93 protein-coding genes, 1 tRNA gene, 1 other RNA gene and 1 pseudogene (1 of these 96 running past the window's edge) are annotated in these 115,343 nt (G+C 55.5%); 55 read left to right on the forward strand and 41 right to left on the reverse strand.

Translation table 11 applies throughout. From position 1 onward, the window contains the following. Positions 1 to 700, forward strand: a 700-nt coding sequence (locus ACW14G_RS04555) for a glycosyltransferase family 52 (RefSeq protein WP_455648493.1), incomplete at its 5' end; no start/stop codon positions are given. Between the two features lie 25 nt (positions 701 to 725). Here the strand turns inward: ACW14G_RS04555 and rfaC are convergent. Genes rfaC through rfaD form a run of 3 tightly spaced genes read right to left on the reverse strand, consistent with a single transcriptional unit; the run spans position 726 to position 3,680 of the window. Further along, the gene (rfaC, locus tag ACW14G_RS04560; protein ID WP_249022598.1) at positions 726 to 1,688 is read right to left on the reverse strand and encodes a lipopolysaccharide heptosyltransferase RfaC; all 963 of its coding nucleotides are present in this window, start codon (positions 1,686 to 1,688) and stop codon (positions 726 to 728) included. Positions 1,689 to 1,691: 3 nt separating this feature from the next. Continuing rightward, positions 1,692 to 2,738 carry an ADP-heptose--LPS heptosyltransferase RfaF gene (rfaF, locus tag ACW14G_RS04565; protein WP_249022599.1) on the reverse strand — a complete coding sequence of 349 codons (1,047 nt, stop codon included), beginning with the start codon at positions 2,736 to 2,738 and terminating at the stop codon, positions 1,692 to 1,694. A 9-nt stretch (positions 2,739 to 2,747) separates the two neighbouring features. Then, positions 2,748 to 3,680, reverse strand: coding sequence for an ADP-glyceromanno-heptose 6-epimerase (gene rfaD / locus ACW14G_RS04570; protein ID WP_064541014.1), 933 nt, complete (start codon positions 3,678 to 3,680; stop codon positions 2,748 to 2,750). A gap of 217 nt (positions 3,681 to 3,897) precedes the next feature. On the opposite strand from rfaD, the gene kbl reads away from it, so the two are divergent. The 3 genes from kbl to ACW14G_RS04585 all read left to right on the forward strand — a co-directional run bounded on the left by kbl (position 3,898) and on the right by ACW14G_RS04585 (position 7,173). Further along, positions 3,898 to 5,094, forward strand: a complete 1,197-nt coding sequence (gene kbl, locus ACW14G_RS04575) for a glycine C-acetyltransferase (RefSeq protein WP_163448428.1) — start codon at positions 3,898 to 3,900, stop codon at positions 5,092 to 5,094. Between the two features lie 9 nt (positions 5,095 to 5,103). Continuing rightward, positions 5,104 to 6,129, forward strand: coding sequence for an L-threonine 3-dehydrogenase (gene tdh / locus ACW14G_RS04580; RefSeq protein WP_163448426.1), 1,026 nt, complete (start codon positions 5,104 to 5,106; stop codon positions 6,127 to 6,129). 93 nt (positions 6,130 to 6,222) lie between these two features. Continuing rightward, positions 6,223 to 7,173, forward strand: coding sequence for a glycosyltransferase (locus tag ACW14G_RS04585; RefSeq protein WP_167574816.1), 951 nt, complete (start codon positions 6,223 to 6,225; stop codon positions 7,171 to 7,173). Here the strand turns inward: ACW14G_RS04585 and ACW14G_RS04590 are convergent, their stop codons facing one another. The 3 genes from ACW14G_RS04590 to gpmM are packed head-to-tail and all read right to left on the reverse strand — an operon-like array spanning position 7,174 to position 10,944. Beyond that, on the reverse strand, positions 7,174 to 8,112 hold the full coding sequence (locus tag ACW14G_RS04590) for a divergent polysaccharide deacetylase family protein (protein ID WP_249022600.1): 939 nt from the start codon (positions 8,110 to 8,112) through the stop codon (positions 7,174 to 7,176). It abuts the gene before it with no gap. A 3-nt stretch (positions 8,113 to 8,115) separates the two neighbouring features. After that, positions 8,116 to 9,387, reverse strand: a complete 1,272-nt coding sequence (envC, locus tag ACW14G_RS04595) for a murein hydrolase activator EnvC (protein WP_163448422.1) — start codon at positions 9,385 to 9,387, stop codon at positions 8,116 to 8,118. Positions 9,388 to 9,396: 9 nt separating this feature from the next. Further along, on the reverse strand, positions 9,397 to 10,944 hold the full coding sequence (gene gpmM / locus ACW14G_RS04600; protein ID WP_167574817.1) for a 2,3-bisphosphoglycerate-independent phosphoglycerate mutase: 1,548 nt from the start codon (positions 10,942 to 10,944) through the stop codon (positions 9,397 to 9,399). A 248-nt stretch (positions 10,945 to 11,192) separates the two neighbouring features. Between gpmM and ACW14G_RS04605 the strand changes: the two genes are divergently transcribed. From ACW14G_RS04605 to cysE, 5 genes are all read left to right on the forward strand, one after another. After that, positions 11,193 to 11,624: a rhodanese-like domain-containing protein gene (locus tag ACW14G_RS04605; protein ID WP_163448418.1), complete on the forward strand. Its 432-nt coding sequence runs from the start codon at positions 11,193 to 11,195 to the stop codon at positions 11,622 to 11,624. A 39-nt stretch (positions 11,625 to 11,663) separates the two neighbouring features. Further along, positions 11,664 to 11,915 (forward strand): glutaredoxin 3, encoded by a 252-nt coding sequence (grxC, locus tag ACW14G_RS04610; protein WP_163448417.1) that lies wholly within the window; start codon positions 11,664 to 11,666, stop codon positions 11,913 to 11,915. Between the two features lie 79 nt (positions 11,916 to 11,994). After that, a complete protein-coding gene (gene secB, locus ACW14G_RS04615) occupies positions 11,995 to 12,462 on the forward strand; it encodes a protein-export chaperone SecB (protein WP_064541041.1) in 468 nt (155 codons plus the stop codon). Beyond that, positions 12,462 to 13,481 carry an NAD(P)H-dependent glycerol-3-phosphate dehydrogenase gene (gene gpsA / locus ACW14G_RS04620; protein ID WP_455648494.1) on the forward strand — a complete coding sequence of 340 codons (1,020 nt, stop codon included), beginning with the start codon at positions 12,462 to 12,464 and terminating at the stop codon, positions 13,479 to 13,481. The genes secB and gpsA overlap by 1 nt, the downstream gene beginning before the upstream one ends. 79 nt (positions 13,482 to 13,560) lie before the next feature. Beyond that, positions 13,561 to 14,382, forward strand: coding sequence for a serine O-acetyltransferase (gene cysE / locus ACW14G_RS04625; protein WP_035894708.1), 822 nt, complete (start codon positions 13,561 to 13,563; stop codon positions 14,380 to 14,382). A 63-nt stretch (positions 14,383 to 14,445) separates the two neighbouring features. Here cysE and trmL read toward each other — a convergent pair whose 3' ends face one another. The 5 genes from trmL to ACW14G_RS04650 form a co-directional block, all read right to left on the reverse strand. Next, entirely contained in the window at positions 14,446 to 14,919 is a 474-nt protein-coding gene (gene trmL / locus ACW14G_RS04630; RefSeq protein ID WP_064541047.1) for a tRNA (uridine(34)/cytosine(34)/5-carboxymethylaminomethyluridine(34)-2'-O)-methyltransferase TrmL, read from the reverse strand. A 174-nt stretch (positions 14,920 to 15,093) separates the two neighbouring features. Further along, entirely contained in the window at positions 15,094 to 16,278 is a 1,185-nt protein-coding gene (lldD, locus tag ACW14G_RS04635; RefSeq protein ID WP_167574819.1) for an FMN-dependent L-lactate dehydrogenase LldD, read from the reverse strand. Further along, entirely contained in the window at positions 16,275 to 17,051 is a 777-nt protein-coding gene (lldR, locus tag ACW14G_RS04640; protein ID WP_064541052.1) for a transcriptional regulator LldR, read from the reverse strand. The genes lldD and lldR overlap by 4 nt, the downstream gene beginning before the upstream one ends. Next, positions 17,048 to 18,703: an L-lactate permease gene (gene lldP, locus ACW14G_RS04645; protein WP_163448408.1), complete on the reverse strand. Its 1,656-nt coding sequence runs from the start codon at positions 18,701 to 18,703 to the stop codon at positions 17,048 to 17,050. The genes lldR and lldP overlap by 4 nt, the downstream gene beginning before the upstream one ends. Positions 18,704 to 18,975: 272 nt before the next feature. After that, positions 18,976 to 19,338: a YibL family ribosome-associated protein gene (locus tag ACW14G_RS04650; protein ID WP_064541058.1), complete on the reverse strand. Its 363-nt coding sequence runs from the start codon at positions 19,336 to 19,338 to the stop codon at positions 18,976 to 18,978. 273 nt (positions 19,339 to 19,611) lie between these two features. Here ACW14G_RS04650 and ACW14G_RS04655 point away from each other — a divergent pair, with 273 nt between their 5' ends. The 7 genes from ACW14G_RS04655 (at position 19,612) to yiaY (ending at position 26,902) form a co-directional block, all read left to right on the forward strand. After that, positions 19,612 to 19,821 (forward strand): hypothetical protein, encoded by a 210-nt coding sequence (locus ACW14G_RS04655; RefSeq protein ID WP_065357211.1) that lies wholly within the window; start codon positions 19,612 to 19,614, stop codon positions 19,819 to 19,821. Between the two features lie 217 nt (positions 19,822 to 20,038). Further along, positions 20,039 to 20,407, forward strand: coding sequence for a DUF3302 domain-containing protein (locus tag ACW14G_RS04660; protein ID WP_167574821.1), 369 nt, complete (start codon positions 20,039 to 20,041; stop codon positions 20,405 to 20,407). A 2-nt stretch (positions 20,408 to 20,409) separates the two neighbouring features. Then, the gene (locus ACW14G_RS04665) at positions 20,410 to 21,546 is read left to right on the forward strand and encodes an HlyD family secretion protein (protein WP_163448402.1); all 1,137 of its coding nucleotides are present in this window, start codon (positions 20,410 to 20,412) and stop codon (positions 21,544 to 21,546) included. A gap of 74 nt (positions 21,547 to 21,620) precedes the next feature. Further along, entirely contained in the window at positions 21,621 to 22,229 is a 609-nt protein-coding gene (locus ACW14G_RS04670) for a glutathione S-transferase (protein ID WP_249022601.1), read from the forward strand. 98 nt (positions 22,230 to 22,327) lie between these two features. Next, positions 22,328 to 23,719: an L-seryl-tRNA(Sec) selenium transferase gene (selA, locus tag ACW14G_RS04675; RefSeq protein WP_249022602.1), complete on the forward strand. Its 1,392-nt coding sequence runs from the start codon at positions 22,328 to 22,330 to the stop codon at positions 23,717 to 23,719. Continuing rightward, positions 23,716 to 25,566 (forward strand): selenocysteine-specific translation elongation factor, encoded by a 1,851-nt coding sequence (gene selB, locus ACW14G_RS04680; protein WP_249022603.1) that lies wholly within the window; start codon positions 23,716 to 23,718, stop codon positions 25,564 to 25,566. Before selA ends, selB begins: the two co-directional genes overlap by 4 nt. A 184-nt stretch (positions 25,567 to 25,750) precedes the next feature. Next, the gene (gene yiaY / locus ACW14G_RS04685; protein ID WP_163448396.1) at positions 25,751 to 26,902 is read left to right on the forward strand and encodes an L-threonine dehydrogenase; all 1,152 of its coding nucleotides are present in this window, start codon (positions 25,751 to 25,753) and stop codon (positions 26,900 to 26,902) included. A gap of 131 nt (positions 26,903 to 27,033) precedes the next feature. Here the strand turns inward: yiaY and ACW14G_RS04690 are convergent, their stop codons facing one another. After that, the gene (locus tag ACW14G_RS04690; RefSeq protein WP_249022604.1) at positions 27,034 to 28,992 is read right to left on the reverse strand and encodes a glycoside hydrolase family 127 protein; all 1,959 of its coding nucleotides are present in this window, start codon (positions 28,990 to 28,992) and stop codon (positions 27,034 to 27,036) included. Positions 28,993 to 29,002: 10 nt separating this feature from the next. Next, a complete protein-coding gene (locus ACW14G_RS04695; RefSeq protein ID WP_167574830.1) occupies positions 29,003 to 30,403 on the reverse strand; it encodes an MFS transporter in 1,401 nt (466 codons plus the stop codon). Between the two features lie 238 nt (positions 30,404 to 30,641). Here ACW14G_RS04695 and ACW14G_RS04700 point away from each other — a divergent pair, with 238 nt between their 5' ends. Continuing rightward, complete coding sequence (locus ACW14G_RS04700; RefSeq protein ID WP_163448389.1) at positions 30,642 to 31,460, forward strand: AraC family transcriptional regulator; 819 nt, start codon at positions 30,642 to 30,644, stop codon at positions 31,458 to 31,460. A 121-nt stretch (positions 31,461 to 31,581) separates the two neighbouring features. Continuing rightward, entirely contained in the window at positions 31,582 to 32,043 is a 462-nt protein-coding gene (locus ACW14G_RS04705) for a 4Fe-4S binding protein (RefSeq protein WP_163448387.1), read from the forward strand. Here the strand turns inward: ACW14G_RS04705 and ACW14G_RS04710 are convergent. From ACW14G_RS04710 to ACW14G_RS04725, 4 genes are all read right to left on the reverse strand, one after another. Beyond that, positions 32,035 to 33,750, reverse strand: a complete 1,716-nt coding sequence (locus ACW14G_RS04710; protein WP_249022605.1) for a ShlB/FhaC/HecB family hemolysin secretion/activation protein — start codon at positions 33,748 to 33,750, stop codon at positions 32,035 to 32,037. The genes ACW14G_RS04705 and ACW14G_RS04710 overlap by 9 nt on opposite strands. A 104-nt stretch (positions 33,751 to 33,854) precedes the next feature. Further along, positions 33,855 to 35,018, reverse strand: a complete 1,164-nt coding sequence (locus ACW14G_RS04715; protein WP_223882137.1) for a collagen-like triple helix repeat-containing protein — start codon at positions 35,016 to 35,018, stop codon at positions 33,855 to 33,857. A 361-nt stretch (positions 35,019 to 35,379) separates the two neighbouring features. Next, positions 35,380 to 36,633, reverse strand: coding sequence for a valine--pyruvate transaminase (gene avtA, locus ACW14G_RS04720; protein WP_249022607.1), 1,254 nt, complete (start codon positions 36,631 to 36,633; stop codon positions 35,380 to 35,382). 173 nt (positions 36,634 to 36,806) lie between these two features. Next, positions 36,807 to 38,843 carry an alpha-amylase gene (locus ACW14G_RS04725; protein WP_249022608.1) on the reverse strand — a complete coding sequence of 679 codons (2,037 nt, stop codon included), beginning with the start codon at positions 38,841 to 38,843 and terminating at the stop codon, positions 36,807 to 36,809. A gap of 308 nt (positions 38,844 to 39,151) precedes the next feature. On the opposite strand from ACW14G_RS04725, the gene ACW14G_RS04730 reads away from it, so the two are divergent. Beyond that, positions 39,152 to 39,973, forward strand: coding sequence for a protein bax (locus ACW14G_RS04730; RefSeq protein WP_064541098.1), 822 nt, complete (start codon positions 39,152 to 39,154; stop codon positions 39,971 to 39,973). A 58-nt stretch (positions 39,974 to 40,031) separates the two neighbouring features. Here ACW14G_RS04730 and ACW14G_RS04735 read toward each other — a convergent pair. The 5 genes and pseudogenes from ACW14G_RS04735 to xylF form a co-directional block, all read right to left on the reverse strand. Then, positions 40,032 to 40,810, reverse strand: a pseudogene (locus ACW14G_RS04735) (DNA/RNA non-specific endonuclease). A gap of 227 nt (positions 40,811 to 41,037) precedes the next feature. Then, positions 41,038 to 42,222 (reverse strand): D-xylose utilization transcriptional activator XylR, encoded by a 1,185-nt coding sequence (xylR, locus tag ACW14G_RS04740; protein ID WP_064541101.1) that lies wholly within the window; start codon positions 42,220 to 42,222, stop codon positions 41,038 to 41,040. A gap of 70 nt (positions 42,223 to 42,292) precedes the next feature. Then, positions 42,293 to 43,474 (reverse strand): xylose ABC transporter permease XylH, encoded by a 1,182-nt coding sequence (gene xylH / locus ACW14G_RS04745; RefSeq protein WP_163446900.1) that lies wholly within the window; start codon positions 43,472 to 43,474, stop codon positions 42,293 to 42,295. Next, the gene (locus ACW14G_RS04750) at positions 43,452 to 44,993 is read right to left on the reverse strand and encodes a xylose ABC transporter ATP-binding protein (protein WP_167574836.1); all 1,542 of its coding nucleotides are present in this window, start codon (positions 44,991 to 44,993) and stop codon (positions 43,452 to 43,454) included. The genes xylH and ACW14G_RS04750 overlap by 23 nt, the downstream gene beginning before the upstream one ends. A gap of 83 nt (positions 44,994 to 45,076) precedes the next feature. Next, complete coding sequence (gene xylF, locus ACW14G_RS04755) at positions 45,077 to 46,069, reverse strand: D-xylose ABC transporter substrate-binding protein (protein ID WP_065357200.1); 993 nt, start codon at positions 46,067 to 46,069, stop codon at positions 45,077 to 45,079. A gap of 359 nt (positions 46,070 to 46,428) precedes the next feature. Between xylF and xylA the strand changes: the two genes are divergently transcribed. From xylA to ACW14G_RS04770, 3 genes are all read left to right on the forward strand, one after another. Further along, complete coding sequence (gene xylA, locus ACW14G_RS04760) at positions 46,429 to 47,751, forward strand: xylose isomerase (RefSeq protein WP_163446896.1); 1,323 nt, start codon at positions 46,429 to 46,431, stop codon at positions 47,749 to 47,751. Between the two features lie 73 nt (positions 47,752 to 47,824). Next, positions 47,825 to 49,279, forward strand: coding sequence for a xylulokinase (gene xylB, locus ACW14G_RS04765; RefSeq protein ID WP_249022610.1), 1,455 nt, complete (start codon positions 47,825 to 47,827; stop codon positions 49,277 to 49,279). 163 nt (positions 49,280 to 49,442) lie between these two features. Then, a complete protein-coding gene (locus tag ACW14G_RS04770; protein WP_249022611.1) occupies positions 49,443 to 49,778 on the forward strand; it encodes a hypothetical protein in 336 nt (111 codons plus the stop codon). Here the strand turns inward: ACW14G_RS04770 and ACW14G_RS04775 are convergent. Then, entirely contained in the window at positions 49,771 to 50,766 is a 996-nt protein-coding gene (locus ACW14G_RS04775; RefSeq protein WP_249022612.1) for an acyltransferase, read from the reverse strand. The two genes, ACW14G_RS04770 and ACW14G_RS04775, sit on opposite strands and share 8 nt — an antisense overlap. A gap of 170 nt (positions 50,767 to 50,936) precedes the next feature. Between ACW14G_RS04775 and ACW14G_RS04780 the strand changes: the two genes are divergently transcribed. From ACW14G_RS04780 to ACW14G_RS04800, 5 genes are all read left to right on the forward strand, one after another. After that, positions 50,937 to 51,242 (forward strand): YsaB family lipoprotein, encoded by a 306-nt coding sequence (locus ACW14G_RS04780; protein ID WP_223803713.1) that lies wholly within the window; start codon positions 50,937 to 50,939, stop codon positions 51,240 to 51,242. Between the two features lie 138 nt (positions 51,243 to 51,380). Then, positions 51,381 to 52,292 (forward strand): glycine--tRNA ligase subunit alpha, encoded by a 912-nt coding sequence (gene glyQ, locus ACW14G_RS04785; RefSeq protein ID WP_004106786.1) that lies wholly within the window; start codon positions 51,381 to 51,383, stop codon positions 52,290 to 52,292. 9 nt (positions 52,293 to 52,301) lie between these two features. Beyond that, complete coding sequence (gene glyS, locus ACW14G_RS04790; protein ID WP_249022613.1) at positions 52,302 to 54,371, forward strand: glycine--tRNA ligase subunit beta; 2,070 nt, start codon at positions 52,302 to 52,304, stop codon at positions 54,369 to 54,371. 327 nt (positions 54,372 to 54,698) lie between these two features. Then, positions 54,699 to 54,851, forward strand: coding sequence for a type I toxin-antitoxin system toxin HokA (gene hokA, locus ACW14G_RS04795; RefSeq protein ID WP_122983161.1), 153 nt, complete (start codon positions 54,699 to 54,701; stop codon positions 54,849 to 54,851). A gap of 301 nt (positions 54,852 to 55,152) precedes the next feature. Continuing rightward, entirely contained in the window at positions 55,153 to 56,772 is a 1,620-nt protein-coding gene (locus tag ACW14G_RS04800; RefSeq protein ID WP_249022614.1) for an ABC-F family ATP-binding cassette domain-containing protein, read from the forward strand. A gap of 53 nt (positions 56,773 to 56,825) precedes the next feature. On the opposite strand, the gene cspE is transcribed toward ACW14G_RS04800, so the two are convergent. Then, positions 56,826 to 57,038 (reverse strand): transcription antiterminator/RNA stability regulator CspE, encoded by a 213-nt coding sequence (gene cspE, locus ACW14G_RS04805; RefSeq protein WP_035893107.1) that lies wholly within the window; start codon positions 57,036 to 57,038, stop codon positions 56,826 to 56,828. A 341-nt stretch (positions 57,039 to 57,379) separates the two neighbouring features. Further along, positions 57,380 to 58,753, reverse strand: a complete 1,374-nt coding sequence (locus ACW14G_RS04810; RefSeq protein WP_249022615.1) for an MFS transporter — start codon at positions 58,751 to 58,753, stop codon at positions 57,380 to 57,382. Between the two features lie 417 nt (positions 58,754 to 59,170). Between ACW14G_RS04810 and ACW14G_RS04815 the strand changes: the two genes are divergently transcribed. From ACW14G_RS04815 to ACW14G_RS04830, 4 genes are all read left to right on the forward strand, one after another. Next, positions 59,171 to 59,881, forward strand: a complete 711-nt coding sequence (locus ACW14G_RS04815; RefSeq protein ID WP_455648495.1) for a DUF3053 domain-containing protein — start codon at positions 59,171 to 59,173, stop codon at positions 59,879 to 59,881. 284 nt (positions 59,882 to 60,165) lie between these two features. Continuing rightward, on the forward strand, positions 60,166 to 61,545 hold the full coding sequence (locus ACW14G_RS04820; protein ID WP_249022616.1) for a family 4 glycosyl hydrolase: 1,380 nt from the start codon (positions 60,166 to 60,168) through the stop codon (positions 61,543 to 61,545). Positions 61,546 to 61,627: 82 nt separating this feature from the next. Continuing rightward, the gene (locus tag ACW14G_RS04825; RefSeq protein WP_249022617.1) at positions 61,628 to 63,277 is read left to right on the forward strand and encodes a PTS transporter subunit EIIC; all 1,650 of its coding nucleotides are present in this window, start codon (positions 61,628 to 61,630) and stop codon (positions 63,275 to 63,277) included. 2 nt (positions 63,278 to 63,279) lie between these two features. Then, complete coding sequence (locus ACW14G_RS04830; RefSeq protein WP_419057377.1) at positions 63,280 to 64,656, forward strand: CehA/McbA family metallohydrolase; 1,377 nt, start codon at positions 63,280 to 63,282, stop codon at positions 64,654 to 64,656. On the opposite strand, the gene ACW14G_RS04835 is transcribed toward ACW14G_RS04830, so the two are convergent. The 7 genes from ACW14G_RS04835 to ACW14G_RS04865 all read right to left on the reverse strand — a co-directional run bounded on the left by ACW14G_RS04835 (position 64,632) and on the right by ACW14G_RS04865 (position 71,381). After that, the gene (locus tag ACW14G_RS04835; RefSeq protein WP_419057376.1) at positions 64,632 to 65,366 is read right to left on the reverse strand and encodes a MurR/RpiR family transcriptional regulator; all 735 of its coding nucleotides are present in this window, start codon (positions 65,364 to 65,366) and stop codon (positions 64,632 to 64,634) included. The two genes, ACW14G_RS04830 and ACW14G_RS04835, sit on opposite strands and share 25 nt — an antisense overlap. A gap of 105 nt (positions 65,367 to 65,471) precedes the next feature. Further along, positions 65,472 to 66,443: a glyoxylate/hydroxypyruvate reductase GhrB gene (gene ghrB / locus ACW14G_RS04840; protein WP_249022620.1), complete on the reverse strand. Its 972-nt coding sequence runs from the start codon at positions 66,441 to 66,443 to the stop codon at positions 65,472 to 65,474. A 21-nt stretch (positions 66,444 to 66,464) separates the two neighbouring features. Then, the gene (locus tag ACW14G_RS04845; RefSeq protein ID WP_163446880.1) at positions 66,465 to 67,745 is read right to left on the reverse strand and encodes an MFS transporter; all 1,281 of its coding nucleotides are present in this window, start codon (positions 67,743 to 67,745) and stop codon (positions 66,465 to 66,467) included. A 70-nt stretch (positions 67,746 to 67,815) separates the two neighbouring features. Then, complete coding sequence (locus ACW14G_RS04850) at positions 67,816 to 68,754, reverse strand: sugar kinase (protein WP_249022621.1); 939 nt, start codon at positions 68,752 to 68,754, stop codon at positions 67,816 to 67,818. 3 nt (positions 68,755 to 68,757) lie between these two features. Continuing rightward, positions 68,758 to 69,507: a sugar phosphate isomerase/epimerase family protein gene (locus ACW14G_RS04855; protein ID WP_249022622.1), complete on the reverse strand. Its 750-nt coding sequence runs from the start codon at positions 69,505 to 69,507 to the stop codon at positions 68,758 to 68,760. 100 nt (positions 69,508 to 69,607) lie between these two features. Next, positions 69,608 to 70,624 carry a LacI family DNA-binding transcriptional regulator gene (locus ACW14G_RS04860; protein ID WP_223803718.1) on the reverse strand — a complete coding sequence of 339 codons (1,017 nt, stop codon included), beginning with the start codon at positions 70,622 to 70,624 and terminating at the stop codon, positions 69,608 to 69,610. Between the two features lie 94 nt (positions 70,625 to 70,718). Next, positions 70,719 to 71,381, reverse strand: coding sequence for an OmpA family lipoprotein (locus ACW14G_RS04865; RefSeq protein ID WP_064541153.1), 663 nt, complete (start codon positions 71,379 to 71,381; stop codon positions 70,719 to 70,721). A gap of 157 nt (positions 71,382 to 71,538) precedes the next feature. Here ACW14G_RS04865 and ACW14G_RS04870 point away from each other — a divergent pair, with 157 nt between their 5' ends. Further along, positions 71,539 to 73,872 (forward strand): molybdopterin guanine dinucleotide-containing S/N-oxide reductase, encoded by a 2,334-nt coding sequence (locus tag ACW14G_RS04870; RefSeq protein WP_249022623.1) that lies wholly within the window; start codon positions 71,539 to 71,541, stop codon positions 73,870 to 73,872. Here the strand turns inward: ACW14G_RS04870 and ACW14G_RS04875 are convergent. Continuing rightward, the gene (locus ACW14G_RS04875; protein WP_249022624.1) at positions 73,835 to 74,284 is read right to left on the reverse strand and encodes an N-acetyltransferase; all 450 of its coding nucleotides are present in this window, start codon (positions 74,282 to 74,284) and stop codon (positions 73,835 to 73,837) included. The genes ACW14G_RS04870 and ACW14G_RS04875 overlap by 38 nt on opposite strands. Continuing rightward, entirely contained in the window at positions 74,262 to 74,843 is a 582-nt protein-coding gene (gene tag, locus ACW14G_RS04880; protein WP_163446875.1) for a DNA-3-methyladenine glycosylase I, read from the reverse strand. The genes ACW14G_RS04875 and tag overlap by 23 nt, the downstream gene beginning before the upstream one ends. 145 nt (positions 74,844 to 74,988) lie before the next feature. On the opposite strand from tag, the gene ACW14G_RS04885 reads away from it, so the two are divergent. The 5 genes from ACW14G_RS04885 to ACW14G_RS04905 all read left to right on the forward strand — a co-directional run bounded on the left by ACW14G_RS04885 (position 74,989) and on the right by ACW14G_RS04905 (position 79,291). Beyond that, complete coding sequence (locus ACW14G_RS04885; protein WP_455648496.1) at positions 74,989 to 75,696, forward strand: autotransporter outer membrane beta-barrel domain-containing protein; 708 nt, start codon at positions 74,989 to 74,991, stop codon at positions 75,694 to 75,696. A gap of 162 nt (positions 75,697 to 75,858) precedes the next feature. Further along, positions 75,859 to 77,061 carry an L-lactate MFS transporter gene (locus ACW14G_RS04890; RefSeq protein WP_167574853.1) on the forward strand — a complete coding sequence of 401 codons (1,203 nt, stop codon included), beginning with the start codon at positions 75,859 to 75,861 and terminating at the stop codon, positions 77,059 to 77,061. Between the two features lie 214 nt (positions 77,062 to 77,275). Continuing rightward, complete coding sequence (gene eptB, locus ACW14G_RS04895; protein ID WP_249022626.1) at positions 77,276 to 78,967, forward strand: kdo(2)-lipid A phosphoethanolamine 7''-transferase; 1,692 nt, start codon at positions 77,276 to 77,278, stop codon at positions 78,965 to 78,967. Positions 78,968 to 79,047: 80 nt separating this feature from the next. Next, positions 79,048 to 79,124, forward strand: a tRNA-Pro gene (locus ACW14G_RS04900). 34 nt (positions 79,125 to 79,158) lie between these two features. Next, a non-coding RNA gene (locus ACW14G_RS04905) (RtT sRNA) lies at positions 79,159 to 79,291 on the forward strand. Positions 79,292 to 79,345: 54 nt separating this feature from the next. Here the strand turns inward: ACW14G_RS04905 and ACW14G_RS04910 are convergent. Then, positions 79,346 to 80,353 (reverse strand): LacI family DNA-binding transcriptional regulator, encoded by a 1,008-nt coding sequence (locus ACW14G_RS04910; protein WP_163446867.1) that lies wholly within the window; start codon positions 80,351 to 80,353, stop codon positions 79,346 to 79,348. Between the two features lie 162 nt (positions 80,354 to 80,515). Between ACW14G_RS04910 and ACW14G_RS04915 the strand changes: the two genes are divergently transcribed. The 7 genes from ACW14G_RS04915 (at position 80,516) to dppF (ending at position 89,295) form a co-directional block, all read left to right on the forward strand. Continuing rightward, the gene (locus tag ACW14G_RS04915) at positions 80,516 to 81,640 is read left to right on the forward strand and encodes an aryl-sulfate sulfotransferase (RefSeq protein ID WP_249022627.1); all 1,125 of its coding nucleotides are present in this window, start codon (positions 80,516 to 80,518) and stop codon (positions 81,638 to 81,640) included. Positions 81,641 to 81,696: 56 nt separating this feature from the next. Next, positions 81,697 to 83,022, forward strand: a complete 1,326-nt coding sequence (locus tag ACW14G_RS04920; protein ID WP_163446863.1) for a uracil-xanthine permease family protein — start codon at positions 81,697 to 81,699, stop codon at positions 83,020 to 83,022. 582 nt (positions 83,023 to 83,604) lie between these two features. Beyond that, on the forward strand, positions 83,605 to 85,212 hold the full coding sequence (gene dppA / locus ACW14G_RS04925) for a dipeptide ABC transporter periplasmic-binding protein DppA (protein WP_163446861.1): 1,608 nt from the start codon (positions 83,605 to 83,607) through the stop codon (positions 85,210 to 85,212). Between the two features lie 159 nt (positions 85,213 to 85,371). Beyond that, entirely contained in the window at positions 85,372 to 86,391 is a 1,020-nt protein-coding gene (gene dppB, locus ACW14G_RS04930; RefSeq protein WP_064541180.1) for a dipeptide ABC transporter permease DppB, read from the forward strand. A gap of 9 nt (positions 86,392 to 86,400) precedes the next feature. Then, positions 86,401 to 87,294, forward strand: a complete 894-nt coding sequence (dppC, locus tag ACW14G_RS04935; protein WP_064541183.1) for a dipeptide ABC transporter permease DppC — start codon at positions 86,401 to 86,403, stop codon at positions 87,292 to 87,294. Between the two features lie 10 nt (positions 87,295 to 87,304). Further along, positions 87,305 to 88,288, forward strand: coding sequence for a dipeptide ABC transporter ATP-binding protein (dppD, locus tag ACW14G_RS04940; RefSeq protein WP_167574856.1), 984 nt, complete (start codon positions 87,305 to 87,307; stop codon positions 88,286 to 88,288). Then, the gene (gene dppF, locus ACW14G_RS04945) at positions 88,285 to 89,295 is read left to right on the forward strand and encodes a dipeptide ABC transporter ATP-binding subunit DppF (RefSeq protein WP_455648497.1); all 1,011 of its coding nucleotides are present in this window, start codon (positions 88,285 to 88,287) and stop codon (positions 89,293 to 89,295) included. The genes dppD and dppF overlap by 4 nt, the downstream gene beginning before the upstream one ends. A gap of 491 nt (positions 89,296 to 89,786) precedes the next feature. On the opposite strand, the gene bcsG is transcribed toward dppF, so the two are convergent. The 3 genes from bcsG to bcsE are packed head-to-tail and all read right to left on the reverse strand — an operon-like array spanning position 89,787 to position 93,209. Further along, positions 89,787 to 91,463: a cellulose biosynthesis protein BcsG gene (bcsG, locus tag ACW14G_RS04950; protein ID WP_249022628.1), complete on the reverse strand. Its 1,677-nt coding sequence runs from the start codon at positions 91,461 to 91,463 to the stop codon at positions 89,787 to 89,789. Next, positions 91,456 to 91,653: a cellulose biosynthesis protein BcsF gene (gene bcsF / locus ACW14G_RS04955; RefSeq protein ID WP_163446853.1), complete on the reverse strand. Its 198-nt coding sequence runs from the start codon at positions 91,651 to 91,653 to the stop codon at positions 91,456 to 91,458. The genes bcsG and bcsF overlap by 8 nt, the downstream gene beginning before the upstream one ends. Further along, positions 91,650 to 93,209 (reverse strand): cellulose biosynthesis protein BcsE, encoded by a 1,560-nt coding sequence (bcsE, locus tag ACW14G_RS04960; RefSeq protein ID WP_167574857.1) that lies wholly within the window; start codon positions 93,207 to 93,209, stop codon positions 91,650 to 91,652. The genes bcsF and bcsE overlap by 4 nt, the downstream gene beginning before the upstream one ends. A 300-nt stretch (positions 93,210 to 93,509) precedes the next feature. On the opposite strand from bcsE, the gene bcsR reads away from it, so the two are divergent. The 9 genes from bcsR to ACW14G_RS05005 all read left to right on the forward strand — a co-directional run bounded on the left by bcsR (position 93,510) and on the right by ACW14G_RS05005 (position 109,101). Continuing rightward, a complete protein-coding gene (gene bcsR, locus ACW14G_RS04965; protein ID WP_064541198.1) occupies positions 93,510 to 93,710 on the forward strand; it encodes a cellulose biosynthesis protein BcsR in 201 nt (66 codons plus the stop codon). A gap of 9 nt (positions 93,711 to 93,719) precedes the next feature. After that, positions 93,720 to 94,472, forward strand: coding sequence for a cellulose biosynthesis protein BcsQ (gene bcsQ / locus ACW14G_RS04970; protein ID WP_167574858.1), 753 nt, complete (start codon positions 93,720 to 93,722; stop codon positions 94,470 to 94,472). After that, on the forward strand, positions 94,469 to 97,087 hold the full coding sequence (gene bcsA, locus ACW14G_RS04975) for a UDP-forming cellulose synthase catalytic subunit (protein WP_163446849.1): 2,619 nt from the start codon (positions 94,469 to 94,471) through the stop codon (positions 97,085 to 97,087). Before bcsQ ends, bcsA begins: the two co-directional genes overlap by 4 nt. A gap of 13 nt (positions 97,088 to 97,100) precedes the next feature. Continuing rightward, positions 97,101 to 99,404: a cellulose biosynthesis cyclic di-GMP-binding regulatory protein BcsB gene (gene bcsB / locus ACW14G_RS04980; protein WP_249022629.1), complete on the forward strand. Its 2,304-nt coding sequence runs from the start codon at positions 97,101 to 97,103 to the stop codon at positions 99,402 to 99,404. Between the two features lie 6 nt (positions 99,405 to 99,410). Beyond that, complete coding sequence (gene bcsZ / locus ACW14G_RS04985; protein WP_163446845.1) at positions 99,411 to 100,508, forward strand: cellulose synthase complex periplasmic endoglucanase BcsZ; 1,098 nt, start codon at positions 99,411 to 99,413, stop codon at positions 100,506 to 100,508. Continuing rightward, complete coding sequence (gene bcsC / locus ACW14G_RS04990) at positions 100,490 to 103,786, forward strand: cellulose synthase complex outer membrane protein BcsC (RefSeq protein ID WP_249022630.1); 3,297 nt, start codon at positions 100,490 to 100,492, stop codon at positions 103,784 to 103,786. The genes bcsZ and bcsC overlap by 19 nt, the downstream gene beginning before the upstream one ends. A gap of 148 nt (positions 103,787 to 103,934) precedes the next feature. Then, positions 103,935 to 105,944 (forward strand): biofilm formation regulator HmsP, encoded by a 2,010-nt coding sequence (gene hmsP / locus ACW14G_RS04995; RefSeq protein ID WP_163446841.1) that lies wholly within the window; start codon positions 103,935 to 103,937, stop codon positions 105,942 to 105,944. Positions 105,945 to 106,095: 151 nt separating this feature from the next. Beyond that, entirely contained in the window at positions 106,096 to 107,382 is a 1,287-nt protein-coding gene (locus ACW14G_RS05000; RefSeq protein WP_163446840.1) for a dicarboxylate/amino acid:cation symporter, read from the forward strand. 228 nt (positions 107,383 to 107,610) lie between these two features. Next, complete coding sequence (locus tag ACW14G_RS05005; RefSeq protein WP_163446838.1) at positions 107,611 to 109,101, forward strand: M16 family metallopeptidase; 1,491 nt, start codon at positions 107,611 to 107,613, stop codon at positions 109,099 to 109,101. A 217-nt stretch (positions 109,102 to 109,318) separates the two neighbouring features. Here ACW14G_RS05005 and kdgK read toward each other — a convergent pair whose 3' ends face one another. Further along, positions 109,319 to 110,248: a 2-dehydro-3-deoxygluconokinase gene (kdgK, locus tag ACW14G_RS05010; protein ID WP_223803727.1), complete on the reverse strand. Its 930-nt coding sequence runs from the start codon at positions 110,246 to 110,248 to the stop codon at positions 109,319 to 109,321. Positions 110,249 to 110,475: 227 nt separating this feature from the next. Between kdgK and pdeH the strand changes: the two genes are divergently transcribed. Together pdeH and ACW14G_RS05020 are read left to right on the forward strand one after the other, a co-directional pair. Continuing rightward, a complete protein-coding gene (pdeH, locus tag ACW14G_RS05015; protein WP_163446834.1) occupies positions 110,476 to 111,246 on the forward strand; it encodes a cyclic-guanylate-specific phosphodiesterase in 771 nt (256 codons plus the stop codon). A 76-nt stretch (positions 111,247 to 111,322) separates the two neighbouring features. Further along, entirely contained in the window at positions 111,323 to 113,383 is a 2,061-nt protein-coding gene (locus ACW14G_RS05020; RefSeq protein ID WP_163446832.1) for an AsmA family protein, read from the forward strand. A gap of 50 nt (positions 113,384 to 113,433) precedes the next feature. On the opposite strand, the gene ACW14G_RS05025 is transcribed toward ACW14G_RS05020, so the two are convergent. Both ACW14G_RS05025 and yhjD read right to left on the reverse strand, forming a co-directional pair. After that, positions 113,434 to 114,750 carry an MFS transporter gene (locus tag ACW14G_RS05025; RefSeq protein WP_163446830.1) on the reverse strand — a complete coding sequence of 439 codons (1,317 nt, stop codon included), beginning with the start codon at positions 114,748 to 114,750 and terminating at the stop codon, positions 113,434 to 113,436. 263 nt (positions 114,751 to 115,013) lie between these two features. Further along, on the reverse strand, positions 115,014 to 115,343 hold the 3' end of the coding sequence (gene yhjD / locus ACW14G_RS05030) for an inner membrane protein YhjD (protein WP_223803729.1). The gene runs 633 nt beyond the window's last position; only the last 330 of its 963 coding nucleotides appear in the window; the start codon falls outside the window, past its right edge; its stop codon occupies positions 115,014 to 115,016.

Below are 115,343 nucleotides of genomic sequence, written 5' to 3' on the forward strand. Positions count from 1 at the left end.
ATATATCCTGTCGCAGATTCCATCAACGATGAAGTTGAGAACATTTGATGATGGTATCTTAAACATTAATACTATTTCTGATATTAATCATAAAATAAAGGAAAAGAAAAAGTTAAGATATCTTCTTACTCGTCTTTGTTATAAAAACACAATGAGTATTAGAAAGATTATTGAGAACAGCTCATTGCACTTTACTATTCTTGATAAAAATAGGACGCTTAATGTTAAGACGGATATCGTTAAGCTTAATATATTAGAATGCAATGAAATTATAATAGATAACGACAAATCCGCTGATGTTGAAATAGTCAATGTCTTTGTCGGTTCGAAATTTAAAGATATACTGGCTAATAAGGGGGAGCAACAATTAGATGCTCTTATCCATAAAATTCGCCAACTCCATCAGAGTTTTGATAACATTTTATATTTACGGCACCCACGAGAGATGTCGAGTGAAGTGTTCTCAATGAATGAAGTTAATGTGGAGTCAATTTCTGAAGATTATATCTATGATCTTGTAAGAAAAGGGGTTGTTGTAAATGTGATTGGTTTCGCGAGTACGTGCCAGTTAAATACAATGAATCTACCAAATGTTAGAATTATCTTACTAAAAACTAATCTTATCAGAAATGATATTCTTGATTCTTTCTCACTGTTTAACAAGAAAGAAGTCGTGTCAATTTACGATCTTGATGCGTAATAAAATGCCCTAAAAGGGCATTTTATTATTTTAATGAGTTAATTAGCTCTAAAACTTTATCCGCCTGTAAGTTATTCAGGCTTGCCAAATCAGCGTTGCACGCGACCTGATTCTTCCCATATCCCCCAATCAATCCAGGGTCGGTCGGGCCATACAGCGTGATATTGGGGCGATCCAGAGCCGCGGTTAAGTGGCTCAATCCGGTATCCACTGAAACGACAAATTCCGCACCTGCCAGCACGTGCGCCACCTTCCCGAGGCTCAGACGCGGCAGAACTTCCACGTAATCAAACCCTTCAGCCAGGCGCTTCGCGCGGGCTTCTTCATGCGGCGCACCCCATGGTAATTTGATGCGTAGACCGCGCTCGCCCAGCAGGCGAATCAGCTCACGCCAGTTTTCTTCCGGCCAATGCTTATCATCGCGCGTCGTGGCATGCAGGAAGACGCAGTAGGGGGCTTCTGCAGGCGTAAGCGACCCCAGAAAATGTTGCGCTATGGCGTAGTCGCCCTGCGTTTCAGGTTTGGTGTAGCCGAGGCTCTTCGCAAACAGCTCGCGGGTGCGCTCTACGGCATGCTGCTGTTTGGCAATATGATGGCGGCGGTTATAGAACAGGCTGGCCAGCGGCTCGCGGGCGCTACTCCAGTCCATGCCATGCTTGATGCCGTGTGCCAGTCGGGTGACCAGCGCGGCGCTTTTTACCAGCCCCTGAGCATCGATGATCGCATCATATTTTACCGCCTGAATGGCATCGCGAAAGGCTTTGCGTTCGGCTTTGATGGGGGCGGAGAACCACGCTTTACGCCAGCGGCGGATGGCCACCGGAATCACGCGGTCTACCGCTACATGCCATGAAGGAATTTGCGCGAAACCCTCTTCCACGACCCAGTCAAAGCGAATATCGGGGATGGCACGCATCGCGTCGGTTAATGCCGGCAGCGTGTGCAGGACGTCGCCCATTGAAGAGGTTTTGACGATCAACACTCGCATGCGTCAGGCTTCCTCGCTCGACAGTAGCGCGTTGAGCTCTTCCTGGACGCGCGCTGGGGTGATATCGATCAGGCTCTGATGATAGCCCTGCGCAGAGTCGCCTTTGCGGACCTTGTGGTAACCGGTAATTAGCCTAATCACGCGCGCTTTGTTTGACAGCGGCGGCGTGAAGTCCGGGCTGCTTGGCCCGTAGAGTGCAACCAGCGGGCGGTTTAGCGCGGCAGCCACGTGCATCAGGCCGGAATCGTTGGTGACGATCGCCTTACAAGCGGCAATCAGCACCACTGCCTGCTCCAGCTTGGTCTCGCCAGCCAGGTTACGGCACCAGCCTTTTTGCTCGTCGCTGAGTGCGGCGATAATTTCATTACCTGCCTCGTTGTCCTTTGCGGAACCGAAAAGAACAATTTGGTTACCCTGGTCGATCAGCTGCTTCGCGAGTGCGGCGTAGTGGTAGTGTGGCCAACGTTTTGCCGGACCAAACTCCGCACCGGGGCAAAAGCCGATCATTGGGCGGTCGCTGGAGAGCGAAAACGCGTTACAGGCCAGCGATTTCTCGCCTTCGTTCACCTGCAACTGCGGCCACAGCAGCGGCTGCGGCAGATCTTTCGCGCAGCGCATCACGCCTTTGTCGTAGGCCAGCGCCACGTAGCGCTCGACCATAAGCGGCCAGGCCTCTTTATCCAGCACTCGCGCATCGTTCAGCAGGCCGTAGCGCATCTCGCCGCGCCAGCCGGTGCGCAGTGGGATACCGGCAAAGAAGGGCACCAACGCAGATTTAAAGGAATTAGGCAGGACATAAGCGCGATCATAGCGCCGCTCGCGCAGGCTATGGCCGAGCTTGCGCCGTTCGCCAATTTCCAGCGCGCCATGCCCTAAAGGCATGGCGATCGCTTCATTAACTTCCGGCATCCGCGATAACAGCGGACGGCACCACGCGGGTGCCATCACGTCGATTATCGCCTGGGGATAGCGCGCCTTGAGCGTGCGATAGAGACTTTGCGACATCATCATGTCGCCCACCCATGACGGGCCGATCACCAGTATTTTCATGCTGACTTCTTACGCGTCGCGGTTCAACCAGGCCATGTATTCCGTTACGCCTTCGGCGACGGTCTTGAACGGCTTATCGTAGCCAGCAGCGCGCAGGTTGGTCAGATCGGCCTGCGTGAACGCCTGGTAGCGGCCTTTCAGTTTGTCCGGGAACGGAATGTATTCAATGCTGCCTTTTTTGTGGAACGCCAGGGTGGCGTCAGCCACGGCCTGGAAGGATTCCGCGCGGCCGGTACCGAGGTTGAAGATGCCGGATTTACCGTTTTCCCAGAACCACAGGTTTACCGCCGCCACGTCGCCGACGTAAACGAAGTCACGTTTGAAGCCATCGCTGCCTTCGAACAGTTTCGGGCTTTCACCGTTGTTCAACTGGGTGTTCAGGTGGAACGCGACGCTCGCCATGCTGCCTTTGTGGCCTTCACGCGGCCCGTAGACGTTAAAGTAGCGGAAGCCCACGATCGGTGAATTCGCTTCCGGCATGATGCGGCGTACGTACTCGTCGAACAGGAATTTAGAGTAACCGTACACGTTCAGCGGTTTTTCAAATTCGCGGGACTCGATAAAGTCGCTGGTGCGGCCGCCGTAGGTGGCTGCGGAAGAGGCGTACAGGAACGGAATTTCACGCTCGAGGCAGTAGTGCAGCAGCTCTTTGGAGTACTGATAGTTGTTATCCATCACGTACTTACCGTCCCACTCGGTGGTGGAAGAGCAAGCGCCTTCGTGGAATACGGCTTCGATGTCGCCGAATTCTTCACCGGCCATAATCTGGATCAGAAAATCTTCTTTATCCATGTAGTCGGTGATATCCAGGTCCACCAGGTTTACGAACTTGGTGCCGTCTTTCAGGTTGTCCACTACCAGGATGTCGGTAATGCCTTTGTCATTCAGCGCTTTCACGATGTTGCTGCCAATGAAGCCAGCGCCGCCGGTAACGATAATCATAACTGTAACCTTTGATATTGGTGGGCCAGGGCGTATCCCGGGCACGAATGCTTCTAATCATACCATCACATTAGCCCGCCTTCAGCCTTTCACCGTTCGGCTGGATGTGGGACGCGTGATTTATGCTGCAAATAATTCATTCAGACATGCATCATCTCGTATCAGCGTATAGCTTTGGGTAATATGTGCCAAATTTTACCGAATCTGGAGAGTTGCAATGCGTGGTGATTTTTACAAACAGTTAACTCAGGACCTCGATACCGCCCGTGCGGAAGGGTTGTTTAAAGAAGAACGTATTATCACCTCCGCTCAGCAAGCGGATATCACCGTGGGCGACGGCAGCCACGTCATTAACTTCTGCGCCAACAACTACCTTGGCCTGGCCAACCACCCTGAGCTGATCAATGCCGCCAAAGCCGGTATGGACAGCCATGGTTTCGGTATGGCCTCGGTACGTTTCATTTGCGGCACCCAGGACAGCCACAAAGCGCTGGAGCAGAAGCTGGCAAGCTTCCTCGGTATGGAAGACGCCATTCTGTATTCCTCCTGCTTTGATGCCAACGGCGGCCTGTTTGAAACGCTGCTGGGCGCAGAAGACGCCATTATCTCCGACGCCCTGAACCACGCCTCGATCATCGACGGCGTGCGCCTGTGTAAAGCGAAGCGTTTCCGCTATGCCAACAACGATATGGTTGAGCTGGAAGAGCGCCTGAAGGAAGCGCGTGCAGCCGGTGCACGCCACGTGCTGATTGCCACCGACGGCGTGTTCTCGATGGACGGTGTGATTGCCAACCTGAAAGGCGTCTGCGACCTGGCGGACAAATACGATGCGCTGGTGATGGTCGATGATTCCCACGCGGTTGGCTTCGTCGGTGAAAATGGCCGTGGTTCGCATGAATACTGTGATGTGATGGGCCGTGTCGACATCATCACCGGCACGCTGGGCAAAGCGCTTGGCGGCGCGTCCGGCGGCTATACCGCAGCGCGTAAGGAAGTGGTGGAGTGGCTGCGCCAGCGTTCGCGTCCGTATCTGTTCTCCAACTCGCTGGCGCCGGCTATCGTTGCCGCATCGATTAAAGTGCTGGAGATGGTGGAGAATGGCGCTGAGCTGCGCGACCAGCTGTGGGCCAATGCCCGTCTGTTCCGCGAAAAAATGACCGCCGCTGGCTTTACGCTTGCGGGCGCGGACCACGCGATTATCCCGGTAATGCTGGGCGATGCGGTGGTGGCGCAGAATTTCGCGCGTGAGCTGCAAAAAGAAGGAATTTACGTCACCGGATTCTTCTTCCCGGTGGTACCAAAAGGCCAGGCGCGTATCCGCACCCAGATGTCAGCGGCGCATACGACGGCACAAATTGAACGTGCGGTGGAAGCCTTTACCCGCATCGGTAAACAACTGGGCGTGATTGCCTGAGGGTGTCAGATGAAAGCGTTATCTAAACTGAAAGCGGAAGAAGGGATCTGGATGACCGACGTTCCGGAACCGGAACTCGGCCACAATGACCTGCTGATTAAAATTCGCAAAACCGCGATTTGTGGCACCGACGTGCATATCTACAACTGGGATGAATGGTCGCAGAAGACGATCCCGGTACCGATGGTTGTGGGTCATGAATACGTGGGCGAAGTGGTCGGTATCGGCCAGGAAGTGCGCGGCTTTAAAATCGGCGACCGCGTCTCCGGTGAAGGCCATATCACCTGTGGTCACTGCCGTAACTGCCGCGCCGGACGTACGCACCTGTGCCGCAACACCATTGGCGTTGGCGTTAACCGTCCGGGCTGTTTTGCGGAATATCTGGTGATCCCGGCGTTTAACGCGTTCAAAATTCCGGACAATATCTCCGACGACCTGGCCTCAATTTTTGACCCGTTCGGCAACGCGGTGCACACCGCGCTCTCTTTCGACCTGGTGGGTGAAGATGTGCTGGTCTCCGGCGCGGGCCCGATTGGCGTGATGGCGGCCGCGGTTGCCAAACACGTTGGTGCGCGTAACGTGGTGATTACTGACGTGAACGAATACCGCCTGGAGCTGGCGCGCAAAATGGGCGTGACCCGCGCGGTCAACGTCGCCAAAGAGAATCTCAACGACGTGATGGCAGAGCTGGGCATGACTGAAGGGTTTGATGTCGGTCTGGAAATGTCCGGCGCGCCGCCAGCGTTCCGCTCCATGCTGGACACCATGAACCACGGCGGACGCATTGCGATGCTGGGTATTCCACCGTCCGATATGTCCATCGACTGGACCAAAGTTATCTTTAAGGGGCTGTTTATTAAAGGTATCTATGGCCGTGAAATGTTCGAAACCTGGTACAAGATGGCGGCGCTTATCCAGTCTGGCCTCGACCTGTCGCCGATCATCACCCACCGCTTCGGCATTGATGACTTCCAGAAAGGCTTTGACGCGATGCGTTCCGGTCAGTCCGGTAAAGTTGTGCTGAGCTGGGATTAATCATAAAAGGCCAGGATCGCTCTCCTGGCCTTTTATTTTCGGCTTCATCTCTAGTACGCTAGCGCCAGTTTCACTTCATAGTAAAGAGCGAGTATGACCAGCCAGACAATCGATGTTAGCGTTATTATTCCGGTATATAACGGTGAAAAGAGTATCCAGCAGATCGTTGAAGACGTTCTGGCTGAACAAAGGGTATCGCTGGAGCTTATCGTTATTGACGATGGTTCAACGGATAATACGCTGAATATTCTTTCGTCGATTTCTGACAGCCGGCTGAAAATCATTTCTCAACCTAACAGCGGCGTCTACGTTGCGCGAAACGCAGGACTGGCAGCCCACCAGGGCAAATGGCTGATTTTACTTGATGCCGATGATGATATTCATCCGGATATGATTTATTCACGGCTGCAACTGGCCGAGAAAAATAATTGCGATGTGCTAATTTCCAACGGTATGTTCACTTCGGCACGTGGCCATCAGCATGGGCATGCTGTTCACTCCCGACAGATTTATAACCAAACGCAGAGTGGTTTTGCATGGATTAACCATGCGGTGAAAGTGCGGGAATGGCCGCATTATATCTGGCTGCAAATTATCCGTTCAGAGTACATCAAAAAAAATAATATCGATTTTCATATTGGCAGCAGCCATAAAGATATTCTGTGGACGACGGAACTGGCGCTGGCCAATGGTGTGTTTTATCTCTCAGAGACGCCGGATTACTACTACGTCAAGAATACTGAGTCGATCACTAATCACACTCGCTACTACGATCCACGAGCCTATAGCTACATTGATATTATCAGCAAACTGATCGCCTACGCGAAACGTCCGGAATATGCAGCCGTTCGCCGTTCGCTGCTGATTCACGCGTTAAAAGAAAGCGGGCATTTTCTGGGGCTCTATCGCCGTAAGATAAAAGACAAAACGGCCGTACGACAAAAATTCAACGAGCAGATCGCACTCTCCGACCTGGCGAAAGGGCTTACCGACATACACAGCGTATGGTTCCTCATTCGCCTGTGGTCAAAGATGCGCGGTTAATTAAGCCCCACTGCTGCTCCACCCCTGCCATTGCAGCTGCATATACTGCACCAGCGTGCTGTGGGTGATGCTTTCGCTCAATACGTTGAAGAAGCGGCTGGCGTAGACCGGCTCCAGTGGTTTCTTCGGCTTGCAAAGCTTCACGCCATGGAACGGGTTGCGTGGCTGTGACGGTTGAACGGACGGCGGCAAACCGCGATTCGGCGTCGAGGTGTCAACCTGCGGTTCGTTGAGCAGGCTGCTCGGGCGCACCAGGGTGATATCTGACGGCAGGTTATAGACCATTTGCTGCAATACGCGCACGGTCGTTGGATGCGGGTGACCAATAGCGATCGCCGAACCGTTGCGGCGCGCGAGGTCGACTGCCCGGTTAAACTGGCGACGAATATCCGCTTCGTTCTGGGTGTCGTCGAGGAACACTCTGCGCTTAATCACCTTCACCCCGGTACCGTTAGCAGCGCGCATGGCCTGGCTATTGCCGATGGTCATGCTGTCGAGGAAGTAAAGATTGTAGCGGCTGAGCGCCTGCATCACTTTTTGCATGCCAAACAGGCTGGAGGTCATCGCGCTGCCCATATGGTTGTTCAGGCCTACGGCATACGGCACTTTATCGACCGCTTCGCGAATAATCCGTTCGATCTCATCGCTGCTCATGTCCGGGCGCAGGGTGTCTTTTTCCAGCGGCTGCTTGCTGAGCGGCGCCATCGGCAGGTGAATCAACACTTCATGCCCGGCGTTATGGGCCTTAGTGGCCATTTCACGCGCATGAGGGGCGTTAGGGAGTACCGCAACGGAAATGGTGGACGGCATCGCCAGCACCTGATTTTCCTGCTGCGGACGATAACCAAAGTCATCGATAACGATAGAGAGCTTACCGGCATAGCTCGGCGCGGCGAATGCCAGCGCACCAAGAAGTACGACTCGACGAAATTGAAGCAAAACTTATCTTCCCAACCACGGCAGTGGATTGACCGCCTGACCCTGGCGGCGAATTTCGAAATAGAGCGACGGTCGACCCTGTCCGCCGCTGTTGCCCACCAGGGCGATCGGCTGCCCGGCGCGGACCTGTGTGCCAACGCTGACCAGCGCGCTCTGGTTATACCCGTAGAGGCTCATATCGCCTTTACCGTGCTCGACCACCACAACAAGGCCATAGCCCTGTAGCCAGTCGGCAAGGATGACGCGCCCATCGGCAATGGCTTTGACTTCGGTGCCTTCCGATGCGCTGATGACCATCCCCTTCCAACGTAGCTCACCTTGTAGCTGTTCGCCATAGCGATGCAGCGTCGTGCCGCGAACCGGCCAGTAAGCCTGACCGCGAGGGGCGCCCAGACCGCCGGTTCGTGCCATGAGTGAGCGTTCACTTTCGGAAGGTTTGTAGGTGGTGCCTTTGCGGGTGGCCTCTTGCTGACGGTTACGCACCGCCTCGGCCTCTTTGGCTTCGCGCTCGGCGCGAGCTTTTGCTGCCGCTTCGGCACGCGCAATGCTATTGCGCAGGCGGGATTCGTTCGCCCGTAGCTCGCCAAGCTGTTGCTGGCCCTGCTGAATGGAGGATTCCAGCCCGGAAATCGTTTTCTGGCGCTCGTTACGCGCCGCTTCCAGTTTGGCCTGCTGGGCCTTCTGCTCGTACAACAGCGTTTGCTGTTCGCTCTGTTTCTCTTCCAGCTCGGTTTTTTGCGCCGCCACGTCTTCGCGGGTTTGCTTGAGCTCGGCGATGGTTTCCTGCCGCGCCTGGTTCAGGTAGCCGAAATAGGCCTGTAGACGCTGCCCACGCTGGCTCTCTTCACCGCTGAGAATCAGCTGAATACCGGTATGTTCGCCCTGACGGAACGCGGCATCAAGCTGTGCGGCGAGGTTGCGCTCCTGCATCGCGCGCTGTTTTTCCAGCTTAGCAATGTTGGCGTTCATCTCGGCGATTTGCGCATTGAGCTGTGCCAGCGAGTTTTGCGTTTCACGTAGCTGACGCGCGGCGGCGGCGATGGCCTGTTCCTGCGCTTTAAGCTGGGCGAGAAGGGTGGCGCGTTGTTGCTGTTGTTGGCGTACCGCGCGCTCTTTGGCGGCGATATCGGCCTGAATAGACTGGAGCTGTGAGCGGTCGTCCGCGTGGGCGGGCGTGGCGCACAGCAATACGCCAGCGCTGAGCACGCTGGCGTAAAACGTAGACCGAAGCGTCGCTTCGGCCCATTTAATGGAATAGATCGCCTTTCCCCTCATGGGGAAGGATTATTCCACGATGAACAGCGGCTTACCAGTCATCTGTTGCGGGATTTCCATCCCCATCAGCGCCAGCATGGTCGGCGCGATGTCGGAGAGCTTGCCGCCTTCCACCGCTTTGACGGTTTTGTCACCAACATAAATCAGCGGAACCGGCAGGCTGGTGTGGGCAGTGTGCGCCTGGCCGGTAGCCGGATCACGCATCTGCTCGGCGTTGCCGTGGTCAGCGGTAACCAGCAGTTGGCCGCCCACTTTCTCGACCGCATGAGTGACTTCATCCAGGCAGTGATCCAGCGCTTCAACGGCCTTCACTGCGGCTTCCATGACGCCGGTATGGCCAACCATATCGCCGTTCGGGTAGTTACAGATGATGGTGTCGTACTTGCCGCTTTCGATGGCCGCAACCAGCTTCTCGGTCAGCTCGGCAGAGCTCATTTCCGGCTGCAGGTCGTAGGTGGCCACTTTCGGGGAGTTGATCAGGATGCGATCTTCGCCTTTGAACGGCTCTTCAACGCCGCCGTTGAAGAAGAAAGTCACGTGCGCGTATTTCTCGGTTTCGGAGATGCGCAGCTGGGTTTTGTCATGCTTCGCCATCCACTCGCCAAAGGTATTTTCCAGAGACGCTGGTGGGTAGGCGCACGGTGCTTTGATGTCTGCCGCATATTCAGTCAGCATGATGAAATCGCCCAGCTTCACTTCTTTGTGGCGCTTGAAGCCGTCGAAGTCAGCGTTAACGAAAGCGCGGGTGATTTCACGCGCTCGGTCAGCACGGAAGTTCATGAAGACCAGCGCATCGCCATCTTCCATTGCGGCATCGGCCTGGCCGGCTGCACGGATGACGGTTGCTTTCACGAATTCGTCGTTTTCGTCGCGAGCGTAAGCGGCTTCCAGCGCGGCAACCGCGGTGTCAGCCTGGAATTCGCCCTTGGCTTCAACCAGCAGGTTGTAAGCTTGTTCAACGCGATCCCAACGGTTGTCACGGTCCATCGCGTAGTAACGACCGATGATGGAGGCGACGCGGCCTTTGCCCAGTGCGGCAAATTTCTCTTCAAACTTCTGCAGGGAGCCGTTAGCGCTGCGTGGCGGGGTATCACGACCGTCGAGGAAGGCGTGCAGATAGATTTTTTCTGCGCCACGTTCAGCGGCCAGCTCTACCATCGCCATAATGTGGTCTTCATGGCTGTGTACGCCACCGGCGGACAGCAGGCCCATGATGTGTACCGCTTTACCGGCGGCAACCGCTTTGTCTACCGCGCCGCACAGCACCGGGTTAGCGAAGAACTGGCGATCTTTGATTTCAACGTCAAGACGGGTCAGATCCTGATACACGATACGGCCTGCGCCCAGGTTCACGTGACCGACTTCAGAGTTACCCATCTGACCGTCTGGCAGACCCACTTCCAGGCCGGAAGCGTGGATCAGGGTATGCGGACGTTTGGCCCACAGCGCGTCCATTACTGGCGTTTTTGCGCTGTAAATAGCGTTATCCTGATGCTCTTCGCGGTAGCCGTAGCCATCCAGAATCACCAGTACCATAGGTTTTTTAGAAACCGACATTGCGACAACCTCATGCTCTAAAGACAGAAAATTTGCGTAATTTTACTACAGCTGAATCGATAAAATAACAATGAGAGATCAAAGAAAGCGGGGAGATGCACGAGGAAAAACGCACATTTTCCCCCTTTTTTCCGTAGCACTCCGCAGAAAACGCATTACATCGCGCGCGCTGGCTGTATTTGCGCCACGCCGCAGGTATACTCCTTCCCTGGTTTTTAAACATTACACGTCGGGAGCTGTTACCCCCCATGCAAGAAATTATGCAATTTGTAGGTCGTCACCCTGTCCTGAGCATCGCGTGGATCGCGCTGCTGGCGGCCGTGCTGTTCACCACTTTTAAAGGGCTGATGTCTAAAGTTAAGGTCATCAACCGCGGCGAAGCGACGCGCCTGATCAACAAAGAAGACGCGATTGTCGTTGACCTGCGCCAGCGTGATGATTTCCGTAAAGGCCACATTGCCGGTTCCCTGAACCTGCTGCCGAACGAAATCAAAGCCAACAACGTCGGCGAGCTGGAAAAACACAAAGACAAACCGGTGATCGTGACCGACGGCACGGGTATGCAGGCAACCGAGTCCGCTACCGCACTGCTGAAAGCCGGTTTTGAAAAAGTATTCGTACTGAAAGAAGGTATTGCTGGCTGGAGCGGTGAAAACCTGCCTCTGGTTCGCGGCAAATAATTCCCTGCTCGTTCATCGGGTGAAGTCAGGAGAGCTGTCATGGCGAAGATTGAAATCTATACCAAAGCAACATGCCCTTATTGCCACCGTGCAAAAGCGCTGCTGTCTGAAAAAGGCGTCACCTTTGAGGAACTGCCTATCGACGGTAACGCTGAAAAGCGCGAAGAGATGATTCAGCGCAGCGGCCGCACGACGGTTCCGCAGATTTTTATTGATGCACAGCACATTGGCGGCTGCGACGACTTGTATGCGCTTGATGCGCGTGGTGGACTTGATCCCCTGCTGCGCTAATGCTTCGCGTTCGCGCCTGCAGAAGCAGGCGTGAGGCGTACCGCTTTTTTTAAGGACAACACGAAAGGGTTTTTTACACATGTCAGAACAAAACAACGCAGAAATGGCTTTCCAGATTCAGCGCATCTACACCAAAGACGTTTCCTTTGAAGCGCCGAATGCACCGCATGTTTTCCAGAAAGATTGGCAACCAGAGGTTAAACTTGATCTGGATACCGCTTCCAACCAGCTGGCTGAAGGCGTGTATGAAGTGGTGCTGCGTGTCACCGTAACGGCGACTCTGGGCGAAGAAACCGCATTCCTGTGTGAAACTCAGCAGGCGGGTATCTTCTCCATCGAAGGTATCGAAGGGACTCAAATGGCTCATTGCCTGGGTGCATACTGCCCGAACATCCTGTTCCCGTATGCGCGTGAATGCATCACCAGCCTGGTTTCCCGTGGGACTTTCCCACAGCTGAACCTTGCGCCGGTTAACTTTGATGCGCTGTTCATGAACTATCTGCAGCAGCAGGCTGGCGAAGGTGCAGAACAACATCAGGATGCCTGATGAACGCACTTAATGCTTCAATGACTGTGATCGGTGCCGGCTCTTACGGCACCGCTCTTGCCATCACCGTGGCAAGAAACGGCCACCAGGTCGTACTCTGGGGCCACGATCCCAAACATGTCGCGACGCTACAGCACGATCGCTGCAACGCGGCATTTCTTCCCGACGTTCCGTTTCCCGAGACGCTCCACCTGGAAAGCGACTTAGCGACCGCTCTGGCCGCCAGCCGCGATATTCTGGTGGTGGTGCCAAGCCACGTATTCGGCGACGTACTGCGTCAGATGAAACCGCTGCTGCGTCCTGATGCGCGCCTTTTATGGGCGACGAAAGGCCTGGAAGCGGAAACCGGTCGTCTGTTGCAGGATGTGGCGCGTGAAGCGCTGGGTGACGAGATCCCGCTGGCGGTGATTTCTGGCCCAACCTTTGCCAAAGAGCTGGCGGCGGGTTTGCCGACGGCGATTTCGCTGGCGGCGACGGACCCGGTCTTTGCCGACGATTTGCAGCAGTTGTTGCACTGCGGCAAAAGCTTCCGCGTCTACAGCAACCCGGACTTCATCGGCGTCCAGCTGGGCGGAGCGGTGAAAAACGTGATTGCGATTGGCGCGGGCATCTCCGACGGCATTGGCTTTGGCGCCAACGCGCGTACGGCGCTGATCACTCGTGGCCTGACCGAAATGTCGCGCCTGGGCGTGGCGCTGGGCGCAGACCCGGTGACCTTTATGGGCATGGCGGGGCTCGGCGATTTAGTGCTGACCTGTACCGACAACCAGTCGCGAAACCGTCGTTTCGGCATGGCGCTGGGCAAAGGGGCGCAGGTTCAGGAAGCGCAGGACAGTATTGGCCAGGTGGTCGAAGGTTACCGTAATACCAAAGAAGTCCGCGAGTTGGCGCACCGTGTAGGTGTCGAAATGCCAATAACCGAGGAAATTTATCAGGTATTATATTGCGGAAAAAACGCGCGCGAGGCAGCATTGACGTTATTAGGTCGTGCACGCAAGGACGAGCGCAGCAGCCACTAACCCCAGGGAACCTTTGTTACCGCTATGACCCGGCCCGCGCAGAACGGGCCGGTCATTATCTCATCGTGTGGAGTAAGCAATGTCGTGTGAAGAACTGGAAATTGTCTGGAACAATATTAAAGCGGAAGCCAGGGCTCTGGCGGACTGTGAGCCTATGCTCGCCAGTTTTTATCATGCGACCTTACTCAAACACGAAAACCTCGGCAGTGCCTTAAGCTACATGCTTGCCAACAAGCTGGCTTCTCCGATTATGCCTGCTATCGCGATTCGCGAAGTGGTGGAAGAGGCCTACGCCGCCGACCCGGAGATGATCGCCTCCGCCGCCTGCGATATTCAGGCCGTGCGCACGCGTGACCCGGCGGTCGACAAATATTCTACCCCGCTGCTGTATCTGAAGGGTTTCCACGCTCTGCAGGCTTATCGCATTGGTCACTGGCTGTGGGGCCAGGGGCGTCGCGCATTGGCGATTTTCCTGCAAAATCAGGTCTCCGTATCTTTCCAGGTGGATATTCACCCGGCGGCCAAAATTGGCCGCGGCATCATGCTCGACCACGCGACCGGCATAGTGGTCGGGGAAACGGCGGTGATTGAAAACGACGTCTCGATCCTCCAGTCCGTCACCCTTGGCGGTACCGGGAAAACCAGCGGCGACCGTCACCCGAAAATCCGCGAAGGCGTCATGATTGGGGCCGGGGCGAAGATCCTCGGCAATATTGAAGTGGGTCGCGGCGCGAAAATCGGCGCGGGCTCAGTGGTCTTGCAGCCGGTTCCACCACACACCACCGCCGCAGGCGTACCGGCGCGTATCGTCGGCAAACCGGAGTCGGATAAACCGGCGATGGATATGGACCAGCACTTCAACGGCATTAATCACGGGTTTGAGTACGGCGACGGGATTTAAGGCCTTGCCCGGTGGCGCAGCGCTTACCGGGCCTACCAAACCGTAGCCGTCATCCGGCCAATATCAGCTACGCAATACGGCGCCCGGATACCCCAGCTGGCGCCATGCCTCATACACCACCACCGACACCGCGTTCGACAGGTTCATGCTGCGGCTGTCCGGCATCATCGGAATCCGAATTTTTTGCTCAGGCGGCAGCGCGTCCAGAATGGTCGCGGGCAGCCCACGGGTTTCCGGGCCAAACATCAGATAGTCGCCGTCCTGATAGCTCACCGCGCTGTGGGCGGGCGTACCTTTGGTGGTCAGGGCAAACAGGCGCTGCGGGTTTTCGCTCTCAACAAAGGCGGCATAATTGGCATGGCGCGTGACGGCGGTGAACTCGTGGTAGTCCAGCCCGGCGCGGCGCAGGCGTTTATCATCCCAGGCAAAGCCCATCGGTTCGATGATATGCAGACGGAAGCCGGTGTTGGCGCACAGACGGATGATGTTCCCGGTATTGGGCGGGATTTCAGGTTCGAATAAAACGATGTTAAGCATACTGCCCCCTTGGATTGCGGGGCAGGATAGCAGAATTTGCGGAAACCCTCACCCCGGCCCTCTCCCTGAATGGGAGAGGGAGCAGAGCAGATCTGCGGGTGAGCAAACGAAACTGAGCAGTCCCCTCGCCCCTCTGGGGAGAGGGCCAGGGTGAGGGGAACAAACGGCACAAAACTACGCCGCATTCCCCTGCTTAATGGCATTAAACACCTGCGCCACTTCCGCACTCTGCACCAGCGAATCGCGGCTAATCTCTTTAATCGATTTCGCCCCGGTCAGCGTCATCGCCACCTTCATCTCTTTCTCAACCAGATTCAGCAAGTTAGCTACCCCCGCCTGCCCGTGTGTTGCCAGCGCGTAGAGGTACGCGCGGCCCAACAGCACGCTGTCCGCGCCCAGTGCAATCATGCGCACCACGTCGAGACCGTTACGGATGCCGCTATCAGCCAGAATCGTGATATCCCCTTTTACCGCATCGGCAATCGCCGGCAGCGCGCGGGCGGAGGAGAGCACACCGTCGAGTTGGCGGCCGCCGTGGTTAGAAACCACGATACCATCCGCGCCGAAGCGCACCGCGTCGCGGGCATCTTCCGGGTCGAGGATCCCTTTGATCACCATCGGGCCGTCCCAGAATTCGCGGATCCACTCGAGGTCTTTCCACGAGATAGACGGATCGAAGTTATTCGCCAGCCAGCCGATGTAATCTTCCAGCCCGGTGGGTTTGCCGAGATAGGTCGAGATATTGCCCAGGTCGTGCGGACGCCCGTTGAGGCCAACGTCCCAGGACCATTGCGGATGAGTCACCGCCTGCCAGTAGCGGCGCAGGGCGGCGTTGGGGCCGCTCATGCCGGAGTGGGCATCGCGGTAGCGCGCCCCGGGGGTTGGCATATCGACGGTAAAGACCAGCGTTGAACAGCCTGCCGCTTTGGCGCGTTCCAGTGCGTTGCGCATAAAGCCGCGATCGCGCAGTACGTACAGCTGGAACCACATCGGGCGCTTGATGGTCGGGGCCACCTCTTCAATCGGGCAGACCGACACGGTGGAGAGGGTAAACGGGATGCCTTTGGCATCCGCTGCGGCGGCGGCCTGCACTTCGCCGCGACGGGCGTACATGCCGCACAGACCAACCGGCGCCAGCGCGACCGGCATAGAAAGCTGCTCTTTAAACAGCGTGGTTTCCAGGCTCAGGTCGGACATATTTTTCAGCACACGCTGGCGCAGCGCGACGTCGGAGAGATCTTCCACATTGCGGCGCAGGGTGTGTTCCGCATACGCGCCACCGTCAATATAGTGGAACAGGAACGGCGGCAGAATGCGCTGGGCGGCAGCGCGATAGTCACTCGCAGCGGAAATAATCATGCTTTTTTCTCCCTGGAAATATCAGTGTGGTCGTCGGGCAGGCGGGTGATCCGCGCCTGACGAGCCAGGTCTTCATCAAAACGTTTAATGGTGGTGTGGACGAAACCGAGGTGCGCCATCATCGCCTGACGCGCGCCTTCGGCATCACCTGCGGTAATGGCATTGAGAATGGCCAGATGCTGCTCGGTCAGCTTCGCAAACACCGGCGGCACCAGATACATACGTTCGCGGCTTTGGATCACCGACGATTGCAACAGGTCAAAAAAACCGCGCATGGTTTGTAGCAGCACCACGTTGTGGGATGCCTCGGCAATGGCGAGATGGAAGCGAACGTCGGCCTGAGAGGCGAGGTCCGGGTCGTCGCTTTGGGTGGCTTCAAAGCAAAGGCGGATTTTTTCTTTATCGGCATCGGTCGCGCGCATCGCGGCATACCAGGCGGTGCTGGCTTCAATGGCGTGGCGCGCTTCGAGGATATCAAAGCTGTAGTCCGGATCGTCGGCCAGCAGCGTTTTCAGCGGCTGCACAATATTTTGCTCAGACCAGCCTTCATGCTGCCAGCGCACGAAGGTGCCGCCGCCGCGACGGCTGAGCAGCAATCCTTCGCTCACCAGCTTCGCCAGCGCTTCGCGCAGCGAGTTGCGCGAGACGCCAAGCTGGGCTGCCAGCTTTCTTTCGGCGGGCAAACGCATGCCCGCCTCCAGCTGTTGTTCTTCAATCAGTGCCCGCACGCGGCAGGCGACATCGTCTGACAGACGTTTGGGCAGTGTTATCACGGAATCATCCAGGTTAAGACGTAAGCCTGCAGCGTGGTGATTACGCCCACCATGCAGGTGAAAATCAGGCTGTGTTTCACGGTAAAGCGGAACAGGTCGGACTCTTTACCTACCAGGCCAACCGCCGCGCAGGCAATGGCGATGGACTGCGGCGAAATCATCTTGCCGGTGACGCCGCCGGTGGTGTTAGCCGCAACCAGCAGCACGTCCGACACGCCAATTTGTTGCGCGGCGGTAGCCTGAAGCGCGGCGAACAGCGCGTTGGAAGAGGTGTCAGAACCGGTCAGGAACACGCCGAGCCAACCGAGGAACGGTGAGAAGAAGGTGAACGCGTGGCCGGTATGCGCCAGCGCCAGTGCCAGTGTTGATGACAGACCTGAATAGTTCGAGATAAAGGCGAACGCCAGCACCATGCCGATAGAGTAAATCGGTAACGCCAGTTCTTTCAGCGTGGAGCCGAAGGTATTGATGGCATCTTTCGGTTTCATGCGCAGCCAGACGATAGAGAGCAGGGCGGCAAACAGAATCGCGGTGCCGGTTGCCGACAACCAGTCGAACTTATAGACCGCCGCGTAGGCCGTGGCCTGACTCACTACCGGTGGCATACGGGCAACCAGCTTGTCGAGATACGGAACCGAAACGTTAATCACCAGATCGTACAGCGCGCCGCCTGGAGCGAACAGCGCTTTAAACGGCGGGATGCTCCACAGCGTCACAGTGGCGGTCAGGAACAGGAACGGCGACCAGGCGCGAACGATCTGCCCGGCGGTGTAGCCGGTGCGCGCCAGGTTCATATCGACCTGGGAGGCGCCCATATCGGCAAAGCGGAAAATACGTACCGGCTGCCAGCGCTTGAGGAACAGCGTCAGACACACCAGAGAAACCAGCGAAGAGATGATGTCCGGCAGTTCCGGCCCCAGGAAGTTAGAGCTGAGGTACTGGGCGATAGCAAACGAACCACCTGCTACCATCACCGCGGGCCAGGTCTCCTTGATACCGCGCCAGCCGTCCATAATCGCCATGATCCAGAACAGCACGATGATGGTCAGGAAGGGCAGCTGACGGCCTACCATCTGGCCGATTTCAAAGCTGTCCAGCCCGGTCACCTGCCCGGCGACCAGAATCGGGATTCCCATCGCGCCAAACGCCACCGGTGCGGTATTGACGATCAGACACAGACCCGCTGCATACAGAGGGTTAAAGCCCAGACCAACCAGCAGCGCGGCGGTAATCGCCACCGGCGCGCCGAAACCCGCCGCCCCTTCGAGGAAGGCGCCGAAGGAGAAGCCGACGATCAGCATCTGCAAACGTTGGTCCGGCGTAATGGAAAGAATCGACGAACGAATAATGTCGAATTGCCCGGTCTTCACCGAAATTTTGTAGACAAAAACGGCGGCGATAATAATCCAGGCGATGGGCCACAGACCGTAGAAGAAGCCGTACACCACCGACGCCAGCGCGCGGTCGACCGGCATTTTGTAGAACAGCAACGCGACGGCAAGGGCGATGAATACCGTCCAACTGGCTGCGACGTAGCCCTTCAACTTGAGCTTAATCAGCGCGAAGAAGAAGAACAGGATAGGGAGTGAGGCAATCAGGCTTGAAAGCCAGATATTCCCGGCCGGATCGTAGTTTTGTTGCCAGAGGCTCATGCAGGTCTCCAGGGGGCCACACGTACCGGTCGGCGGTGAGTCTGTGCTCATCTCTGCGTCACAGTTTGTGTAAAATTGGCCCTGCCAATAGGGTAGTGTAGGGATAATGACAATGAATGGTTAATCAAATGTTGCTATGTGGCAATGTGTTTGTGACGCCAAATAGTGGAATTGTGAATTACCAGAGATTTGGTTGTGAAATTGGTTGGGCCAATTTGGGAGGGAGAGAATAAAAAAACCTTCCCCCGGGCGGGAGAAGGTTCAAGGAGGAATCAGAACTCGCTCTTCGCGAACCCGGTCATCACCTGCAGGCCCATTTCACGGCCAAGCGCTGTCATCGGGTGAACCACCACCAGGCCACGGACGCTTTTCTTCAGCTTGCCCATGTCGGCCTGTTCTTTTTTGGTGATTGGACGACTGAAGCCCATTTTGGCCAGTTTCTGGGCCTCTTTGCTCAGCTTCTGCGTATGCACTTCACGCAGGCGAGCGATTTCGGTTTCGAGCTTGGTTTTTTCTTCTTCCAGCTCGGCATATTTTTCTGCGCTCTCAACCAGAGACAGGCCTGCCTGCTGGTGGCGGATGGCGTCGAGCAGATCGCTCAGACGTTTGATTTCATTTTTCTCGATTTCTTTCATCTTGCTGATATCTGATAACAAAATAGACGTAATAGCGCTTAGTATGCGCGTTGCCGCTCATTTCTGGTAGTTAATTATACAAAATAAGGTAGTTTCTTCGGGCGATTATAAGCAGATAATTAATGTAACTTTATGAATAGTATTGTTATTTCATAAAATAGTTAAGTTGATCGCTTTTTTGGAAATGAGTGGTGAAGAACCGCACATTTTCCTCAACCCTTCGCGCCAGGATTATCCATGCTTAGGGAAAGGTCTTAAAGAGGGAGTGCGACGATGAGCAAAATGGGAGAGAACGTACCGCAAATCATTGATAAGGCGGTAGACTTTATGGCCTCCAGCCAGGCGTTTATGGAGTATCTGCAAAAACGACCCTATTCAGACCGGGTTCCCGCCGATATTCCCGAGGACAAAGCCGAGATGTTCCTGGTGCGATTAGCCCATTATCGTAACCTTTATCGCCCTGTGGAAACGCCGAAAAAGTAGCATAAAAATCGGCGTACTGACGCCGATTTAACGACTTCTCCTGCTGGTGACACATTGTGTACAACCAGCGTTTTTTGCTGTCCGTCTCTTCTGGTAAAAATTCCCCGCCGCGGAATGGCGAAAACGGTCATTGCGCATTATTTTCATATTATCAGCCATCAGCATCTCGGCTGCCTGCAATTTAAAAAAACCAAATAAGCGTGAATCTGGGGCAGATATGTTTCTAAACTATTTTGCGTTGGGTGTGCTGATCTTCGTTTTCCTGGTCCTGTTTTACGGGATCATCATGATTCATGATATTCCCTATACCATTGCGAAAAAGCGTAATCATCCCCACGCCGATGCTATTCATACCGCCGGCTGGGTCAGTCTGTTTACGCTGCATGTTATCTGGCCGTTTTTATGGATCTGGGCCACCCTCTACCAGCCTGAACGCGGCTGGGGCATGCAGTCACATATAAAACCTTCAGAATCCGCACCAGCAGCGGATGACGCGCTTGCGCAGCTTTCCCGCCGCGTGGCTGAGCTGGAGCAAAAGTTGGCGGAAATATCCCCCTCAACCGACGCGACAACGCCGGAGCAATAATTATGGATCTGCTGATCGTATTAACTTATGTGGCGCTTGCGTGGGCGGTATTTAAAATATTCCGTATTCCTGTTAACCAATGGACGTTAGCCACCGCCGCGTTGGGCGGTATATTTTTGGTTAGCGGGCTTATTTTATTAATGAACTATAACCACCCGTATACCTATACCGCGCAAAAAGCGGTGATCTCTATTCCGATTACGCCACAGGTCACCGGCGTAGTCAGCGAGGTGACGGATAAAAATAACCAGCTGATTAAAAAAGGTGAGGTGCTGTTTAAGATTGACCCGACGCGTTATCAGGCGCGAGTCGACCGATTACAGGCCGACCTGGTGACTGCCACACATAGCGTCCAGACGCTGAAAGCTCAGCTGTCCGAAGCGCAGGCGAACACCACCCGCGTTTCCGCCGAGCGCGATCGCTTGTACAAAGATTATCAGCGCTATCTGAAAGGCAGCCAGGCGCGGGTAAACCCATTCTCAGAGAGCGATATCGATAACGCCAGACAGAACTACCTCGCGCAGGACGCGATGGTCAAAGGGTCGATTGCCGAACAGTCGCAGATTCAAAGTCAGTTAGACAGCATGGTTAACGGCGAACAGTCGCAGATTGTCAGCCTGCGCGCACAGCTGTCGGAAGCCAAATATAACCTCGATCAGACCATCATCCGCGCGCCAAGCGACGGCTACGCCACACAGGTACTCATTCGTCCAGGTACCTACGCTGCCGCGCTGCCGCTGCGTCCGGTCATGGTGTTTATCCCGGAACAGAAACGGCAGATTGTTGCTCAATTCCGCCAGAACTCGCTGCTGCGCCTGGAAGCGGGCGATGATGCAGAAGTGGTGTTTAACGCGCTGCCGGGGCAGGTGTTCCACGGCAAGCTGGCGAGCATTTTACCCGTAGTGCCCGGCGGCTCATATCAGGCGCAGGGTGCGCTACAGTCGCTGAGTGTGGTACCGGGAACCGACGGCGTCATGGCGCTGATTGACCTGGACCCGAACGCTGATGTGGATTCCCTGCCCGACGGTATTTATGCCCAGGTGGCGGTCTATTCCGACCATTTCGCTCACGTGTCGGTGATGCGTAAAGTGCTGCTGCGGATGACCAGCTGGATGCATTATCTCTATCTGGATCACTAGGATGACAAAATCCAGAAGGCGAATGCCGCTGCCTGAGCCATACTGATAGTTTTGTTGGCGTAAAGGAGATGAGAATGAAACTGGTCGGCAGCTACACAAGCCCGTTTGTACGCAAAATATCGATCCTCTTACTGGAAAAGGGGATCGCCTTCGACTTTGTCAACGAGCAGCCTTACAACGCGGAGAACGGCGTCGCGCAGTATAACCCGTTGGGGAAAGTACCGGCGCTGGTCACCGATGACGGCGAATGCTGGTACGACTCGCCGATTATCGCGCAGTACATTGAACTGCTGGGCGTTGCGCCGCAGATGGTGCCGTCCGACCCGCAGCAGGCGTTGAGAATCCGTCAGCTGGAAGCGCTGGCCGACGGCATTATGGACGCCGGGCTGGCTTCGGTGCGTGAACAGGCGCGTCCGGCGGCCCAGCAGTCGGAAGAGGAAGTGCTGCGTCAGCGTGAAAAAATCAGCCGCAGCCTCGACGCGCTGGAAGGCTACCTCAACGACGGTACGCTGAAGACGGATGAACTCAACCTGGCGACTATCGCCATCGCCTGCGCTATCGGCTACCTGAACTTCCGCCGTATTGCGCCGGGCTGGTGCGTTGATCGTCCGCAGCTGGTGAAACTGGCCGAAACGTTGTTCCTGCGCGAAAGTTTTGCCCGTACCGAACCGCCAAAGGCTTGATTGAACGCTATAACGCTGGGGCGCAGTCCATTGTACAATCCCTCCTTATGACTCCCTCTCCCGTCGGGAGGGGTAACATTTAACCGTCAGGCCTATTCATGACTACCGATACCCGTTCGCTCTACAGCCAGCTACCCGCAACCGACCGCCTGCTTCGCGATCCTGCTTTTGCCCGTTTACTTGATGCCCATGGCCACTCGCAGGTGGTGGAACAGCTCCGCCAAATGCAGGATGAGGCGCGGCTGAATATTCGTGATCGGCAGGCGCTACCTGCCTGGAGTGAAGACTGGGCACAGGAGACGGCGCGACGCCTGAGTCATGATGCGCAGAGCGCGCTGCGCCCGGTGATTAACCTGACGGGTACCGTGCTGCATACCAACCTCGGACGCGCGCAGCAGGCGCAGTCGGCGATTGACGCAGTGAGCCAGGCGATGCGCGACCCGGTGACGCTGGAATACGATCTGGATGGTGCCGGGCGAGGTCATCGTGACCGGGCGCTGGCCGACCTGCTGTGTCGCTTAACCGGCGCGGAAGACGCCTGTATCGTGAATAACAATGCTGCGGCGGTGCTGCTGATGCTGGCGGCGACGGCGGCGGGCAAAGAAGTGGTGGTATCGCGGGGCGAGCTGGTGGAGATTGGCGGCGCCTTCCGCATTCCCGACGTGATGCGACAGGCGGGCTGCGTGCTGCATGAAGTCGGCACCACCAACCGCACGCATGCCAAAGACTATCGTCAGGCAGTGAACGATAACACCGCGCTGCTGATGAAGGTGCACACCAGTAACTACAGTATTGAAGGCTTTACGAAGTCGGTGGAGGAGGCTGAGCTGGCGGAAATTGGCCGCGAGCTGGGTGTACCGGTGGTGGCTGATCTCGGCAGCGGTTCGTTGGTGGATCTCAGCCGCTACGGCCTGCCGAAAGAGCCGATGCCGCAGGAGATGATCGCCGCGGGCGTGAGCCTGGTGAGCTTCTCCGGCGATAAGCTGCTGGGCGGCCCGCAGGCCGGGATCATTGTCGGTACGAAAGCGCTAATCGCCCAGCTGCAGCAGCATCCACTGAAGCGCGCGCTGCGCGCCGATAAAATGACGCTGGCGGCGTTGGAAGCAACGCTGCGGCTGTATCTGCACCCGGAAAAACTGGCGGCAGAGCTGCCCACACTGCGCCTGCTGATCCGCAGCGCGCAAGACATTAACCAGCAGGCGCTGCGTCTGCGCGAACCGCTGGCCGCGCGCTATGGCGACGAGTTTGCTGTTCAGGTCATGCCATGCGCATCGCAAATCGGCAGCGGATCGCTGCCTTCGGAAAGCCTGCCCAGTGCGGCCATTGCGCTCACGCCGCTCGATGGTCGCGGCAGCCGACTTGATGCGCTGGCTAACCGCTGGCGCAGCCTGCCCGTTCCGGTCATTGGCCGAATTTATGATGGACGTTTGTGGCTCGATCTGCGCTGCCTTGAAGATGAATCCCGTTTCCTGGAGATGTTGCTGAAATGATTATTGCCACCGCCGGTCACGTTGACCACGGCAAAACCACGCTGCTACAGGCGATTACCGGCATCAATGCCGACCGCTTGCCGGAAGAGAAATCCCGCGGTATGACTATCGATCTTGGCTACGCCTACTGGCCGCAGCCGGATGGTCGCGTACTGGGCTTTATCGATGTGCCGGGGCATGAAAAATTCCTCTCCAATATGCTGGCGGGCGTCGGTGGCATCGACCATGCGCTGTTGGTGGTGGCGTGCGATGATGGCGTGATGGCGCAGACCCGCGAGCATCTGGCGATTCTTCAGTTAACGGGTAACCCAACGCTGACGGTGGCATTAACCAAAACCGATCGCGTCGATGGGGCGCGAATCGACGACGTTCGCCGCGAAATCACGCAGGTTCTGCGTGAGTACGGTTTTGAACAGGCCACATTATTCGAAACGGCGGCGACGGCGAATATCGGCATTGAAGCGCTGCGCGACCATTTACGTCAGCTTGCCGCTCGCGAGCATCCGGAGCATCAGCGCTTTCGTCTGGCTATTGACCGCGCCTTTACCGTCAAGGGCGCGGGCCTGGTGGTGACCGGAACGGCGCTGTCGGGTGACGTGCGGGTGGGCGATACCCTGTGGTTGACGGGGATGGGCACACCCATGCGCGTGCGTGGGTTGCATGCGCAGAATCAGCCGGTTGAGCATGCGCACGGCGGGCAGCGTATTGCGTTAAATATCGTTGGCGCAGCGGAAAAGGGCGATATCAGCCGCGGCGACTGGCTGCTGACGGAAGCGCCGCCGGAGGCCGTTGAACGAGTTATTGTTGAGCTGCATAGCCATATTCCGCTCACCCAGTGGCAGCCGTTGCATATACACCATGCAGCAAGCCATATCACTGGCCGCGTATCGTTGCTGGAAAATAATCTTGCGGAACTGGTGCTCGACACGCCGCTATGGTTGGCGGATAACGATCGGCTGGTGCTGCGCGATATCTCGGCGAAAATCACTCTGGCCGGCGCGCGCGTGGTGACGCTGAACTCGCCGCGTCGCGGTAAACGTAAGCCGGAATATCTGGCGTGGATTGCCGCGCTGGCGCTGGCGAAAACGGATGCTCAGGCGCTGGCGGTACACCTCTCCCGCGATGCGGTGAAGCTACGAGACTTTGCTTGGGCGCGTCAACTGAGCACACAGGGGCTGGAGCAGCTGATTGCCCAACCGGGCTTTATCCTCGCTGGCGACTGCCTGCTGGATGCGCCGCTGGCGGCCCGTTGGCAGCGTAAGCTGCTCGAAGCGCTGGCGCTTTATCACGAGCAACATAAAGATGAGCCTGGGCCGGGGCGTGAACGCCTGCGTCGTATTGCGCTGCCAATGGAAGATGAAGCGCTGGTGCTCACCTTAATTGAGCAAATGCGTGAAAGCGGCGTTATCGCCAGCCATCACGGCTGGCTGCATCTGCCAGAGCACAAAGCCGGGTTCACCGACGAACAGCAGGCCATTTGGCAGAAGGTCGCGCCGTTGTTTGGCGATGAACCGTGGTGGGTGCGCGATCTGGCGACGCAAACCGGGACGGATGAGAACATGATGCGCGGCGTTTTACGACTGGCGGCGCAGCAGGGGATGATCACCGCGATTGTGAAGGACCGCTATTATCGCAATGACCGCATCGTGGCGTTTGCCAGCATGATCCGCGAACTCGATCTGGAAAAAGGTTCCACCTGTGCGGCCGATTTCCGCGATAAATTGAACGTTGGCCGCAAGCTGGCGATTCAAATTCTGGAGTATTTCAATCGCATAGGCTTCACGCGTCGTCGCGGCAATGACCACTTATTGCGCGATGCGTTGCTGTTTCCTGACAACAAAAATTAACAAATGATTGAGAAAACTTATTAAATTCAACATTTGAATATATTTATCACTATAAATCGCGACATTGACAACAAAATGACGCGATTTTTATTTTTCACGCAGAGAAAAGTGCTAGCCAGATCGTGTTTTAAGGGTGGCTAATGCTATAGCCTCGGGAGCCTGCTTATTAAATAAAGGAACTATCATGACTGCATCAACTTTCTTCATCCCTTCAGTGAACGTCATCGGTAACGGCGCCTTAAAAGACGCGATGAATACCATGAAAGACTACGGCTATCGCCGTGCTCTGATTGTCACTGATGCAGTTCTGAACAAGCTGGGCGTGGCGGCGGATATCCAGAAACGCCTGCAGGAATATGACATTCTGAGCGTGGTATTCGACGGTACGCATCCGAACCCGACGACCGTTAACGTGGAAGAAGGCCTGGAAATGCTGCGCGCCAATGATTGCGACTGCGTTATTTCTCTGGGCGGCGGCTCCCCGCATGACTGCGCGAAAGGGATCGCGCTGGTCGCTTCTAACGGCGGCGATATTCGTGATTATGAAGGCGTTGACCGCTCTGCTAAGCCGCAGCTGCCGATGATCGCGATCAACACCACTGCGGGCACGGCGTCTGAAATGACCCGTTTCTGCATCATCACTGACGTTACGCGTCATATTAAAATGGCGATCGTCGACAAACACGTGACGCCGGTTCTCTCCGTCAACGACTCTTCCCTGATGGAAGGCATGCCGAAAGGGCTGACCGCCGCCACCGGTATGGATGCACTGACCCACGCGATCGAAGCCTATGTGTCTATTGCGGCCACACCGATTACCGACGCTTGTGCGCTAAAAGCGATCACTATGATTATCGACAACCTGCCGACGGCGGTTGAAAACGGCAGCAACAGCGAAGCGCGTGAAGCAATGGCCTACGCTCAGTTCCTGGCGGGTATGGCGTTCAACAACGCTTCACTGGGATATGTCCATGCGATGGCGCACCAGCTGGGCGGTTTCTACGATCTGCCGCACGGCGTGTGTAACGCGGTGCTGCTGCCGCACGTGCAGGAGTTTAACAGCAAGGTTGCCGCGGCGCGTCTGCGCGACTGTGCACAGGCTATGCATATTGACGTCAGCGCGATGAGCGATGAGCAGGGCGCGAAGGCGTGTATCGACGCGATTCGTAAACTGGCGCGTCAGGTCAATATTCCGGCGGGTCTGCGCGACCTGAATGTGAAAGAAGAGGATATCCCGGTTCTGGCGACCAATGCGCTGAAAGACGCGTGCGGTTTCACCAACCCTATCCAGGCAACGCACGAAGAGATTATGGCGATCTTCCGCGCAGCCATGTAATTGCGCTTTGGCGGTGAAAAAAAGCAGAACGCTTGCGTTCTGCTTTTTTTGCGTCTGATGTCATGGTCGCCCGGCCAGGTGCAGCGCCCCGGAGTCGGCGCGTTCACGCCTCGTCCGGGCTACCTCTCCGCTTACTTTTCTTCATTAATCCAGATACGCATTTCCCCTTCGCCACGGTTGGCCCAGCTAAACCACGGAATAAAGGTCAGCGTCTGCGCCTGGCGTTCGGCGGGGGCCGTGTCGTAATGCCACAGCGACTGTTTTTCTGGATGGCGCGTGGTGTATTTCATCCCTTGGGCCTGTAGCAATACTTTGTGGGCGAAAATACCTTTGCCCTCCAGTTCGGTAAACGGCGCATTATCCGGTAACCACAGATTATGCAGCTCTTCACCGTTGTCGGCCTGCTCAAGGCAGTAGACCAGCGGACCGCGCTGCACGGCGACTTTACCAGCGACGTGGCGGACCAGCGGATTTCCGTAGATTCGACGCACCGGCATTGGTAACGTCAGCGTTAAGGTATCGCCTTCCACCCAGGTGCGGGAGATATGCAGATAGCCTTTCTTCAGCGTTCCCGCCACATCGTGACCGTTTAGCGTCACCTGAGGATCGCGGCACCAGTCCGGCAAGCGTAGCGCCAGTGTGTGGTTAACCGGATCCGGAGAATCAACGGCGATCTTGACCTGATCCTGCCATGGATAGTTACCGCTGATGCGCAAGCGCAGCGTTTGCTCGCCCACCGGCACCTCCACGCTGTTGCCGATATACAGGTTCACATACAGCGCATCTTCTCTCGGCGTGTAGATATAGTGGCCGATTGAAGTGAGTACGCGGGCGATATTCGGCGGGCAGCAGGCGCAGCCGAACCAGCGCTGGCGAACGGGCTTCACGTGGTCGTAGATGTGGTTGAACTGCAGCGTTTTCGGGTGCACTTCCAGCGGGTTAACGTAGAAGAAGTGTTTGCCATCAAGCGCCATGCCACCCAGCACCGTGTTGTACAGCGCGCGCTCCATGACATCGGCGTACTGGCTGTCTGCCTCCATCTCCAGCATGCGGCGGGCAAACATCATCAGGCCAATAGAGGCGCAGCTTTCGGCGTAGACGGTGTCGTTCGGCAGATCGTAGTCGCTGCTGAAGGCTTCGCCGCTGCTTTGCGAACCAATGCCGCCAGTGATGTACAGCTGGCGCTGCGCCATGTTGTTCCACAAGCGCAGGCAGTCCTGGCGCTTGCTTTCGTCCTGGCTCAGACGAGCGAGATGCGCCACGCCGGTCATCAGGTAGACAAAACGCACCGCGTGGCCGATAGCCGTAGGCTGCTCGGCAATAGGCTGATGCGCCTGGCTGTAAGGCTTGTCTTTCACCATCCACGCCGGGCCATACGCGTGCCAGTAGGAGGTTTTGCCGCGTTTTTCGTATTCGTCGTCGTAGAAGTGCGGTTGTTTGCCGCGTTCTTCGACGAAGTAATTCACCAGCGCCATATAGCGCGGTTCTCCTGTGACCTCATACAGGCGCATCAGCGCCAGCTCGATTTCCGGGTGGCCGGGGTAGCCATGAATCTGGTCTTTTCCGGTACCGAAAACCCGATCGATATGGTCGGCGAGGCGGCACACTACCTCCAGCAAGCGCCGTTTGCCGGTGGCCTGGAAGAAGGCGACGCCCGCTTCAATCATATGCCCTGCGCAGTACAACTCGTGGCACTCGGCGAGATTGGTCCAGCGCTCTTCCGGGGCTTTAACGGTGAAATAGGTGTTCAGATAACCGTCGTCGCACTGGGCGGCGGCGACCAGTTCAATCACCGCATCGGCGGTTTTTTCCAGCTCGGCATCCGGCTTCTGGCACAGCGACCAGGCGACAGCCTCCAGCCATTTTGCGACGTCGCTGTCCTGAAAGACCATGCCGTAAAACTCCCCTTCCTGCTGACCGGCGGCAATGCGGAAGTTTTCTATCGCGTGGCTGGGTTCGGCATCGTCAATGCGATCGTTTAATGCATCCCATTGATAAGGGATTACCACATCGCGAACCAGCTGCTGGTATTGGGCGAAAAACGGGTCATTAACTTTCAAGGTATGCAGATTGACTTCCATAACAGACATGGCGAACTCCTCAGGACTGAATGTGACGGGCGCGAAGATCGGTGGCGATGCGTGACATCATTGGATTATTGAGCTTGCAGGCGCGGATAGAGAACGCCAGCAGCAGGTGGAACAGGGCGGGCAGCAGGGTTTCCATCGATGTGATGCCCGCCAGCGATGATGCCGTTTGGTTTCCGGCCCCTGGCTGATAAGCCACATAGATAAAGACAAGGCTAATAATGCCCGCACTGGAGGCCCAGGCCAGCTTGATGAAAAACAGGTTAAAGGCGAAATTCATACCGGAAGAACGTACGCCAGTTTTCCATTCACCGTAGTCGTCGGAGAACGCCATCAGCGAAAAGTGCAGCGGCAACGTGAAGCCGAGAATGATGCCGTTGCCGAGAATAACGACCAGCCATAGGGTCTGGTGGGCCGGGCCGGTGGGTAAGAACCACATTCCCAGTGCGATCGCCGCCAGCACCAGGTTGGTGTAATAGTAGAGCTTGACGGTATCGAAACGGCGCGACAGCAGGTTAATTATCACGGAACCGAAAATAGAGGCGAAAGTCACCATGGTGAAGAACAGCGAGGTGTAGCCAGTGGAGCCGCCCAGTACGTAGGTGATGAAATACATATAGCCGCCGCCGCGTATATTAAAGACGTTGATCAGCAGGAACGACATCACCAGCATCAACAGCAACTGATCGTTTTTACGCAGCCCCGCAATGTGTTCTCGCAGGGTGAATTTGCCCATCATGTCCAACGACACGCGCTCGCGTACCCAGAAGAAGCAGCACAGGAACATCACGGCAGCGAGTGCACACAGGGCGCCGACGCCGTATTGATATCCCTGCGCCGTATTGCCCTGCCCAAGCACTTTCACCAGCCATGGCAGGCCTACGGAGACCAGAAAACCCGCCACGCCGCACAGTACGAAACGCCAGGCCTGACAGGATATGACCTCGCTGTGGCGCGTGGTCATCGTGTTGATCAGCGCACAGTAAGGCACGTTGATCGCGGTGTAGCTGATGGACAGCAGCAGATAGGTGCCAAAGGCCCACGCGATCTTCACGCCCATGCTGGCATCGGGGACGGTAAAGGTGAGTACGCCGATAATGGCGATGGGGAGCGCAATCCACATTTGCCACGGACGGAAACGCCCCCAGCGGCTCTGCGTGCGGTCGGCCAGCACGCCCATAATGGGATCGGAAATTGCGTCAAAAACGCGGAGCGCCAGGAATAGGGTACCGACCAGCGCGGGCGTCAGGCCAAAGACATCGGTATAAAAGAAGGTCAGGAAATTCATGATCAGGCAGGTAATGACGGTGCCGCCTGCATCGCCGAGACCGTAGCCGATTTTCTCGCGGACAGATAATTTATCGTCCTGTGAACCGGGCACAACCTCACTGGTAGAAATAGGTGTAGCGGTCATGGATGCTCCTCGCAATGTGGAGAGGTCTTTTTCAGTAGGGGGATTGTTGTAATGTCATGACCCGTTTAATTTTGCCTGGAAAGCGAGGACCAACAAGCTCACAAAGAAGTATAAAAAGTGAGTAATTCCGACCTGGTGAGAAAAGTGTGAAGGCGATCGGGCATTAATCCATTTAGTTGTTAATAATCAGAGTGAAAGACTATCTTCCTGCGGTTAAAAAGCGGAATTTTTAATATTTATGCTCAATCTATCCATAGCGCTTCCGATTAAAGTCCAGAATGGCGGGTTATTTATCTCACGTGGCGTGGGACGCCATCCGGCGCGCAGACTGCGCTCATGGGAAGTGATCTTCGTGGAGAAAGGGACATTAACGATTCAGGAAGAGGAGCATATTTTCCACGTCCCGGCGGGGGATAGCCTTTTATTATGGCCAGGCCGCCGCCATGTCGGTGTTGAGGATTTTCCTGCCGATCTGAAATTTTACTGGCTGCATTTTGAGGTGAATATGCCCGTGCAGCCGCATCCGCTATTAACCCAGTTGGCCATTCCGCAGCAGACAACTTCGCACGACCCGCAATACCTGATTTCGCTGTTCCGCCAGTTCCTGAACGAGCAGGAAAAAATTCAGCGCAATGCCTCGCTGGAGTTTATTTTGCTACTGATTTTGCAGCATATTTCGCTGTCGGCGCAAAATGAAGAGCCAAAAGATGAAGGCGGTACGGCGCTGGCGTGGAAGGCGCAGCAGGTGATTCATACCCGCTATCACCTGCCGCTCTCCACGTCGGTGCTGGCGAAAGAGTTACACTGCAATGCCGACTATCTGGGGCGCGTATATCGCCGGGTCTTCCACCTGACCATTACCGAAGCGATCCACCGTCAGCGCGTGCGAGCGGCAGAAAAGCTATTGAGCAACCATGCGCGTTCATTGAAAGAGGTCGCCGAACAGTGCGGGTTTGCCGATGTCGGGTATTTCAGGCAAATTTTTCGTAAACACACCGGCTTAACTCCAGCGGCCTGGAAGCGGCGGTACTGCAAAGAACACATTAATTCTGCCTGAGGCAAACGGCTAAATTGCCTCGGGCAGATGACAAAAACGGTGCATCTCCCGTGTCTGATCAAAGCGTGACAGTATGCCGCTCTGGCACTCTTAGGGTTTACTAACCGTCACGGAGAGGGGTATGAACCCGTTTATTGTCGCTGATTCCTTAAAGTGTATTGGCTGCCGGACCTGCGAAGTGGCCTGCGTGGTGGCGCATCAGGAACAGCAGGCCTGTGCGACCGTTTCGCGTGAGGCCTTTTTCCCTCGTATCCGCGTGGTGAAGGGCGACGCTTTCTCAACGGCGGTGGCGTGTCATCAGTGCGAAGATGCGCCGTGCGGTAATGTTTGCCCAACGGGGGCGATAACCCGTGAAAAGGATATGATTCGTGTCGATCAGGCGCGCTGCATTGGTTGCAAGAGCTGCATGCTGGCGTGTCCGTTTGGGGCAATGACCGTGGCCGTCCAGCAGGCACGGCCACAGGCGATGAAGTGCGATTTGTGCCGCCATCGCGAAGCGGGGCCAGCCTGTGTGGCCGCCTGCCCGACGGGGGCGCTGGCCTGTATTGATGTTGGCCAGCTTGCCGCATCGAGGTTAATGTAGATTATTGAAGTTCCAACTGAAGGTCAGGCTATAGCGCCATTCACGGCTGTTCGTGTCGGTTGGCATATCACCGACCGGGCGCGCTGCCTCGACCGTAACGCTGTAATGTTTGTTGTCGCCAACCATCACCCCGGTTGCCACCGATGCCAGCCGCTGATGCGGTAACCCCGGCGTGTTGAACCACGTTTGCGCGGTATCGGCCAGCACGTAAGGCTGTACCGTGGCAATCCATGTGCTCTCTTTACGCTGATGCAGATAGCGCAACTCAAGCTGCCCTCCATAACCGTAGTCACCGCTGGCTTCGCCATCCTGGTAGCCACGTCCAAAGCGCTGGGCGCCGAAGCTGACACGCTCTGGCTCGGGCAAATCGTTATCTGACCAATCCCCTTCCAGCGAGGTAGAGAGACGCCAGGTATCCGTGATCATCCACGCCGCATCAATATTGCTTTTCCACAGCGTAAACGAGAGATCGTTGCCCTGTACCGGCGCGGCGTCGGCCAGCGAAGAGGCGTTAATCCCCTGACGCAGCGTCAGCTTACCGTTAATGCTGGCACGGTCGAAGGCCTGAAAGCCGTTCATTCCGAGTTCGAAGGCAGGGTAGCGGACATGTGATTTTTGCGTCACGCCCAGGACTTCCTGCTCATTAACGATGGCGCGAATATGGTTGTCGTTACGGCGGTCGGTGTAATCCATCCCGCCGTTGATATTGAACTGCCGCTTACCGGTTAAAATCACCGGATAGCTGAACATCGCGCCGCCGTTGTATTGGGTGGTTTTCTGGCGTGAGTCTAAATACCCGCCGGGGAAGTTCAGCAGACGCGAATAGTCGCGCGGATCCTCACGATAAAAGCTGCCCTTGAGCTGCATCATCAGCCCTTCATCCGTCAGGAACTGCTGGTAGTTCAACCCGAGGTAAGATTTGCGCGTCGAATTATCGAGTGGGATCAATGTGGCGATCCCAAGTTGATCGCCGTAGCTGGTTAAGTTACTGAGTGAACCATTGACGAACGCCATATTCTGGCTGCGACGGGTGTCAATGGTTGAAGAGATATCCCAGATATGCGGCTGCATACCCACGGCCTGCATCGCGGCGGCGCCGTAGATATTCTGCGGCAGTTGCGCGTTGGCATCAACGCGCACGCCGGGCGTGCGTGTCATCAGTTGGGTATAGCGGTCGAAGGTGTTCTGAGTGAGCGGTTTCTCCGCCATGATTTTTGCCGCCAGACGCTTGAGGCGTTCGGCAATATTGGGGTTGTTACTTTTAATATCGCTGTGCGCGACATAGCCCTCCACCAGAACAATCTTCAGCATACCATCCTGAAAGTTGTTATCCGGAAGCCAGGCATAAGAGAGTGGATAACCGTCGGCGCGATAGCGCAACGTAATATCATTAACCAGACCAATCAGCGTTTTTAGCGGCACTTGTTTATGCGCATAGGGAACAAAAGGGCGTAATAACTCTTTTAAGGGATATACAGTTCCACCAATAAATTGAATATGGTCTACTTTAATCAGCGTTTCGGGTGTTAATTTATTTTTGGGCACGCTTACGCTTAAACTTGGGGCCGCCGCCGCAGGGGCTTGTGGTGTGTTACTATTTTCTGCTTTGGCTGGGTTATTAGGGTCAATCAATGCGGGTAATGTGTCTGCTCGGGCAATATTAAGCAGAAAAACCCCCGATAGCGCATAAACCAGGGTCGTTTTCATGGCGCATTCCTTGTGTGTTTTATTGTGCAAGGATAATTATTGTTATTCTGCTGAAAAACGTGCCCCCATTGCGGGGGCACGGAAGGCATTAATAAATATATAGCTTATCTTTTGGTTGTTAACCCGCCGAGTAGACCGCCTAAACCACCTAATGTACCGCCACTGGTTCCTGCGCTGGTTGTTCCTGTACTGCTGGTGCTGGTATTGGTAGTTGTGCTTACGTTCAGGCTTCCCGTGACGTTAGCCAGCAGGCCGCCGCTGGCTCCGGTAGTGCCGCCGGAAGAGCCTCCGGTACTGGTAGCGGTTGGTTTCACCAGGCCTCCGGCATCAGTGACGATGTTGCCAACGCTGGAGACGACCTGGCCTACACCGCTCAGTGCCGGAGAGGTGGTGCCAACCTGGCTACCCACACCGCTCACTGTAGTCCCGACCTGAGTCAGCAGGCCGTTAACCGGGGTGCCTAATCCTGTCGTGGTCCCCACGCCTTGAGTGACGCCCTGTACGCCGGACAGGGTATTATTAACCACGGAAGTGACGCCGGTTGTTGCCGCCGTTACGCCAGGGCTTTGCAGGGTGCTGGTCAATCCAGTACCTGTCCCGCTGACGATTTGGCCTGTGCTGTTAACGACGCTTCCGACCACGCCGGTTACCCCCGCGACGGGTGTACTGGAAGTGCCGCTCGATAACCCGGTCCCTACGCTCGATACCGTGTTACCCAGCACGGTGACCGTGTTGGTCGTACCCTGCAAAGTGGTTCCCACACCGTTGGTGTTTGACGAGTTGCCAATCCCGTTGGTGACGCCGGTCCCGAGTGTATCGACAGCGTTACCTACGCCACTTACCGTAGTGGAGATGGTCGAGGTGACTGGGTTGTTGCCAGTGGTGGTGGTTAACTGGCTTCCCAGCCCACCCAGCGTATCACCGACCCCCGAAACTGCTTTACCGGTTTCGCCGATGATACTGCTCACTGAATTATTGGCCGTTGTTCCAGTGCCGCCGCCAGATCCATTACCACCAGAACCGCTGCCTCCGGAACCACTACCGCCAGAGCCGCTGCCACCGGAGCCACTGCCACCGGAACCACTACCGTCGGAACCACTGCCACCAGAACCACTACCATCGCTGCCGCCAGAGCCGCTGCCCTGAGTGCTGCCGTTTTTAGCCGTTGAATGAGAGCCCCCGCCGCTACCGCTACAGGCGGAGAGTGAGAATGCAATAAGAACCGCCATAGCAATAATGCTTAAATGGCTAACGTTTTTAGAGTTCATAACCATACTCCACCAGTTAAAACGCCGAGTGCGTATTAATCAGTGTAAGTAGAAAATTAAGCCTTGCATGCTGCGTTTCTTTTCATACGAAAGGCTGAATAAATCTGATTTTATTTAAGGATAAACAAAGTCTGCTATGTAAATTAATATGCGCATAGGAAACATGCTGTTACTTCATTTTTAACATATTAAGCCGGAATGAATAATGATTTTAAATGTGTAGCGCTAATGAAATGACGCTATAAATTGGGAGTAATCCGAGCGGAAAGGTGCGTGAGACTTTTTGGTGTGAGTTTTTAAAATAACAGCGGAGATCACGGAAAATATCGGCCTCTGATATTTGAGGCCGATATATTGTATATTATTGATGTTCGCGCCAGGCTAACTCAATTTCTTCCGCAAGAATTTTCACACCGGCTTCAATTTTATCTGGGGCCGGCACGTAGTTCATTCGCATGCACTGGTGAGTGTGTTCCCAGGGTTTATCCAGACCCGGGAAGAAGAAATCGCCAGGCACCATCAATACGCCGCGTTTTTTCAGACGCTGGTAGAGTGTCTCGGTGGTAATCGGCAGGTCTTTAAACCATAGCCACAGGAAAATCGCGCCTTCGGGTTTGTGGATCAGGCAACGCTCTTCCGGCAAATAGCGGCGGATAGTGGCAATGGTTTCCTGCACGCGCTGGTAGTAAAACGGCTTGATAACCGTATCCGACAGACGCAGTAAATCGTGGCGTTTGATCATTTCGCACATGATGGCTGGGCCAATCCCGCCGGGTGCGAGGCTGATAATGCCGTTCATATTGCTGATGGCGGTGATAATTTTTTCATCTGCGATGATGATACCGCAGCGGCTACCCGGCAGGCCAAGTTTAGACAGGCTCATACACAGCACGATATTTGGGTTCCACAGCGGCGTCGCTTCGCTGAAAATAATGCCCGGGAAAGGTACCCCGTAAGCATTATCAATAACCAGCGGCACGCCGTGCTGATGCGCGAGCGCATCCAGCTGTTTCAGTTCATCATCGGTGATGACGTTACCCGTCGGGTTGGTCGGGCGTGAAACGCAGATCATCCCGGTATCTTTGCCAATGGGCAGATTTTCGAAATCGACGTGATACTTAAACTGACCTTCTGGCAGCAGCTCAATGTGCGGGCGAGTCGAGACGAAAAGATCATCTTCCAACCCCGAGTCGGCATAGCCAATATACTCCGGCGTGAGTGGGAACAGGACCTTACGAGTGGTACCGTCGGCACGACGACCAGCAAACAGGTTGAACAAGTAGAAAAACGCGCTTTGGCTGCCATTTGTTAGTGCAATATTCTGTGGTCCAATATCCCAACCTAATTCATTACGCAGCATATCGGCTAACGCGACCAGCAGTTCGTTTTTCCCCTGCGGACCGTCGTAATTGCACAGCGCTTCTGAAACTTTGCCGCTTTCCAGCATCTCCGCCAGTAGATGATTAAAATAATCATTCATTTCTGGGATCTGGGCCGGATTACCGCCGCCAAGCATGATGGCGCCAGGGGTGCGTAAACCGTCGTTGAGGTCTTCCATCAGGCGGGTAATGCCTGAATGACGGGTGAATTTGTCGCCGAAAAGTGAAAATGTCATAGCCGGATTTCTATTGCTTGTTCTGTGAAGTGGGTAACGATAACGCCACTCACGATGTGGTGCAAATGGCGCTAATGCAGGGGCTTTAGTGGATAAACTGAAAAATGGCGAAATTAGCAGTTGTTTATTCTGCCAGGGCCCGCAATTAAACCGCGGGCCTGGAGGAGTATAAATTAGTGCTGACCGGCCCAGACCACCATGACTTTGTCCTCGCCGTGTTCCCGTACAAACCCGTAGCCCTGAGAGAGCGACAGCGTGGCTTGTTTTCCTTCACCAATCGCCGGATGACGTGCGCGGAACTGCCCCAGTTTTTGCCAGTGCGCCAGCGTGGCGGCGGATTTTCCGGCGACATCCTGCCAGTTCATTGATGAACGCGTGCCTTGCAGAGGGTCAGAACCCGTTGGGCCAAACGGGCGATTAGACTCGTCGCCGTAAAAGATTTGCACTGCGCCCGGTGCGAGCAGCAGGAGTTCGGCGGCGTTGTCGCCTTGCTCACGGAACAGTCGCGTATCATGCGATGAAAGGTAGCTCAGGACGTTAAAGCTTTGCAGCTTATCGGCCATTTGCTGCCAGATCGGGTCGATGTTGGCCAGGCAGTCGCTGGCCTTTGCGGCCTGATCCTGATAATCAAAGTTGATCATCGCGTCAAAGCCGTGTCGGTAGTAATCACTTTGCATCACGCCATGGCCCCAGGCTTCACCCGTCATCCAGAATGGCGCATCGTCCATCGCTTTTTGCGGATTAGCCTTTTTCCAGGCTGCCAGCGCATCTACCGACTGCGATTTGAGCTGCTGCCAGGCCGCCAGCTCAACGTGCTTGGCGGTATCGACGCGGAAGCCGTCAATGCCGTAGTCGCGTACCCATTGGCTGAGCCAGTGGGTGAGGTAGTCACGCGGTGTAAAACCGTCGACGGCACGGGCGTGGGTATCCGTTTTGTGTTGGTAGAAATTTGGCAGCCCGCTCGGCGTCGTCGATTCTGTTTTCAGATCGGGCAGAAACGCCAGCGACATGGTCAAGTCATCGAAACCAGGGTTGTCGTAGTCGCCAATATCGGTGCGGATCCACGCCTTGCCCCACCATTTCTCCCATGCGGCTTTGTCGCTGAAGTTGATGTAGTCGTTAAAGCTGTGCCAGCTTTGCCCCGCGCCGGGCTTCCAGTCTGTCCAGCGCTGGCCCAGCGTTTTCGTTATCTCATCGCCTTTCAGGTATAGCGCCCCGAACTGATACTCCTGCATATCCGCCAGCGTGGCATAGCCAGTATGGTTCATGACCACGTCAAAGAGGATACGGATGCCGCGCTGGTGCGCGCCATCCACCAGGGCGCGCAAGTCATCTTCGGTCCCCATATTGGCGTCGAGCCGTGTCCAGTCCTGAGTGTAGTAGCCGTGGTAGGCGTAGTGCGGGAAATCCCCTTTGGTGCCGCCGCCCACCCAGCCGTGAATTTGTTCCAGCGGTGAGCTAATCCACAGCGCGTTGACGCCCAGCTTTTGCAGATAGTCGAGCTTGCTGGTCAGACCCTTAAGATCGCCACCGTGGAAGGTGCCGATCTCCTGCATGCCGTCTTTATGGCGCCCATAGCTGTTGTCATTGCTGGGGTCGCCGTTGACAAAGCGGTCGGTAAGCACGAAATACACGGTCGCGTTATGCCAGCTGAACGGTGACGTGGCGATGACGTCGGCGCTTTCCAGCAGCAGCAGGCCATTGCTGTTTTCTGCGGGCTGTAGCGTAATTTTGCCCTGCGTGACGACGGCGGTCTTCCCGCTATAAAAATCGCGCACCCGGCTGCCCTCAGCAAAGGTCTGACTGACATCCAGCGTCAACGGCTTACCGTCCCAGCGTGGACATTGGCGAACGTTAACTTGCGCACTGTGGCTTTCGGCCGCGCTTTGCACGGAGATAGTCAGCGTGGGCGTGCCGGAGCGGGTATCAATCTCTAGCGTATAGCTGCCGTCGCGGAACAGCCGCCACTGTGGCGCATCGCCCTGGCATGGTTCGAGCGACAGCATCTGGTTAAGACGAATGGCGCCAGAGGGCTGCCAGCACTGTTGCTCAAGATTCACCCTCAGAGGACGGGTACCCTTTGTGAGCGTTTTTTGACTGGTGAACTTCCCCGTCCCATCGGCGGAAAAGACTGGGAAATCCTGCGCGGTCCAGCTGGCGGCACTGGCAAAAGCGGGAATCAGTAGCGGTACAAGGGCGGCAAGCTTCATAGCGTTATCCTGTGCCAGAACGTGTTTTTCTCAGTGTGACAGCAGGTGACTCCGCTGTACTCATCCTTCGCGAAGGAGGAGAAAAAGGGCTGAGTGATGGCGCTCAAAAAATGAGCTAAAATGAGATATCCCCGGCATTTTGTCTGCGCAATTTGTCTTATGCTGAATCGCGTCCGTTTGCTCGTTTAGGAATCGGACTATTTCTTAAGCGTGCGTTGACGGGCTATTTTTGCTATAATTTGAGATTAAGCTCTCAATTTTATGAAATAAGAAGGCGTTGGAATGATTGCATCCGACCAGGAGACCTAATGATATCGACTCCCATTCGACGATATGGGGCCGCGATACTAATGTTACTCATCTGCACATTTTCAGGTGGGGTGTTCGCAAAAACACACACGGTAACAAAGCATCAAAAAGCCTCGGTAACAAAGACAAGTTTTAATAAGGCCAGCAGTAAACAAGAGTATTCTCGCAATAGTGTAAAGAGTAGTTCACTTCCTGATTTGCGAAAATACCCTTCCGGAACCCCAAGGAAAAGAGCGTTTCTCCGGACGGTAATGCCTTATATCACAAGTCAAAATGCTGCCATTACGGCGGATCGTAACTGGTTGATTTCCAAACAGTACGAAGGCCGTTGGTCGCCGTCTGAACGTGCGCGCCTGAAAGATATCGCCGCACGCTACAAAGTCAGCTGGAACGGTAATACCCGTAAGGTGCCGTGGAATTCGCTGCTTGAGCGTGTCGATATTATCCCGGGCAGCATGGTGGCTACGATGGCCGCAGCCGAAAGCGGCTGGGGTACGTCTAAGCTGGCCCGCGCCAATAACAACCTGTTTGGCATGAAGTGCGGCAGGGGCTGTAAAAATGGCGCAGGTTCCGTTAACGGCTACACCAAGTTCGGCTCTGTAAAAGAGTCGGTACAGGCATATGCCACCAACCTGAATACGCATCCAGCCTATGCCTCGTTCCGGAAGTCACGCGCTCAACTGCGTAAAACGGATCAGGAAGTCACCGCAACCGCGATGATCCATAAGCTGAAAGGGTATTCGACCAAAGGTTCGAGCTATAACGATTACCTGTTCGCGATGTATCAGGATAACCAGCGTCTGATTGCGGCACATATGTAAGCGGTAATTGTCGTCGAAAAAGCACCTCGAGTTCTCTCGTTGGTGCTTTTTTTATGGCTTAAGAACAACCCAGGGCTCGTGCCAGCGTCCCTTTGTGCGTTTTTACGCGTTGGGCGACATCCACGGGTAAGGCAGACCAGAAGAAAGCCGCGGATGGGTTCGGCGTTCAATGTTGGCGACCGTGACCTGGTAATCGCAAAAACGGGCGTTTTTGGGCGTCGTCTGGTCCATTAAAAACGCGGCATACTCGCCTTTATCGGGTCTGGAGCCAATAAATATTATCTTCCAGTAACCGCTAGGAATTTCCACGTCAGGCGCCGCAGGCAGCGTGGCAATATGGCGCTCGAAAAGCGGCCCGGTGACGGAATAGACCGCCGCCACGCCCTTGCGCTCGACCAACGCGCGCTCGCCATCCTCCAGCCTGGCCCATGCTCCCTGGTTCAGTCCGGATTCCTGGGGGGTGATGTTCGAAAGGTAGTTTAGTGTTCGCCAGTCTGCCAGGCCCCCCAGTCCGGCAAGTGGCGCCAGATGTCCGCGATCCACCTGCAACGCTTGGCTTGCGCCTTTGTATGCTGCAGGAGCCAGCGTCTCCGTTGCCGCTAAAGCCGGATCGCGCTGCCAGTGACGGGGGCGGTTGCTGGCCTGGCTGGCCTTTGTCATTTTATACGCCACCCAGTTTGCGAATTTACGCTGGCAATTATTATTCAGCGTGTAGGCCTCGCGTTCCAGCGTTTGCGCGCTGCCACCGACGGGGCAACCGGCACCGCAATGATCAGCCGCCGCCGCGCAGGCGGACACAGTCAGTAGTAAAAAACAGGTGAATTCAGCGATCTTCATTTCATTTATACCGTGATAAATCAAAGGTGTCCGACAGAGAGGTCGAATAGATGAAATGAGAGCGTAAGAAGAGACTGGCAGTGGCAGTACTGGTGCGTATCAACCTGTGATTAACGCTGATATCAGATGGGCTTTTGTGACGGTAAAAATGAGGGAGGTGACGTACGAGTTACCCATTCAGGTACCCCATCAGAGCGAACCGGTGAGCTCTTCTGATGGGGAAGGATTCAAGCTTGAATCAGCGCCTCGCTGTGCTGCTCACGATACTCTTTAGGCGTGGTGTCGTACTCTTTTTTGAACACCGAATAGAAATACTGCAGCGACGGATAGCCGCACATCTGCGAAATTTCGTTAATCGACAACGATGTAGAAACCAGCAGGCTACGCGCCTTTTCCAGCTTTTCGCTGTGGATCACGGCGTGAATGGTCTCACCGACTTCCTCTTTAAAGCGCTTCTCCAGATTCGATCGCGAGATGCCGACGGCGTCCAGCACCTGTTCAACTTTAATCCCCTTGCAGGCGTTATTACGGATGTAGTGCATGGCCTGAATGACGGCAGGATCGTTCAGTGAACGGTAGTCGGTTGAACGTCGTTCCATCACTCGCATTGGCGGCACCAGCACCCGCTGTAGCGGCAGGACTTCATTGTCGAGCAGGCGCTGCATCAGCTTGGCAGCCTGGTATCCCATCTGCCTTGCCCCTTGGGCGACTGACGAGAGCGCCACGCGGGAGAGGTAGCGGGTTAATTCTTCGTTATCAATACCGATGACGCACAGTTTTTCTGGCACCGGAATATGTAAATGCTCGCAAGCCTGAAGAACATGACGGGCGCGGGCATCGGTAACGGCAATAATGCCGGTTTGCGGCGGCAGGGTTTGCAGCCAATCGGCCAAACGATTTTGTGCGTGCTGCCAGTTCTCCGGCGCGGTTTCCTGGCCCTGATAGATAACGCCGCGGTATTTTTCTTTGGCGACAATCTGGCTGAACGCGTATTCGCGCTCCTCGGCCCAGCGCTTGCCGCTGGCGGTGGGCAGGCCGTAGAAAGCGAAACGGTGGACGCCTTTTTCTTTAAGATGCAAAAAAGCGCTTTCAACCAGCGCGTAGTTGTCGGTCGCGATGTAGTGAACGGGTGGGTACTGTTCCTGGCGGTGATAGGAGCCGCCAACGCCAACGATGGGGACGTCCACATCGGTAAGCAGCGCTTCAATGGTGGGGTCGTCATAGTCGGCGATGACGCCGTCTCCCAGCCACTCTTTGATGTTTTCGATTCGTGCGCGGAAATCTTCCTCAATGAAGATATCCCACTCGGACTGCGACGCCTGCAAATATTCGCCGACGCCTTCAACCACCTGACGGTCGAAGGCTTTGTTGGCGTTGAATAACAGCGTCACGCGGTGACGTTTTCCAAACATGGTTCAGGGTTCCTCGCGAATCATGAGAGGTGTTGCCGGCTACTGATTCGGCAACACCACGGACAGGCAATTACGCACGCCGTTTGGTCGCTGAGTCCATCCATACGGCAAGCAATAAAATCGCACCTTTCACGATATATTGCCAGAAAGTGGGCACGTCCATCATGCTCATTCCGTTGTCGAGCGACGCCATAATAAATGCCCCCATCACTGCACCGGCAACGCTGCCCACGCCGCCCGCCAGGCTGGTTCCGCCGATCACGCAGGCTGCGATGGCATCCAGCTCGGCGATGTTCCCCGCCGACGGTGAGCCAGCGCCAAGACGTGAGCTCAGAATCAGACCTGCAATGGCCACCATCAGACCATTAATGGCGAATACTGCCAGTTTGTTACGCTCAACGTTAATACCGGAGAGGCGTGCGGCTTCAATGTTGCCGCCGATGGCGTAGATACGGCGACCAAAGGCGGTGCGGGTAGCCATAAACATGCCGCCGAGCAGCAGCAGCGTCAGCAGCAGCACCGGTGTCGGGACGCCGCGATAATCATTCAACAGCCAGATAGCCCCCAGTACGATCACTGCCGTCAGCGCCTGACGACCCACTACACCAGTGGAGGCAGGCGTTGACAGCCCCATCGACTGGCGGCGCACTCTGCCACGCCATTGCCAGGCGATGAACGCCATCAGCCCGACGGCACCAAAGGTAAAACCGATGCCGTCTGGCAGATAGCTCTGACCAATTTGCGACATCGCTGCGCTGGTGGGCGACACGGTGGTGCCGTTGGTGATGCCAATCAAGATGCCGCGAAACGCCAGCATCCCGGCGAGGGTGACGATAAAGGAGGGCACCTTACGATAGGCCACCCACCATCCGTTCCATGCGCCAAGTACCAGCCCCATCGCCAGCGTCACGATAATGGTGAGCGGTAGCGGCCAGCCGAGCCAGACGTCGAAAATCGCCGCCGCTCCCCCCAACAGACCCATCATCGAGCCGACGGAAAGGTCTATTTCAGCCGAGATAATCACAAATACCATACCCACAGCCAGGATGCCGGTAATGGCGGTCTGGCGCAGCAGGTTGGAGACGTTACGCGCGCTCAGGTAAGCGCCGTCGGTGGTCCAGGTGAAAAACAGCATGATCACAATAATGGCCGCGATCATGACGAAAACCTGTAAGTTCAGGGATTTTAGCCGCAGCGCCGGGGATGTCGCTGGGGCGGCCAGTTTCATTTCAGACGGATTGTTTTTCGACATGGCGTTCGCTCCTTAAGGCGGCTTCCATCACATTTTCCTGAGTCAGGTTATGGTTCACCAGGTTAGCTTTGAGTTTCCCTTCGTGCATGACCAGCACCCGGTCGCTGAGCCCCAGCACTTCCGGTAGCTCCGACGAGATAACGATGACGGCAATGCCTTGCTGCACCAGTTGATTGATAAGCTTGTAGATTTCATATTTCGCGCCGATGTCGATGCCGCGCGTGGGTTCATCAAGAATCAGGATGCGTGGGTTTAATAACAGACAGCGGGCCAGTATCGCCTTCTGCTGGTTGCCGCCGCTCAGGCGCCCAATGGCCAGCTCTGGCGAAGAGGTTTTCACCTTCAGCCGTTGTATTGATTGCAGGATACACTGCTGTTCTTTGGCATCGTCGAGGCTGCTCAATGCTCCGCTGAAGTTGTTGAGCGCGGCCAGCGTGATATTCTTGCCTACCGCCATGACCGGCACGATGCCGTCTTTTTTGCGGTCTTCCGGCACCATCGCAATGCCGTGGCCGATCGCCTGCTGGCAGTTACGGATATCAACCTGCTTACCGTCGATAAAAACACGCCCCTCCCAGCGGCCCCGCCAGACGCCAAACAGACACTGTACCGCCTCGGTGCGACCTGCGCCGACTAACCCGGCAATGCCGAGGATCTCGCCGCGTTTGAGGCTGAAGGAAATATCGTTTACCCGTTTAATATGACGGTTAACCGGATGCCATGCGGTCAGGTGTTCGACGCGCAGGATCTCCTCGCCCGCGGTATGCGGTTCGCTGGGGTAGAGCGCCGTCAGCTCGCGGCCAACCATCATGGTGATGATGTCGTCTTCCGTCATGTTGCTGGCGTCGCGGGTGCCGATATGCTGACCGTCGCGGATCACGCAGATTGTGTCGGATATGGCTTTGACTTCATTCAGCTTGTGCGAAATATAGATACAGGCGATGCCATGGTTTTGTAGATCGCGGATGATATCCAGCAGGACGGCAGTCTCCTGCTCGGTCAGCGATGCGGTGGGTTCATCGAGGATCAGCAGGCGCACCTGTTTGTTGAGCGCTTTGGCTATTTCGACCAACTGCTGCTGTCCAAGGCCCAAATCACCGACGCGGGTATCGGGCGAAATCGCGAGATTGACCTGCGCCAGCAGCTTTTCGCAGCGCAGGGTCATGGTGTCGTAATCGAGCACGCCATGGCGGCTGATTTCCGCGCCAAGAAAAATATTTTCCAGCACGGTCAAATGCTTAACCAGCGCCAGTTCCTGGTGAATAATGGCAATACCTTTACGTTCGGTGTCGCGAATGTGCGTCGGCTGTAGCGTCTCGCCGGCGAAAATAATCTCCCCGTCATAGCTACCATGCGGATAAATACCGCAAAGTACCTTCATTAAGGTCGATTTGCCGGAGCCGTTTTCGCCACACAGCGAAACAACTTCGCCTGGGTTTAATCTCAGGCTGACATTATCGATAGCCTTAACCACCCCGAAGGTTTTGGTAATGCTCTTCATTTCAAGTAAATACGACATAAGTACTTGTGCTCCACGTAAGCCTGGCTACCGGATATATCCGGTGGCTACGCTGCCCCGGCCTGATGGCCGGGGCATACTATTCAGAGTTCACTCTTCTTATGGAAACCGTCTTTCACAACGGTATCGTCAATGTTGGTTTTATTGACTTCGATAGGGGTTAACAGGCGCGACGGGACATCTTTCAGCCCGTTATTGAGCGTGGCATCCGATTTGGGCTGCTGACCATTACCTAACTCGACGGCAATCTCAGCGGCACTGTTCGCCAGCAGGGTAATGGGTTTATACACGGTCATGGTCTGGGTGCCATTGAGGATACGTTTCACCCCCGCCAGGTCCGCATCCTGGCCGGAAATGGCCACCTTACCCGCCAGGCCTTGCGCGCTTAACGCCTGAATTGCGCCGCCTGCCGTCGCGTCGTTAGACGCGACAACCGCGTCAATTTTGTTGTTATTGGCGGTGAGGGCATTTTCCATAATCTTGAGGGCGTTTTCCGGCAGCCAACCGTCAACCCATTGATCGCCGACGACTTTAATTTTGCCATCATCAATATATGGTTTTAATACTTTCATCTGACCGGCGCGGAACAGCTTGGCATTATTATCAACCGGCGAGCCGCCCATCAGGAAATAATTCCCCTGGGGTACCTGGTTGACCAGGCTCTGTGCCTGCATTTCGCCGACTTTTTCGTTATCGAAGGAAATATAAAAATCGATATCAGCATTATTTATCATACGATCATAAGCTAATACTTTAATGCCTTCCTGTTTCGCTTCTTTAATGACGTTGCTAAGTACCTGGCCGTTATAAGGAATAATAACAAGGACGTCTACGCCACGGTTGATCATATTTTCGATCTGCGACATTTGCGTTTCTTCATTGCCGTTGGCTGACTGCACAAAAACCTGTGCGCCAAGCTGCTCGGCTTTGTTAACAAAAATATCGCGGTCTTTTTGCCAGCGTTCGAGGCGCAGGTCATCAATGGCCATACCGATCTTAACTTCTTTGGCGCTGCTCGCCATGCTGGTGAGGAGCAATGAGGCGCAGAGAGTGAGGCAAAGGTTCTTTATCTTCATAATCGTAATGCCTTTTGTAGGGATAAGGTGATGAGATTGGCGATAAAAGAAACAGAGATGACTTAACTCGCAGCAATTTTTTAACATGGAGGCGGCGGCTGGCAATTACAGATTTTTATCTTCCTATTACGATATTTCGTTTAATTGCTGATTTATGACCGCGATCTGATTTTCAAAATAGAGACTGAAAAAATTGCGTACATGAAATGAGGTTGATTCCATTTTATTTTGCGAGCTAGCGCACATTTGTGGATTCTCTTAATAGCAGTGTGAAATAACGTAATTGAGCGACCGCCATTCAGAATTCACTATGACCAGACGAATTATTCCTCGCCGCCTGTCAGATTATGGAGTTCATTATGCAAGCATATTTCGACCAACTGGATCGCGTTCGTTTCGAAGGCCCAAAAACCGAAAACCCGCTGGCGTTCCGCCACTACAACCCGGACGAACTGGTGCTGGGCAAACGTATGGAAGATCACCTGCGCTTCGCCGCCTGCTACTGGCATACCTTCTGCTGGAACGGCGCGGACATGTTTGGTGTCGGCTCCTTTAATCGTCCATGGCAGCAACCTGGCGAAGCCATCGAGCTTGCAAAACGCAAGGCAGATGTCGCTTTTGAATTCTTCCACAAGCTGAACGTGCCTTACTACTGCTTCCATGACGTGGACGTCTCCCCGGAAGGCGCGAGCCTGAAAGAATATCTGAACAACTTTGCGCAGATGGTCGATGTGCTGGCGGAGAAACAGCAGCAGAGCGGCGTGAAGCTGCTGTGGGGCACCGCGAACTGCTTTACCAACCCGCGCTACGGCGCAGGCGCGGCGACGAACCCGGATCCGGAAGTGTTTAGCTGGGCGGCGACGCAGGTGTTCACCGCGATGAACGCAACGCATAAACTGGGCGGCGAAAACTACGTGCTGTGGGGCGGCCGTGAAGGCTATGAAACTCTGCTGAATACCGACCTGCGTCAGGAGCGCGAGCAGATTGGCCGCTTTATGCAGATGGTTGTTGAGCACAAACACAAAATCGGCTTCCAGGGTACGCTGTTGATTGAGCCAAAACCGCAGGAACCGACCAAGCACCAGTATGATTACGATGCGTCAACAGTGTATGGCTTCCTGAAACAGTTCGGTCTGGAGAAAGAGATCAAGCTGAACATCGAAGCGAACCACGCCACGCTGGCGGGCCACTCGTTCCATCACGAAATCGCCACCGCTATCGCGCTGGGCCTGTTTGGCTCTGTTGATGCCAACCGCGGCGACCCGCAGCTGGGCTGGGATACCGACCAGTTCCCGAACAGCGTGGAAGAAAATGCGCTGGTGATGTATGAAATCCTCAAAGCGGGCGGCTTTACCACCGGCGGTCTGAACTTCGACGCCAAAGTCCGTCGTCAGAGCACCGACAAATATGACCTGTTCTATGGCCATATTGGTGCGATGGATACCATGGCGCTGTCGCTGAAAGTCGCGGCACGCATGATTGAAGGCGGCGAGCTGGATAAACGCGTTGCGAAACGCTATGCCGGCTGGAACGGCGAGCTGGGCCAGCAGATTCTCAAAGGGCAGATGTCGCTGCAGGATCTGGCGAAATATGCTGAGCAGAATCAACTGGCGCCGCAGCACCAGAGTGGGCATCAGGAGCTGCTGGAAGGGCTGGTCAATCACTACCTGTTCGACAAGTAATTCCGGTTAATGCCGTACACCATGCCCGGGGCGCAAGCTTCCGGGCATCGTACCACCTAAAGGAGCAGTTGCGATGTATATCGGCATAGATCTAGGCACGTCTGGCGTTAAGGCAATTCTGCTTGATGAGCAGGGTGCCGTGTTGGCCTCGCAAACGGAAAAACTGACGGTTTCCCGTCCTCATCCACTGTGGTCTGAGCAGGATCCAGAGCACTGGTGGCAGGCGACGGATCGCGCAATGAAAGGGCTTGGTCAGCAGCATAGCCTGCAAGGGGTGAAAGCCCTCGGAATTGCCGGGCAGATGCACGGCGCGACGCTGCTGGATAAGCAACAGCGCGTATTGCGCCCGGCGATTTTGTGGAACGATGGCCGCTGCGCGCAGGAGTGCCAACTGCTGGAAGAGCAGGTAAAAGCCTCACGTAAAATTACCGGCAACCTGATGATGCCAGGCTTCACGGCGCCGAAGCTGCTGTGGGTTCAGCGTCACGAAGCGGAGATTTTCCGCCAGGTAGATAAAGTGCTGCTGCCGAAAGATTTTCTGCGTCTGCGTATGACCGGCGATTTCGCCAGCGATATGTCGGATGCGGCGGGTACGATGTGGATGGACGTGGCGAAGCGAGACTGGAGCGATGAGATGCTCGCTGCTTGCCAATTAACCCGCGATAACATGCCCGCACTGTTTGAAGGCTGCGACGTGACCGGGCACTTGTTGGCGTCAGTCGCCAGCGCGTGGAATATGCCTGCTGTGCCGGTAGTGGCTGGCGGTGGCGATAATGCGGCTGGGGCCGTGGGCGTCGGCATGGCGGACGCGGGCCAGGCGATGCTTTCATTAGGGACTTCAGGCGTTTACTTCGCGGTTAGTGAAGGTTTCCTCAGTAAACCGGAAAGCGCGGTGCACAGTTTCTGCCATGCGCTGCCAGGTCGCTGGCACCTGATGTCGGTGATGCTCAGTGCCGCATCCTGTCTGGACTGGGCGGCGAAGTTAACCGGTCTGGGGACAGTTCCCGCGCTGATTGCGGCTGCGGAAAAGGCCGATGTTAACGCAGGGCCGGTGTGGTTCCTGCCGTATCTCTCCGGCGAGCGTACGCCGCACAATAATCCGCAGGCAAAGGGAGTGTTCTTCGGGCTAACCCATCAACATGGTCCGGCCGAGCTGGCTCGTGCGGTGCTGGAGGGCGTAGGCTTTGCGCTGGCTGACGGCATGGATGTGGTACACGCCTGCGGCGTGGAACCGAAAAGGATTACGCTCATCGGCGGTGGCGCGCGTAGCGCCTGGTGGCGGCAAATGCTGGCGGATATTTGCGGCAAGCAACTGGATTACCGCACCGGTGGCGACGTCGGCCCGGCGCTGGGTGCAGCGCGTCTGGCACAGCTGGCCATCCATAAAGATCGTCCTTATGCTGACCTTCTGCCACAGCTGGCGCTGGAGCAGGAACATCACCCGGACACTGAACGCGTTGCGCATTATGCGCCGCAGCGCGAGACGTTCCGCCAGATTTATCAGCATCTGCTGCCATTAATGTCCTGATCGTGCTCCCCTCCCGCGCCATTTCGGCGCGGGTGTTTCCCTTCGATTTCCACTGGCCGCGCCTCTTTATATATTCCGAAACTAGCGCTTTTGCTGTGTTGCTCTGATGTTAAAAATAAATCAGCAGTGATAATGGTAGTGCTATGGATAAAGGAGCTACGTTATGGAAAACATCATCACATTGCCGCGTCTGGCCCTAAGCATGGGGATACTGCTATATCTGGTATGCATCTGGCTGGGCTGTCCGCAGTTAGAAGATAAAGCCTATTTTCTGGCGATGCTGGTTATGGGAGTTTTTGCTATTGCGGCCCATCGCCAGGCGGCGGATGCCCGGTTTGCCGGCCTGTGTCGTTTGGTGCTGCTGCTGGCATCTGGTCTACTGCTGGTTGGCGTCTGGAATATGCCGCTGGCGTTGACCTATGAATGCCTCGTCGTGGCGGCATGGTTTGCCTGTATGTACGGCGCGGCGCTGTGGCCGTCTCGGGCATGCGCTAGCTGACCAGCTTACGCTTATCCACGCGCTGGAGCGCGATGGAGAGCAAGAGGCTGCCCGTCAGGGTTATCGCAAACACCCATAGAATATCCAGCGCGGGCCAGTTTTTGAGATCGATATTCCAGCTGCGCAGAAGGTAAATGATAAAGGCATGAAACCCATAGATGCCCAGAGAATGGCGAGAAATGAAGCCTAATCCCGGCAGAACACGTTGATTGAGCGTGTTTTTAATCACAATGAATAGCGATGTCGCACAGAGAAACACCATGGGACCGCAGTAGACGTACCAGGTGTCGCCAAAGTTACCGCGCCATTGCAACTCATGCAGCGTGCCGCGCGAAATAATGCCGACTCCGGCGGCAAACAGCAGGCCGCAGATCCACGTCAGCCCCTTGCGGCTGGTCTCCATCATGCCAAGCGCTCGGCCAAGCAGGCCATAAAGCACGTAGTAAAAGGTATCGCCGTTGATGTACAGGTTCACCGGCAGCCAGGTTGCGCCGTCGGTTTTGAGTGGCGGCGTGTTTGGGTTCGCGACAATACCGATGACTACCATCAGCGCTAACAGCATTTTGCCGCTGATGGCTTTGACCTCAATCAGCGGTGAAACCAGATAAATCACCATGATGGCGAAGAAAAACCACAGATGGTAGAAAACCGGCTTTTGCATCAGGTTCTTCAGCGATGTCTCAAGGTTGATATGGGTAAAGGCGGCAATGAAGAGTAGCGCGAGCGCGCTGTAGAACACCAGGCAGAGCGCAATGCGCAGGAAATGGCGCGGCTGTGCGCTGCGCGGGCCAAAAAACAGGTAGCCGGAGATCATAAAAAACAGCGGTACGCTAACGCGCGAGGCAGAGTTCAGAACGTTAGCCAGATCCCAGCTGAGCGGGCTGATGTCGTGTGGGTGGGTCACAAACCAGGTCGTGGTATGGATCATCACCACCATCAGGCAGGCAATACCGCGTAAGTTATCAATCCAGCTAATTTTTTCTTGCATCAGATGCCCTAATCTCCGCTATAAATATATTCTGACCACGCTGCCGCAGCCGCTATTTCACTGGATAATTCTGAGTTTTGCACTCTGTGCTTGTGGAGTTTTGGTGAGATTCGCACAATGCGGAAGTGTGAAAGGGTACAGCCTAAAATAACAGCCCGGTAAGATAAATAATGATGATGAAGTCTCTCTCTGCTTTGTTGGTGCTAATTCTGCTGGCGGGATGCTCGTCGGCTGAACCGCCGGTGGCGCAAAAAACGCAAAGCGCGAAAATCAATCCAGCGCGCTCGCTGAGCATGGAGCAGCTCTGCAAAGACAACGCGGCGGCACGTTATAATACGGCGGCGCAAAAGATAGACGTGACTGGATTTGAACGTTTCCAGGGCAGCTATGAGCTGCGTGGCTATACGGCACGTAATGAGAGTTTTGTCTGTTCATTCGACTCGGACGGCGGCTTTTTACACCTCTCAATGCGTTAAAACAGGCCTGGTAGCAGCAAAATCCGGCCTGTTTTTCCCAATTTTCCCTAAACAACCCCGTTTCATACTGTATATCTCGCAGCCAGCGGGTATACTGACTCCTTCCTTTAAATCCACACGTATCCAGCACGAAATCATATGCAAAAGTTTGATACCAGGACCTTCCAGGGCCTGATCCTGACCTTACAGGATTACTGGGCTCGTCAGGGCTGCACCATTGTTCAACCACTGGACATGGAAGTTGGCGCGGGCACCTCTCACCCCATGACCTGCCTGCGTGCGTTGGGGCCAGAACCGATGGCAACTGCCTACGTGCAGCCGTCCCGTCGTCCAACCGATGGCCGCTATGGCGAAAACCCGAACCGCTTACAGCATTACTACCAGTTCCAGGTGGTGATTAAGCCGTCTCCGGAAAATATTCAGGAGCTGTACCTCGGATCGCTGAAAGAGCTGGGTATGGATCCGACCATCCACGATATTCGCTTCGTGGAAGACAACTGGGAAAACCCGACGCTGGGTGCCTGGGGTCTGGGTTGGGAAGTGTGGCTGAACGGCATGGAAGTGACGCAGTTCACCTACTTCCAGCAGGTCGGTGGTCTGGAATGTAAACCAGTAACCGGGGAAATTACCTACGGTCTGGAACGTCTGGCCATGTACATTCAGGGCGTAGACAGCGTTTACGACCTGGTCTGGAGCGACGGCCCGCTGGGTAAAACCACCTACGGCGACGTGTTCCATCAGAACGAAGTGGAGCAATCCACCTATAACTTCGAATACGCCGACGTCGACTTCCTGTTCTCCTGCTTTGAGCAGTATGAGAAAGAAGCCCAGCAGCTGCTGGCGCTGGAAAACCCGCTGCCGCTCCCTGCCTACGAGCGTATTCTGAAGGCTGCCCATAGCTTTAACCTGCTGGATGCGCGTAAAGCCATCTCCGTCACCGAGCGTCAGCGCTATATCCTGCGCATTCGCACCCTGACCAAAGCAGTGGCAGAAGCTTACTACGCTTCCCGTGAAGCCCTTGGCTTCCCGATGTGCAACAAGAATAAATAAGAGGCGGCCATGTCTGAGAATACTTTCCTGGTGGAAATCGGCACTGAAGAGCTGCCACCGAAAGCACTGCGTAACCTGGCGGAATCTTTTGCGGCAAACGTGACCGCAGAGCTGGATAACGCTGGCCTCGCGCACGGTAAAGTTGAATGGTTTGCTGCGCCGCGCCGTCTGGCGCTGAAAGTGGCAAATCTGGCGGCTGCGCAAGCGGATCGCGAAGTCGAAAAACGCGGTCCGGCAATTGCCCAGGCGTTCGACGCCGAAGGTAAACCGAGCAAAGCGGCTGAAGGTTGGGCGCGCGGCTGCGGTATCACCGTCGATCAGGCCGAGCGTCTGACCACTGACAAAGGCGAATGGCTGCTGTATCGCGCACACGTTAAAGGTGAAAGCACCGAAGCGCTGCTGCCGAACATGATTGCCAACTCACTGGCTAAGCTGCCCATTCCTAAGCTGATGCGCTGGGGCGCAAACGACGTACACTTCGTGCGTCCGGTGCACACCGTGACCCTGCTGCTGGGCGATAAAGTGATTCCGGCGACTATCCTGGGTATTCAGTCCGATCGCGTTATTCGCGGCCACCGCTTTATGGGCGAGCCTGAGTTCACTATCGACAATGCAGACCAGTATCCGCAAATTCTGCTGGAACGCGGCAAGGTGATGGCTGACTACGAGGCGCGTAAAGCCAAAATCAAAGCGGACGCCGAAGAAGCGGCTCGTAAGATTGGCGGTGTTGCTGACCTGAGTGAAAGCCTGCTGGAAGAAGTCACCTCGCTGGTGGAATGGCCGGTGGTGCTGACGGCGAAGTTTGAAGAGAAATTCCTCGCGGTACCGGCGGAAGCGCTGGTGTACACCATGAAGGGCGACCAGAAGTACTTCCCGGTTTACGACAACGCGGGCAAGCTACTGCCGAACTTCATCTTCGTCGCGAACATCGAATCGAAAGATCCGACCCAGATTATCTCCGGTAACGAGAAGGTCGTTCGTCCGCGTCTGGCGGATGCCGAGTTCTTCTTCAATACCGACCGTAAAAAGCGTCTGGAAGATAACCTGCCGCGTCTGCAAACCGTGCTGTTCCAGCAACAGCTGGGTACCCTGCGCGACAAGACTGACCGCATTCAGGCGCTGGCAGGCTGGATTGCCGGCCAGATTGGCGCTGACGTGAACCACGCCACTCGTGCGGGCCTGCTGTCTAAGTGTGACCTGATGACCAACATGGTCTTCGAGTTCACCGACACTCAGGGCGTGATGGGTATGCACTACGCGCGTCACGATGGTGAAGCGGAAGATGTAGCTGTGGCGCTTAACGAGCAGTATCAGCCGCGCTTTGCCGGTGATGACCTGCCGTCTAACCCGGTAGCCTGTGCGCTGGCGATTGCTGACAAGATGGATACCCTGGCGGGTATCTTCGGTATCGGCCAGCATCCGAAAGGCGACAAAGACCCGTTTGCGCTGCGTCGTGCCGCGCTGGGTGTGCTGCGTATCATCGTTGAGAAGAGCCTCAATCTGGATCTGCAGACCCTCACCGAAGAAGCGGTACGTCTGTATGGTGATAAGCTGACCAACGGCAAAGTTGTTGATGATGTTATCGACTTCATGCTCGGCCGCTTCCGCGCCTGGTATCAGGATCAGGGCTACACCGTCGACACCATTCAGGCCGTGCTGGCGCGTCGTCCGACTCGTCCGGCAGACTTTGATGCGCGTATGAAGGCGGTGTCTCACTTCCGTACTTTAGAGGCTGCATCTGCGCTGGCAGCAGCCAACAAACGTGTATCCAACATCCTGGCGAAGTCCGACGAGACGCTGAACGAGCGCGTGAACGCTGCGACGCTGAAAGAGCCGGAAGAGATTGCGCTGGCGATGCAGGTTGTGGTGCTGCGCGATAAGCTGGAGCCGGTCTTCGCCGCAGGGCGTTACCAGGAAGCGCTGGTAGAGCTGGCAGAGCTGCGTGAGCCGGTCGATGCCTTCTTTGAGAAAGTGATGGTAAACGTCGAAGACAAAGATCTGCGTATTAACCGTCTCTCTATGCTCGAAAAACTGCGCGAACTGTTCCTGCGTGTAGCGGATATTTCGCTGCTCCAGTAACACGAAAGCGTTAAATAAAAACCTGCCAGATGGCAGGTTTTTTTATGTCTATTTTTTTATTATGTGAACCATTAATAATTGTCTGGGCTATATTAAATATTGTTGCATTGATAAGTGAGAAAAATTTTAGGAATACATCAAAATAAGTCTGTGCTTATTTTAAGGTAGAATGCCGGTGGGTGCTTGAGACTGTTTGTCTCAGGTATTCATCGAAAGGCAAACAGAGAAAAGCCCCACCTGACTCTAAATCAGAATGAGGCCGCCTCTATGCCTGAACACCATAAGGGTAGCCTCTTACTTGTTGAAAATCAATACAGGGGGCGAGGGATGCCGCAAAAATCTATGTTGTATAGTTTAATAGTGATATGTCTCACTATTCTATTATTTACCTGGATGGTTCGTGATTCATTATGTGAATTGCATATTAAGCAAGGCCATACTGAATTAGCGGCATCTTTAGCCTGTGATATTAAACAGTAAGGGCTTATGGCGGGGATTATCCCCGCCATTCTGACGGTGTGATGCATTCTCAATGCACCCGATTAGATTGAGCTAAATAATATAAAAGCCTCCTGCATGCGGGAGGCTTTTTCTTTACGTATCGCATGCTGAATAAAAAATAGTCTTGAAATCCACCGGGCAATACGTTTATCCTTTGCCGCGACGAATCCCTCGTCTCACTGAGGCACACTGAAAATGGACAAACACACCTGCTGAATTCGAATCCTTGCCGGGCACACGCCACGGGCAGGGGAGTTATTGATTTCACTCAGGAGTGCTTATGGCCCATTGTGCGCAATCCCCTTCTTTTATTTTGCATCAAGTCACCTGTCAGTTTGCGACGGGCGATACTCTTTTTGGCCCGCTGAATCTGTCGCTGGAGCGGTCGCGGTGCGGCTTGGTCGGGCGTAACGGCGTGGGTAAAACCCGTTTACTGCGCCTGCTAGCGGGTAAAGATCTCCCTTCTGAGGGACATATTGAGTCACTCTCTTCATGGGCATATGTGGCGCAGCAACATGCCATAACCGCTGAGACGACGCTGTCTATGCTGCTCGGCTATGACATGCACTTTGCCGCGTTGCAACGTATGGCGAGCGGCAACGGGCAGGCCGAAGATGTTGAGCTACTCGATGGCTATTGGGATCTGCCCGAACGCCTGAACACCGCGTTTCAGGCGGCGGGGCTGGGCGGCTTTGACCCGATGCGTCCTGCGATTTCGCTAAGCGGCGGCGAACGGGTGAAAGCGCTGCTCTGCGCGGCGTTTACCTCGGGTGCGGACTATTTACTCCTCGATGAACCGACCAACCACCTCGATCGCTCCGGGCGCGAGTGGTTTTACCGCCAGCTTGATGAGTGGCGAGGCGGTGCGCTTATCGCCAGCCACGATCGCGAACTTCTGGCACGAATGCCGCGTATCCTTGAACTGACGGCTTCGGCCCTACGCAGCTACGGCGGCAACTATGCGGATTATCAGCAGCAGCGTGATACTGAACAGGCGGCGGCGAGTGCGGCGCTGGATCATGCCCGAACCGAACGCCGTCGCGTTCGGGCGCGTTTGCAAAAGGAGCATGATGATTGCCAGCGGCGTTCGGCGAAAACCCTGCGTACCGTAGATAGCCTGAATATCGCTTCTTTTGAACGCGTAAAGTACAAAGGCGCGGCACGCGAGAGGCCTGGCACGTTGCTCAATCAGCATCGGCAGCAACATGTGGCGCTTAATGATGCGGTGACACAGGCGCGAGAGCGTGTGGAAGACGACGCTCCGGTCATGTTTACCCTACCCGGAAGCCAGGTGGCGGCGGGCAAGCAGGTGTTGGTGCTGGAGTCGTTGCAATTGGCTCATTCGTCGACGCCGCCTCTCAACTGGCGGCTGGACGGCCCGATGCGTGTGGCGCTTCGCGGCCCCAACGGTTGTGGAAAAACGACGTTGCTGAAAACGCTAATGGGACTGGCGCCACCGCTGAGCGGGTGTTGTCAGCTATCGGTGAATACGGCCTGGCTGGATCAACATCTTACCCAACTGGATCTTTCACTCTCCGTCATGGCGCATCTGCGGGCGGGAGAAACGCCATTGGAGGAGGGCGCGTTGCGGACCCGGCTGGCACAGCTTCAACTGGGCGCTGATAAGGTTAATCTGCCGCTGGCGGCGCTGAGCGGCGGCGAACGCTTAAAGGCGGCGCTGGCTTGTGTGTTGTGGCGTCGGGCATCGACGCAGCTTTTGCTGTTGGATGAGCCCACCAACCATCTCGATCTGGCATCGGTGCAGGCGATTGAGGCGGCGTTAGCGGGGTTTCCCGGCGCGATGATTGTGGCGTCGCACGATGAGGCGTTTTTACAGGGGTTGCGGCTGACACACAGCCTGACGTGGCAAGAGAGCGGCTGGATTTTTACGGCGTTATAAATAAAAAAATCCCCGCCATAAGGCAGGGATTTATAATTCTTAGCGGCGTGAACTTACAGAGAAGTTACGTTGCCAGCTGCCGGGCCTTTAGCGCCGTTTTCGATGGTGAAGGAAACTTTCTGACCTTCGTCCAGAGATTTGTAGCCATCGTTCTGGATAGCAGAGAAGTGTACGAACACGTCTTTAGAGCCATCGTCAGGAGTGATGAAGCCGAAACCTTTGTCAGCGTTGAACCATTTTACGATACCAGTCATTTTACCGGACATAGAAATTACCTTTAAAAATTAAGTGAGCCTTACGGCGATATGGCATGCTTTACAGAATTTAAAGCGTAAAGGAAATGTCGCTACGAGGGGTACCAATGGATAACCTTGAAGGGAACTGCTTTACTCAACTGCTTTGTGGTCTGTATGTCAAACCGTGGAGGCATTAACGCATACTTCAGGTCTTAAAAGCAAACGTTATCTGCCCATATTTTTCAACGGACCGGGAACATTCGGCGATCAAAATCACGCTAATATACTGATAAATAGGTAGACTTAGGCTTAGATGGGCGTTTGTAAAAAAGCGTCATGAAACCCCGGCAGACTGGCTGCCGGGGTAAAAATTAGACTTTTTGCGCCGACCCCGGCAGCGATGCCGGGCCACTGGCACCTTGATTCTGCTGACGTTTACTGGCCACGTGTTTGATCATCAGCGCAATCGCGGACAGCACAGCCGGGATAGCCAGCAGAGCGAAAATGGTTTTAAAGGACAGTTCGGCCTGCATCAGGAATGCGCCGCTGAAAGCGCCAAGAATCCCCCCGAAGCGACCCAGTCCCAGCATCCAGGCGACGCCGGTGGCGCGCCCCTGCGTTGGGTAGAATCCAGCGGCCAGCGCGGGCATTGAAGACTGCGCGCCGTTCATGATGGTGCCGGCGATAAACACCATCACGCCCATCAGCACCAGGCTGCTGGTTGAGAAACCTACCAGGCAGACAAAGACGCCGGTCAGCAGATATCCTACTGCCACCACCTTATTCGGGTTAATTTTGTCCATCAGCGCGCCCAGTACCAGCACGCCAATACCGCCACCCAGTGGGAACAGAGCGGTAATCACCGAAGCCTGGCTCAGGGTCGCGCCGGTTTCGCGGATGAGAAGCGGCAGCCAGCTGGTCAGCAGATAGAAAATCAGCAGCCCCATGAAGTAGGTCAGGCACAGCATGATGGTGCCCACAAGGTAGCGTGGGGAGAAAATCACGCCCAGCGCGGATTGCTCCTTCACCTGGCCGGCCTCCCGCAACACAAAGTGGGTGTTGTCAGGTAACGGCGCGATACGGCGCAAAATACGGGCTATCTGTTGTTGAGGCTGATTTTTTACCGCCAGATAACGCGCGGACTCCGGCAGCAGGAAGATGAGCGCTACGGCCAGCGCCAGCGGCATCACGCCACCGAGAATCAGCACGCTCTGCCAGCCATAGTGTGGGATCAGCCATGCGGAGATAAAACCACCCATTGAGGAGCCAATCGGGAAGCCGACGAACATCAGGTTGACCAGCAGCGCGCGGCGGCGTTCCGGTGCGTATTCGCTCATCAGCGTCGCGGCGTTAGGCATTGCAGCCCCCAGCCCCAGGCCGGTTAAGAAACGCAGGACGGTCAGTTGCGTCAGCGAGGTGGCGAACGCGGTAATTAAACTGAAGCCGCCAAAGACCAGAATGGACAGGACCAGCACTTTTTTACGGCCGATACGGTCAGCCATTGGGCCTGCGGTTAATGCGCCCACGGCGAGACCAACTAGCGCGGCGCTCATTACAGGGCCGAGATCGGACTTCTGCACGCCCCATTCTTGTACCAGGTCAGAGGCAATAAAGCCGATAATGGCGGTATCAAATCCATCCATAGCGACGGTCACAAAGCACAGCACCAGTATCATCCACTGGTACTTTGAGAAAGGATGGCGGTTGATAAAAGCCTGAATATCCGTTGTTGTCTGTGTTGTCATGCGGTAATTCCTGCTAAGCGTTGTCAGAGAGCGGGTTTATCCTCTTGTCTCTCTCACGGGTAATGAGGTGTTTGGGCGATTATCGAACGTATTGTCGTTAATCGTTCATTTAATCAAATCACTTACCCGGCCTTCCCACAACGTGCCGCCCGGCGGAAGTGTGCGATTATCGTTCCCTGTGCCCACGAGGAAACGCTGATTTAACTAAAAGTTATTTAATATCATTATATTAGAGTGCTTTTTCTTATCTGGTTTCATTGCCATAAATGTGATGAATGCAACAGCTTATTAACATTTCTACCGAACGACAGGGGAACGCATGAAAAAGGTATCTTGCGGCGCGGCTCTGGACTATCCTTGTCACCGTCAGGCACGCGTGTGCCGGTTTGCGCTTTTTTTGGCTGAAGGAGTAAGAAAATGGCGACAGGAAAGTCCTGCTCTCGCTGGTTTGCGCCTGTTGCGGCGTTGTTGATGGTTGTTAGCCTGAGTGGGTGTTTTGATAAGGAAGGCGATCAGCGTAAAGCATTCGTCGATTTCCTGCAGAATACAGTAATGCGTGGCGGTGAACGCCTGCCAACGCTGACCGCTGACCAGAAAAAACAATTCGGTCCGTTTGTGTCCGATTACGCCGTCATTTATGGCTATTCACAGCAGGTGAGTCAGGCGATGGACGCGGGTCTGCGTCCGGTTGTTGATAGCGTGAACGCTATTCGCGTACCGCAGGATTACATGACCCAGCGTGAGCCGCTGCGTCAGGCAAATGGTTCGCTGGGCGTACTGAGCCAGCAGCTGCAAAACGCCAAAATGCAGGCTGATGCCGCGCACGCTGCGCTGAAGCAGGCGGACGATCTGAAGCCGGTCTTCGATCAGGTCTATAGCAAAGTGGTTACCGCCCCGTCGCAGGCGCTGGAGCCGCTGATCCCTGCCGCGCAGGTCTTCACTCAGCAGTTGGTGCAGGTTGGCGACTTTGTTGCTCAGCAGGGCACGCAGGTGAGCTTCGTGGCAAACGGTATCCAGTTCCCGACGTCACAGCAAGCCAGCCAGTATAACTCGCTGATTGGCCCGCTTGCGGCACAGCACCAGGCCTTTAGCCAGACGTGGACGGCGGCAGTGAACGCCACTAAATAACGTTTGAACGACTTCAGGCCCTTCATATCTGACGGTATGAGGGGCTTTTTATTGTCTCCAATATGAAACGGGTTTGCATTGGCCGACAGTTTGTACCTATTTTCCCTCCTCTATTCCATTTTCAATTTTGCATTGCTATAACCCATTCAATGTGTGCGTTATTGGATATTCTCTTTCATTAGTATTTGTCTTGCCAATTATTTCCTTAATTGATTTCTGATGTGAATAATGTCCTGAGAATAACGTTCAATCAAAAATGAGAATGAAATAGCATTGGAGCTTGTATGAAATTAACCGTTATTGGTGGCGGCGGCGTCAGGTCGATATTCCTCGCAAAATCTCTGGCATGGAATGCGCATCGTATTAACCTGACTGAGGTCGTGTTCCTTGATAATTCAACGGAAAATCTGGCGACCTTTGGCGAAATCGCTCAACACGTTTTTCGCGTGATCCGTCCGGATATTCATTTTTCACTTACTCAGGATCCGCAAAGTGCTATCAGAAATGCGAATTATATTATTACGACGCTTCGCGTCGGCGGTGATGAAAGCCGGGTGCGTGATGAACGGATTGCCCTATCGCATAATACCTTAGGCCAGGAAACCACGGGAGCCGCCGGTTTTGCGATGGCGTTACGCTCCATCCCTGCAATTCTGGGCTACTGTCGGATGATTGAAGAACTGGCAGCCGAAGACGCCATCTTGTTTAACTTCACGAATCCATCCGGTATGGTAACCGAAGCCATTATTAAGTCCGGATTCAAACGTCGTGTATATGGTATTTGTGATGCGCCATCTGAACTTATTCGCGAACTGCCTGAAATTCTGGGGTGTGATGAATCCGCAGTGCAGGTCGAGTGCTATGGGTTAAACCATTTCTCCTGGTTTAGCAATATCACGGTGGATGGTGTGTCCGTTTCGGCTACGCTCGCGAAAACCCCCGCGTTGTATGAAAAAACCACGATGCAGTATTTTTCTCCTGACCTGGTCGCGCAATGCGATAATCAACTGCTAAATGAGTACCTCTATTATTACTATTATCGACAGGAAGCCTTAGACGCTATTCAAAATGCCGCCGAGACTCGTGGCGAACAAATTGCTCGTATTAATCAGCAAATGCGGGAAGCGTTGCAGACCATTGATGTAAAGCAACATCCGGAACAGGCATTTGATATCTGGATGCAGCATTATCTCTGTCGTGAAAATAGCTATATGCAGAGTGAATCTCAGAAGGAAAAACCGCACCCACGTACGCCATTAACATTAACCCAGTTTATTGAAGAGCCGGATACCGGCGGTTATGCCGGTGTGGCGCTGGATATTCTGGAGGCCGTAAACAGTTCGCAGTCCAAACGCATTGTGGTGTCGTTAACCAATAACGGGACACTTGATTTCTTACGTCCAGACGATGTGATTGAAATCAGCTGTGATTTGAGCAGCCAGGGGTTAACGCCCGTTAAGCCGCGTGAAGTGCCGCAGGCGCAGAAGAACATGATTTCCTGCGTGAAGGAGTATGAGCGGCTGGCCGTTGAAGCCATTATGACGCAAAACCGCGATGTGGCGGTGAGAGCGTTAATGGCGCATCCCTTAATTGGTTCATGGTGCCTGGCGACGAAGCTGGTGCATGCCTATTTGGACGATCCTCAATATCTGCACTGGCATTAATGTGCCATATCAGGCAGCCCGCACAATTTTGGGTAACACGCGAAGAGAATTCTGAGTTGACGACTGAGTAACAGGGATAGAAATGAAAGAAAAACTACAAACCTACGGCAAGGCGATGTTGGTTCCCATTTCTCTGGTAGCGATTGGCGGGCTGCTATTAGGCGTCGGCGGTGCGCTGACCTCGGAAGTTACAATTAACTCACTGGGAGGGCATTGGGATAGCTGGTCGCATTCATTTTTCTTTAAATTTTTCAGCGTAGTAAAAGGGCTCGGCGACGTTATTTTTAAGAACCTTGGTATTCTCTACGCTGTGGGTGTCGCGTTCTCTTTATCAAGAAAAGAAAATGGCTGGGCTGCATTTTCCGCCATGGTTGCTTATATCTCGATGCTGACGACGATATCTATCCTGTTAAAAAACCATGGGTTGAGCGTCGATAACACAACGATTAGCAGTTTTGTTTCACAAGGGCAGTCGACCATTCAGGCGACGAAATCCGCCGCATTGTTTACCACTGAGTTGGGCTATTTTACCTATCGAACCGGGGTGTTTGGCGGCCTTGCTGTGGGGTTCAGTATCGCGGCGGTACACGCGCGTTTCTATAATACGAAGCTGCCGGTCATCCTCTCTTTCTTCTCCGGTACCCGTACTGTTCCAATCCTGTCGCTGCTTGCTGGTGGCGCATTGGGGATCTTTTTCTTTTTCTGCTGGCCGTTTGTTGGTCATGTGCTCGGGAATTTTGCTGGCTTTGTGCATGATTCTGGCTTAATTGGTACGTTTGTTTACCGCTTCGTTAATGAAATTCTGATCCCATTTGGTATGCATCCTTTGCTGTCGTTACCTATCCGCTGGACTGAGCTTGGGGGCTCCACGGTGGTCGACGGAGTAATTGTTTCCGGTACTTCCGCGATTCAGATGGCCCAATTGGCCTCTTCGGAGCCAGGAAAGTTGCTGGTACGGGCATTTATGGGCGGCAACGCGATCATTAACTTCGCCATTTATCCCGGCATTGCGCTGGCGATGTATCACACCACTCGCCCGGAAAATAAGAAAAAAGTGGCGGCGCTGCTTATCTCGGTGGTGGTTTCTACGATTGTATTCGGTATTACCGAACCAATTCTGTTCACCTTTTTGTTTATTGCACCATGGCTCTATTTTCTGGTGTACGCACCGTTAGCGGCCATTGGTGAGGTACTCGCCGAATTTTGTCAGGTGTCGGTGTATCAGGGGAATATTAAGGACTGGATCCCCTTCATCTTCCGCCCTGAAAAACTCAATATGTGGCCATTCCTTTACCTGTTCCCGATTTTCTTTATCGTGTCGTATCTTATTTTCAGGCTGTGTATTCAGTACTTTAATATAAGAACGCCGGGGCGCGACGAAGCCGAAGATGACGGTGATATCAAACTCTACAGTAAAAAGGATTACAACGAAAAGAACGCGCAGGGAGTCGCTCCTCAGCTTGATAAAGGCCGCGCATCCCCGGCCAATGGGCTTGCCGGAGAGATTATTGCCGCGCTAGGTGGGCAGGAAAATATTGTTGAGGTGGATAACTGTATCTCTCGCCTGCGGGTGATCCTGCACAACGTTGAGCTGATCGCCGACGATCGGCACTGGAAAAACGAATTGAACGCGATGGGCGTGGTCCGCGTCGGCAAGAATGGGGTGCAGGTTGTTTATGGCCCTGATGTCTGTCGAATCGCCGTTGAGGTCAGAGAGCTGTTGGAGGCATGAAAATGCGTTTGACCTATCGCTTTACGCAGCAAACCTGTGAAGTTCACACCTCGGTAGTGGAGGTTCCGGCGGGCTGCGACATTCACATCACGTTAGTTAACGGGCCGTTTGAACATTTCTTCCTGCTCGTTAAGGATCCGACAAAGCGCCTTCGGGCGCTGTTCACCTGGAAATCGCGAATCCAGCACTACTGCTTGCGCCAGGTTATCAGCGATGAGGCGAATTTAACCGTACCGGGGCCGATAGCTGGCGGAGAGTGGCAGTTTACTGTGGTGAAACCGGGGACGCTGCTGGGCGAAGCCGCCATTGATATCAACTGCGTTCCTGCCACCATCACGGGGAGTGGCAAGCCGCAAATTGATGTGTTAAACCAGCCGTTTGATAGCGTTGTTAATCCACAGCGCCGCTGGTATCACGGCGATCTCCATGCTCATACTCTCTATTCAGACGGTCGCGTTGCGCTGGACGACGTTCTGCATGTTGCACAACAGCGGCAGATGGATTTTCTGGCCATCACCGACCACTCCATTGTTACAACTTTTGTGCCTGACTGTCGGCCTCTTATTATCCCCGCTACCGAACTGACGTTTGATAATGAGCTGCACTACAACGTTTTCGGAGTTAAGCAACTCATTGATTATAGCCAGTATTGCGAAGTCGGTATCAACGTCACCGATTTCATCTCACGGCTGCACACCGATCTCGCTCGGGCGGGAAACGTGATTTCTATCAACCATCCTTTTGCTGAAGGTATCAGCCTGGGGCATGAGTTTGATTTGCGCTCGGTTCATCTGCTTGAGGTGATTAACGCCCCGCATCTTGCTGACCAGCCGATTGATAATGAAAAGGCCATTCGCTTTTTTGATTTTTTATGGTCAAAAGGGCTGAAAATCTTTGCTTCCGGCGGGAGCGATGCTCATAAACCTGGAGCGCAGGGCAGCTATCCGCTGGGGCTGCCACGAGTGTCGATTTACTGTGAAGGTTTGTGCCTGGATGCACTTCTTCAGGGGCTGCGGTCCGGTCGAACCCTGATTAGCCATAACGTGACCTGTGCGCTGAACATGCTTCACAGCGGGGTGTCTGTGTTTCCGGGCAGCCGGGTCAGCGGGCCGGTCACTTTTCAGGCAGAATGTACCGAGCGCCCGCTGACGTGGAGGATGATACGCAACGGTGAGTGTATTCATGAGTTGTATTGTCAATCTTATGACTATACGGTGGTGCCCGGTGTTGCTGATGTATTCCGTCTGGAAGCTCGGGAAGGGGGGCGTACGGTCTTCTTTGCTAATCCGGTTTACTCTGCGCTCCCGACGGCCAGTGAATATCGATTTTCCGTTTTATTACGCGACTTTTTGGCTCAGGATAGCGCCAGAGCGCGTTGATTCTTGTCATCAAACCACTGCTTCAGGCACTGTTCAAAGGCCAGAATGCAGTAGCCGAAAAACGGGTTTGACCAGTAGATATCGTCATCAAATTTTTGCGGATCATGAATGATAAACGCAATATCCGCAGCCTGCGCAAGCGGGCTGTTATGATCGCCGGTAAAACAGACCAGTTTGATGTTTTTATTTTTTAAGGCGTTCAGCCAGTTTAAGGTCGATGTGCTCCTTCCCGATTTTGAGATTATCCAGATGCACTCCCACGGCGTTGCCGTTTTTTGCTCCAGAATTTCGTAATCAGGCCACAACGAGAGGCTGGCATTAACGCCGGTAACCAGAAATTTATTGTAAACATACTGAGCGACCAACTGCGAAAACCCGCTGCCGTGGATAAGTAACTTTGCATTTTCTATCAGCGCGAAAAGATCATGGATTTTATTGGCTGGCTCAATATGCATAAAGTTGCGATCGTTGGTGAGTTCCAGCCGAGGCTGCGCAATATTGAATTTTATAAAGTAAACCATTTCCAGCCAGCCGCTGTAACCCAGTTTCTTGGCCAACCGAACGAGCGTGGAGGGGTTGCTGTGACAGGCCGTCGCCGCCGAACGTATGCCTTCACGCAGACAGCGCTCGGTATTATTTTGAATATAGTCGAGTATTGATACTTCCGTTTTATGTAAGGGGACATCACGCAAAATGTTGAAAATATTCATCCTTCCCTCCAGGTGAAGGACTACTGTAGCGTGTGAAAAGAATAAATCTGCGACCTGAGTTTTAAATCATGATGCCATCGTTGCGCGATGGCATCATTTCGGAACTTATCGCACCTGCGGGTTCACGCAGTTCTTCTCTACCTTCCCTTGCAGCGCATCAATCAGGTTATCGACCGCGCAGGCCGCCATGTTGTAGCGGGTTTCGTGCGTTGCGGAGCCAATATGCGGCAGGGCGACGACATTGGGCATCTTCAGCAGCGGGGAGCTGGCTGGCAGCGGTTCCTGCTCGAACACGTCCAGACCGGCGGCGTGGATATCGCCGTTACGCAGCGCGGAGATCAGCGCCTTCTCATCAACCACCGGGCCACGGCCCGCGTTGATAAAGATGGCGGAGGACTTCATGCGGGCAAACTGCTCGGCGCCGAACAGATGGTACGTTTCATCGGTCAGCGGCAGGATCAGGCAGACAAAATCGGCTTCATCCAGCAGTGTGTTGAGGTCGCAGTAGCGAGCGTTGAAACGTTCCTCTGCCTGCTCATGGCGACGGCGTGCGTTGTAGAGAATCGGCATATTGAAGCCGAAATGGGCACGCTGTGCCAGCGCCATCCCGATGCGGCCCATGCCGACAATCCCGAGTGTTTTATGGTGTACATCGATACCAAACCAGTCCGGCCCGATGCTCTTCGTCCACTCACCGCCCTTCACCCGTTCGGCCACTTCGACCACTCGACGGGCGGAGCTGAGTACCAGCGCCATCACCGTGTCGGCGACCGTTTCGGTCAGTACCGTCGGCGTGTGCATCAGCAGTACGCGACGGGCGTTGAGCGCCTCGACGTCAAAATTATCGTAGCCCACGGAGATGGTGGACGTCGCGCGAAGCTTCGGCATCTTCTCCAGCAGGGCGGTATTGACGGTTTCGCTTGAGCCCAGCAGACCTTCCGCGTTGGCGAATGCCTGAGCGTGTTGCGCCACCGTCTCCGGGCGTAGGTTAGGTACCTGGGTAACGGAAAAATGTTCTTCCAGGCGACGTAGCAAATCGTCAGGTAACGCTTTGTAGAGAATAATGGACGGCTTCATGCGAATCTCCGTGAGTTAAATTTAAGCGTGGCGTGCGCCAACGGGTAGCGATTGATTATGAGCAGGCTTAACAATCAAAGTTAGCCATACTGAGGCAAAAAGCGCTATCCCCATAAAAATGTAAGATGCCGACGGGCTGCCGGTAGCGCCGTTGAGATAGCCGACGAACCACGAGCCGAAGAATGAACCCAGTGCGCCCATGCTGTTAATCAGCGCCATTGCCCCGCCTGCGACGTTGCGCGGTAGCATCTCAGGAATGATGGCGAAGAACGGGCCGTACGGGGCGTACATTGCGGCACCGGCAATCACCAGCAGAATATAAGAAAGCCAGAAGTGATCGGCGCCGACGGCCCAGGAGCCGATAAAGGCAAAACCGGCAAGCAGCAGCAGCGGCCAGACGAACAGGCGGCGGTTCTGCAATTTATCAGAGGCCCAGGACACCACGATCATCGCCACCGTAGCGGCCAGATACGGCACGGAAGAGAGCCAGCCCACTTCGACCATCCCTAAGTTCGCGCCGCCGCTGCGGATGATGGATGGCAGCCACAGTACGAAACCGTAGACCCCGATGCTCCAGGCAAAATACTGCATGCACAGCAGAATCACATTCCGTGAACGGAAAGCTTCGCCGTAGTTGCGAACGGCCTTAATTCCCTGCTGTTCGCGTTCCAGCTGCGCCTGAAGCGCGGCTTTTTCCGATTCGTTCAACCAGCCGACCTGTGATGGCTTATCTTTTACCAGCACCCACCAACAGAAGGCCCAGATGACCGCCGGGAAGCCTTCGATAATAAACATCTCGCGCCAGCCGAGCGCCTGAATCAGATAGCCCGATACCACCGACATCCACAATACCGTGACCGGGTTGCCGAGGATGAGAAACGTGTTGGCACGTGAGCGTTCCGACTTCGTAAACCAGTTGCTGATGTAAATCAGCATGGCAGGCATGACGGCGGCCTCGACGACGCCGAGAATAAAGCGAATTGCCGCCAGCGCCGGAATATTGGTGACCATCCCGGTCAGCGAGGCACAGACGCCCCACAGCACCAGGCAGGTAAAGATCAGCTTACGTACGCTGCGGCGTTCGGCGTAGATGGCGCCGGGAATCTGGAAGAAGAAATAGCCGAGGAAGAACAGGGCGCCCAGCAGGGAGGAGATCCCTTTGGTAATGCCCAGATCTTCGGTGATCCCGGCGGCGGAGGCGAAACTAAAGTTCGCGCGGTCAAGGTACGCCAGGCTGTACGTGATAAACACGATCGGCATGATGTACCACCAACGTTTTGCTGCGTTTGTTGAGCTGTTCATAGGCCTGCCTCTATTGTCGCTTCGCCGCCGCTGTATGTAGGGTACAGGGTGGCACTATCGTAACGTGACGTTATTCGCCTAACGCTTCACGCGTGGGTAAACCTTCACTGTCGCCCTGAACCTGAATGGCCAGCGCGCCAATTTTATTGCCTCGGGTGACGGCCTGATGCAGCGAGCGGCCTTCCAGCAGCGCGCTGATGACGCCGACGGCAAAACCGTCCCCGGCACCGACGGTGTCGACCACGTTATCCACTTTTACCGGGGCAACGTTGCCCTGTTCACCGGAGGCTGTTTTGTACCAGGCGCCGTCAGCGCCCGTTTTCAGCACCACCGCTTTCACCCCCTGATTGAGATAGAAATCGGCGATGCCTTCCGGCGTCTGCTGTCCGGTTAAAATCATGCCTTCTTTCAAACCGGGTAAAACCCAGTCAGCCTGGAACGCAAGCTGGTTGAGTTTCTCCACCATTTCCGCTTCGCTTTTCCACAGCACCGGACGCAGGTTCGGGTCGAAGGAGAGGGTTTTGCCCTGCGCTTTCATCGTGCGGGCCGTGTGGTCCAGCAGCGCATAAGAGCTGGCAGAGAGCGCCGCCGCCACGCCGCTTAAGTGCAGGTGGCGGGCGCTGGCGAAGTAATCATCGTGATAATCGGCAACGGAGAGATGGCTGGCAGCGGAGCCTTTGCGGAAGTATTCCACAATGGGATCGGTTCCATTTTCGGCTTTAGATTTTAACTGAAAGCCGGTTGCATGCTGCGGGTCGATGGTGACGCCGCAAGCATCAATACCTTCTTTTTTCAGCGAGTTAAGGACAAAGCGTCCAAAGCTATCGTTGCCCACGCGACTGACCCAACCCACCTTCAGCCCCAGGCGCGCCAGACCGGTGGCCACGTTCAGCTCCGCTCCCGCCACGCGCTTGATAAAATGCTCCACGTCGGCCACGTCGCCGGTTTGCGTCGCCACAAACATCGCCATCGCTTCGCCGATGGTGATGACATCCAGGGAATGTTTCATCGCTTACTCCTTACGTAATAGTTCGACATAGCGGCGGGTAACCGCAGCCAGGTCGGCCCCTTCCAGCGGAAACTCAATGCCACGCGGCACATCGATCGGCAGCTGGTTTAGCAGCGCCAGCCAGCGGGCGTCGGCCTCATCGGGCGGAACCGCGCGGTAGCTGTCGTGATGCGGCACGGCGGCTTTGACGTGGATATAACCAACGGACGGCGCCAGCTGCTCCGCCGCCGCTTCTGGCGTATCGCCGACCCACAGCCAGTTGCCCATATCGAACGTGAGCTGTACGGGAAGTTTCTGCATATGGCAGGCGGCGTTGAAACGTTGCATTGGCGGCAGGCGTCCACAGGACGTTTGATCGTTCTCGACCACCAGTTTCATGCCGCTGCTTGCCAGCCAGTCGCGTAGCGTGTTGAACGACTCGGTATGGCGAAAGTGGCCCAGCGACACTTTCAGCCACAGCGCACGCAGCGTGGTGGCTTCCTGAAGCAAAGCGGGGAGCAGAGGATTAAGGGAACCATCGGCCATAAACAGCGCTTCGGGCGCGGAGTAACAGGCCTGCAGGCCGGATGATTGAATCGCCGATGCCAGCGCGGGCAGCGTCTGAAGCTCTGCGGAGGTAAACATCTCGCGGCGGATTTCTACGCCGTCAGCTCCGGCAGCGGCGATGATGGGCAGCATGGCCGCTTGCCCGCCTGCGCTGCGTACCGCGTCGTGGCCATAAGCGGCAGTGACCACCATAATTTTTCTTTGCATAGGGACTCCGAATCTAACGCTATGTCTAATACGCTAGATGGAATCGGTTCCAAAGGAAATCTCACTGTGTTGAATTTATGATCGCCATCACGAAGGAAGATTAACGGGCCGTGGAACCGCGCACGATCAGCTCGCCGGAAAAGACCTGCTCATGAATGGCATCCGCCGCCCCTTCAATGCGCCGCACCACCTGCTCTACGGCGGCGTAGCCAATCTGCCAGGTCGGCTGCTTGAGGGTGGTAATGCCCACGCCTGCCAGTTCGGCCCATTCCAGTTCGTCAAACCCCAGCAGGCCGATGTCGCTGCCCCAGTTCAGGCCGATGCGCTTGAGTGAACGTGCAACCTGAAGGGTCAGCGCGCCGTTGGCGGAGATCACCGCTTTACGCATTCCGCGGTGCTGCTGGTGGAACTGACGCAGCGTGTTATCAAGCTGAGTGTTCTCTGCCAGCGGCACTTCGGCATTTTCGGCGACGACGCCGGGATAGCGGGCCAGCGTGGCGCGGAAGGCGCTCAGGCGTTCGCGCCGGGTGTTAACGGTGCCTAGCGGTTCGCTGAGGAACAGCAGCGCCTCAAATCCTTGCTCAATCAGGTGTTCAGTGGCGGTGGTAGCGGCCTGAGTGTTATCCAGTCCGACCACGTCGCAGGCGAAGTCCGGAATTTTACGGTCGATTAGCACCATCGGTAGCGCGGACTGCTGCAAACGTTGCAGCCCCTCTTCACGCATGCCGACGGCGTTGACGACAATCCCTTCGACCTGATAGCTGCGCAGCAGATCAAGATAGTGCAGCTCCTGGTCCACCTCGTTATTGGTGTTACACACCAGCGGGGTGAAGCCTTTTTCGCGGCAGGCGGCTTCAATGCCGCTGAGCACATTGACGGAGTAAGGGTTGGTGATATCGGCAATGATCAGGCCTATCAGACGGGTGCGCCCGCGCTTCAGGCTGCGGGCCATCAGGCTTGGGCGATAGTCGAGCTCGGCAATAGCGGCTTCAATGCGGGCCAGCAGCGCGTCGGAGAGCAGATGCTTCTCGCCGTTAAGGTAACGGGAAATGCTGGTTTTGCCGGTTTTCGCCGCTTTTGCCACATCGCTGATGGTGGGGCGCGCTGATTTTGCCATGGGAAGGTCTCTCGCCTGAAAGTGACAACACCTTAGCGCGAAAATCTGTCTAATCAAGTATTTTGCCGGGTGGAGAGGCCACCCGGCAATGAGATTACTGCATCGGGCTTAAGGTAATTTCTACGCGACGGTTCTGCGCTTTGCCTTCTTCGGTGCTGTTGCTGGCGATAGGATTCGCTGGCCCCATACCGGTGGTACGCACGCGTGCAGCGGCGACGCCCTGGGTGATCAGCGAGCTGGCCACCGAGTCGGCGCGCTGCTGAGACAGCTTCATGTTGAGCTGCTGGCTACCGGTGCTGTCGGTATAGCCGACAACATTCACCGCAGTTTTCTCATACTCTTTCAGTACCATAGCGACGCCGGTTAAGGTGTTGGCGCCGGCTGGTTTCAGAGTGGCGGAGGAGCTGTCGAAGGTGACGTTATTCGGCATATTCAGCACGATATTGTCACCGTTACGAGTGACGCTGACGCCGGTCCCCTGCATTTTTTGGCGTAGTTTCGCTTCCTGCACGTCCATGTAATAACCCACGCCGCCGCCGAGCGCTGCACCCGCAGCTGCGCCGATCAGCGCGCCTTTACCGCGATCTTTCTTGGAAGACGAGAGTGCGCCAACGCCCGCGCCCACCAGCGAGCCAATGCCCGCGCCGATACCGGATTTACCCACTTCGCGCTCGCCGGTGTAAGGGTTTGTGGTGCAGCCAGATATTGCCAGCGCGCCGCTCACGATGGCAGCAATCGCAAATACACGTTTTTTCATCTTAATTCCTTAATGACATTCTTATTTTTCGCCACAGCGACGGTGGCGCGTCATTATGACTGGCGAAATAGCTGAAAATTCTTGGGAACTCTCTGAAATTTGTAAGTAACATTGAATGGCGCAAAACATAACCGACACCACCTGCAGGAGCGCCCATTTGTCTACGTCATCTTCTCCCTATACCGTTTTAACCGCAGCCCACTGGGGCCCTATGCTTGTCGAGACCGATGGCGAGCAGGTGTTCTCCTCACGCGGGGCGCTACAAACGTCGTTTACCAATTCGTTGCAAAGCGTGGTGCGCGATCAGGTGCACAGTAAAACCCGTGTGCGTTACCCCATGGTGCGAAAAGGCTTCCTGGCCTCGCCGGATAGCCCTCAAGGACTACGCGGGCAGGACGAGTTTGTGCGGGTAAGCTGGGATGACGCGCTCGCGCTGATCGATAGCCAGCATCGCCGTATTCGTGAAACCTATGGCCCGGCGTCGATTTTTGCCGGCTCGTACGGTTGGCGTTCTAACGGCGTATTGCACAAGGCGGCGACGCTGCTACAGCGCTATATGAGCCTGGCGGGCGGCTACACCGGCCATCTGGGGGATTACTCGACCGGGGCCGCGCAGGCAATCATGCCGCATGTGGTGGGCGGTAATGAGGTGTATCAGCAGCAAACCAGCTGGCCCATGGTGCTGGAACATACTGACGTGGTGGTGTTATGGAGTGCTAACCCGCTGAATACGCTGAAAATCGCCTGGAATGCTTCCGACGAGCAGGGGTTGCCTTATTTTGAACAACTGCGCCAGAGCGGTAAGCGACTGATCTGTATCGATCCGATGCGTTCGGAAACCGTCGACTTCTTTGGCGAGTCGATGGAGTGGATCGCTCCGCACATGGGCACCGACGTGGCGTTGATGCTCGGCATTGCCCACACGCTACTGATCAATAACTGGCACGATAGCGACTTTTTAACGCGTTATACCGCAGGTTTCCCGGTATTTGCTCAATATCTGTTGGGTGAAGGCGATGGCGAAGCCAAAACCGCCGAGTGGGCAGCCGCCATTTGTGGTGTTCATGCCGATAAAATTCGCGAACTGGCAGAAGTTTTCCATAAAAACACCACCATGCTGATGTCCGGCTGGGGAATGCAGCGCCAGCAGTACGGCGAGCAAAAGCACTGGATGCTGGTTACGCTGGCGGCAATGCTGGGGCAGATTGGTACGCCGGGCGGCGGCTTTGGGCTGTCGTATCATTTCGCCAACGGCGGCAACCCGACGCGGCGCGCGGCGGTGCTGGGCTCAATGCAGGGCACGGTGCCGGGCGGCGTTGATGCGGTCGATAAAATCCCGGTCGCACGCATTGTCGAAGCGCTGGAAAACCCCGGCGCGCCGTATCAGCACAACGGTATGGACCGCCACTTCCCGGATATTCGCTTTGTCTGGTGGGCGGGCGGCGCCAACTTTACCCATCATCAGGATACCAACCGGCTGATTCGCGCCTGGCAGAAGCCTGAACTGGTGGTGATTTCTGAATGCAACTGGACGGCGGCGGCACGGCACGCGGATATCGTCCTGCCCGCCACCACCTCCTTTGAGCGCAACGACCTGACCATGACCGGCGACTACAGCAACCAGCACCTGGTGCCGATGAAGCAGGTTGTGCCGCCCTGCGATGAAGCCCGTGACGACTTTACGGTGTTTGCCGACCTGTCTGAGCTCTGGGAGTCGGGCGGTCGGGCGCGCTTTACCGAAGGGAAAAGCGAGCTGGAGTGGCTGGAGACCTTCTACCGAATCGCCGCTCAGCGCGGCGCGAGCCAGCAGGTGACGCTGCCGCCATTTGCACGTTTCTGGCAGGATAACGCGCTGATTGAAATGCCGGAAAGCGAGCAGAACGCGGATTTTGTTCGCTTTGCTGCCTTCCGCGCCGATCCGCAGGCCAATCCGTTGAAAACGCCGAGCGGTAAAATCGAAATTTACTCCGAGCGTATTGCCAGCTTCCAGTATGCCGATTGTCCGCCGCATCCGATGTGGCTGGAGCCGGACGAATGGCATGGCAACGCGCATCCCGGGCAGCTGCAGTTGCTGTCGGCGCATCCGGCGCACCGTCTTCATAGCCAGCTTAACCATACATCTCTGCGTGAACGTTATGCGGTGGCGGGGCGTGAGCCGATTACCCTCCATCCGCAGGATGCGAAGATACGGCAGATTGCCGATGGCGATCTGGTCCGCGTCTGGAACCACCGGGGACAGGTGCTGGCTGGCGCGGTTGTCAGTGACGGTATTAAGCCCGGCGTGATGTGCCTGCATGAAGGGGCGTGGCCTGATTTCGCGCATGAGGAAGGCGGAATTTGCAAAAACGGTGCGGTCAACGTTCTGACCAAAGATATCCCCAGCTCGCGGCTGGGGAATGGCTGCGCCGGCAACACGGCGCTGGCATGGGTCGAGAAATATGATGGGCCGGCGCTTACGCTAACGGCGTTTGATCCGCCTGCCAACGCATAATCCACGTGGGATGCCGGGTCTCCTCCTGCCACGCGCTGTCTTCAATACGAAAACCCTGCGCGTGGTAGAAATTTACCGCCCGGCTGTTTTTTTGATAGACCTCCAGGCTGAGATCGGCAAAGTGCTGTTTAACGACGTTGAGCAGCGCATGGCCGATGCCCTGACGGATGGCTTCCGGGGCAACAAACAGTGCGCCGACAAAGCGCGATTCAATAACGCTGATGAATCCCTGTAAACGCTGTTGCTCATCTTCCCACACCCAGGTTTCCGCGGCGGGAAGGTAGGCATCGCGCACAATGCTTAAGCTCTCTTGCCAGTACTGGGCGTTAATAAACGGGTGCGCAAAGGTAGTGCTTTCTAACCACAGCTCAAGTAAAGGGTCGAGCTGCTTAGTGTTCCATTTTCTGATCATGCTGAACTCCAGGATGGCAGAAGCAGGTGGTCACATGGTCGTTGACCAGCCCGCAGGCTTGCATGAAGGAATAACAGATGGTGGTGCCCACGAATTTAAAACCACGTTTTTTCAGCGCTTTTGACAGCGCGTCGGAGGCGGGCGTCGACGTCGCGATTTCGCCCAGCGTTGCGGCCTGAGTGACGACCGGGGTGTTATCGACAAACGACCAGACGAAGTCATTGAATGATTCACCGCTGGCCTCCATCGCCAGGAAGGCGCGGGCGTTGCCGATAATCGCCTGAATTTTACCCCGGTGGCGAATGATGCCGGCGTCCAGCACCAGCCGCTCGACGTCTTCTTCAGTCATGGCGGCGACCTTTGCCGGGTCGAAATGGTGGAAGGCACGACGATAGTTTTCACGCTTTTTCAGCACGGTTATCCAGGAAAGTCCGGCCTGCTGGCCTTCCAGGCAGATCATCTCGAACAGTTTCTGGTTATCTCTTTGGGGTACGCCCCATTCGGTATCGTGATACTCGATGTAAAGCGGATCCTGGCTTACCCAACCACAGCGCTGCATTTTCTTCTCCCTGCTTTTGTCGAAATAATAAAACCCTGCACTTCGCTTGACGCCTGTCATAAAGAGACAATAGTTAATACAGGGGGACTTTATCCCTGAAAACATAACAATAACTGCCAAAATTGGCTCTTTCTGGAGTCACTTAATGAATAATAAGAAATGCAATGGCCTTTGGCGATGTGCTGCGCCAGCGTCGGTTTTTGTGTGGATGTTAGTATCGCCACACGCGAATGCCTGGCAACAGGAATATATCGTGACTGACTCACAAAGTAATACTGCCGAGCGCTATACATGGGATAGCGATCACCAACCGCGGTACAACGACATTCTGGCGGAACGTATTGATGCCATGCAAACTGGCTCGGGGCTGAATATGAATGTGCCGGACTCGACGCCGCTTGATGCAACCAAAACGATGAGCGTTGGCTGGAATTTCCCGCTGACGGAGGGCATAACCACTGGGCCAGTCGCGACGTGGCATTATGATGGCTCTCCGGGCTTTATGTGGAATGAATTTGGCGATACCGCCAGCGCCGGTGCGCAGACCGACCCGCTCTGGCACGCAAGCGTAAGCACCCTCGGTTGGCGCCTGGATTCGCACCCGTGGCTGGGCATTCGCCCGTGGGCGCAGGTGAGCTATAACCAGCAGTTTGGCGAGAATCAGTGGAAGGCGCAGTCTGGCCTCAACCGAATGCCGACCACGACGCAGGACGGCAACTGGGTGGGTGTGACCGTGGGGGCAGATATGTTACTGAATTCACATCTGGCAGCCTATGCCGCGCTCTCGCAGGTGGATAATATGGCGGCGGGTGCAAACTATCTGTATACCATGGGCGTCAGCGCGCGCTTTTAATCACGCAATATATTCAGCGGCGGAATCATTTTTTTCAATGTCATTCATTCCGCCGCTGATGCATTTCATTCCGTCCTGAATGCATTTCATGCCTTTTTGAACCAGCGAAAATGTTAACTTCGTTATCGTTGGCAGCAGTTAATTCAAGAAGGCATCTTCATCATGAACGCTGCAACTAAAAATCACACTCGCTGGCTGACATTGTTCGGCACCATTATTACCCAGTTCGCCTTAGGTTCTGTCTATACCTGGAGCCTGTTCAACAGCGCGCTGTCCAGCAAACTGGACGCGTCGGTCAGCCAGGTAGCGTTCTCCTTTGGTTTACTCAGCCTGGGTCTGGCGCTCTCCTCTTCCGTGGCCGGTAAACTGCAGGAACGCTTTGGCGTGAAACGCGTCACCATCGCTTCCGGCGTGCTGTTGGGGCTTGGCTTCCTGCTGACGGCACATGCGAACAGCCTGATGATGCTGTGGCTGAGCGCCGGTATCATCGTCGGCCTGGCAGACGGCGCGGGCTATCTGCTGACGCTCTCCAACTGTGTGAAATGGTTCCCGGAACGTAAGGGGCTGATTTCCGCCTTTGCCATCGGTTCTTACGGCTTAGGTAGCCTCGGCTTCAAATTTATCGACAGCCAGCTGCTGGCGACCGTCGGGCTGGAAAAAACCTTTATGATTTGGGGCGCGATCGTGCTGGTGATGATCGTCTTCGGCGCGATGCTGATGAAAGACGCGCCGAATCAGGAAGTCCAGAAACATAACGGCGTGATGGAAAATGACTTCACGCTGGCGGAATCAATGCGTAAACCGCAGTACTGGATGCTGGCGGTGATGTTCCTGACCGCCTGCATGAGCGGCCTGTATGTGATTGGTGTTGCTAAAGACATCGCACAGGGGATGGTGCATCTGGATCTGGCCACCGCAGCCAACGCCGTTACCGTTATCTCCATTGCCAACCTGAGCGGTCGTCTGGTGCTGGGTATCCTGTCTGACAAAATCGCTCGTATCCGTGTGATTACCATTGGTCAGATTATCTCGCTGGTGGGTATGGCCGCGCTGCTGTTTGCACCGCTGAACGAAATGACCTTCTTCGCGGCGATTGCCTGTGTAGCCTTTAACTTCGGCGGTACCATCACCGTGTTCCCATCGCTGGTAAGTGAATTCTTCGGCCTGAACAATCTGGCGAAAAACTACGGCGTGATTTACTTAGGATTTGGTATCGGCAGCATCTGCGGTTCGTTGATCGCCTCTCTGTTTGGCGGCTTCTACGTAACCTTCTGCGTTATCTTTGCCCTGCTGATTATCTCGCTGGCGCTGTCGACCACCATTCGCCAGCCGAAAACGGAAATTCTGCACGAAGCGCACGCTTAACATTATTACTCCTTTCAATAAGATGATTCAGGCCAAATATTTTTGTAAATATTTGGCCTGATCACATCCGCAGCGAATACTTTTCCCCTTTCTTGTTGTCTACTTACCGCGCTTGCAAATGCGGCCCTTTGGGCAAATCGCATAAATTAACTAGTCTACTAATTATTTGATTTGTGACTTGTTTTTTATTTTCCCTTTTTCCAGGGTTTTTCGAATGAGATACATCAAAGCGATGTCCCAGCAAAAGCTCAGTCTTTTGCTGGCGGTATACATCGGCTGGTTTATGAATTATTCCGTGTTGGTTCGTCGGTTCGGGGGGTATTTATCGGACTTCAGTGTCGAGAAAGGGATGTTTATCGGCATTGAGCTGGTGAGTTCGCTGCTGGTGACGTTCTTCCTGTTCCGTCTGCTGTCGTTGGGGGGGCGTAGGTTGTGGAAAGTGCTGGCAACGGCTGTCGTGCTGATTTCCGCCGGCGCAAGCTACTACATGACCAACCTGAATGTGGTCATTGGCTACGGGATTATTGCATCGGTGATGACGACCGATGTCGATCTCTCCAAAGAGGTGGTGGGCTGGCACTTTATTTCCTGGCTGGTCCTCACTAGCATCATCCCGCTGGTCTTTATCTGGTTTAACCAGGCGCGGGATACGCTACTTAATCAACTGCTGACGTCAGGGCAGCGCCTACGGGGTATTGGCATTGTGCTGCTCTGTGCGCTGTTGGTGTGGGGGCCTATTCGCTTGATGGAAGCCCACCTGAAAGACAGCGAGCGCCTTTCACAGGTCGATCTGCCAAGCTATGGCGGCGTACTGGCCAACTCTTACCTGCCGAGCAACTGGGTCTCTGCGCTAAGTCTGTACGGTTGGACCCAGGTTGATGAATCGCTGGATACCAGCGATCTTATCGATCCGGCAAAGAAGTTTACCTACGTTGCGCCTAAAGATATTGATGATACCTATCTGGTGTTTATCATCGGCGAAACGACCCGCTGGGATCACATGGGCCTGTTCGGCTACGCGCGTAACACCACGCCGGAGCTGGAGAAGGAGAAAAATCTGGTGGCCTTCCGCGGCTATTCCTGCGATACCGCGACCAAGCTTTCGTTGCGCTGCATGTTTGTCCGTCAGGGTGGGGCGAGTGATAACCCGCAGCGCACGCTGAAAGAACAAAACGTGTTTGCGGTGCTGCATCAGCTCGGCTTTACCGGTGACCTGCTGGCGATGCAGAGCGAACTGTGGTTCTACAGCAACACCATGGCCAACAACATTGCCTACCGCGAGCAGATTGGCGCCGAGCCGCGTAACCGCGGCAAGAGCGTGGACGATATGCTGCTGGCGGATGAAATGAAAAACGTGTTGGCGCGTAACGGCGTCGACGGTAAGCATCTGATTATCATCCACACTAAAGGTTCGCACTTTAACTATACCCAGCGCTACCCGCGCAGCTTTGCAAAGTGGACCCCGGAGTGCGTGAACGTGGATGATAAATGCAGCAAAGCGGAGCTGATTAACTCGTACGATAACTCGATCACCTACGTCGACCATTTCCTGGTGAACATCTTTGATCAGTTACGCGATAAGAAGGCCATCGTCTTCTATGCCGCGGACCACGGCGAGTCGATCAACGATCACGAACGTCTGCACGGTACGCCGCGCAAGATGGCGCCGCCGGAGCAGTTCCGCGTGCCGATGATGGTCTGGATGTCGGATAAGTATCTGGAACATCCGGACCACGCCAGGTCATTCGCATACCTGCAACAGCAGGCGGCGATGAAGCAGCCGAAACGCCACGTGGAGCTTTATGACACCATTATGGGCTGTTTGGGTTACACTTCACCGGACGGTGGAATCAACGAGTACAACAACTGGTGCCACATCCCCGAGGCGAAAAAATCGGCGCAGTGATGGCTTTCTGGCCGAACAAGGGGCTTTTGTTAAATAAGGGATTGACGAGGGCGGGGCACAGCAGTAAGATGCGCCGCATTCGGTGATTGGCGCAGCCTGGTAGCGCACTTCGTTCGGGACGAAGGGGTCGGAGGTTCGAATCCTCTATCACCGACCAAATTAGAAAAGCCCGCTCTCTGAGCGGGCTTTTTGCTTTCCGGAATCCACGAGGATGAGAACCTCCGGGGGCAAGAGGTTCGACTCGAGCGTAGCGAGAGAACGTTGCGTCAGCAACGGCCCGCAGGGCGAGCCACGTAGTGGCGAGTTATCCTCTATCACCGACCAAATTTAAAAAAGCCGCTCTCTGAGCGGCTTTTTTGCATCTGTAGCTCAGCTCTCTTATCGCGAAGTGGACGCCCGCACGACCAGATCCGGTGTTTTACCCTTGCTGTAGCTGACCTTCTCACCCGCCATAGCGGCAAACAATAGCGTGATGGCCTGGCGCGCCACTTCATCAAGATGCATATTCACTGCCGTCAGTGGCGGTGTGGATTCGCGAGCGCGGATGCCGTCATAGCGAGTAACCACCCGCATTTGTTCAGGTATGGCGATATCTTGTTCCTGAAAAGCCCGTACCGCGCCGCTGGCAAAGGTATCGATCAGCACCAGCACGCCATCAACGTCGGGATGTTCCTGTAATAGCTGATGTGCCGCGCGGTAGCCGGCATTTTCACCGTCGCTCTCATTGAGCGAGTAGATGACGGGGGACTGCCGTCCTTCGCACCAGCGCCGGTAAGCCGCTTCGCTCTCCAGCATCGATGTGCGTCGCATGTTGCCGACAAATAACGCACATTTACGTGTGCCTGAGGACTCCAGATGCGCGAGCAGAATTTGCGCCGTTGCCGCTGAATGCAGTTCAACCCACGGCACAGGCGTGTCGGTCCCCGGCGTGCGGCCAATGGTGACGCAAGGAATGCCGGCCTGCGCCAGCGCCTGTAGCTGGGGATCGTTTTCCGCCGGCTCAATCAGAATCGCTGCGTCGAAGCCGACCGCGTCCAGCGGATTTGCGCCCGGTGGCACCAGAATCAAGGCATGCTGTTTTTCAAGCGCCATCATGGCGGAAGTGAGCGCAACCTCCATCATAAATCCCAGCCGGGAGGCGCCGGAGGCAATGGTCAACGGCACCGATGAGAGCAGCGCGATGGTATTGGTTTTGCCGGTACGCAGCTGTCGGGCACGGATATTGGGCGTGTAATTCAGCGCGACAATCGCCTCTTCAATACGCCGACGGGTCTCCGGTTCAACAAAGCGGGTGTTATGCAACGCGTTGGATACCGTCCCTGGCGACACGCCGGCATGGCGGGCGACATCAATCAACTTTGCGCGTTTTTTTTCTTGAGCAGGCATTTGCTTGCAGCCTCCAAAATCTTTTGCACAGATTAACACACTTTTTTGTGCTGACCTTTGTCGTTGCTATGCCAGCTGATGAATAAGCATTTTCAGAAAAAATTCTTCATTAAAACGTTTTAATGGGGTATTTTTACGAAAATTTATCCATCTGGAGGCTACGTGGCACACTTAACTCAGGATCCGACTTTTACGCTTGGACGCCGTCTATCCGGGCTCACCTTTATCGACAAAGAGAAGAGTTTCGGCGGGTATACCCTCTTTGCCCCGCAAACCGCAGAAGGGCGGGTTTATCTGGTTGATGAACAGGGTGAGGTCGCGCATCAGTGGCAGCTGCCGGTACGTGCAGGGCGCGATGCGGTGCTGCTGCCTAACGGTAACCTGGGATATAACGGTAGCCACCGTACCTCCGCAAATCTCTATCCCGCGTGGGATCTCTGGCATGGCGGTGATTTCTATGAAGTGACGCCGGATAACGAAATTGTCTGGCACTATGAAGACATCTTCCATCACCATGATGCGCAGTGGTTGGCGAACGGTAATCTGCTGTATACCGCCGCATCGCCGCTGCCTGCCGATATCGCTGCTCGTGTGACCGGCGGCGACCCGCGACGTGATGCGCCGGACGGCGTGATTCAGAGCGACGTCGTCAAAGAGGTCAATCGCGACGGTGAAGTGGTCTGGGAATGGCGTGCCTGGGAGCATTTGGATCCGGAAGATTTCCCGATTCATGAGATTTTTGACCGTCGCCACTGGCCGATGATTAACGGCCTGTCGGTGACTCGCGATGGCCTGGTGCTGATGAGCCTGCGCACGACGTCTGGCGTGATTGCCGTATCTAAAGAGAGCGGCAAAGTTGTCTGGCACGCGGGGCCGGAAGTGGTGGCGCAGCAGCATACGCCGGTTGAAATGGAGAACGGGTCGATTCTTGTTTTTGACAATGGCAACCTGCGTCCGGGCGTGACCTCGCCGCATTCCACGGTGCTGGAGTTCAATCCGCAAACCCACGCCATTACCTGGCAATATCGCGATATCTTCCCGCCGGCCTTCTTCTCCCCCTATATGGGCAGCGCGCAGCGTCTGGCGAACGGCAACACCTTTATCTGTGAATCCGCATTTGGTCGTCTGTTTGAAGTGACGCCGGAAGGGGAAACGGTTTGGGAATATATCATTCCGTTCTTCAATGAATATCCGGAGCACCTGAGCAAAGGCATTATTCCCGGAAAACAGAACAGTGCATTCCGCGCGCATCGTTATGCCGCCGACGCGATTGCCTGGTTGAAATAATCTCTGCCGCCAGCTCGCGCTGGCGGTCATTTTTTGATGTTTAACGGGAGGCAATCATGCCGCAACCTGGCCTTACCACGCCGGACAACGATGCATTACCCTGGCAAACGACCTTTCTTCTGGCGCTTCAGCATGTGCTGGTCGTCGCCGCGACCCCCATAACTTCCGTTTTTCTGATCGCCAAAGCGCTGCACTTTACCGACGCGGTGACCGCTTCGGTGCTGAGCGCCACGTTTCTGATGTGCGGGCTGGGCGCGATTCTGCAAAGCCTGGGCGTGAAAGGGGTAGGCGCGCGCCTGCCGTTTATCATGGTGCCCGGCGGCGCGCCGATCGCGATTTTTGTCGCTATCGCTCTGCAAACTAATATCCAGACGGCCGTTGGCGCGGTTATCTTAACGTCGTTGTTCTACTTTCTGGCGCTGCCCATTTTCCGCCGCTGCCTGCACCATTTCCCGCCCTTTATTATCGGCATTATGCTGCTGATGGTGTCGATAAACCTGATTCGTCTCTACGGCGGATTGATTATTGGCCAGCCGGGAAGCACGGATTTTGCTCACCCGACCAGTATTATTTTATCGCTGGGAACGATCCTGATTACGCTGGTTTTCGCGCTGGTTTTTACCGGTATTCTGCGCCAGCTTGCTGTGATGTTTGGTCTGCTTGCCGGTACGCTGTTGGGCATGATGCTGGGCAGTGCCGACTTTAGCGGCGTGAGCCACGGCCCGCTGTTCAGCGTTCCGCAATTGTTCCCCTTCGGTTGGCCCATTTTCAACCTTTCCGCTTCGTTGCCGTTGCTGATTTACGCGGTAATTTCTATGGCTGAAGCAACTGGGCAAACGATTGCGACGGCGGAGATTGTTAATTCTACGCAGAACGTCCGTGAAGCGATTCCGCGTACGATTCGCGGCGATGCCATTATGTCGCTGCTGGGGGGGATTTTCGGGACATCGCTAATTATTACCTCCGGCGAAAATATCGGTGTGGTGCGCACCACCAATGTCAAATCACGCTATGTCACCGCCGCAGCAGGGCTGCTGTTGATTCTGATTGCGCTGTTCTCACCGTTGGTACGTCTTGCGACTTGCCTGCCAGGGCCGGTGGTGTGTGGTACGGCGGTGATTGTGTTCAGCATTATCGGGGTGATTGGTATCGATATGATCGCTCGTGAACCGTTGCACACACCGGGCAAAACTTACGCGCTGGCAATGGGGCTGGCGATGGGCATGCTGCCTATTCTGGTGCCGGGTCTTTATCAAAATTTCCCGTCAGGCGTGCAGATGGTGTTTGGTAACGGCATGGCGGCGGGGACGTTGACGGCGATTCTGGTCAACTCGCTGTTTAACTGGAGTGAAAAGCGAAGTCAGGCGCGTGTAAAACCATAAGTTTATGAGAGCGGGCCGTTGGCCTGCTCTTATCCATCCAAAGAACTATTTTCTCACTGTTTGTTCACAATTATGTGACATATTCCATTGTATTTTTATATGCATAGACGAATCTTTTTTCACGCTACTTATGGGTAACCTCAGCATTTTCACCTGTGCGTTTTAACGTTCGCGGCATTAATCGCTCAGATAATCAGCATATCGAAAGAAATTTTTCACATAATGACTAATTGTTAATCACTGAATGTTGCAAAGTATTAAGTGAATAACTCTGCCTTCATGCCCATAGCATAAATTTCTCTGCTGAAAATAGTGCTTCGGGGTTTTTTTAATCTTTGCCCATCCATTCTCACCTTCAGTACAAATCCCGGTTAACTGTATTGACGTTTTCACATTCTATTGACAGATTGTACGGCATGAGGGGCATTTCATGGAGAATCCGCACTGCAACTCAGATGTTCCAGTGAAAGGAATCCCTCGCCTCTATATGCATCGACCCAGCCGGTTAAATAAAAAATAAGGTCAGGCGGTGTAACCCAATGCAAAGGGTAAAAACAACACATATCACATTGGAGCAGAATAATGAGTATTTCCTTGAAGAAGTCAGGGATGCTGAAGCTGGGCCTCAGCCTGGTCGCGATGACCGTTGCTGCCAGCGTACAGGCCAAAACCCTGGTTTATTGTTCAGAAGGCTCGCCGGAAGGCTTTAACCCACAGCTCTTTACGTCTGGTACCACCTATGATGCCAGCTCCGTACCTATCTATAACCGTCTGGTTGAATTCAAAACCGGCACCACGGAAGTGATTCCGGGTCTGGCCGAGAAATGGGACATCAGCCCGGACGGCAAAACCTATACCTTCCACCTGCGTCAGGGCGTGAAGTGGCAGGATAACAAAGAGTTCAAACCAACTCGCGACGTGAATGCCGACGATATCGTCTTCTCCTTCGACCGTCAGAAGAACCCACAGAACCCGTACCACAAAGTTTCTGGCGGCAGCTATGAATACTTTGAAGGCATGGGCCTGCAAGACCTGATTAGCGAAGTGAAAAAAGTCGACGATCATACCGTACAGTTCGTGCTGACTCGCCCGGAAGCGCCGTTCCTGGCCGACCTGGCAATGGACTTCGCCTCTATTCTGTCTAAAGAATATGCTGACAACATGCTGAAAGCCGGTACGCCGGAGAAAGTGGACCTGAACCCAATCGGTACCGGTCCATTCCAGCTGGTGCAGTACCAGAAAGACTCCCGTATTCTGTACAAAGCCTTCCCGGGCTACTGGGGCACCAAGCCGCAGATCGACCGTCTGGTCTTCTCCATCACGCCTGACGCTTCCGTGCGTTATGCCAAGCTGCAGAAAAACGAGTGCCAGGTGATGCCGTACCCGAACCCGGCTGACATCGCTCGCATGAAAGAAGATAAGAGCATCAACCTGATGGAACAGGCTGGCCTGAACGTGGGCTATCTCTCCTTCAACACCGAGAAAAAACCGTTTGATGACGTGAAAGTGCGTCAGGCGCTGACCTATGCGGTCAACAAAGAAGCGATCATCAAAGCCGTTTATCAGGGCGCTGGCGTAGCCGCGAAAAACCTGATCCCGCCAACCATGTGGGGCTATAACGACGACGTCAAAGACTACAGCTACGATCCGGAAAAAGCCAAGGCGCTGCTGAAAGAAGCGGGCCAGGATAAAGGCTTCACCGTTGAGCTGTGGGCGATGCCGGTTCAGCGTCCGTACAACCCGAACGCTCGCCGTATGGCTGAGATGATTCAGGCTGACTGGGCGAAGATTGGCGTACAGGCCAAAATCGTGACCTACGAATGGGGCGAGTACCTCAAGCGTGCGAAAGCGGGCGAACACCAGGCTGTGATGATGGGCTGGACCGGCGACAACGGGGATCCGGATAACTTCTTCGCGACCCTGTTCAGCTGCGCAGCGGCGAAAGACGGCTCCAACTACTCTCGCTGGTGCTACAAGCCGTTTGAAGACCTGATTCAGCCGGCGCGTGCGACCGACGACCACAACAAGCGTATTGAACTGTACAAACAGGCTCAGGTAGTGATGCATGACCAGGCTCCGGCGCTGATCATCGCTCACTCCACCGTATACGAGCCAGTGCGTAAAGAAGTCAAAGGCTACGTGGTTGACCCATTAGGCAAGCACCACTTCGACAACGTATCGATCGAATAATAAAGACGACGCCTTAACAGGCCGCGCATGCTTCCTGCCCCCTTTGGGGCGGGAAGCCGCGCCGTATCTGCGCCTCTCGTGTTGAGAACTGGCGGCAGATTTGTGAGCAATACAGACGGCCTGTGACCAGGCGGGACGTCACTAGAGAGAATCAGGGTTATGTTGCAGTTCATCCTCAAACGGTTGGGTCTGGTGATCCCGACGTTTATCGGTATCACCCTCCTCACGTTTGCCTTCGTGCATATGATTCCCGGCGATCCGGTAATGATTATGGCGGGCGAGCGTGGTATTTCCCCTGAGCGCCATGCCCAGCTGCTGGCTGAACTCGGCCTGGATAAGCCAATGTGGCAGCAGTATCTCCACTATATCTGGGGCGTGCTGCACGGTGACTTAGGGATTTCATTAAAGAGTCGTCTCCCGGTGTGGGATGAGTTTGTGCCGCGCTTTAAAGCGACACTGGAACTCGGTATCTGCGCCATGATTTTTGCCGTCGCCGTGGGGATTCCGGTGGGCGTGCTGGCCGCGGTGAAGCGCGGTTCTATCTTCGATCACACCGCCGTTGGCCTGGCGCTGACCGGCTACTCCATGCCGATTTTCTGGTGGGGCATGATGCTGATCATGCTGGTGTCGGTGCACTGGAACCTGACCCCCGTTTCCGGGCGCGTCAGCGACATGGTTTTCCTTGACGACTCCAACCCACTTACCGGCTTTATGCTGATTGATACCGCAATCTGGGGCGAAGAAGGCAACTTTATCGATGCGCTGGCGCATATGATTCTGCCGGCTATCGTGCTGGGGACCATTCCGCTGGCGGTAATTGTGCGTATGACCCGCTCCTCCATGCTGGAAGTGCTGGGTGAAGACTATATCCGTACCGCGCGCGCTAAGGGGTTAACCCGCATGCGCGTCATCATCGTGCACGCGCTGCGTAACGCGATGCTGCCGGTGGTGACGGTTATCGGCCTGCAGGTTGGTACGCTGCTGGCTGGTGCGATTCTGACGGAAACCATCTTCTCCTGGCCGGGGCTGGGGCGCTGGTTGATTGACGCGCTGCAACGCCGTGACTATCCGGTGGTGCAGGGTGGGGTGCTGCTGGTGGCGACGATGATTATCCTCGTCAACCTGCTGGTAGACCTGCTGTACGGCGTGGTGAACCCGCGCATTCGTCATAAGAAGTAAGGGGCCGTCATGTCACAAGTTACTGAGAATAAAGCACCGGTGCCGATGACCCCATTACAGGAATTCTGGCACTATTTTAAGCGCAATAAAGGCGCGGTGGTTGGCCTGGTGTACGTGGTTATCGTGCTGTTTATTGCCATCTTCGCCAACTGGATTGCACCGTATAACCCGGCGGATCAGTTCCGCGATTCGCTGCTGGCTCCGCCTGCGTGGCAGGACGGCGGTAGTCTGGCGCATCTGCTGGGCACCGATGACGTTGGTCGTGACGTGCTGTCGCGCCTGATGTACGGTGCGCGTCTGTCGCTGCTGGTTGGCTGTCTGGTGGTGGTGCTGTCGCTGGTGCTGGGGATCATCCTTGGCCTGGTGGCGGGTTACTTTGGCGGCCTCGTCGACAACATCATCATGCGTGTCGTCGATATTATGCTGGCACTGCCTAGCCTGCTGTTGGCGCTGGTGCTGGTGGCTATCTTCGGCCCGTCGATCGGCAACGCCGCGCTGGCATTAACCTTTGTCGCCTTGCCGCACTACGTCCGCCTAACCCGTGCCGCCGTGCTGGTGGAGGTCAACCGCGACTACGTAACCGCTTCCCGCGTCGCGGGCGCCGGGGCGATGCGCCAGATGTTCGTCAATATTTTCCCAAACTGCCTTGCGCCGCTGATTGTTCAGGCATCGCTCGGTTTCTCTAACGCCATTCTCGATATGGCTGCCCTCGGCTTCCTGGGGATGGGCGCACAGCCGCCTACGCCGGAATGGGGCACCATGCTCTCTGACGTTCTGCAGTTTGCCCAAAGTGCCTGGTGGGTGGTGACCTTCCCGGGGCTGGCGATTCTGCTGACGGTGCTGGCATTTAACCTGATGGGTGACGGTCTGCGTGACGCGCTCGATCCCAAACTGAAGCAGTAAGAGGTTCGAGATGGCGTTATTAAATGTAGATAAATTATCGGTGCACTTCGGCGACGAAGGCACACCGTTTAAAGCCGTAGACCGCGTGAGCTATAGCGTCAGTCAGGGCGAAGTCGTTGGTATTGTCGGCGAGTCCGGCTCGGGTAAATCTGTTAGCTCATTGGCGATCATGGGGCTGATTGATTATCCCGGCCGCGTTATGGCTGAAAGCCTGATGTTTAACGGTCAGGATCTGAAGCGTATCTCCGAGAAAGAGCGTCGCAATCTGGTGGGCGCCGAAGTGGCGATGATCTTCCAGGATCCGATGACCAGCCTGAACCCGTGCTACACCGTCGGCTTCCAGATTATGGAAGCGATTAAAGTGCACCAGGGCGGCAACAAACAGACGCGCCGTCAGCGGGCAATCGACCTGTTGAATCAGGTCGGGATTCCGGATCCGGCATCACGTCTGGATGTTTACCCGCACCAGCTGTCCGGCGGGATGAGCCAGCGCGTGATGATCGCCATGGCGATCGCCTGCCGTCCGAAGCTGCTGATTGCCGATGAGCCGACCACCGCGCTCGACGTGACCATTCAGGCGCAGATTATCGAGCTGCTGCTGGAATTACAGCAGAAAGAGAACATGGCGCTGATCCTGATTACTCACGATTTGGCGCTGGTGGCTGAAGCCGCGCACAAAATCATCGTGATGTACGCCGGTCAGGTGGTAGAGACGGGGGCGGCCAGCGATATTTTCCGCGCGCCGCGCCATCCCTATACTCAGGCTCTGCTGCGCGCGTTACCCGAATTTGCTCAGGATAAAGCGCGTCTGGCTTCGCTGCCGGGAGTCGTGCCGGGTAAGTACGACCGCCCGAACGGCTGTCTGCTGAACCCGCGTTGCCCCTATGCGACGGATAAATGCCGCAGCGTAGAGCCTGAGCTAAATACCGTTGACGGTGCTCGCCAGTCGAAATGCCACTATCCACTCGATGATGCCGGGAGGCCCACACTATGAGTACGCACGAGGCCACCTCGCAGCAGCCGCTGCTGCAGGCAATTGACCTGAAAAAACACTATCCGGTGAAGAAGGGGATGTTTGCTCCTGAGCGCCTGGTGAAAGCATTGGACGGCGTGTCATTTACGCTGGAGCGTGGCAAAACGCTTGCCGTAGTGGGCGAGTCCGGCTGCGGCAAATCGACCCTGGGTCGCCTGCTGACGATGGTTGAAGTGCCAACCGGCGGCGAGCTGTACTACCAGGGCCAGGATCTGCTCAAGCACGATCCACACGCGCAAAAATTGCGTCGGCAGAAAATCCAGATTGTGTTCCAGAACCCGTATGGTTCTCTGAACCCGCGTAAGAAGGTGGGGCAGATTCTGGAAGAGCCGCTGCTGATTAACACCTCGCTCAGCAAAGAGCAGCGCCGTGAAAAAGCGTTGGCGATGATGGCGAAAGTGGGTCTCAAAACGGAGCACTACGACCGTTATCCGCACATGTTCTCTGGCGGTCAGCGCCAGCGTATCGCTATCGCTCGTGGTCTGATGCTCGACCCGGACGTGGTGATTGCCGACGAACCGGTCTCCGCGCTCGACGTTTCCGTTCGCGCGCAGGTGCTGAACCTGATGATGGATTTGCAGCAGGAGTTGGGGCTGTCTTACGTCTTTATCTCCCACGACCTGTCGGTGGTGGAGCACATCGCCGACGAAGTGATGGTGATGTACTTAGGCCGTTGCGTGGAGAAGGGCACGAAAGACCAGATCTTCAACAACCCGCGTCATCCGTACACCCAGGCGCTGCTCTCCGCGACGCCGCGTCTGAATCCGGACGATCGCCGCGAGCGCATCAAACTGACCGGTGAGCTGCCAAGCCCGCTGAATCCGCCGCCGGGTTGCGCTTTCAACGCGCGTTGCCGTCGACGCTTTGGGCCGTGCACGCAGCTTCAACCGCAGCTTAAAGATTATGGCGGTCAGCTGGTGGCATGCTTTGCCGTTGACCAGGATGAGAACCCAGAAAAGAGCGTGTAACGTACTGACTATCTTAAAGGCCGCAGAGGTTAAACTTTGCGGCCTTTTTGTTTTCGGGCGCAATTCTGAAAAGGAGTCTCTTCCGGCGAGTTGGAAGGTCGATTGCCGTATTATTGACGGCAAGCCGGGTTTCCCGGTGAGGCGCAATGTTGCGGGGGCTTGATCCCCGGCGGCATGAGTTGCTGGAAAGAGAAAGCCCCCGCACGTTGTTTGGTATAAACCGGCAACATAACGAGGGCCATTCACTTGCTAGACAACAAGAGGATAGCCGCGAACCGTTGCTATTGCAATACAGGCGGTTGTATGACGCTCAACGAGGCATTAGTGCTTGCGGTTGTGACCTCCATCGTCGGCCCATTGGTGGTCGCGCTGGTACGTCACTTCTTCAGGTTCTAAGCTGACGGGGCGTCGTGGCTGCCGCAATGGCACATGCGCCCGAACCGGGCCGCAGAGGAAGCTCTGCGGCCTTTTTCGTTAACCCCAATGAACGGTTATTGCGGATACGGCACCCAGGCACCGCCGTTCAGGCGCACGTATGGTTTGCCCTGATATTGCACTACCACAGCGTTGGAGTTTTCCGACACGGCGGCAGTCTGCGGCAGGTTGCTGGTCAGCGCGGACCAATCAACGCTGTCTTCGGTGAACAGCTTGCCGTCCACCGCGCGGGCAACCAGCTCGGAAATGGCGAGATAGCTGCTTGGCTGGGTGATGTCGATTGCCGGACCCTGATGCGGCGCCTTCATACCAAAGAATTTGATGGCGGCCGGAACGTGGGTAATCGACGGGCTTGGGATATCGCGCAGGCCGGAAACCTGCATCTTATCGCCCTGCAATGCCGCGCCATGCTCAGGAACGACCACCACCATCACCTTACGACCTGATTTTTCCAGCTCGGTAAAGAAGGCATCCAGTTCATCGAATAGCTTCTGTCCACGGGCTTTATAGTCTGCGGTCTTACTCTGACCCGGATAATGGTTACCGTCGTGCAGCGGCAGAATATTGTAGAAGGTCGCCGAACGGCCACCCGCAGGAATATCCGGAGACTGCATCCAGCGATTCAGCGTGGCGAGGTCGTCATACACCGGTGAACCGTCGAATGACAGCAGGTTGACCGGCAGTTTGCTCTGTTCCATCAGCGGGCTCTGCATGCCGCCGTTTTCACGTACTTCTTTAAGGAAGTCGCCGAAAACACCGTTGTGGTCGAGCATCAGGTTCTGCTTAAAGCCCAGCTTTGAGAGATTATCGAACAGATAGCATTGGTTGCCCGCGGGCTGATACAGGCTGGTGTGTGATGGCTGACCGCAACTGGCGCGCAACAGGCGAATCGCCGCCGGGCCGCTGTAAGAGGTGGCTGAGTTGAAGTTGCTAAAGCGAATATCAAAGTGCGACCACAGCGGATGTTGCATCAGCGCGGCAGCTTCGAGATCGGAATTTGCCAGCGAGCAGATGTTGATAACCAGCAGGTCAAATGGCTGAGCGTCAGCCGGCAACTCCGTTGGGAAAGTCGTGACGCGCTTACTTTCCGCAGTGTAGAAGCTGTTCAGCCAGGCGTTCAGGTTATCGGATGTCGGCGCGGCGGTTTGTGCCGGAATATCGCTGTTTGCAGCCGCACTTGTGCCTGTTGTTGCCGTTGGCGCAGCCGTGTTGGCGGTTGTCGCCGTCGCATTTTGCCCGGTAGGCCACAGGCTAAACGAGGGACCAAGGAGCGCGTTCAGGTTAATCCACACCATGGCGATGACAACAAATACCGTAATACGAATCCATTGGTTCAGGAACAACCAGGCGACCAGCAGTACGAAGAAGACGCCAACCATCTGCCAGTTGATGAAACGCGTGATCAGGTCCCAAATGTAATCGGCGCTAAAACCTGCAATTTGCGAGCCCTGGCTCATAATGCTTTCCGGTCCCGGCAGCCAGGTATCGTGCCAGAACAGCGCAAAGCCGATAGGTATCGCAATCCAGTGTCGCCAACGGTGCAGCCGACTGTTGGGCAACGGGAACAGCAGGAAGGCCATAAATACCAGGTTCTGCATGGCGTGAAAATTCAGGTATCCGGCCCACAGTAGGCCAAATTTGACCAGAAAATAGAAGTTCCAGCCGGATAGGCCCCGCCAGTAATGCCAAGAGGAAGAAGGCGTCGCGGTGGCGTTTTGCGTCGAATTAGTCATTTTTTGATTTTGCCCTGACGGCCAGATCCCGGCGCAATACGCCTACTGGCTTAACATAACGGGGTTTAAGAAACATCAAGCGGAAGGCGTTTTCAATCCGACGTTGATGGTGGCGCGTCAGATATCCCAACGGGAAAAAAATAAACGCGCACAGTACCACGAGTTGAATAATATCGCTTATTGACATCATGACGATTTCTCTTCGGTATCGGCGGACAAACGCAGTGGTTCGGGATAACGACGCCAGCCGTTGCCCTCGTAAGTGGCGTTGATGACGTTGGTCGGTTTTGGCGCCATCTGCAGTGGTTTGGTCCACAGTTCTGGCTTCACGTCGCGCATGATCAGCAGTTCGGAGGCAATTTGCTTATCTTCGAACCAAATCATGCGGTTAGAGAAAATATCGCCGGTAGGTAGCGGAAAAATATGGTTCAGCGCTTTGTCCAGGTCATTGACCCGGCAGAATGGCAGGAACAACACCAGACGTTGGTCGGCAATGGTGACGATGTCGCCCATACGGTGAGGGCGACATAACGTGAGCGCCTGCTCAACGCGCAGTCCCGGCGCCGGGCGCAAAGCGACCATCACTCCTTTGCTGTCGGCGGGGAGTAAGGTGTTGTTGATCACTTTTTGCACCGAGTCGCAGAATACATCCCACTTCTGATAACCCTTCAGCTTCAACGGTTCTGTGTTGGCCAGCAGCGTGCTCAGGTCTTCCGGTACGTGGCGATTGAACTGCTGCGTTTGCACGCTTTCAATCAACGTCAGGCTGCGAGACAGCGGCGCGTTTGCAGAAATTACCAGGTTGGCGCCACAGCTGAGCAGCAGGCGCTCGTCGGTGGCGCGCAGGCTTGCCGTGGTCTCGCGAACGATGATTTTTAATGCGCTTCCGCGCTGGCGACGCAAGGTATGGATATAGTGGGCCAGTTGTTCGACCTGGCTATTCTGGTTGAGTGAGAATATGACCGTTGCGGCCTGGGCGGTGCGCGCGGCATTAAATACGGCGTCGTTGGTTTCAAATAACGTCCAGTGTTCTGACAGCGGCGGTGCGCCTTCAAGAATATTGATATTACTCAGAACTTCTTTTTCATCACTGCGTGGCTGCACGTTGGCAACCTCTTCCTGTGCTAAATGCCAGCCGTTGTCATTTTGTTTAATTAAAAGCTGCTGACGGGCGCTAACGCCTTTTTCATTCGCCCAGTAAGATATATCCAGGAGTTGACTATCACCCTGGTAACGTAAATTTGCGAGGCCGGAAAGTGAACGATATTCACCCAGCAGATGTGATGTTAAGGCATCGGCATTGTTGCCAGGGCTAAGAACTAAAAGAGTGCAATGGTAGTATTTCGCCCATTGTTGAGACTTGTTTACCCAATCGAGAAGTTTTTTCCCCGATATATTTTCCCAAGCGTTGTGGGAACATAAAAGGATAACGAAATAATCCTTGGGCTCCAGCGTGCAGAGTAAATCGCGGCGCATAAAGTGTAGACCATTCTGGCTATCCTGCATGGTAAATAGCGCAATTTTTTTTGGCCCGGAATTATCCCTTAACTCTATGAGGTCATTGGGGTTTCCCCCCATACCGACGACGGCGACATGGGCCGAATCTGGCTGCGCGGAAAGCGTCTGATTTAGCAGGCTAACGGCATCCTCATGGCGGTCAGTATTGATCCACCAGACGCCGCCTGTGGGCATATGGCTCACTTCATCCCACAGCGACTGAATACCTAGCGAAAATATGGGGTTCATCGTGTCCCTCTTATCGACGAAAATCCTGCGTATAAGTTTACTAGTGTCATCGCCAGAATAAACCTAATATTGAAATTAAATAGCATCAGATTTAGCATGTATACTCTGAATAATTCGAGTTATCGTCAGGCGATAAGTGTGTAAATCCCCTGAAAATTGCATAACTATGTGGCTGGAATGAGTAGAAGTGGATGTGCTCATTGCCATCTGAAGTATGATGAGTATAAACGAATTTCATGGAAAGGTTGCCAGTCGAAAGAGGTGGCGCATTCGTACTTTGATTTCAGAGGGAGTAAAGAAATGCCAGATAACGAACCTATGACATCAGTTGATTCGCAACTCGGTTACACTTTCCAGAATGACTTTCTCGCATTGAGCCGAGCTTTCTCTCTACCCAATATAGATTACACTGATATTTCCCAGCGTGAAAAATTAGCTGCGGCGTTTAAGCGCTGGCCGCTGCTATCAGAGTTTGCAGAACAAAAAGCCGAACAAAAATAAGGAAGCCGAATGGCTATTCTGGGATTACAGGGCGTGCGCGGTGGCGTGGGCACAACGTCAATCACGGCGGCCCTCGCGTGGTCATTGCAACTGCTCGGGGAGTCGGTATTGGTTATCGATGCCAGCCCCGACAATATGCTGCGCCTGTCATTTAACGATGATATCGCTCGTGAAAGCGGCTGGGCGCGCGCAGTGCGGGACGGTAATGACTGGCGCGATACCGCGCTCCGCTATACCGCGCAAATCGACCTGCTGCCGTTCGGCAAACTGCACCCCGGCGATCGACAAAATGTGGCCGTACTCAGCGACACGCTGTCGATCATCACCGAAATTGTCCAGACGCTGGAGCGTGAGGGACGCTATCAGTGGATACTGATCGACGTGCCGCACGGCTTCTATCCGTGGACGCCTGCGCTTATTGAGGCTTGCCACTATACATTGACCATCGTGAAGCCGGACGCCAACTGCCATATTCGTTTGCACCAGCAGCCGCTGCCTGCCAATACCCATATTCTGCTTAACGGCCTGCGCATGAGCAGCCCGCTGCAGGAAGACCTGTATCAGGTCTGGCTGCAAACACAGCGCCATCTGGTGCCGGTGGTGGTCCATCGCGATGAGGCGATGGCCGAAAGCCTGGCCAGCAAGCAGCCGTTGGGCGAGTATCGTCATGACTCGCTGGCCGCTGAAGAGATGATCACCCTCGCCAACTGGTGCCTGATGCACTATGCCGGACATCACCCAGCGGAGGAGCGCGAATCATGATTCGCCTTAGCAGCTGGATATTCGTCCCGTCGGTGTATGCGCAGCTACGTGCGCGCTATATCGGCTATCGGCGTGCTGGCTCTTCCTGGCTCGCCGCAACGCTAGCCTGCCTGTGGGTCGGGCTGGCGTGGATGTTTTTGCCGCTAGAAAACCCGCGCTGGCAGGCGCTGCAAGCACGTCAGGATGAGCTGTTTCCACATATTCGTTTTGCGCGTCCCAGGCCATTAGATCCGCTGCGTTACCTGCTGCAGGCACTGTGGCTCATCATCAGCAAACCGCCGGAAACCCGGCGTGCCGTGGCCTGGCGCCCTTTCGCCGGCGTCGATCGCCTGCGTGAACGCTATAACCAGTGGGCGGAGTCGCTGCCGGGCCGTGTGAACGCGCAAACTGGCCATCTCGACCATAAAAAAGAGCTGGCGCACCTGAACCCAAAACTGCGACGGTTTGTGCTTGGCGTTGCCGTGGTGCTATCGCTCCTGCTGGCGCTGGTTTGTATCACGCAGCCGTTTAACCCGATTTCACAGTTTATTTTCCTGATGCTGTTGTGGGGCGTGGCCCTGCTGGTGCGCCGTATTCCCGGTCGTTTCTCCGCGCTGATGCTGATCGTTCTGTCGCTGACGGTCTCCTGCCGCTACATCTGGTGGCGCTATACCTCGACGTTGAACTGGAATGACCCCGTCAGCCTGGTATGCGGGCTGATTCTGCTGTTTGCAGAAACCTATGCCTGGATAGTGCTGGTACTGGGCTACTTCCAGGTTGTCTGGCCGCTGAATCGTCATCCGGTGCCGCTGCCGAAAGACATGAACGAATGGCCGACGGTCGATATCTTTGTGCCGACTTACAACGAAGATCTGAACGTGGTGAAAAATACCGTTTATGCCTCACTCGGTATCGACTGGCCGAAAGACAAGGTGAAAGTGTGGATCCTTGATGACGGCGCCCGTGAAGAATTTCGCCAGTTTGCGAAAGACGTCGGCGTTGAGTATGTCGCGCGTACCACGCATGAACATGCAAAAGCGGGGAACATCAACAACGCGCTGAAGCTGGCGAAAGGCGAGTTCGTCTCCATCTTCGACTGCGACCACGTGCCGACGCGCTCGTTCCTGCAAATGACCATGGGCTGGTTCCTGAAGGATAAAAAGCTGGCGATGATGCAGACGCCGCACCACTTCTTCTCTCCGGACCCGTTCGAACGTAACCTGGGGCGTTTCCGTAAAACACCGAACGAAGGCACGCTGTTCTACGGCCTGGTGCAGGATGGCAACGACATGTGGGATGCGACCTTCTTCTGCGGCTCGTGTGCGGTCATCCGTCGTAAGCCGTTGGATGAAATTGGCGGTATCGCCGTGGAAACGGTAACCGAAGATGCGCACACCTCGCTGCGTTTGCACCGTCGTGGCTACACCTCAGCCTATATGCGTCTGCCGCAGGCGGCGGGGCTGGCGACGGAAAGCCTGTCGGCGCACATCGGCCAGCGTATTCGCTGGGCGCGTGGCATGGTGCAGATCTTCCGCATGGATAACCCGTTGTTGGGCAAAGGGTTGAAGTTGCCGCAGCGGCTCTGCTACCTCAACGCCATGTTCCACTTCTTATCGGGCGTGCCGCGGTTGATCTTTCTGACCGCGCCGCTGGCTTTCCTATTGCTACACGCTTACATCATCTACGCCCCGGCGTTGATGATTGCGCTGTTCGTGCTGCCGCACATGATTCACGCAAGCCTTACCAACTCGAAGATTCAGGGTAAATATCGCCACTCCTTCTGGAGTGAAATCTATGAAACGGTGCTGGCCTGGTACATCGCGCCGCCGACCATGGTAGCGCTGTTTAACCCGCATAAAGGCAAATTCAACGTGACCGCCAAGGGCGGCCTGGTGGAGGAAGAGTACGTCGATTGGGTGATCTCAAGACCGTATATCTTCCTTGTGCTGTTAAACCTGGTTGGCGTGGCGTTCGGCATCTGGCGCTATATGTACGGCCCGGAGAACGAAATTCTCACCGTATGGATCAGTCTGATTTGGGTGTTCTATAACCTGATTATTCTCGGCGGCGCGGTTGCCGTGTCGGTTGAGAGCAAGCAGGTGCGCCGCTCGCATCGTGTCGAAATCAAAATGCCGGGGGCGATTTCCCGTGAAGACGGTCACCTGTTCTCCTGTACGGTACACGACTTCTCCGACGGTGGCGTCGGCATTCGTATTAACGGCGACGCTCAGGTGCTGGAAGAGCAGAAGGTGAATTTGCTGCTAAAACGCGGCCAGCAGGAATACGTCTTCCCGACGCAGGTGGTGCGCGTGCTGGGCAGCGAAGTCGGCCTCAAGCTGCTGCCGATGAGCACGCGTCAGCATATCGACTTTGTACAGTGTACCTTTGCGCGCGCGGATACGTGGGCGCTGTGGCAGGACAGCTTCCCGGAAGATAAACCGCTGGAAAGTCTGTTCGATATTCTGAAGTTAGGGTTCCGTGGTTATCGTCACCTGGCCGAGTTTGCGCCGCCGGTGGCAAAGGAAATTTTCCGGTCGCTCACCTTGTTGGTGGCGTGGGTGGCCTCGTTTGTACCGCGTCGTCCGGAACGTGACGCGGTGGTCGAGCATCCGCTATCGGCTTTGGCTCAACAATAATGATGATTATGCGATGAAAAGAAACCTTTCCTGGATTTGTGCAGTGGCGGTGGGTATGGGCAGTTTACTGCCGCTCACGACGCATTCAGAAACGACGCCAGAGGTGTCGGTGACGCCCACCGTTCAGCAGGACGCGACGGTGCCTACGCCTGACGCCGCGCCGGTGGTGGTGGAAGATGCGCCAAGCCGTGACGTAAAGCTTTCTTTCGCCCAGATTGCGCCACCGCCGGGCAGCATGGTGCTGCGCGGTTCGAATCCGGACGGTGGCGTGGAGTTTGGCATGCGCAGCGACGAAGTGGTGTCTAAGGCGCTGCTTAACCTGACCTACACCCCGTCGCCGTCCCTGCTGCCGATTACCTCGCAGCTGAAGGTTTATCTGAACGATGAACTGATGGACGTCCTGCCGGTGACCAAAGAGCAGTTAGGTAAAAAAGTGACCGCGCAGATCGCCGTCGATCCGCTGTACATCACCGATTTTAACCGCGTTCGCCTGGAGTTTATCGGCCACTACCGCGATGTGTGCGAAAACCCGGCCAACAATACCGTCTGGCTGGACGTGGCGCGTAATAGCTCGTTGGATTTGACCTACCGTTCGCTGAAAGTGCGTAACGATCTTTCCCACTTCCCGGTGCCGTTCTTTGACACGCGCGACAACCGCGCGCTGGAGCTGCCGATGGTCTTTGCCGCGTCGCCCGATCTGCAACAGCAGCAGGCGGCGGGCATTATCGCCTCGTGGTTTGGCGCGAAGGCGGGCTGGCGTGGACAGAGTTTCCCGGTGCTGTTTAACACGCTGCCGGAGCGTAACGCGATCGTCTTTGCCACCAACGATCGTCGTCCGGACTTCCTGCGCGATCATCCGGCGGTCAATGCGCCGACGATCGAGATGATCGATCACCCGGGCAACCCGTATATGAAGCTGCTGGTGGTGTTTGGCCGTGACGATAAAGATTTGCTGAAAGCGGCGCAGGGCATTGCCTCGGGCAACATTCTGTTCCGTGGTGATAGCGTCACCGTTGATGAAGTGAAGCCGCTGCGTCCACGCGTGCCGTACGATGCGCCGAACTGGGTACGTACCGACCGTCCGGTCACCTTCGGCGAGCTGAAAACCTACGAACAGCAGCTACAGTCTACCGGGTTGGAGCCTGCCTCCATCAACCTGTCGCTGAATCTGCCGCCGGATCTGTACTTGATGCGCAGCACCGGCATCGATATGGACCTGAAATATCGCTACACCATGCCGCCCGTCAAAGACAGTTCGCGGATGGACATCAGCCTCAACAACCAGTTCCTGCAGTCATTTAACCTGGATAGCACTCAGGACGTCAACAAGCTGATGCTGCGCCTGCCGGTGCTGCAGGGCCTGCTGGATGGCAAGAATGACATTAGCATCCCGGCGCTGCGCCTGGGGGCGATGAACCAGCTGCGCTTTGACTTCCAGTATATGAACCCGATGCCAGGCGGTACGCTGGAAAACTGTATTACCTTCCAGCCGGTACAAAACCACGTGGTGATTGGCGATGACTCGACGATCGACTTCTCCGACTATTACCACTTCTTGCCGATGCCGGATTTGCGCACCTTTGCTAACGCGGGCTTCCCGTTCACCCGTATGGCGGACCTGTCCGATACGGTCATCGTGATGCCGAAGACGCCGTCTGAAGCACAGGTCAGCACGCTGCTGAATACCGTGGGCGTGGTGGGCGGACAAACCGGTCTGGCAGGCACCAGCATGACCATTGTCGATGAGGGTAGCCAGATTAAGAGTAAAGATGCTGACCTGCTGCTGATTGGCTCTATTCCGCAGCAGCTCAAAGACGACAAGCATATCGACCTGCTGGTCAATGCGACGCAAAGCTGGGTGAAAACGCCGGTGCGCCACCACGACCTGCCGAGCATCTATATGGATGAGGATGACCGCCAGGCCAGCGTGCAAACCGGTATTACCTCCTCAGGGCCGATGGCCGCGGTGGTGGGTTTTGAATCGCCTTATTACAAACAACGTAGCGTGATCGCCCTGTTGGCGGACAGCGCCAGCGGCTATAACTTGCTGAATGGCGCGCTGAACGACAGCGGTAAACGCGCGGCGATGTTTGGCTCGGTATCGGTGATCCGTGAATCCGGCGTCAGCAGCCTGCGGGTAGGGGATATCTACTACGTCGGCCACCTGCCGTGGTTTGAACGCGTTTGGTTTGCGCTTTCCAACCATCCGGTGCTGCTGGCTATCTTCGCGGCGATCAGCATCGTGCTGCTGGCCTGGGTACTGTGGCGTCTGCTGCGTATCATCAGCCGTCGTCGTCTGGATCCGGAAGACGAGTAAGCCGCGATGAAGATGCTGAGCTGGATCGTTCTGCTGTGCGCCCTTGGCGGTCAGGTACAGGCTGCTTGTGACTGGCCGGCCTGGGAGCAGTTTAAAAAGGATTACGTGAGTGCCGAAGGGCGGGTGATCGATCCCAGTGATTCTCGCAAAATCACCACCTCAGAGGGGCAAAGCTATGGGTTGTTCTTTGCCCTCGCGGCCAACGATCGTCAGATGTTCGCCACTCTGTTTAACTGGACGCAGAACAATCTGGCGCAAGGTTCACTGCGCGAGCATCTTCCGGCGTGGTTATGGGGTAAAAAGAGCGAAGAGGCGTGGACGGTGCTGGACAGCAATTCCGCGTCTGACTCCGATATCTGGATTGCCTGGACGTTGCTGGAGGCCGGTCGACTGTGGAAAAACGACGACTATACCGACACCGGTAAAGCGCTGCTGGCGAAGATTGCTGCCGATGAAGTGGTGAATGTACCGGGTCTGGGGCTAATGCTTCTGCCGGGACGCGTCGGTTTTGCCGAAGAGACGCGCTGGCGCTTTAACCCCAGCTACTTCCCTCCGCAGGTGGCGCAGTATTTCAGCCGCTTCGGCGCGCCGTGGACTACGCTGCGCGATACCAACCTCAAACTGCTGCTTGATACCGCCCCGAAAGGCTTTTCGCCGGACTGGGTGAGCTACGAAAAAGCGAAGGGCTGGCAGCTAAAAGAGGCGAATGTGATCGGCGGCTATGATGCGATTCGCGTCTATTTGTGGGTGGGAATGATGAACGACGCAGACCCGCAAAAAGCGCGTCTGCTTAAACGCTTTAACCCAATGGCGGCGCAGACCGCCCGGCAGGGGCTTCCCCCGGAGAAAGTGGCGATCGCCACGGGGAAAGTGACCGGTGATGGCCCGGTTGGTTTTTCGGCTTCACTGCTGCCGTTCTTACAGGATCGTGATGCTCAGGCCGTTCAGCGCCAGCGTGTTACCGACCATTTTCCCGGCGCGGATGCTTATTATAGTTATGTTCTGACCCTCTTTGGTCAGGGCTGGGATCAACACCGTTTTCGCTTCAGCGCCCGCGGCGAATTACTACCTGACTGGGGCCAGGAATGCGCAAGTTCACACTAAGTTTACTCACCCTCTCTCTGGGGCTGTCGTTGGTACAGCCGGTCTTCGCGGACACCTCGGCGGAAGAGCAGTTGCTCAACCAGGTGCGTCTTGGCGAAGCCAGCAAACGTGAGGATCTGGTGCAGCAGTCGCTGTATCGGTTGGAGCTGATTAATCCCAACAATCCGAAGGTGCTGGCGGCTCGCCTGCGCTACATGCTGCGTCAGGGGGATACCGCGGGTGCGCAGGCGCAGTTGAAAAAACTGGCGCAGGTCGCGCCCAATTCCACGGAGTACAACGCCTCGCGCGCGGAAATTGGTTTGAACACCGATGCCGGGCGTCAGTCGCTACAGCAGGCGCGTTTACTCGCCACCACCGGCCATGTGCCGGAAGCGCTGGCGGAATATGAAAAAGCGTTTAACGGCCCGCCGCCGGACGGCGATTACGCCGTGGAGTACTGGACAGCGGTGGCGAAACTGCCCGCCCGGCACAACGAAGCGCTCAAACAACTGCAGTCGTTGAACCAGAAAAACCCCGGCAACGTTGGCCTGCAAATGACGCTGGCGAATACGCTCCTGGCCGACAACCAGCGCGATGCGGCATTTGCGGTACTCGAACAGATGGCGAAATCGGCGGGCGGTCGCGGACCGGCAGCCGATCTCTGGTTTAAGGCCATTAAAAACCAGCCTGCCAGCCCGTCCAGCGTGCAGGCGCTACAGCGTTACCTGTTAATTTTCACCAGCGGTGAATCGGCGGACAGCGCCCGTGCGTTGCTGGCCGAGCAGCAAAAACAGCTGGCGGATCCGGTGTTCCTTGCGAAGGCCAAAGAGGCCGAAGCGGAAGCGAACAAACCGCAAACCTGGGAACTGTACTGGCCGTTGATCCGCAAAGGCGACGCGGCGCTGAAAGCCAATAATCTGGCGCAGGCGGAGAGCTTCTACCAGCAGGCGCGTAAGCTGGATGCCACCGACAGCTATGCGGTACAAGGGCTGGGCGACGTGGCGATAGCCCGTAAAGATACCGCTGCGGCTGAGCGCTATTACCAACAGGCGCTGCGCCTTGACCGTGGCAACAGCGGCGCGGTGCGCGGGCTGGCCAATATCTATCGCGCCGAGTCGCCGGAAAAAGCGACCGCGTTTATTAATGGTCTCTCGGCCAGCCAGCGTCGCAGTATTGATGATATCGAACGCAGCCTGACTAACGACCGGCTTTCACAGCAGGCAGAAGCGCTGGAAAACCGCGGTGAGTGGGCGCAGGCGGCGGCGCTTCAGCGTCAGCGCCTGGCGCTGTCGCCGGACGATGTGTGGATCACCTATCGCCTTTCCCGCGATCTGGTGAGCGCGGGGCAACGCGGCGAAGCCGACCGTCTGATGCTCAACCTGGCGCATAAGAAACCGACCGACGCCGATCAGGTTTACGCCTACGGGCTGTATCTCTCCGGCAACGGTCAGGATCAGGCGGCGCTGACGCATCTGGCCGCGCTGCCGTCGTCGCAGTGGACGGACAACATTCGCGAGCTGGATCAACGTCTGCGCAGCGACCAACTGATTGCTCAGGCAAACCGTCTGCGCGACGGTGGACAAGAGGCGCAGGCCATCGCGTTGCTGAAACAGCAGCCAGAGTCTGCACGCATTCATTCAACCCTTGCCGACTGGGCCCAGCAGAGGGGTGACAGCGCCGCAGCGTTGACTGAATACAACGCGGTGCTGGCGAAAGACCCTCATGATGAGGATGCCCACCTGGGGTTAGCGGAGGTCTACGCGGCTGACGGCAACGCATTGGCGGCGCGCCAGCAACTGGCCGAACTGCCGGCAGAAGGTGAGCGTTCGCTCGGTACCCAGCGCCGTATTGCGTTGGTGAGTGCGCAACTGGGCGACACGGGGGCGGCCCAGAAAATGTTGACCGCGCTGGTGCCGCAGGCAAAAGCGCAGCCGCCATCAATGGAAAGCGCGATGGTGCTGCGCGACGCGGCGCGTTATCAGGCGCAGGACGGCAACCCACAGCAGGCGCTGGAAACCTACAAAGATGCCATGGTGGCGGCGCAGGTTACCCCGACGCGCCCGCAGGATAATGACACCTTTACCCGCCTGACGCGCAACGATGAAAAAGATGACTGGCTCAAGCGCGGCGTGCGCAGCGATGCGGCCGACCTGTATCGTCAGCAGGATTTGAACGTCACGCTGGAGCATGATTTCTGGGGTTCCAGCGGCACGGGCGGTTATTCGGATCTGAAAGCGCACACCACCATGTTACAGGTGGATGCGCCGCTCGCCGATGGGCGGATGTTCTTCCGATCCGATCTGGTCAATATGGATGTCGGGAGTTTCTCCACCGACAAAAATGGCTACCATAAAGAGCAGTGGGGAACCTGTGATTTAGCCCGTTGTAATGGCTCTGCGAATCAGAGCGATAGCGGTGCCAGCGTGGCCGTGGGCTGGAAAAATGATACCTGGAACGCCGATATCGGTACCACGCCGATTGGCTTTAATGTCGTCGATGTGGTCGGTAGCCTGAGCTACAGCAACGATCTCGGCCCGCTGGGCTACACGCTCAACGCGCACCGTCGGCCGATTTCCAGCTCGCTGCTGGCCTTCGGCGGACAGAAAGACAACAGCAGCGGCGCACATCCCGGTACGACCTGGGGTGGCGTGCGCGCTAACGGCGGCGGTCTGAGCCTGAGTTACGATAAAGGTGAGGCCAACGGCGTATGGGCCTCGCTGAGCGGCGATCAGTTGACCGGCAAAAACGTCGCCGACAACTGGCGCGTGCGCTGGATGACCGGCTACTACTACAAGGTTGTCAACGAGAACAACCGTCGGGTAACCGTCGGGCTGAACAACATGATCTGGCACTACCAGAAGGATTTGAGCGGCTATACGTTAGGTCAGGGCGGCTATTACAGCCCGCAGGAGTACGTTTCCTTCGCCGTGCCGGTGAACTGGCGCCAACGCACGGAAAACTGGTCGTGGGAACTGGGTGGATCTGTCTCCTGGTCGCATTCACGTACGAAAACCGAGCCACGTTATCCGCTGATGAACCTGATTCCATCGCAATGGAAGCAGGACGCGAGCGATGATACCAACGGCGGCGGCAGTAGCCAGGGCTTCGGCTACACGGCGCGGGCCCTCGTCGAACGTCGGGTCACGTCCAACTGGTTTATCGGCGCGGGTGTGGATATTCAGCAGGCCAAAGATTACACCCCAAGCCATGCGCTGTTGTACGTGCGTTACTCCGCCGCCGGGTGGCAGGGTGACCTCGACATGCCGCCGCAGCCGCTGGTGCCCTACGCTGACTGGTAACCTCATCTATCCTGATATAGGTATTCGTCTTATATAACCCGGCTTGACGCCGGGTTATAATTATCGCGCCAGAGTCCGTTTTGACTTTGCCGCCAGCCTCGTTATTCTCAATGCCTGAGCAATACGTTCGTACCTGTGGAGAGCTCTTTTGCGCGTCAGCCGTTCACTTACTATAAAACAAATGGCTATGGTTGCTGTTGTTACCATGTTGTTTTTGTTCATCTTTTGCTTTATTTTGCTGTTCCATTTTGTGCAGCAGGATCGCTATAACACGGCTACGCAATTAGAGAGTATCGCGCGCTCGGTGCGCCAACCCCTTTCCGCCGCCATCCTTAAGGCCGATATCCCGGAAGCAGAGTCCATTCTTGGACGTATTCAGCCGTCAGGTATTGTTAGCCGGGCGGACGTGGTATTGCCAAACCAGTTTCAGGCGCTGCGCATGAGCTTTATCCCGGAACGCCCCGTTCCGGTGAGTATTACCCGTATTTTCGAACTGCCGGTGCAGATATCGCTGCCGCTCTATTCGCTTGAACGGCCGGCAAATCCGCAGCCGTTGGCCTATCTGGTGCTCCAGGCCGACTCCTGGCGTATGTATAAGTTTGTGATGAGCGCGCTGGCAACGATAGTGACCGCTTACTTTCTTCTGGTGTTGATTCTGACCGTTGCCCTGACCTGGTGTATTAACCGGCTCATCGTCAGGCCGCTGCGCAGTATCGCCTATGAGATTCACGACTTACCGGGGGCGGACCGCATCGGGCATCAGCTGACGCTGCCGCGCCTGCACCATGATGATGAAATTGGCACGTTGGTCCGCAGCTATAACCGTAACCAGCAGGCCCTGTTACGCCAGTACGACGAACTGAGCAGCCAATCGACCCGATTCCCGATTTCTGACCTGCCGAACAAAGCGTTCTTGCTGGGGCTACTGGAGCAAAGTCTGGCGCGCAAAACGCCGGTGGCGCTGCTGGCGATTGCCTGCGAAACCCTGCAGGACACCGCAGGGGTTCTGAAAGAGGCGCAGCGCGAAATGCTGCTGCTGACGCTCGCCGAGAAGATTAAACAGGTGATCTCGCCGCGTATGGTGCTGGCGCAGGTCAGCGGCTATGACTTCGCTATTCTGGCTTATGGCGTTAAAGAACCGTGGCACGCCATTACATTAAGTCAGCAAGTACTTACTATCATGAATGAGCGTTTACCGTTGCAGGGGATTCAGCTCCGCCCGAGCGCCAGCATTGGTATCGCCATGTCTAACGATGGTCTGACGGCGGAGCAGCTTTACCGACGTTCACTCTCCGCCGCCTTTACCGCACGCCGTAAGGGCAAAAACCAGATCGAGTTCTTTGACCCTGAACAGATGATCAAGGCGCAGAAACGGCTGACTGAAGAGAGCGATATCCTGACGGCTCTCGATACGCAACAGTTTTCTATCTGGCTTCAGCCGCAGGTGGATACTGCCACCGGCAAGGTGTGTAGCGCCGAGGTGCTGCTGCGCCAGCGTCAGCCGGACGGTAGTTGGGCGTTACCCAACGATTTGATCGATAGCATTGAGTCCTGTGGCCTGATGGTCACCGTCGGCCATTGGGTGCTGGAAGAAGCCTGCCGTCAGCTGGCGGTGTGGCAATCGCGCGGCATTATGCTGCCGCTGTCGGTAAATATCTCCGCGTTGCAGCTGCTACACCACGATATGGTCTCCGACATGCTGGCGTTGCTTAACCGCTACCGCATCGCGCCCGGCACGCTGGTGCTGGAAGTGACCGAAAGCCGCCGTATCGACGACCCGAAAGCCGCGGTGGCGATCCTGCGTCCGCTGCGTAACGCCGGGGTAAGGATTGCGCTGGATGACTTCGGCATGGGCTACGCCGGGCTGCGTCAGTTGCAACATATGAAGTCGGTACCAGTCGACATCCTGAAGATTGATAAAATCTTTATCGACACGCTGCCGGAAGACGCCAGTATGGTATCGGCCATCATCCAGCTGGGGCGTAGCCTCAATCTGAAGATGGTGGCTGAAGGCGTTGAAAATGAAGAACAATATGCCTGGCTGCGTGCGGCGAGTGTGGATGTGTTGCAGGGCTTTCTGTTCGCTCGTGCGGTACCGCCGGAGGTGTTCGAGCAGGATTATCTCGGCCAGGAGAAATCGCTGCTACCGAGTCACTGAATATAGCAATTGTGCGTGTCAGCTCAAAGATTTAACAATTAAATATCAAATCAACGTACAAATATTTCGATTATGTTTCTTGGATGTTATTTTGTGCTCACAGGTGAAAATAAACCCTACTTTTCCTGTGGCTATAGCTTAAGGACATCCTATGAAAACCTCTTTCTTCAAAAGCCTCTATTTCCAGGTGTTAACGGCGATAGTGATCGGCGTGTTGCTCGGTCACTATTACCCGGAATTGGGCGCGCAAATGAAACCGCTCGGCGATGCCTTCGTCAAACTGATTAAAATGATTATCGCGCCGGTTATCTTTTGTACCGTAGTAACAGGGATCGCTGGCATGGAAAGCATGAAAGCGGTTGGCCGCACTGGCGCAGTGGCGTTGCTGTACTTTGAAGTGGTCAGTACTCTCGCCCTGATTATTGGCTTGATCATTGTGAACGTGGTTCAACCCGGCGCCGGGATGAACGTTGACCCGGCGACGCTGGATGCCAAAGCGGTCGCCATGTATGCCGAACAGGCGAAAGATCAAGGGATTATCCCCTTCCTGATGGATATTATTCCGTCGAGCGTCATTGGCGCCTTTGCGAGCGGTAACATCCTGCAGGTGCTGCTGTTTGCGGTGATGTTTGGCTTTGCGCTGCACCGCCTGGGTAACAAGGGCCAGCTGATTTTCAACGTCATTGAAAGCTTCTCGCAGGTCATCTTCGGCATCATCAACATGATCATGCGCCTTGCGCCTATCGGCGCTTTCGGTGCCATGGCCTTCACCATTGGTAAATACGGCGTAGGCACGCTGGTGCAGCTCGGCCAGCTCATCATCTGCTTCTATATCACCTGTATTCTGTTTGTGGTGGTGGTGCTGGGTTCTATCGCCCGCGCGACCGGCTTCAGCATTTTCAAATTTATCCGCTATATCAAAGAAGAACTGCTGATTGTGCTGGGCACCTCCTCATCGGAGTCCGCGCTGCCGCGTATGCTCGATAAAATGGAGAAACTGGGTTGCCGTAAATCGGTGGTGGGGCTGGTTATTCCTACCGGTTATTCATTTAACCTCGACGGCACCTCGATTTACCTGACGATGGCGGCGGTCTTTATCGCCCAGGCGACCAACAGCCATATGGATATTTTCCATCAGGTGACGTTGCTGGTGGTGTTGCTGCTTTCGTCGAAAGGGGCGGCCGGTGTCACCGGGAGCGGCTTTATCGTGCTGGCGGCGACTATCTCTGCGGTGGGTCATTTACCGGTAGCCGGTCTGGCTTTAATTCTGGGTATTGACCGCTTTATGTCCGAAGCGCGCGCGCTGACCAACCTGATTGGTAACGGCGTGGCGACTATCGTGGTCGCGAAACGTGTGAAACAGCTGGACGCTCAGCAGATGGACGACGTGCTCAATAACCGTCCGACTGCGAAAAAACCGCACGAATTATCCTCTTAATCCTCCCACTTACGCCCGTACTCCCTTGCTGGAGTGCGGGCTCCTGCGCATAATTAGGCGGCGTCATGAATGGGCCGTGCTAGCCTATGGCTGTCGTGCATTTTATTTTTCTGAGCCATGTGACGTTTTTGCGATCGTGTGGTCTAACTGACGTATTTACTTCATTATTTTAGGCAATCGCTCTATGGCGGTTGTCTTTGTAACCAGGAACGTTCATCAGGGGTTCACATGCAGGGCACAACAATTCGACTTTTAGCCGGTGGTTTGCTGATGATGGCAGCGGCCAGCTATGTGCAGGCAGAAGCGCTCCAGCCGGACCCGGCCTGGCAACAAGGTACGTTGTCTAATGGCTTCCAGTGGCAGGTGCTTGCCACACCGCAGCGCCCGAGTGACCGTGTAGAAATCCGGCTCTCTATTGATATTGGTTCGCTGAATGAAAGCGCTCAGCAAACCGGCTTTAGCCACCTTATTCCTCGTATTGCGCTGACCCAAAGCGGCAGTCTGCCAACCATGCAGGCGCGCTCGATGTGGCAGCAGGGTATTGACCCAAAACGCCCGCAGCCTCCTGCGGTCGTCTCGTATGACTACACCCGCTTTAATCTGAGCCTGCCAAACAACCGCAGCGATCTGCAAAAAGAGGCGCTGAACTGGCTGGCCAGCTCGTTGGGCAAACCAAACATCACCCAGGAAAGCGTGAATTACGCGCTGAGCGTGCAGGATATGGTCGCGACCTGGCCGCAGGATACCAAAGAAGGTTGGTGGCGTTATCGCCTGAAGGGGTCGACGATGCTGGGTCACGACCCGGCTGAACCACTGAAAATGCCGGTGGATGCGAAGCAGGTCGCCGAGTTCTATCAGAAATGGTACACCCCGGACGCCATGACGCTGATTGTGGTAGGCAACGTCGACAGTCGCGCAACAATTGAACAGATTAGCAAAGCCTTTGGCGAGCTGAAGGGCAAACGTGAAACGCCAGCAGCGCTGCCGACGCTGTCGCCGCTGCGTCCGGAAGCGGTCAGCATTATGACCAACGCGGTGCGTCAGGATCGTTTATCCATCATGTGGGACGCGCCGTGGACGCCAATCCGTGAATCGGCAGCGCTCCTGCGCTACTGGCGCGCCGATCTCTCCCGTGAGGCGCTGTTCTGGCATGTTCAGCAGAAGCTGAGCCGTACCAACACCAAGGATATCGGGCTGGGCTTCGACTGCCGCGTGTTGTACCTGCGCGCGCAGTGCGGCATCAATCTGGACTCACCGGGTGAAAAGCTGGAAAACAACCTGGGGCTGGTGGCGCGTGAGTTGGCTAACGTTCGTGATAATGGCCTGCCGCAGGATGAGTTTGATGCGCTGGTGGCGCAGAAAAAGCTGGAGCTGCAAAAGCTGTTTGCGACCTACGCGCGCATGGATACCGACGTGCTGATTAGCCAGCGTATGCGTTCGCTGCAAAATCAGGTGGTGGATATCGCGCCGGAGCAGTACCAGAAGCTGCGCCAGAGTTTTCTCGACTCGCTGACGGTGGAGATGCTGAATCAGGATCTGCGTCAGCAGCTTTCGCAGGATATGGCGCTGATTTTACAGCAGCCAACCGGCGAGCCTGAGTTCAATATGAAGGATCTCCAGGATACCTGGGGCAAGATCATGCTGGCGGAGAAGACGGAGTCGGCGGCGGCAGTGGATGAAAGTCATCAGGATGTGACGGATATTCCACCGGCGCAGTAATTTGCCCGGTGCATGCCCCCTCACCCTAACCCTCTCCCCAACGGGGAGAGGGGACCGATCGTGCAAATGCTGACGTCCGATTTTCTCCCACGCACATTCTGCTTTTCTCCCTCGCCCCTTTGGGGAGAGGGCCGGGGTGAGGGGAAACTTCCTCTCCCATCCTCCAGACGAAAAAAAACCTCTCCCAACCGGAAGAGGTTTTTTCATACCCGAAACTTTACGCAGGCATTGCGTCGCGCGGAATAATCGCCCCACGATGCTGAATCACGGTGCTCGCCGTCAGGTGGCCGCGTTTTGCTGCCGCCGTTGCATCGCCGCCGGTCAGGCGCACGGACAGGTAGCCTGCGCTGAACGAGTCACCTGCCGCCGTGGTATCCACCACTTTCTCTTTCGGCAGTTTAACCGCCGGCACGTCTACCAGCGCTTCACCTGCGATGGCTACCAGGCAGGAGTCTGCGCCGCGTTTCACCACCACTTCGTTCACGCCAGCGGCCTGAGTACGGGCAATGACTTCTTCAACCGGCTTCTCGCCCCACAGCGCGTCTTCATCATCGAGCGTGAGGAATGCGATATCGGTGCATTGCAGCATCTGCTGGTAAACCTGCTGCGTCTCTTCTTTGCTTGCCCACAGGCGCGGACGGTAGTTGTTGTCAAAGATGACCTTACCGCCGTTCGCGCGACACTGCTTCAGCAGCGCCAGCAGTTTTTCACGGCTGGCCGGGCTTAAAATCGCCAGGCTGATGCCGCTCAGGTAGAGATAGTCAAAGCTCGCCAGCTGTTCGCAGATGGCGGCAGACTGCTCGCTCTCCAGCCAGAATTTAGCGGCAGCTTCGTTACGCCAGTAGTAGAAGGTGCGCTCGCCGGTATCATCGGTTTCGATGTAGTACAGGCCCGGCATGCGGTCGCTCATGCGTTGAATCAGGTCAGTTTTGACGTTCTCTGCCTGCCAGGCGTCCATCATCTGCTGGCTGAATGTGTCGGTACCCAGCGCGGTCACGTAGTTGACGCTGAGTTCTGCAGGGGAGACCTGACGCGCGATATAGACGGACGTATTTAAGGTGTCGCCGCCAAAGCCGCGGTTAACTTGTGCGCCCTTCTCGGACAGTTCAATCATGCATTCGCCAATCACGGCAATTTTTTTGGACATAGTCATCAACCTGATTCGGTAAATTTTTCGTAGTGTGCGCTGTGGCTATTCGATGGTCAACTATATTAAAACAACGTTCCATTATTTTTTTTGAGCTAGCGCGTGTTACGACGTATTTGTCAGCAATACGGAAAAATAAAATGCCCACGATGGACATAAAGTTCTCAATGGCGACGCCGATAACCTAAACACCAGACCCTCAGACCCTCTATTCACAGGAAGCTTAAATGACGTTAAAGCAGGTGAGCCAGCGGGCGAGAGTTCCTGATACGGAGCCAGAAAGCCTACAGCAGCTGCGTTATTGGCAAGAGTGTGAGCGCGTCTATACCTACCAGCCTATCTACACCACGCAAGGCCGCTTGATGGCGATCGAAGTGCTAACGATAGTGACCCATCCCTCTCAACCGCAAAAACGTATTGCCCCGGATCGTTACTTCGCCGCAGTCTCTATCGGTCAGCGGATCCACGTCATCAAAGAACAGGTGGCGATGCTGGCAAAAAAGAAATCATTTTTTGAACAGAATAAGGTGCTGGCTTCGGTTAACGTCGATGCGCCGACGCTGCTGGAAATGCGCCAGGACCGGATACTGAGAACGATGATTGAAACGCTGCCGTGGCTGCGCTTCGAGCTGGTAGAACATATGCCGCTGCCGCAGGACTCTTCGGTGGCCTCGCTGTGTGAATTCGGCCCGCTGTGGCTGGATGATTTTGGCACCGGCATGGCCAACTTCTCGGCGCTGAACGAAGTGCGCTATGACTACATCAAGGTGGCGCGCGATCTGTTCATCATGCTGCGCAAAACCCCGGAAGGCCGCAAGCTGTTCATCCTGCTTCTGGAGCTGATGAACCGCTACTGTGAAGGGGTGATCGTGGAAGGCGTGGAGACGCTGGAAGAGTGGCGTGAAGTGCAGCAGTCGCCAGCACATGCGGCGCAGGGCTATTTTCTTTCTCGTCCAATACCTTTTGCTCATCTTGAAGAAGTGTTTTTGTCCCTTTGAATCAGGCTGTTTCCGGTAATTCCATCTGTCTGGTCTATCTTTAGGACAGGCAAGGGAAGAAGCGAGGAAGCAGAATATGACCAGAGCAGGCAAAATTACCGCCACAGTAGCAGGGACTTTCTTGTTGTTGATCGTCGTACTCATCGTGGTGATAGCGACCTTTGACTGGAACCGACTCAAACCGACCATCAACCAGAAAGTCTCTACAGAACTTAACCGTCCGTTCGCTATCCACGGTGATTTAGGCGTGGTGTGGGAGCGCCAGAAACAGGAAACCGGCTGGCGAAGCTGGATACCGTGGCCGCACGTCCATGCGGAAGATATTACGCTCGGCAATCCGCCAGACATCCCCGATAAAACGATGGTCCATCTCCCCCGCGTGGAAGCCACCCTCGCGCCGCTGGCGCTGCTGACCAAAACCGTCTGGCTGCCGTGGGTTAAACTGGTGAAACCCGATGCGCGGCTGATTCGCCTGTCAGAAAAAAACAATAACTGGACCTTTAATCTCGCCGGGGACAAACAGCCGGATTCCAACGCACAGCCCTCCAGCTGGTCTTTCCGCCTCGATAATATTCTTTTCGACCAGGGGCGGATCGCGATTGATGACAAGGTTAGCAAGGCGGATATCGAGATCCTCGTCGATCCGCTGGGCAAGCCGCTGCCGTTTAGTGAGGTGACGGGCACTAAAGGTAAAAACGAAAAATCCAATGTGGAAGATTACGTTTTTGGACTGAAGGCGAAAGGGCGCTATAACGGCGAACCGCTGAGCGGCACGGGGAAAATTGGCGGCATGCTGGCGCTGCGCGGCGCGGATGCCTCGTTCCCGGTGCAGGCCGATTTCCGCTCCGGTAATACCCGGGTGGCGTTTGCCGGGGTAGTGAATGACCCGATGAAAATGGGCGGCGTCGACCTGCAACTGAAATTTTCCGGCGATTCGCTGGCGGATCTGTATGACCTGACCGGCGTACTGTTGCCCGATACGCCGCCGTTTGAGACCGACGGTCGGCTGGTGGCGAAAATCGATACGCAGAAGTCTTCGGTCTTTGATTACCGTGGCTTTAACGGACGGATTGGCGACAGTGATATTCACGGCTCGCTCAGCTACACCACCGGTAAGCCGCGTCCGAAGCTGGAGGGCGATCTGGAGTCGCGCCAGCTGCGGCTGGCGGATTTAGGCCCGCTGATTGGCGTTGATTCCGGCAAAGGCGCGGAACAGTCGAAGCGTGCGGAGCAGAAAAAGGGCGAGAAAAGCATTCAGCCCGCCGACAAAGTGCTGCCGTATGACCGCTTTGAAACCGACAAATGGAACGTGATGGATGCCGACGTGCGCTTCAAGGGCCGACGTATTGAGCACGGCAGCAGCCTGCCGATTAGCGATCTCTCCACCCATATTGTGCTGAAGAACGCCGACCTGCGTCTGCAGCCGCTGAAGCTTGGCCTGGCGGGCGGCAGCATCAACGCCAACGTTCATCTGGAAGGGGATAAAAAGCCGATGCAGGGGCGGGCGGATATTCAGGCTCGCCGCCTGAAGCTGAAAGAACTGATGCCGGACGTTGAACTGATGCAGAAAACGCTCGGTGAGATGAACGGCGATGCCGAGCTTCGGGGAACCGGTAACTCTGTGGCGGCGTTGCTCGGCAACAGCAACGGCAACCTGAAGCTGCTGATGAACGACGGCTTAATCAGCCGCAACTTGATGGAGATCGTCGGGCTGAACGTCGGTAACTACATTGTCGGGCAGATTTTTGGCGACGATGAAGTGCGGGTGAACTGTGCGGCGGCCAATCTCGACATCGTCAACGGCGTGGCGCGCCCGCAGATTTTCGCCTTCGATACTGAAAACGCGCTCATCAGCATTAGCGGAACGGCGAGCTTTGCCTCTGAGCAGCTGGATTTAACCATCGACCCGGAAAGTAAAGGCATACGCATTATTACCTTGCGCTCGCCGCTGTACGTGCGCGGCACCTTTAAGAATCCGCAGGCTGGGGTGAAAGCGGGGCCGCTTATCGCCCGCGGCGCAGTCGCTGCGGCGCTGGCGACGCTGGTCACGCCGGCCGCCGCGCTGCTGGCGCTGATTTCCCCCTCCGAAGGCGAGGCAAACCAGTGCCGGACTATTCTGACCCAGATGAAGAAGTAAGAAGGAGCAGGCCGGATAGGGCGCTGTGGCACCGCTATCCGGCAAATCAATTACAGCGACTGATGGCGCGTCTCATGAGTTAACAGCAGCGCAATCAGCGTTAGCGCGGCCATGCAGGCCAGATAGATGCCAACGGCGGCCAGCCCATAGTTCGACTGCAGCCATGCCGCGATATACGGCGCGACCGATGCGCCCAGAATCGACGACACGTTGTAGGAGAAGGAGGCTCCGGTATAACGGACTTCCGTCGGGAACAGCTCCGGCAGCAGCGCTCCCATCGGGCCAAAGGTCAGGCCCATCAGGCTCAGGCCCACCAACAGATACAGCATAATCAGCGCCGGGTTCCCGGAGCCCAGCAGCGGCTGGAAGAAGAACAGCGCGAAAATAATAATCAGGCTGGTAATGACGATCATGCTAGGGCGGCGACCAAAACGGTCCGCCAGCAGGCCCGCGATTGGCACCATTACGCCAAAGCCAATCACCGCCAGCATCAGCATCCACAGCACTTCGTTACGCGGCAAACCCAGACCGTGTGGCACGGCGGCGGTACTGTAGGTCATCGAGTAGACGGTCATGATATAGAACAGCGTATAGGTTGCCAGCATGATAAAGGTACCGAGGACCGTCACGCGCACGTGTTTGCTGAGCAGCGTGCCCATCGGCACTTTCACCTGTTTCTTCGCGGCGGCCACTTTGGCGAATACCGGCGTTTCATGCAGCGACACGCGAACGTACAAGCCAATGATCACCAGCACTGCCGAGAAGATAAACGGCACGCGCCAGCCCCAGGTCATGAACTGCTCGTCGGTCAGCAGCCAGGAGAGCAGCAGGAAAGTGCCGTTCGCAAAGAAGAAGCCAATCGGCGCGCCCAGCTGCGGGAACGAGCCGTACAGCGCACGCTTACGCGGCGGGGCGTTCTCGGTCGCCAGCAGCGCCGCGCCGCCCCATTCGCCGCCCAGCCCCAGACCCTGGCCAAAGCGCGCCAGCGCCAGCAGCATCGGCGCCAGAATGCCAATGGATTCGTAACTCGGCAGCAGGCCGATCACCACGGTGGAGATCCCCATGGTAAGCAGTGAAGCAACCAGCGTCACCTTACGGCCAACGCGGTCGCCGAAGTGACCAAATAGCGCGGAACCGATAGGGCGGGCGACGAAGGCAATGGCGAAGGTTGCCAGCGATTGCAGCGTGGCCGCCGTCGGATCGCCCTGCGGGAAGAAGATGTGCGGGAAGACGATCACCGCCGCGGTGGCGTAAATATAGAAGTCGAAAAACTCAATGGCGGTGCCGATAAGCGAAGCCACGACGACTTTGTTACGCGAGTTAACCGGAGCGGTTGCCTGTTCGTTGTCGAGTGTTGTGCTGGTCATAGTGTTTTCTAATATTTATAGCGAACGAAAGGCCATATTAGACATAGCAAAAGCGACATTTCAATCTGTAACAGGATTGTAAAATGAGGCAAAGAAGGGGAAAAAGTGGATAATTTTTATACCAGGAAATTGGCATCCATGAAATGCTTCACATTTTTTATAACTTGGATGATAAAACTGGTTTTTGGTTAAATAAAAGTTACGGGCTGGATTTATATGCTGAAACGATGGGCTGGGCTGAAGTTTTCAGCCCAGCGGTAGGCTTAACGGTGGGTTTTGCCCGGCATGCGCGGGTCATCTTTGTATTCTGCGGTGGCGATCCATGCGGCGCAGAACAGGGTCAGGCGGGCGAAGAAGTAGAAGAACGCCATCAGGCCAAGCACCGAACCAAACGCCGCGCCGGAAGGCGATTTCACCAGCGTTGGCAGCGTCCAGGTCATGATAATTTTAATCACTTCAAAACCGATGGCGGCAATAAAGGTGCCGCGAATCAATGCCTTCTTACGCGGACGATGGCGAGGCAGACGCCAGAAGATCCAGAAGAACAGCAGGTAGTTGGCGAAGATAGAGATCGCCAGGCCAATCAGTCGCCA

The organism is Kluyvera sp. (assembly GCF_965301105.1).

Coding starts and splice junctions, on each gene's coding strand:
- rfaC (WP_249022598.1), bottom strand. CDS start 1,688: ATGCGAGTGTTGATCGTCAAAACCTCTTCAATGGGCGACGTCCTGCAC.
- rfaF (WP_249022599.1), bottom strand. CDS start 2,738: ATGAAAATACTGGTGATCGGCCCGTCATGGGTGGGCGACATGATGATG.
- rfaD (WP_064541014.1), bottom strand. CDS start 3,680: ATGATTATCGTTACCGGCGGCGCTGGCTTCATTGGCAGCAACATCGTG.
- kbl (WP_163448428.1), top strand. CDS start 3,898: ATGCGTGGTGATTTTTACAAACAGTTAACTCAGGACCTCGATACCGCC.
- tdh (WP_163448426.1), top strand. CDS start 5,104: ATGAAAGCGTTATCTAAACTGAAAGCGGAAGAAGGGATCTGGATGACC.
- ACW14G_RS04585 (WP_167574816.1), top strand. CDS start 6,223: ATGACCAGCCAGACAATCGATGTTAGCGTTATTATTCCGGTATATAAC.
- envC (WP_163448422.1), bottom strand. CDS start 9,387: ATGAGGGGAAAGGCGATCTATTCCATTAAATGGGCCGAAGCGACGCTT.
- gpmM (WP_167574817.1), bottom strand. CDS start 10,944: ATGTCGGTTTCTAAAAAACCTATGGTACTGGTGATTCTGGATGGCTAC.
- ACW14G_RS04605 (WP_163448418.1), top strand. CDS start 11,193: ATGCAAGAAATTATGCAATTTGTAGGTCGTCACCCTGTCCTGAGCATC.
- grxC (WP_163448417.1), top strand. CDS start 11,664: ATGGCGAAGATTGAAATCTATACCAAAGCAACATGCCCTTATTGCCAC.
- secB (WP_064541041.1), top strand. CDS start 11,995: ATGTCAGAACAAAACAACGCAGAAATGGCTTTCCAGATTCAGCGCATC.
- gpsA (WP_455648494.1), top strand. CDS start 12,462: ATGAACGCACTTAATGCTTCAATGACTGTGATCGGTGCCGGCTCTTAC.
- cysE (WP_035894708.1), top strand. CDS start 13,561: ATGTCGTGTGAAGAACTGGAAATTGTCTGGAACAATATTAAAGCGGAA.
- trmL (WP_064541047.1), bottom strand. CDS start 14,919: ATGCTTAACATCGTTTTATTCGAACCTGAAATCCCGCCCAATACCGGG.
- lldD (WP_167574819.1), bottom strand. CDS start 16,278: ATGATTATTTCCGCTGCGAGTGACTATCGCGCTGCCGCCCAGCGCATT.
- lldP (WP_163448408.1), bottom strand. CDS start 18,703: ATGAGCCTCTGGCAACAAAACTACGATCCGGCCGGGAATATCTGGCTT.
- ACW14G_RS04650 (WP_064541058.1), bottom strand. CDS start 19,338: ATGAAAGAAATCGAGAAAAATGAAATCAAACGTCTGAGCGATCTGCTC.
- ACW14G_RS04655 (WP_065357211.1), top strand. CDS start 19,612: ATGAGCAAAATGGGAGAGAACGTACCGCAAATCATTGATAAGGCGGTA.
- ACW14G_RS04660 (WP_167574821.1), top strand. CDS start 20,039: ATGTTTCTAAACTATTTTGCGTTGGGTGTGCTGATCTTCGTTTTCCTG.
- ACW14G_RS04665 (WP_163448402.1), top strand. CDS start 20,410: ATGGATCTGCTGATCGTATTAACTTATGTGGCGCTTGCGTGGGCGGTA.
- ACW14G_RS04670 (WP_249022601.1), top strand. CDS start 21,621: ATGAAACTGGTCGGCAGCTACACAAGCCCGTTTGTACGCAAAATATCG.
- selA (WP_249022602.1), top strand. CDS start 22,328: ATGACTACCGATACCCGTTCGCTCTACAGCCAGCTACCCGCAACCGAC.
- selB (WP_249022603.1), top strand. CDS start 23,716: ATGATTATTGCCACCGCCGGTCACGTTGACCACGGCAAAACCACGCTG.
- yiaY (WP_163448396.1), top strand. CDS start 25,751: ATGACTGCATCAACTTTCTTCATCCCTTCAGTGAACGTCATCGGTAAC.
- ACW14G_RS04690 (WP_249022604.1), bottom strand. CDS start 28,992: ATGTCTGTTATGGAAGTCAATCTGCATACCTTGAAAGTTAATGACCCG.
- ACW14G_RS04695 (WP_167574830.1), bottom strand. CDS start 30,403: ATGACCGCTACACCTATTTCTACCAGTGAGGTTGTGCCCGGTTCACAG.
- ACW14G_RS04700 (WP_163448389.1), top strand. CDS start 30,642: ATGCTCAATCTATCCATAGCGCTTCCGATTAAAGTCCAGAATGGCGGG.
- ACW14G_RS04705 (WP_163448387.1), top strand. CDS start 31,582: ATGAACCCGTTTATTGTCGCTGATTCCTTAAAGTGTATTGGCTGCCGG.
- ACW14G_RS04710 (WP_249022605.1), bottom strand. CDS start 33,750: ATGAAAACGACCCTGGTTTATGCGCTATCGGGGGTTTTTCTGCTTAAT.
- ACW14G_RS04715 (WP_223882137.1), bottom strand. CDS start 35,018: ATGAACTCTAAAAACGTTAGCCATTTAAGCATTATTGCTATGGCGGTT.
- avtA (WP_249022607.1), bottom strand. CDS start 36,633: ATGACATTTTCACTTTTCGGCGACAAATTCACCCGTCATTCAGGCATT.
- ACW14G_RS04725 (WP_249022608.1), bottom strand. CDS start 38,843: ATGAAGCTTGCCGCCCTTGTACCGCTACTGATTCCCGCTTTTGCCAGT.
- ACW14G_RS04730 (WP_064541098.1), top strand. CDS start 39,152: ATGATATCGACTCCCATTCGACGATATGGGGCCGCGATACTAATGTTA.
- xylR (WP_064541101.1), bottom strand. CDS start 42,222: ATGTTTGGAAAACGTCACCGCGTGACGCTGTTATTCAACGCCAACAAA.
- xylH (WP_163446900.1), bottom strand. CDS start 43,474: ATGTCGAAAAACAATCCGTCTGAAATGAAACTGGCCGCCCCAGCGACA.
- ACW14G_RS04750 (WP_167574836.1), bottom strand. CDS start 44,993: ATGTCGTATTTACTTGAAATGAAGAGCATTACCAAAACCTTCGGGGTG.
- xylF (WP_065357200.1), bottom strand. CDS start 46,069: ATGAAGATAAAGAACCTTTGCCTCACTCTCTGCGCCTCATTGCTCCTC.
- xylA (WP_163446896.1), top strand. CDS start 46,429: ATGCAAGCATATTTCGACCAACTGGATCGCGTTCGTTTCGAAGGCCCA.
- xylB (WP_249022610.1), top strand. CDS start 47,825: ATGTATATCGGCATAGATCTAGGCACGTCTGGCGTTAAGGCAATTCTG.
- ACW14G_RS04770 (WP_249022611.1), top strand. CDS start 49,443: ATGGAAAACATCATCACATTGCCGCGTCTGGCCCTAAGCATGGGGATA.
- ACW14G_RS04775 (WP_249022612.1), bottom strand. CDS start 50,766: ATGCAAGAAAAAATTAGCTGGATTGATAACTTACGCGGTATTGCCTGC.
- ACW14G_RS04780 (WP_223803713.1), top strand. CDS start 50,937: ATGATGATGAAGTCTCTCTCTGCTTTGTTGGTGCTAATTCTGCTGGCG.
- glyQ (WP_004106786.1), top strand. CDS start 51,381: ATGCAAAAGTTTGATACCAGGACCTTCCAGGGCCTGATCCTGACCTTA.
- glyS (WP_249022613.1), top strand. CDS start 52,302: ATGTCTGAGAATACTTTCCTGGTGGAAATCGGCACTGAAGAGCTGCCA.
- hokA (WP_122983161.1), top strand. CDS start 54,699: ATGCCGCAAAAATCTATGTTGTATAGTTTAATAGTGATATGTCTCACT.
- ACW14G_RS04800 (WP_249022614.1), top strand. CDS start 55,153: ATGGCCCATTGTGCGCAATCCCCTTCTTTTATTTTGCATCAAGTCACC.
- cspE (WP_035893107.1), bottom strand. CDS start 57,038: ATGTCCGGTAAAATGACTGGTATCGTAAAATGGTTCAACGCTGACAAA.
- ACW14G_RS04810 (WP_249022615.1), bottom strand. CDS start 58,753: ATGACAACACAGACAACAACGGATATTCAGGCTTTTATCAACCGCCAT.
- ACW14G_RS04815 (WP_455648495.1), top strand. CDS start 59,171: ATGGCGACAGGAAAGTCCTGCTCTCGCTGGTTTGCGCCTGTTGCGGCG.
- ACW14G_RS04820 (WP_249022616.1), top strand. CDS start 60,166: ATGAAATTAACCGTTATTGGTGGCGGCGGCGTCAGGTCGATATTCCTC.
- ACW14G_RS04825 (WP_249022617.1), top strand. CDS start 61,628: ATGAAAGAAAAACTACAAACCTACGGCAAGGCGATGTTGGTTCCCATT.
- ACW14G_RS04830 (WP_419057377.1), top strand. CDS start 63,280: ATGCGTTTGACCTATCGCTTTACGCAGCAAACCTGTGAAGTTCACACC.
- ACW14G_RS04835 (WP_419057376.1), bottom strand. CDS start 65,366: ATGAATATTTTCAACATTTTGCGTGATGTCCCCTTACATAAAACGGAA.
- ghrB (WP_249022620.1), bottom strand. CDS start 66,443: ATGAAGCCGTCCATTATTCTCTACAAAGCGTTACCTGACGATTTGCTA.
- ACW14G_RS04845 (WP_163446880.1), bottom strand. CDS start 67,745: ATGAACAGCTCAACAAACGCAGCAAAACGTTGGTGGTACATCATGCCG.
- ACW14G_RS04850 (WP_249022621.1), bottom strand. CDS start 68,754: ATGAAACATTCCCTGGATGTCATCACCATCGGCGAAGCGATGGCGATG.
- ACW14G_RS04855 (WP_249022622.1), bottom strand. CDS start 69,507: ATGCAAAGAAAAATTATGGTGGTCACTGCCGCTTATGGCCACGACGCG.
- ACW14G_RS04860 (WP_223803718.1), bottom strand. CDS start 70,624: ATGGCAAAATCAGCGCGCCCCACCATCAGCGATGTGGCAAAAGCGGCG.
- ACW14G_RS04865 (WP_064541153.1), bottom strand. CDS start 71,381: ATGAAAAAACGTGTATTTGCGATTGCTGCCATCGTGAGCGGCGCGCTG.
- ACW14G_RS04875 (WP_249022624.1), bottom strand. CDS start 74,284: ATGATCAGAAAATGGAACACTAAGCAGCTCGACCCTTTACTTGAGCTG.
- tag (WP_163446875.1), bottom strand. CDS start 74,843: ATGCAGCGCTGTGGTTGGGTAAGCCAGGATCCGCTTTACATCGAGTAT.
- ACW14G_RS04885 (WP_455648496.1), top strand. CDS start 74,989: ATGAATAATAAGAAATGCAATGGCCTTTGGCGATGTGCTGCGCCAGCG.
- ACW14G_RS04890 (WP_167574853.1), top strand. CDS start 75,859: ATGAACGCTGCAACTAAAAATCACACTCGCTGGCTGACATTGTTCGGC.
- eptB (WP_249022626.1), top strand. CDS start 77,276: ATGAGATACATCAAAGCGATGTCCCAGCAAAAGCTCAGTCTTTTGCTG.
- ACW14G_RS04910 (WP_163446867.1), bottom strand. CDS start 80,353: ATGCCTGCTCAAGAAAAAAAACGCGCAAAGTTGATTGATGTCGCCCGC.
- ACW14G_RS04920 (WP_163446863.1), top strand. CDS start 81,697: ATGCCGCAACCTGGCCTTACCACGCCGGACAACGATGCATTACCCTGG.
- dppA (WP_163446861.1), top strand. CDS start 83,605: ATGAGTATTTCCTTGAAGAAGTCAGGGATGCTGAAGCTGGGCCTCAGC.
- dppB (WP_064541180.1), top strand. CDS start 85,372: ATGTTGCAGTTCATCCTCAAACGGTTGGGTCTGGTGATCCCGACGTTT.
- dppC (WP_064541183.1), top strand. CDS start 86,401: ATGTCACAAGTTACTGAGAATAAAGCACCGGTGCCGATGACCCCATTA.
- dppD (WP_167574856.1), top strand. CDS start 87,305: ATGGCGTTATTAAATGTAGATAAATTATCGGTGCACTTCGGCGACGAA.
- dppF (WP_455648497.1), top strand. CDS start 88,285: ATGAGTACGCACGAGGCCACCTCGCAGCAGCCGCTGCTGCAGGCAATT.
- bcsG (WP_249022628.1), bottom strand. CDS start 91,463: ATGACTAATTCGACGCAAAACGCCACCGCGACGCCTTCTTCCTCTTGG.
- bcsF (WP_163446853.1), bottom strand. CDS start 91,653: ATGATGTCAATAAGCGATATTATTCAACTCGTGGTACTGTGCGCGTTT.
- bcsE (WP_167574857.1), bottom strand. CDS start 93,209: ATGAACCCCATATTTTCGCTAGGTATTCAGTCGCTGTGGGATGAAGTG.
- bcsR (WP_064541198.1), top strand. CDS start 93,510: ATGCCAGATAACGAACCTATGACATCAGTTGATTCGCAACTCGGTTAC.
- bcsQ (WP_167574858.1), top strand. CDS start 93,720: ATGGCTATTCTGGGATTACAGGGCGTGCGCGGTGGCGTGGGCACAACG.
- bcsA (WP_163446849.1), top strand. CDS start 94,469: ATGATTCGCCTTAGCAGCTGGATATTCGTCCCGTCGGTGTATGCGCAG.
- bcsB (WP_249022629.1), top strand. CDS start 97,101: ATGAAAAGAAACCTTTCCTGGATTTGTGCAGTGGCGGTGGGTATGGGC.
- bcsZ (WP_163446845.1), top strand. CDS start 99,411: ATGAAGATGCTGAGCTGGATCGTTCTGCTGTGCGCCCTTGGCGGTCAG.
- bcsC (WP_249022630.1), top strand. CDS start 100,490: ATGCGCAAGTTCACACTAAGTTTACTCACCCTCTCTCTGGGGCTGTCG.
- ACW14G_RS05000 (WP_163446840.1), top strand. CDS start 106,096: ATGAAAACCTCTTTCTTCAAAAGCCTCTATTTCCAGGTGTTAACGGCG.
- ACW14G_RS05005 (WP_163446838.1), top strand. CDS start 107,611: ATGCAGGGCACAACAATTCGACTTTTAGCCGGTGGTTTGCTGATGATG.
- kdgK (WP_223803727.1), bottom strand. CDS start 110,248: ATGTCCAAAAAAATTGCCGTGATTGGCGAATGCATGATTGAACTGTCC.
- pdeH (WP_163446834.1), top strand. CDS start 110,476: ATGACGTTAAAGCAGGTGAGCCAGCGGGCGAGAGTTCCTGATACGGAG.
- ACW14G_RS05020 (WP_163446832.1), top strand. CDS start 111,323: ATGACCAGAGCAGGCAAAATTACCGCCACAGTAGCAGGGACTTTCTTG.
- ACW14G_RS05025 (WP_163446830.1), bottom strand. CDS start 114,750: ATGACCAGCACAACACTCGACAACGAACAGGCAACCGCTCCGGTTAAC.